Annotated in this window: 93 protein-coding genes, 1 tRNA gene and 3 pseudogenes (2 of these 97 only partly in view); 41 read left to right on the plus strand and 56 right to left on the minus strand. The window is 72.6% G+C overall.

Annotated features, from left to right (window positions below; translation table 11 throughout):
• The 4 genes from AMK31_RS32905 to AMK31_RS32920 all read left to right on the plus strand — a co-directional run.
• Positions 1–141 carry the 3' end of an Ldh family oxidoreductase gene (locus AMK31_RS32905; protein WP_073944381.1) on the plus strand. 933 nt of this gene lie to the left of the window's left edge, so only the last 141 of its 1,074 coding nucleotides appear in the window; the start codon falls outside the window, past its left edge; the stop codon is at positions 139–141.
• Between the two features lie 130 nt (positions 142–271).
• A tRNA-Pro gene (locus tag AMK31_RS32910) sits at positions 272–348 on the plus strand.
• A 147-nt stretch (positions 349–495) separates the two neighbouring features.
• Positions 496–753 (plus strand): DUF6400 family protein, encoded by a 258-nt coding sequence (locus AMK31_RS32915; RefSeq protein ID WP_073944382.1) that lies wholly within the window; start codon positions 496–498, stop codon positions 751–753.
• Positions 737–967 (plus strand): hypothetical protein, encoded by a 231-nt coding sequence (locus tag AMK31_RS32920; protein ID WP_073944383.1) that lies wholly within the window; start codon positions 737–739, stop codon positions 965–967. Before AMK31_RS32915 ends, AMK31_RS32920 begins: the two co-directional genes overlap by 17 nt.
• A 9-nt stretch (positions 968–976) precedes the next feature.
• Here AMK31_RS32920 and hypE read toward each other — a convergent pair whose 3' ends face one another.
• From hypE to AMK31_RS32990, 15 genes are all read right to left on the minus strand, one after another.
• A complete protein-coding gene (gene hypE, locus AMK31_RS32925) occupies positions 977–2,044 on the minus strand; it encodes a hydrogenase expression/formation protein HypE (protein ID WP_073944384.1) in 1,068 nt (355 codons plus the stop codon).
• Positions 2,037–3,185, minus strand: coding sequence for a hydrogenase formation protein HypD (gene hypD / locus AMK31_RS32930; RefSeq protein WP_073944385.1), 1,149 nt, complete (start codon positions 3,183–3,185; stop codon positions 2,037–2,039). Before hypD ends, hypE begins: the two co-directional genes overlap by 8 nt.
• The gene (locus AMK31_RS32935) at positions 3,182–3,490 is read right to left on the minus strand and encodes a HypC/HybG/HupF family hydrogenase formation chaperone (protein ID WP_073944386.1); all 309 of its coding nucleotides are present in this window, start codon (positions 3,488–3,490) and stop codon (positions 3,182–3,184) included. The genes hypD and AMK31_RS32935 overlap by 4 nt, the downstream gene beginning before the upstream one ends.
• 41 nt (positions 3,491–3,531) lie before the next feature.
• Positions 3,532–5,916 (minus strand): carbamoyltransferase HypF, encoded by a 2,385-nt coding sequence (gene hypF / locus AMK31_RS32940; protein ID WP_073944387.1) that lies wholly within the window; start codon positions 5,914–5,916, stop codon positions 3,532–3,534.
• Positions 5,913–6,608 carry a hydrogenase nickel incorporation protein HypB gene (gene hypB / locus AMK31_RS32945; protein ID WP_073944388.1) on the minus strand — a complete coding sequence of 232 codons (696 nt, stop codon included), beginning with the start codon at positions 6,606–6,608 and terminating at the stop codon, positions 5,913–5,915. The genes hypF and hypB overlap by 4 nt, the downstream gene beginning before the upstream one ends.
• A 2-nt stretch (positions 6,609–6,610) precedes the next feature.
• Positions 6,611–7,006 carry a hydrogenase maturation nickel metallochaperone HypA/HybF gene (locus AMK31_RS32950; RefSeq protein WP_073944389.1) on the minus strand — a complete coding sequence of 132 codons (396 nt, stop codon included), beginning with the start codon at positions 7,004–7,006 and terminating at the stop codon, positions 6,611–6,613.
• A gap of 132 nt (positions 7,007–7,138) precedes the next feature.
• Positions 7,139–7,255 carry a DUF6893 family small protein gene (locus AMK31_RS42475; protein WP_385311400.1) on the minus strand — a complete coding sequence of 39 codons (117 nt, stop codon included), beginning with the start codon at positions 7,253–7,255 and terminating at the stop codon, positions 7,139–7,141.
• Between the two features lie 53 nt (positions 7,256–7,308).
• Entirely contained in the window at positions 7,309–7,824 is a 516-nt protein-coding gene (locus AMK31_RS32955) for a hydrogenase maturation protease (RefSeq protein WP_073944390.1), read from the minus strand.
• The gene (locus tag AMK31_RS32960) at positions 7,821–9,329 is read right to left on the minus strand and encodes a hypothetical protein (RefSeq protein ID WP_073944391.1); all 1,509 of its coding nucleotides are present in this window, start codon (positions 9,327–9,329) and stop codon (positions 7,821–7,823) included. The genes AMK31_RS32955 and AMK31_RS32960 overlap by 4 nt, the downstream gene beginning before the upstream one ends.
• Positions 9,326–9,964 (minus strand): DUF6084 family protein, encoded by a 639-nt coding sequence (locus AMK31_RS32965; protein ID WP_073944392.1) that lies wholly within the window; start codon positions 9,962–9,964, stop codon positions 9,326–9,328. Before AMK31_RS32965 ends, AMK31_RS32960 begins: the two co-directional genes overlap by 4 nt.
• Positions 9,961–10,644, minus strand: a complete 684-nt coding sequence (locus AMK31_RS32970; protein WP_073944497.1) for a DUF5947 family protein — start codon at positions 10,642–10,644, stop codon at positions 9,961–9,963. The genes AMK31_RS32965 and AMK31_RS32970 overlap by 4 nt, the downstream gene beginning before the upstream one ends.
• Positions 10,645–10,664: 20 nt before the next feature.
• The gene (locus tag AMK31_RS32975) at positions 10,665–11,243 is read right to left on the minus strand and encodes a hypothetical protein (RefSeq protein ID WP_073944393.1); all 579 of its coding nucleotides are present in this window, start codon (positions 11,241–11,243) and stop codon (positions 10,665–10,667) included.
• Positions 11,240–13,021: a nickel-dependent hydrogenase large subunit gene (locus AMK31_RS32980; RefSeq protein ID WP_073944394.1), complete on the minus strand. Its 1,782-nt coding sequence runs from the start codon at positions 13,019–13,021 to the stop codon at positions 11,240–11,242. Before AMK31_RS32980 ends, AMK31_RS32975 begins: the two co-directional genes overlap by 4 nt.
• Before the next feature lie 68 nt (positions 13,022–13,089).
• Positions 13,090–14,178, minus strand: a complete 1,089-nt coding sequence (locus AMK31_RS32985) for a hydrogenase expression protein HypE (protein ID WP_073944395.1) — start codon at positions 14,176–14,178, stop codon at positions 13,090–13,092.
• Between the two features lie 57 nt (positions 14,179–14,235).
• Complete coding sequence (locus tag AMK31_RS32990) at positions 14,236–15,951, minus strand: hydrogenase maturation protein (RefSeq protein WP_073944498.1); 1,716 nt, start codon at positions 15,949–15,951, stop codon at positions 14,236–14,238.
• Between the two features lie 214 nt (positions 15,952–16,165).
• Between AMK31_RS32990 and AMK31_RS32995 the strand changes: the two genes are divergently transcribed.
• Entirely contained in the window at positions 16,166–16,552 is a 387-nt protein-coding gene (locus tag AMK31_RS32995) for a hypothetical protein (protein WP_073944396.1), read from the plus strand.
• A 60-nt stretch (positions 16,553–16,612) separates the two neighbouring features.
• Here AMK31_RS32995 and AMK31_RS33000 read toward each other — a convergent pair whose 3' ends face one another.
• From AMK31_RS33000 to absR1, 3 genes are all read right to left on the minus strand, one after another.
• The gene (locus AMK31_RS33000) at positions 16,613–16,906 is read right to left on the minus strand and encodes an SCO4225 family membrane protein (protein WP_073944397.1); all 294 of its coding nucleotides are present in this window, start codon (positions 16,904–16,906) and stop codon (positions 16,613–16,615) included.
• A 111-nt stretch (positions 16,907–17,017) separates the two neighbouring features.
• Complete coding sequence (gene rox / locus AMK31_RS33005; RefSeq protein ID WP_073944499.1) at positions 17,018–18,472, minus strand: rifampin monooxygenase; 1,455 nt, start codon at positions 18,470–18,472, stop codon at positions 17,018–17,020.
• Between the two features lie 234 nt (positions 18,473–18,706).
• Positions 18,707–19,792 (minus strand): beta-glucuronidase AbsR1, encoded by a 1,086-nt coding sequence (gene absR1 / locus AMK31_RS33010; protein ID WP_073944398.1) that lies wholly within the window; start codon positions 19,790–19,792, stop codon positions 18,707–18,709.
• 158 nt (positions 19,793–19,950) lie between these two features.
• Here absR1 and AMK31_RS33015 point away from each other — a divergent pair, with 158 nt between their 5' ends.
• Positions 19,951–21,774 carry a LuxR family transcriptional regulator AbsR2 gene (locus AMK31_RS33015; protein ID WP_073944399.1) on the plus strand — a complete coding sequence of 608 codons (1,824 nt, stop codon included), beginning with the start codon at positions 19,951–19,953 and terminating at the stop codon, positions 21,772–21,774.
• A 25-nt stretch (positions 21,775–21,799) separates the two neighbouring features.
• On the opposite strand, the gene AMK31_RS33020 is transcribed toward AMK31_RS33015, so the two are convergent.
• Positions 21,800–24,403, minus strand: a complete 2,604-nt coding sequence (locus AMK31_RS33020) for a CHAT domain-containing protein (protein ID WP_073944400.1) — start codon at positions 24,401–24,403, stop codon at positions 21,800–21,802.
• 117 nt (positions 24,404–24,520) lie between these two features.
• Here AMK31_RS33020 and AMK31_RS33025 point away from each other — a divergent pair, with 117 nt between their 5' ends.
• The 3 genes from AMK31_RS33025 to AMK31_RS33035 are packed head-to-tail and all read left to right on the plus strand — an operon-like array spanning position 24,521 to position 27,095.
• Positions 24,521–25,951, plus strand: a complete 1,431-nt coding sequence (locus AMK31_RS33025) for a S8/S53 family peptidase (RefSeq protein WP_073944401.1) — start codon at positions 24,521–24,523, stop codon at positions 25,949–25,951.
• A gap of 59 nt (positions 25,952–26,010) precedes the next feature.
• Positions 26,011–26,586, plus strand: a complete 576-nt coding sequence (locus AMK31_RS33030; RefSeq protein WP_073944402.1) for an RNA polymerase sigma factor — start codon at positions 26,011–26,013, stop codon at positions 26,584–26,586.
• A complete protein-coding gene (locus AMK31_RS33035; protein WP_073944403.1) occupies positions 26,583–27,095 on the plus strand; it encodes a hypothetical protein in 513 nt (170 codons plus the stop codon). The genes AMK31_RS33030 and AMK31_RS33035 overlap by 4 nt, the downstream gene beginning before the upstream one ends.
• Before the next feature lie 12 nt (positions 27,096–27,107).
• Here AMK31_RS33035 and AMK31_RS33040 read toward each other — a convergent pair whose 3' ends face one another.
• The 5 genes from AMK31_RS33040 to AMK31_RS33060 all read right to left on the minus strand — a co-directional run bounded on the left by AMK31_RS33040 (position 27,108) and on the right by AMK31_RS33060 (position 34,212).
• A complete protein-coding gene (locus AMK31_RS33040) occupies positions 27,108–27,899 on the minus strand; it encodes an N-formylglutamate amidohydrolase (RefSeq protein ID WP_073944404.1) in 792 nt (263 codons plus the stop codon).
• Positions 27,900–28,032: 133 nt separating this feature from the next.
• A complete protein-coding gene (locus tag AMK31_RS33045; RefSeq protein WP_073944405.1) occupies positions 28,033–30,252 on the minus strand; it encodes an NADP-dependent isocitrate dehydrogenase in 2,220 nt (739 codons plus the stop codon).
• 161 nt (positions 30,253–30,413) lie between these two features.
• Positions 30,414–31,502 (minus strand): mechanosensitive ion channel family protein, encoded by a 1,089-nt coding sequence (locus AMK31_RS33050; RefSeq protein WP_073944406.1) that lies wholly within the window; start codon positions 31,500–31,502, stop codon positions 30,414–30,416.
• A gap of 162 nt (positions 31,503–31,664) precedes the next feature.
• Entirely contained in the window at positions 31,665–33,182 is a 1,518-nt protein-coding gene (locus AMK31_RS33055) for an amino acid permease (RefSeq protein ID WP_073944407.1), read from the minus strand.
• 40 nt (positions 33,183–33,222) lie between these two features.
• Positions 33,223–34,212, minus strand: coding sequence for a hypothetical protein (locus tag AMK31_RS33060; RefSeq protein ID WP_073944408.1), 990 nt, complete (start codon positions 34,210–34,212; stop codon positions 33,223–33,225).
• Between the two features lie 263 nt (positions 34,213–34,475).
• Between AMK31_RS33060 and AMK31_RS33065 the strand changes: the two genes are divergently transcribed.
• Genes AMK31_RS33065 through AMK31_RS33080 form a run of 4 tightly spaced genes read left to right on the plus strand, consistent with a single transcriptional unit; the run spans position 34,476 to position 39,943 of the window.
• Positions 34,476–35,915, plus strand: coding sequence for an FGGY family carbohydrate kinase (locus AMK31_RS33065; protein ID WP_073944409.1), 1,440 nt, complete (start codon positions 34,476–34,478; stop codon positions 35,913–35,915).
• Positions 35,912–37,318 (plus strand): FAD-dependent oxidoreductase, encoded by a 1,407-nt coding sequence (locus AMK31_RS33070; protein ID WP_073944410.1) that lies wholly within the window; start codon positions 35,912–35,914, stop codon positions 37,316–37,318. Before AMK31_RS33065 ends, AMK31_RS33070 begins: the two co-directional genes overlap by 4 nt.
• Complete coding sequence (locus tag AMK31_RS33075; RefSeq protein WP_073944411.1) at positions 37,315–38,595, plus strand: NAD(P)/FAD-dependent oxidoreductase; 1,281 nt, start codon at positions 37,315–37,317, stop codon at positions 38,593–38,595. The genes AMK31_RS33070 and AMK31_RS33075 overlap by 4 nt, the downstream gene beginning before the upstream one ends.
• A 37-nt stretch (positions 38,596–38,632) precedes the next feature.
• A complete protein-coding gene (locus tag AMK31_RS33080; RefSeq protein WP_198948618.1) occupies positions 38,633–39,943 on the plus strand; it encodes a HEAT repeat domain-containing protein in 1,311 nt (436 codons plus the stop codon).
• 11 nt (positions 39,944–39,954) lie between these two features.
• On the opposite strand, the gene AMK31_RS33085 is transcribed toward AMK31_RS33080, so the two are convergent.
• Complete coding sequence (locus tag AMK31_RS33085; RefSeq protein WP_073944413.1) at positions 39,955–40,719, minus strand: crotonase/enoyl-CoA hydratase family protein; 765 nt, start codon at positions 40,717–40,719, stop codon at positions 39,955–39,957.
• A 108-nt stretch (positions 40,720–40,827) separates the two neighbouring features.
• On the minus strand, positions 40,828–41,727 hold the full coding sequence (locus AMK31_RS33090) for a lysylphosphatidylglycerol synthase transmembrane domain-containing protein (RefSeq protein WP_073944500.1): 900 nt from the start codon (positions 41,725–41,727) through the stop codon (positions 40,828–40,830).
• 171 nt (positions 41,728–41,898) lie between these two features.
• Between AMK31_RS33090 and AMK31_RS33095 the strand changes: the two genes are divergently transcribed.
• The gene (locus tag AMK31_RS33095; RefSeq protein ID WP_073944414.1) at positions 41,899–43,785 is read left to right on the plus strand and encodes an ABC transporter ATP-binding protein; all 1,887 of its coding nucleotides are present in this window, start codon (positions 41,899–41,901) and stop codon (positions 43,783–43,785) included.
• Positions 43,786–43,797: 12 nt separating this feature from the next.
• On the opposite strand, the gene AMK31_RS33100 is transcribed toward AMK31_RS33095, so the two are convergent.
• The 8 genes and pseudogenes from AMK31_RS33100 to AMK31_RS33135 all read right to left on the minus strand — a co-directional run bounded on the left by AMK31_RS33100 (position 43,798) and on the right by AMK31_RS33135 (position 49,815).
• Positions 43,798–44,019, minus strand: a complete 222-nt coding sequence (locus tag AMK31_RS33100) for an SDR family oxidoreductase (RefSeq protein ID WP_198948619.1) — start codon at positions 44,017–44,019, stop codon at positions 43,798–43,800.
• Entirely contained in the window at positions 44,016–44,771 is a 756-nt protein-coding gene (locus AMK31_RS33105) for an SDR family NAD(P)-dependent oxidoreductase (RefSeq protein ID WP_073944415.1), read from the minus strand. The genes AMK31_RS33100 and AMK31_RS33105 overlap by 4 nt, the downstream gene beginning before the upstream one ends.
• A complete protein-coding gene (locus AMK31_RS33110) occupies positions 44,768–45,694 on the minus strand; it encodes a fumarylacetoacetate hydrolase family protein (RefSeq protein ID WP_073944416.1) in 927 nt (308 codons plus the stop codon). The genes AMK31_RS33105 and AMK31_RS33110 overlap by 4 nt, the downstream gene beginning before the upstream one ends.
• Before the next feature lie 7 nt (positions 45,695–45,701).
• Positions 45,702–46,634, minus strand: coding sequence for a VOC family protein (locus AMK31_RS33115; protein ID WP_073944417.1), 933 nt, complete (start codon positions 46,632–46,634; stop codon positions 45,702–45,704).
• Between the two features lie 4 nt (positions 46,635–46,638).
• Positions 46,639–47,286, minus strand: a pseudogene (locus AMK31_RS33120) (amidohydrolase family protein); the annotation flags it as partial.
• Position 47,287: 1 nt separating this feature from the next.
• Positions 47,288–47,798, minus strand: a pseudogene (locus AMK31_RS33125) (FAD-dependent monooxygenase); the annotation flags it as partial.
• A 50-nt stretch (positions 47,799–47,848) separates the two neighbouring features.
• On the minus strand, positions 47,849–48,805 hold the full coding sequence (locus tag AMK31_RS33130; protein ID WP_073944501.1) for a cyclase family protein: 957 nt from the start codon (positions 48,803–48,805) through the stop codon (positions 47,849–47,851).
• Between the two features lie 11 nt (positions 48,806–48,816).
• On the minus strand, positions 48,817–49,815 hold the full coding sequence (locus tag AMK31_RS33135) for a fumarylacetoacetate hydrolase family protein (protein WP_073944418.1): 999 nt from the start codon (positions 49,813–49,815) through the stop codon (positions 48,817–48,819).
• Positions 49,816–49,962: 147 nt separating this feature from the next.
• Between AMK31_RS33135 and AMK31_RS33140 the strand changes: the two genes are divergently transcribed.
• The 4 genes from AMK31_RS33140 to AMK31_RS33155 all read left to right on the plus strand — a co-directional run bounded on the left by AMK31_RS33140 (position 49,963) and on the right by AMK31_RS33155 (position 56,433).
• Positions 49,963–50,874, plus strand: a complete 912-nt coding sequence (locus AMK31_RS33140) for a LysR family transcriptional regulator (RefSeq protein ID WP_073944419.1) — start codon at positions 49,963–49,965, stop codon at positions 50,872–50,874.
• A gap of 191 nt (positions 50,875–51,065) precedes the next feature.
• Positions 51,066–53,606 (plus strand): molybdopterin oxidoreductase family protein, encoded by a 2,541-nt coding sequence (locus AMK31_RS33145; protein ID WP_073944420.1) that lies wholly within the window; start codon positions 51,066–51,068, stop codon positions 53,604–53,606.
• The gene (locus tag AMK31_RS33150) at positions 53,603–54,103 is read left to right on the plus strand and encodes a hypothetical protein (RefSeq protein ID WP_073944421.1); all 501 of its coding nucleotides are present in this window, start codon (positions 53,603–53,605) and stop codon (positions 54,101–54,103) included. The genes AMK31_RS33145 and AMK31_RS33150 overlap by 4 nt, the downstream gene beginning before the upstream one ends.
• A 53-nt stretch (positions 54,104–54,156) precedes the next feature.
• Complete coding sequence (locus AMK31_RS33155; RefSeq protein WP_241842798.1) at positions 54,157–56,433, plus strand: SpoIIE family protein phosphatase; 2,277 nt, start codon at positions 54,157–54,159, stop codon at positions 56,431–56,433.
• A 119-nt stretch (positions 56,434–56,552) separates the two neighbouring features.
• Here the strand turns inward: AMK31_RS33155 and AMK31_RS33160 are convergent, their stop codons facing one another.
• On the minus strand, positions 56,553–56,864 hold the full coding sequence (locus tag AMK31_RS33160; RefSeq protein ID WP_073944422.1) for a hypothetical protein: 312 nt from the start codon (positions 56,862–56,864) through the stop codon (positions 56,553–56,555).
• Between the two features lie 3 nt (positions 56,865–56,867).
• A complete protein-coding gene (locus AMK31_RS33165; RefSeq protein WP_073944423.1) occupies positions 56,868–57,281 on the minus strand; it encodes an SRPBCC family protein in 414 nt (137 codons plus the stop codon).
• A 143-nt stretch (positions 57,282–57,424) separates the two neighbouring features.
• On the opposite strand from AMK31_RS33165, the gene AMK31_RS33170 reads away from it, so the two are divergent.
• The 9 genes from AMK31_RS33170 (at position 57,425) to AMK31_RS33210 (ending at position 68,388) form a co-directional block, all read left to right on the plus strand.
• Positions 57,425–58,306 carry a YhjD/YihY/BrkB family envelope integrity protein gene (locus AMK31_RS33170; protein ID WP_079187033.1) on the plus strand — a complete coding sequence of 294 codons (882 nt, stop codon included), beginning with the start codon at positions 57,425–57,427 and terminating at the stop codon, positions 58,304–58,306.
• Positions 58,307–58,413: 107 nt separating this feature from the next.
• The gene (locus AMK31_RS33175) at positions 58,414–61,065 is read left to right on the plus strand and encodes a LuxR C-terminal-related transcriptional regulator (protein WP_073944425.1); all 2,652 of its coding nucleotides are present in this window, start codon (positions 58,414–58,416) and stop codon (positions 61,063–61,065) included.
• A 152-nt stretch (positions 61,066–61,217) separates the two neighbouring features.
• Positions 61,218–61,739 carry a hypothetical protein gene (locus tag AMK31_RS33180; protein WP_073944426.1) on the plus strand — a complete coding sequence of 174 codons (522 nt, stop codon included), beginning with the start codon at positions 61,218–61,220 and terminating at the stop codon, positions 61,737–61,739.
• 131 nt (positions 61,740–61,870) lie between these two features.
• Positions 61,871–62,068: a hypothetical protein gene (locus AMK31_RS33185; protein WP_073944427.1), complete on the plus strand. Its 198-nt coding sequence runs from the start codon at positions 61,871–61,873 to the stop codon at positions 62,066–62,068.
• A 117-nt stretch (positions 62,069–62,185) separates the two neighbouring features.
• Positions 62,186–62,653, plus strand: a complete 468-nt coding sequence (locus AMK31_RS33190; RefSeq protein ID WP_073944428.1) for an SHOCT domain-containing protein — start codon at positions 62,186–62,188, stop codon at positions 62,651–62,653.
• Positions 62,654–62,708: 55 nt separating this feature from the next.
• Positions 62,709–63,128, plus strand: a complete 420-nt coding sequence (locus AMK31_RS33195; RefSeq protein ID WP_073944429.1) for a DUF7144 family membrane protein — start codon at positions 62,709–62,711, stop codon at positions 63,126–63,128.
• A gap of 234 nt (positions 63,129–63,362) precedes the next feature.
• The gene (locus tag AMK31_RS33200; protein WP_241842799.1) at positions 63,363–64,235 is read left to right on the plus strand and encodes a YhjD/YihY/BrkB family envelope integrity protein; all 873 of its coding nucleotides are present in this window, start codon (positions 63,363–63,365) and stop codon (positions 64,233–64,235) included.
• A 239-nt stretch (positions 64,236–64,474) separates the two neighbouring features.
• On the plus strand, positions 64,475–66,364 hold the full coding sequence (locus tag AMK31_RS33205) for a DUF2075 domain-containing protein (protein WP_073944430.1): 1,890 nt from the start codon (positions 64,475–64,477) through the stop codon (positions 66,362–66,364).
• Between the two features lie 197 nt (positions 66,365–66,561).
• Positions 66,562–68,388: a DUF2075 domain-containing protein gene (locus tag AMK31_RS33210; protein WP_073944504.1), complete on the plus strand. Its 1,827-nt coding sequence runs from the start codon at positions 66,562–66,564 to the stop codon at positions 68,386–68,388.
• A 56-nt stretch (positions 68,389–68,444) separates the two neighbouring features.
• Here AMK31_RS33210 and AMK31_RS41815 read toward each other — a convergent pair whose 3' ends face one another.
• The 15 genes from AMK31_RS41815 to AMK31_RS33290 all read right to left on the minus strand — a co-directional run bounded on the left by AMK31_RS41815 (position 68,445) and on the right by AMK31_RS33290 (position 87,417).
• Positions 68,445–68,573, minus strand: a complete 129-nt coding sequence (locus AMK31_RS41815) for a DUF6408 family protein (RefSeq protein WP_241842800.1) — start codon at positions 68,571–68,573, stop codon at positions 68,445–68,447.
• A 643-nt stretch (positions 68,574–69,216) separates the two neighbouring features.
• Positions 69,217–70,140 (minus strand): SDR family oxidoreductase, encoded by a 924-nt coding sequence (locus AMK31_RS33215; protein WP_079187035.1) that lies wholly within the window; start codon positions 70,138–70,140, stop codon positions 69,217–69,219.
• Entirely contained in the window at positions 70,137–71,255 is a 1,119-nt protein-coding gene (locus tag AMK31_RS33220; protein WP_241842801.1) for an ROK family protein, read from the minus strand. Before AMK31_RS33220 ends, AMK31_RS33215 begins: the two co-directional genes overlap by 4 nt.
• Positions 71,236–71,610, minus strand: coding sequence for a cupin domain-containing protein (locus AMK31_RS33225; protein WP_079187036.1), 375 nt, complete (start codon positions 71,608–71,610; stop codon positions 71,236–71,238). Before AMK31_RS33225 ends, AMK31_RS33220 begins: the two co-directional genes overlap by 20 nt.
• Complete coding sequence (locus tag AMK31_RS33230) at positions 71,607–72,773, minus strand: sedoheptulose 7-phosphate cyclase (protein WP_079187037.1); 1,167 nt, start codon at positions 72,771–72,773, stop codon at positions 71,607–71,609. Before AMK31_RS33230 ends, AMK31_RS33225 begins: the two co-directional genes overlap by 4 nt.
• Positions 72,745–74,847, minus strand: a complete 2,103-nt coding sequence (malQ, locus tag AMK31_RS33235; protein ID WP_073944431.1) for a 4-alpha-glucanotransferase — start codon at positions 74,845–74,847, stop codon at positions 72,745–72,747. Before malQ ends, AMK31_RS33230 begins: the two co-directional genes overlap by 29 nt.
• Complete coding sequence (locus AMK31_RS42340) at positions 74,844–77,870, minus strand: HAD-IIB family hydrolase (RefSeq protein WP_079187038.1); 3,027 nt, start codon at positions 77,868–77,870, stop codon at positions 74,844–74,846. The genes malQ and AMK31_RS42340 overlap by 4 nt, the downstream gene beginning before the upstream one ends.
• A gap of 13 nt (positions 77,871–77,883) precedes the next feature.
• Entirely contained in the window at positions 77,884–78,804 is a 921-nt protein-coding gene (locus tag AMK31_RS33255) for a carbohydrate kinase family protein (protein WP_073944432.1), read from the minus strand.
• A complete protein-coding gene (locus AMK31_RS33260; RefSeq protein ID WP_073944433.1) occupies positions 78,801–79,934 on the minus strand; it encodes a sugar phosphate nucleotidyltransferase in 1,134 nt (377 codons plus the stop codon). The genes AMK31_RS33255 and AMK31_RS33260 overlap by 4 nt, the downstream gene beginning before the upstream one ends.
• Positions 79,927–82,020, minus strand: a complete 2,094-nt coding sequence (locus tag AMK31_RS33265; protein ID WP_241842802.1) for a glycogen/starch synthase — start codon at positions 82,018–82,020, stop codon at positions 79,927–79,929. Before AMK31_RS33265 ends, AMK31_RS33260 begins: the two co-directional genes overlap by 8 nt.
• A 2-nt stretch (positions 82,021–82,022) precedes the next feature.
• Positions 82,023–83,492, minus strand: coding sequence for a hypothetical protein (locus AMK31_RS33270; protein WP_143204282.1), 1,470 nt, complete (start codon positions 83,490–83,492; stop codon positions 82,023–82,025).
• Positions 83,493–83,499: 7 nt separating this feature from the next.
• Positions 83,500–84,300 carry an ABC transporter permease gene (locus AMK31_RS33275; protein ID WP_073944435.1) on the minus strand — a complete coding sequence of 267 codons (801 nt, stop codon included), beginning with the start codon at positions 84,298–84,300 and terminating at the stop codon, positions 83,500–83,502.
• Positions 84,297–85,106 (minus strand): ABC transporter permease, encoded by an 810-nt coding sequence (locus AMK31_RS33280; RefSeq protein WP_073944436.1) that lies wholly within the window; start codon positions 85,104–85,106, stop codon positions 84,297–84,299. The genes AMK31_RS33275 and AMK31_RS33280 overlap by 4 nt, the downstream gene beginning before the upstream one ends.
• Positions 85,103–86,128 (minus strand): ABC transporter ATP-binding protein, encoded by a 1,026-nt coding sequence (locus AMK31_RS33285; RefSeq protein ID WP_073944437.1) that lies wholly within the window; start codon positions 86,126–86,128, stop codon positions 85,103–85,105. Before AMK31_RS33285 ends, AMK31_RS33280 begins: the two co-directional genes overlap by 4 nt.
• Positions 86,125–87,417: an aspartate aminotransferase family protein gene (locus tag AMK31_RS33290; RefSeq protein WP_073944438.1), complete on the minus strand. Its 1,293-nt coding sequence runs from the start codon at positions 87,415–87,417 to the stop codon at positions 86,125–86,127. The genes AMK31_RS33285 and AMK31_RS33290 overlap by 4 nt, the downstream gene beginning before the upstream one ends.
• A 261-nt stretch (positions 87,418–87,678) precedes the next feature.
• Here AMK31_RS33290 and AMK31_RS33295 point away from each other — a divergent pair, with 261 nt between their 5' ends.
• The gene (locus AMK31_RS33295; RefSeq protein ID WP_073944439.1) at positions 87,679–88,746 is read left to right on the plus strand and encodes a glucose-1-phosphate thymidylyltransferase; all 1,068 of its coding nucleotides are present in this window, start codon (positions 87,679–87,681) and stop codon (positions 88,744–88,746) included.
• Positions 88,743–89,720 carry a dTDP-glucose 4,6-dehydratase gene (gene rfbB / locus AMK31_RS33300; RefSeq protein ID WP_073944440.1) on the plus strand — a complete coding sequence of 326 codons (978 nt, stop codon included), beginning with the start codon at positions 88,743–88,745 and terminating at the stop codon, positions 89,718–89,720. The genes AMK31_RS33295 and rfbB overlap by 4 nt, the downstream gene beginning before the upstream one ends.
• 75 nt (positions 89,721–89,795) lie before the next feature.
• Here the strand turns inward: rfbB and AMK31_RS33305 are convergent, their stop codons facing one another.
• Complete coding sequence (locus AMK31_RS33305; protein ID WP_073944441.1) at positions 89,796–90,833, minus strand: LacI family DNA-binding transcriptional regulator; 1,038 nt, start codon at positions 90,831–90,833, stop codon at positions 89,796–89,798.
• A gap of 201 nt (positions 90,834–91,034) precedes the next feature.
• Between AMK31_RS33305 and AMK31_RS33310 the strand changes: the two genes are divergently transcribed.
• From AMK31_RS33310 to AMK31_RS33350, 9 genes and pseudogenes are all read left to right on the plus strand, one after another.
• Positions 91,035–92,309, plus strand: coding sequence for an extracellular solute-binding protein (locus AMK31_RS33310; RefSeq protein WP_073944442.1), 1,275 nt, complete (start codon positions 91,035–91,037; stop codon positions 92,307–92,309).
• Positions 92,310–92,332: 23 nt separating this feature from the next.
• Positions 92,333–93,355 (plus strand): carbohydrate ABC transporter permease, encoded by a 1,023-nt coding sequence (locus tag AMK31_RS33315; RefSeq protein WP_079187039.1) that lies wholly within the window; start codon positions 92,333–92,335, stop codon positions 93,353–93,355.
• Positions 93,356–93,372: 17 nt separating this feature from the next.
• Positions 93,373–94,236: a sugar ABC transporter permease gene (locus tag AMK31_RS33320; protein WP_241842809.1), complete on the plus strand. Its 864-nt coding sequence runs from the start codon at positions 93,373–93,375 to the stop codon at positions 94,234–94,236.
• 29 nt (positions 94,237–94,265) lie between these two features.
• Positions 94,266–95,951, plus strand: a complete 1,686-nt coding sequence (locus tag AMK31_RS33325; protein ID WP_073944443.1) for a glycoside hydrolase family 13 protein — start codon at positions 94,266–94,268, stop codon at positions 95,949–95,951.
• Positions 95,939–96,997 carry a LacI family DNA-binding transcriptional regulator gene (locus tag AMK31_RS33330; RefSeq protein WP_107468791.1) on the plus strand — a complete coding sequence of 353 codons (1,059 nt, stop codon included), beginning with the start codon at positions 95,939–95,941 and terminating at the stop codon, positions 96,995–96,997. The genes AMK31_RS33325 and AMK31_RS33330 overlap by 13 nt, the downstream gene beginning before the upstream one ends.
• 411 nt (positions 96,998–97,408) lie before the next feature.
• On the plus strand, positions 97,409–99,118 hold the full coding sequence (locus AMK31_RS33335; RefSeq protein ID WP_073944444.1) for a carbohydrate-binding module family 20 domain-containing protein: 1,710 nt from the start codon (positions 97,409–97,411) through the stop codon (positions 99,116–99,118).
• Between the two features lie 486 nt (positions 99,119–99,604).
• A pseudogene (locus AMK31_RS33340) lies at positions 99,605–102,616 on the plus strand (alpha-amylase family glycosyl hydrolase); the annotation flags it as partial.
• Positions 102,617–102,762: 146 nt separating this feature from the next.
• A complete protein-coding gene (pulA, locus tag AMK31_RS33345; RefSeq protein WP_079187049.1) occupies positions 102,763–108,048 on the plus strand; it encodes a pullulanase-type alpha-1,6-glucosidase in 5,286 nt (1,761 codons plus the stop codon).
• Between the two features lie 284 nt (positions 108,049–108,332).
• A complete protein-coding gene (locus tag AMK31_RS33350) occupies positions 108,333–108,629 on the plus strand; it encodes an alpha-amylase (protein ID WP_241842803.1) in 297 nt (98 codons plus the stop codon).
• 14 nt (positions 108,630–108,643) lie between these two features.
• Here AMK31_RS33350 and AMK31_RS33355 read toward each other — a convergent pair whose 3' ends face one another.
• Together AMK31_RS33355 and AMK31_RS33360 are read right to left on the minus strand one after the other, a co-directional pair.
• On the minus strand, positions 108,644–109,534 hold the full coding sequence (locus AMK31_RS33355; protein ID WP_073944448.1) for an MBL fold metallo-hydrolase: 891 nt from the start codon (positions 109,532–109,534) through the stop codon (positions 108,644–108,646).
• Positions 109,535–109,627: 93 nt separating this feature from the next.
• Positions 109,628–110,542, minus strand: coding sequence for an alpha/beta hydrolase (locus AMK31_RS33360; protein WP_073944449.1), 915 nt, complete (start codon positions 110,540–110,542; stop codon positions 109,628–109,630).
• Positions 110,543–110,651: 109 nt separating this feature from the next.
• Here AMK31_RS33360 and AMK31_RS33365 point away from each other — a divergent pair, with 109 nt between their 5' ends.
• Complete coding sequence (locus tag AMK31_RS33365) at positions 110,652–111,098, plus strand: MarR family winged helix-turn-helix transcriptional regulator (RefSeq protein ID WP_073944450.1); 447 nt, start codon at positions 110,652–110,654, stop codon at positions 111,096–111,098.
• Between the two features lie 526 nt (positions 111,099–111,624).
• On the opposite strand, the gene AMK31_RS40535 is transcribed toward AMK31_RS33365, so the two are convergent.
• On the minus strand, positions 111,625–112,119 hold the full coding sequence (locus AMK31_RS40535; protein WP_143204283.1) for a hypothetical protein: 495 nt from the start codon (positions 112,117–112,119) through the stop codon (positions 111,625–111,627).
• Positions 112,120–112,786: 667 nt separating this feature from the next.
• Here AMK31_RS40535 and AMK31_RS33380 point away from each other — a divergent pair.
• Together AMK31_RS33380 and glpK are read left to right on the plus strand one after the other, a co-directional pair.
• Positions 112,787–113,632: an MIP/aquaporin family protein gene (locus AMK31_RS33380; RefSeq protein ID WP_073944453.1), complete on the plus strand. Its 846-nt coding sequence runs from the start codon at positions 112,787–112,789 to the stop codon at positions 113,630–113,632.
• Between the two features lie 58 nt (positions 113,633–113,690).
• Positions 113,691–115,208 (plus strand): glycerol kinase GlpK, encoded by a 1,518-nt coding sequence (gene glpK / locus AMK31_RS33385; RefSeq protein WP_073944454.1) that lies wholly within the window; start codon positions 113,691–113,693, stop codon positions 115,206–115,208.
• Between the two features lie 19 nt (positions 115,209–115,227).
• Here the strand turns inward: glpK and AMK31_RS33390 are convergent, their stop codons facing one another.
• Positions 115,228–115,343, minus strand: the 3' portion of a protein-coding gene (locus AMK31_RS33390; RefSeq protein ID WP_073944455.1) for a hypothetical protein. It continues 73 nt past the right edge of the window; 116 of the gene's 189 nt are visible here — the last part of the coding sequence; its start codon lies off the right edge, out of view — the gene reads right to left on this strand; its stop codon occupies positions 115,228–115,230.

Here is a 115,343-nt window from a genome sequence, read left to right on the forward strand (position 1 = left end):
GTGCACTACCCCGGCGAGCGCAGCGCCGCGGTCGCCGCCGGACGGGCGGAGCAGGGCGTCCCCGTCGCCCCCAAGGTCTGGCGGGACCTCACCGACCGCGCCGCCCGGCTGGGCGTCGCACTCCCGGACGCCGCCGCGTAGCGGGGACGGCGCGCCCGGGGGAGGGGGCGGGGGCGTCCGGTGCGGCGGACGCCCCGGCCGTCCCTGAGCGGTGCCCCGCATGGGGTAGAGTTGACCTGCATGATCACGCGGGAGACCGCGGATCGTCCGCCGGGACGTGGCGCAGCTTGGTAGCGCACTTGACTGGGGGTCAAGGGGTCGCAGGTTCAAATCCTGTCGTCCCGACCAGCGGAAGCACAGCCCGAGGGGCCGTTCCGGAGAGATCCGGAGCGGCCCCTCGGCGTTCGATGGCGTCCGTCACATCGCCTTCCGGCGGCTCCCGCCGCTCTGGTAGGTGTGGCAGGAGCCCCTGTACCCCCGTGAAAGCACCACCCCATGCCTGCGAGTCCCGAACCCGGCCCCGTGCCCTTCACCCTCGACCTGACCCTGGAGGAGGCCCGGCGGCGCGCCGAGGTGCTGGCGGCGCTCGGTCCCGACTGGGACCCGGTGGCCGCGCTCCGGGCGGAGCAGGCCGCCGAGGACCTGCTCTACTCCGGTCTCGACGCCGACCAGGAGCGGACGTACGCGCTGCTCGTGGCGGCCGGCGTCCTGCCGGCCCGGCGACGGGACGCGGGCGATGCGCCTTCCCATTGATCCCCACGCGGACCGGGCGCGCCGCGCCTGGATGCCGTGCCCCGGCTGCGACGACGCCCGCGACTGCGCGGCCTGCGCCGGGCGGCGGAACTGCCCGGACCACTGGCGGTACCTGCTCGGCAACGAGGGCGCCCGCGTCCACCTCCAGTGCCCGGGCTGCACCCACACCTGGACCGTCGACACCCGGCCCGGCCGGCGCGGGCAGAACGGCTGACGGAACGGGTCAGCAGATCCGGGGCAGCTGCTCCCCGAGCGGCATGTCCACCACCCGGGTGCCGCCGAGCCCGGTCCGCGCGACCACCATGCCCGGGTGCTCCGCGACCACCTCGCCGACGACCGCCGCCTCGGCGCCCAGCGGGTGGGCCCGCATCGCCGCCAGCACGGCGTCGGCGTGCTCCCGCGGCACGAAGGCGACCAGCTTGCCCTCGTTGGCCACGTACATCGGGTCCAGGCCCAGCATCGCGCAGGCCCCCGCCACGGGCGCCGGCACCGGCACGGCACGCTCCTGGACGACGACCCCGCACCCGGACGCGGCCGCGATCTCGTTGAGCGACGCGGCCAGCCCGCCCCGGGTCGGGTCGCGCAGCACCCGCAGCTCCCGGGTGACCGCCAGCATGGCCTCCACGAGCCCGGTGAGCGGCGCGCAGTCGCTGACCACGTCGGCCTCGAAGCGCAGGTTCTCCCGCTCGCTCAGGATGGCCACGCCGTGCATGCCGACGGCCCCGCTGAGCAGGACCACGTCCCCCGGCTCCACCCGCTCCGGGCGCAGGTCCACACCGGCCGGGACCAGGCCGACGCCCGCCGTGTTCACGTAGACGCCGTCGCCGTGCCCGGCCTCCACGACCTTGGTGTCACCCGTGACCACCCGCACACCGGCGGTCCGGGCCGCGGCCCCGATCGCCTCGGCCACCTTCGCGACCGTGTCGATCTCGACGCCTTCCTCCAGGATCAGCCCGCACGACAGGAACGCCGCGCGGGCCCCGCTCATCGCGAGGTCGTTGACCGTGCCGTTGACGGCGAGGTCACCGATGCTGCCCCCGGGGAAGAACAGCGGCCGGACCACGAAGGAGTCGGTGGAGAAGGCCAGCCGCGCGCCCCCCAGCTCGACGACGGCGGAGTCCGTCAGCGCGGCGGGCGCGCCGCCGGCGAGGGCCGGCAGCAGGATCCGCTCGACCAGCTCCGCGGACATCGCGCCGCCACCGCCGTGGCCCATCACCACGCGCGGCCGGTCGCGCAGCGGAGCGGGGCAGGTCCAGGAGAGCATGTCGGGCGCTGCGGTGGTGTCAGACAACGGAGCTCTCCTGCGGGGTCGGGGCCGGCGCGGCCGGGGCCGGACGGGACGGCAGTTCCAGCCGCCGGTAGAGGTAGTACGCGGCGCAGGCGCCCTCGCTGGACACCATCGTGGCGCCCAGCGGCGTCCGCGGGGTGCACGTGGTGCCGAAGGCCTCGCACTCGTGCGGCTTGAGCAGCCCTTGCAGCACCTCACCGCTGCGGCACTCGGCGGGTTCCCGGGTGGCGATGTCACCGACGTCGAAGCGGTGCTCCGCGTCGTGGTCGCGGTAGCGGGCGGACAGCCGCCAGCCGCTGTCCGGGATGACCCCGATACCGCGCCAGGCACGGTCGGTGACCTCGAAGACGTCGTCCAGCATGGCCCGCGCCGCCGGGTTCCCCTCGGGGCGCACCGCGCGCGGGTAGGCGTTGTCGACCGTGTGCTCGCCCCGCTCCAGCTGCCGGACGGTGCGCCGTACGCCCTCCAGGATGTCCAGCGGTTCGAACCCGGTCACCACGATCGGCACCCCGAACCCGTCGGCGAGCGCCGGATACTCGCCCGTCCCCATCACGCTGCACACATGGCCAGCCGCGAGGAAGCCCTGCACCCGGCAGTCCGGCGAGCGCATGATCGCCTCGATCGCGGGCGGCACCCGGACGTGGGAGACGAGCAGGCTGAAGTTGCGGATGCCGCGCCTGCGGGCCTGGTGCACGGTCATGGCGTTGGGCGGCGCGGTCGTCTCGAAGCCGATGCCGAAGAACACGACCTCCCGGTCCGGGTTCTGCTCGGCGACGCGCAGCGCGTCCAGCGGGGAGTACACCACCCGCACGTCTCCGCCCTCGCCCCGCACCTGGAACAGGTCCCGGCCCGTGCCGGGGACCCGCAGCATGTCGCCGAAGGAGCAGAAGATCACCTCCGGCCGTGAGGCGATGGCCAGCGCCTTGTCGATCACCTCCAGCGGGGTGACGCAGACCGGGCAGCCCGGACCGTGGATCAGCTCGATCTCGTCGGGCAGCAACTGGTCGATGCCGTGCCGGATGATCGAGTGCGTCTGGCCCCCGCACACCTCCATCAGCGCCCACGGCCGGGTCACCGACGCCCTGATGTCGTCCAGCAGCCGCGCCGCCAGCTCCGGGTCCTGGAACTCGTCGATGTACTTCACCGCCGCACCTCCCCGGCGAGGTCGCCGTCGCCGCCGTCCGCGTGCGCGGCCTGCTCCCACGGATCGCCGAACTCCTCCCGCAGCATGCCCAGCTCCTCGAACAGCTCAAGGGTCCTGCGGGCGGACTCCTCGTCCAGCCGCTGCAGGGCGAAACCGACGTGGACGATGGCGTACTCGCCGACCTGGAGGTCGGGCAGGTACTCCAGGCACACCTCCTTGACCACCCCGCCGAAGTCGACGGTGGCCATCCGGGTGCCGTCCCGGTCCTCGACGCCCAGCACTCTGCCGGGTACCGCCAGGCACATGCGTGTCTCCTCACTGGTCGTGCGGCACGGGCCCACGCCCGTCACCCGGTCCCGGGCGTCGCGCGGGCGGCGACGACGAGCTGGCCGAGGGCCAGGCCGCCGTCGTTGGGCGGAATCTCGCGATGGCGGAGCACGGTGAAGCCGTCGGCGCGCAGGCCGCGGGCACACGCCGAGGACAGCAGCGCGTTGGAGAACACGCCCCCGGTCAGCGCCACCGTCCCGAGCCCCGACGTCTCGCGGGCCGCCGCGCACACCTCGCGCACCAGCCGCGCCACGGCGAGATGGAAGCGGGCGGCGATCACCGGCGCGGGCACCCCGAGCCGCACGTCCGCCGCCACGGCGGCCAGCAGTGGCCGCGGGTCCGCGGTGAGCGGCGCGCCACCGCCGGACAGGGCGAAGGCGTACCGGGGGTCCTCGGTCGCGTCACCGGCGGACACGGCCGCCGCCTCCAGCTCGATCGCCGCCTGCGCCTCGTACCCCGCGTGGTGGCAGAGGCCCGCCAGCGACGACACCGCGTCGAAGAGCCGGCCCATGCTGGAGGTCGGCGCACAGTTCAGCCCGCGCTCCAACTGGGCCAGCAGCACCGGCAGTTCGGCGGGCGGGCAGGCGGCGACGCACGGCAGGTCCGGATCGGCGGCGAGGCCCGCCGCGCGCAGGTGCGCGAGCGCCATCCGGTACGGGCGCCGCACCGCCGCGTCCCCGCCGGGCAGCGGCACATAGGCCAGGTGCGCGAAGCGGCGGTAGCCCTCGTAGCCCGCGATCAGGAACTCGCCGCCCCACACGGCGCCGTCGTCGCCGTGCCCGGTGCCGTCGAAGGCGACCCCGATCACGCGGGTGCCCACGGGCACACCGTGCTCGGCCAGGGCGGCGGCGACGTGCGCGTGATGGTGCTGGACCCGTACCACGGGCCGTTCCCCGGCCCGCCGGAGCGCCCACGCGGCCGACCGGTACGCCGGGTGCGGGTCGGCGGCGAGCAGTTCCGGCCGGACACCGGTGATCGACTCCAGCTGCCGCTCGGCACGGTCGAACGCCTGCTGGGTGGCCAGGTCGTCCATGTCCCCGATGTGCGCGGACAGCCACGCCTTGTCGCCCTCGCCCAGGCAGCAGACGTTCTTCAGGTCGCCGCCGACCGCGAGCGCGGGACGGACCGGGAAGGGCAGCGTGACCGGGAGCGGGGCGTATCCGCGCGAGCGGCGCAGCACCAGCGGCTCGCCGTCGCAGACCCGCACCACGGAGTCGTCGCACGGCACATGGATGGGCCGGTCGTGGGTGAGCCACACGTCCGCCAGGCCGGCCAGCCGCTCCAGCGCCTCGGCGTCGTCCGTGACGATGGGCTCGCCGGAGCGATTCCCGCTGGTCATCACGAGCAGCCGGGGCCCCGCGCCCGGTACCCCGCCGTCCAGCAGCAGATGGTGCACCGGCGTGTACGGCAGCATGACCCCCAGATCGGGGCTCCCCGGCGCGACCGCGTCGGCGGGCACCGGGGCGCCGGGAGCGGGCCGCGCGCCGAGGCGGCGGCGCAGCAGGACGACGGGACGCACCCGGCCGGTCAGCAGCTCCCGTTCGAGCGGGCCGACGTGGACCAGGTGCTCCACGTCCCCGACGTCCCGGGCCATCAGCGCGAACGGCTTGTCGCCGCGGGCCTTGCGCCGGCGCAGCCCGGCCACCGCCTCCGGGCGGGTCGCGTCGCAGGCGAGGTGGTAGCCGCCGAGCCCCTTGACGGCGAGCACGGCACCCGCGGCCAGCAGCGCCCGGGCCGCGCCGAGCGGGTCGCGGTCGTCGCGGCCGCCGTCGGCGGTGACCAGCCGCAGCCGCGGACCGCACGCGGGACAGGCGACGGGCTGCGCGTGGAACCGGCGGTCGGCGGGGTCGTGGTACTCGCGCTCGCAGTCGGCACACAGCGGGAAACCCGCCATCGTGGTGTGCGCGCGGTCGTACGGCAGTCCGGTGACGATGGTGAACCGCGGACCGCAGTGCGTGCACGTGACGAACGGGTGCCGGTGGCGCCGGTCGGCGGGATCGGCCAGCTCGGCCAGACAGTCGGCGCAGGTGGCGGTGTCGGGCGCGACCAGCGTACGGACGGGCCCGCCGGCGCGCGACGGGACGATCCGGAAGCCGCGCTCCCCGGTCGCGGCCAGCCCCGCCGCCTCCACCGACTCCACCACCGCCAGCGGCGGCGCGTCGGCGGCGAGCCGCGCCCGGAACCGGTCGACGGCCTCCTCGGGGCCCTCCACCTCCACCACCACACCGTCGCCGGTGTTCGTCACATGCCCGGCGAGCCGCAGCCCCGTGGCCAGCCCGTACACGAACGGCCGGAACCCCACGCCCTGCACCACGCCCCGTACGACGATCCGGGAACGCCGGACCGACCGCGTGCCCGACCGCGTGCCCGATGGCGGCGCGTCGACGTCCGGGACGGTGCTCACGCCTCGGCCCGGGCCATCACCGGAGCGTGGACGGCGCCGCCCTCGGCCGCCGCGAACGCCCGGTCGACCAGCACGCCCGCGCCCTCGCCGGTACGCACCGACGACAGCACCACGTCGACTCCCGGGTTGACCCGCTGCACATGGGCGCGGAAAGCGGCCTCGTCGAACTCGGCGGGCCCGGCCAGGTCGGATTTGGTGACGATCACCAGCTGGGCCAGCCCGAACGCGGTCGGGTACTTGAGCGGCTTGTCCTCGCCCTCCGTCACCGAGGCCAGCACCACCCGCAGCGACTCACCGAGGTCGTACGAGGCCGGGCAGACCAGGTTGCCGACGTTCTCCACGAACAGCAGCCGGGTGTCCTCGGGCAGCCAGTCGTGCAGATGCCCGGCGAGCATGTCCGCCTCCAGATGGCACAGCCCGTCGGTGAGCACCTGCTTGACCGGGACCCCGGAGCGCGCCAGCCGGGTCGCGTCGTTCTCCGTCGCCAGATCCGCGGTGAGGGCCGCGGCCGTGACGCCGCGTTCCCTGGCGAGCAGCAGCTCACGTTCCAGCAGGGCGGTCTTGCCGCTGCCGGGACTCGACAGCAGGTTGATCACCGTGGTGCCCCGGGCCGTCAGCTCGGCGCGCAGGATGCCCGCCGCCATCGTGTTCTTGGCGAGCACGGCCTGCCGGAGGTCGACTGTGCGGCACATCGTCACATCTCCTCGGAACGCGTTGCGTGGGTGGCGCCGGGCACGGCGGACCCGGCCGCCCAGCGCACCTCGGTGATCCTCAGCTCACGGCCCGACACCAGCTCGCCGGCGCCCCCGCCGCAGCCCGCGCACACCAGGTCGGGCGGCATCCCCGTCTCCCAGGTGCGCCCGCACGGCGCGCAGGACGCCCGGCCGGGCACGGAGCGGGTGACCAGGTCGGCACCCTCCAGCACCGTTCCGGCGCAGGCCAGCCCGAAGCAGAAGGACAGCGAGTCGGCCACCACGCCCGCCAGCTCGCCGATGTCGACCCGCACCTCGCGCACGCCGTGCGCGCCGCGCTCCAGCGCCGCCCGCTCGACCTGGTCCACGACCGACAGGGCGACGGACATCTCGTGCATCGCCGCTCCGTCCTCGCGCCGGGGTGTCTCGTGCCGCCGCCCATTGAAGGCGGGGCCCGGCCGGGGCACCGACCGGCACGCCGCTCCCGCGCGGCCGGACAACCCGATCGGTGCACCCGGTCCAGCGCGGCGTCACATCCTGCGGATGTGCAGGTATCGCCGGACGTCGGGCCAGAGGTGGGTGAGGAGCGCCGCCAGCGCGGTGGCGGTGACGGTGGCGGCGGCGCCGCCGATCATGCGCTTGTTCATGGTGGTCTCCCAGAACGGATCTCGATGGACGAGCGGTCCGGCGGTCCGGACGCTCACGGGATGACGGCCTCGTCGCGGACCAGCTCGCCGACCGTGCGCACCGCCTCCGGCACCGCGGCGGCCACCCGCGGGCTGAGCCCGATGCCCTCCTCGACGGTGGCGGGCTCGCAGCCCACCACGAGTGTGCGCCGCGGCGGCACGGCGCCGGTGCCGGCGCACAGGGTGTCCAGCAGCGCCAGCACGGCGTCGGGGGACATCCCGTGGCCGTCCAGCGCGACATCCTCCGCCGGCCGCCGGCTGCCGGGACCGGAGGCGTCGATCACGTACACCGTGCCCGGCGGCCCGCCCCGCGCCGTGGCGTCCAGGAGGACCAGCGTGTCGTAGCCGTCGAGGAGCCGGTACGCGAGGTGGACGCCGCGGATGCCGATGTCGGCGACCTCGACGCCCTCCGGGAGTTCCTGCCCGGCCAGGACGCGGGCGGCCTCCACGCCGAAGCCGTCGTCACCGAGGAAGATGTTGCCGACCCCGGCGACCAGGGTGCGCGGGCGGGGGCCGGGCTCGGCGCTCACACGTCCTCCCGGGCGTCGGCGAGGGCGATCTCGTCGGGCTGGAAGTACAGGTACCGGCCCTGCTCCCGGCGGATGTCGGCGCCCGGGTCGTCGTCGAGGGTGACGGCGATGTGCACACCGCCGTCGACGTCGTGCAGGACCGCCTCCACCAGGGCGCGCCGGCCGTCGAGGAACAGGTCCTGCGCGTCGGAGTGCCGCAGCCGGGGCCGCAGCACCACACGACTGCCCGCCCGCACCGGATGCCCGTCCACCAGGACGTGATCGCTCGCGGGATCCACGGAGGCGTCCGCGGCGGGGTCCCACCAGGGCGTGTCCGGCCGAAGCGGACCGTCCGGCCCGAACCCGCCGCCCGCCGCAGGGCTTCGCGTCGTGGAACCGGTCGGCTCGGTGAACACCGGTACGCCGTCGGCGCCGGCGGGCCGCAGCGAGGTCGGCCCCGGCGCGGTGACCTCACGCAGGCCCCGTACCGCGCCGTGCAGCCGCTCCAGTACCTCCGCGGGCATCGAGTCGGCCAGTTCGATCACCGCGGCGGCCCGGTCGTCGGTGCCGCGGGCCTCACGCTTCTCCTCGTCGGTGAGAGCGGCCGTGCGCAGTGCCAGGATCTCGTCGATCTCCGTCGCGTCGTACAGGGCACCGGGGCTCTCGGGCGCGATGGCCGGGTGGTCCTCCAGGATGATCGGTGAGGACAGCACGAGGTCGCGCGAGCCGGGTTCCCCGGCCAGCACCGGCCAGGTGTGCAGGTTGCGGCAGGCGGCGACCGCGCCCCCCGCCCACTCCGGCGGATCGGTGAGCGACAGGAACCCGCCGGAGTCCAGGCACAGCAGGGTGTGCGTGGCGATCAGGGACCGGGTGAGCGCGGCGTCGCGATCGGCACGCTCGGCGGGCAGCCAGTCGCTGGTGTTCTCCACCACCACGCTCAGCCGCCGTGTGACGTACGGGCCGTCCAGTTCGCTCGCCGACAGCCGCACGGAGCCGGCGATCTCCTCGCGGCGCCGCACCAGCCGTCCCACGACCCGCCCGGCGGCGTCCGTGACCGGCTCGGTCTCCTCGGCGGCCGGCCGGGTGAAGGGCACGTCGACGCCCTCGCCCGCCAGCTCCGCCACCGGCACCGCGAGCCGGACCCGCTCCTCGTGTCCCTCGTCCCAGGCCGGCAGCACCCGGTCGTCCACGCGCAGTTCCGGCACGGTCTCGAACCCCCCGCCCGGCAGCGCCCGCTGCACCGTGCGCCGCTGGGCGTGCAGGAACCGCACCTCGACGGCGAGCACCGCGCCCCGCCGGGGTTCCATCAGCAGCTCGGTGTGCTGGAAGTCGGGCTCGTCGGCGGACGCGGTCCAGGCCGGCGGCACGAGCACCCCGAACTGCCAGCGCAGCCGGTTCTTCGCGGCCGACGCGCGGTACGGGTAGAGCACGTACCCCTCGAACAGCACGGCGTCGGCGACCTGCCGTGCCACGTCCAGCCGGGCCTCGGTCGCCGGGGAGAACGTGATGGCGGGTGTCGTGGTCACGGTGTCCCCTCCTCGGCCTCGGCCAGCAGCCGCTCGACGGTCGCCTGCCAGGACGGCAGCGCGTTCCGCGACCGGTAGGCGAGCAGCGCGTCCAGGACGTCCCGGGGCAGCCGCAGCCAGCCCGAGCCCGGGAAGTGCTGGTCGACCATCTCCCGCCAGGTCTTCACCGGCATCCGGACCGAGGCCTCCCGGTCCCAGGGCACCGGCTCCACGTGGAAGCCGCCCGCGCCGGTGAAGGCGGTGCCGGAGAACAGCAGGAGCAGCGGCACCTCCCCGTCCCCGAGGGCGTCGAGGTAGCGGGAGGCGGCGACGTCCATGTCGTAGGTGCAGGGCACCGGCAGGTCGACCTCCGTCTCGCCGGTGAAGCCCCGCACCATCACCGGCACCTGCGCGAACTGCACGGGCTGCAGGCTGCTGCCCCAGCGGTACCGCTCCCCGAACAGGTCGGTCAGCGCCTCGGCCTCGGTGTCGGTGTAGGTCCGCCGGGCGGGTTCGACGCGGATCTGGCAGCGCAGCGCCAGCGCGTGCACCCGGGTGCCGGGCGAGGCGGTGACCCGCAGCCGGAAGACCAGCGTGGGCCCGGCGGCGTACGGGTCGGCGCGCACCTCGGTGCAGGTGAAGGAGAACTCCGTCATGCCCGGCTCCCTCCGGCGTCGCGGACCTCGCGGACGGCGCGGGCCCGGGCGCTGACGTGCGTGAAGAAGGCGTCCAGGTCGGCCCGCGCCTCCGCGCCCCCGTCGAAGCCCTGCCAGTGCAGCCGCATGCGGCCCACCAGCTCGTAACAGATGTCGACGGGTACGAGGTACAGCCGCACCCGGCCCTGGTGGCGGCGCAGCAGCAGCGCCTCCACGTCCGGTTCGAGGAGGTCCGCCAGCGGCGAGCCGCCGAGCACCGACTGCCAGGCCTCCGGGTCCAGTTCGCTCTCCGTCGCCCCGGCCGGGCTCGGGTAGAGCGCGACCAGCCGGTCCAGCGCGGAGTTGCGGAAGAAGAAGGCGACGCCGACCGGGATGCCGAGCCGTTCCCAGGCCTGCTCGTCGAGGCGGTGCGCCGGGTCGACGAGGTAGCGCCAGGGGACCGCCCGGAAGCGGCCGGTCGTGTCGCCGGAGCGGTCCAGCAGCTGGGCGCACGGGTCGCAGGCGCAGGTCAGCGCACGCCTGTCGACGTCGACCAGATGCCGGTGCCGCTCCGGGCGCAGCGGCGCCGCACACAGCTCACAGCGCTCCTCGCGGGGCGCACGCGGCGCCGTGAACCGCGACAGCCCGGTACGCCCCGGCCCGGCGAGGGCCGTCCCCGGGACGCGGTGCCCCGCGGCCACCGCGCGGGAGTCCTCGGCGGTCACCGTGTCGCGGTGGCCGGCGGACGGCCGTTCGGCCCGGTGGTGCCCGGTGGGCCCGCGCTGATCTGCAGGAGGGCGGGTTCGCGGGCCGGGCCCGCGTCCAGGGTCACCGCCGTCACCTCCGGCGCCAGACACGCCAGTGCCTCCCGTGCCGCCTGTTCGACGGCTTCCCGTGTGCTGCCGCAGCCGCAGCCGGCCGAGCCGGTCATCCGCAGCCGCAGCTCGCCCGACACGGGGTCGTAGCCCGCGCGCTCCACGAGATAGGGCACTCCGTCCAGGGCCCGGTCGACGCGCATGGTCACGTCGTCCGGGTGCAGCCCGTGCAGCACCAGCAGGCCCGCCACCAGCTCGTCGCGGAGCAGCGCGGTCCGCGCTTCCGCGGCGGGGGCGCCCGGGTCGCGGCCCAGCAGCTCCAGAACCCGGGCGAACCCGGCGCCGTAGAACTCCATGAGCACGCGGACCAGTTCCTCGGCGGCCTCGCAGGCCGCGCGGTCACCGGAGGCGGCCAGCTGGTCGAGGACCTCCTCGACCCTGCGCCCCGCCGCCTCCGCGGTCACCGCGTCGTGCGTGCCGCTCATCCGGCGAGCCCGCTCAGGCCGGTCGGCACGTGCATGCTCTTCACGGTCCTGCCGCCGCCGACGTACATGTGCACCCCGCACGGCAGGCACGGGTCGAAGCTTCGCACCGCGCGCATGATGTCGATGCCCTTGAAGTTCTCCGGGGGGTTCTCCTCGAAGATCGGAGTGTTCTGCACCGCGTCCTCGTACGGTCCGGGGGTGCCGTAGGTGTCGCGGGTGGAGGCGTTCCACGGGGTCGGCGGGTACGGGTGGTAGTTGGCGATCTTGCCGTCCCGGATGACCAGGTGGTGCGAGAGGACGCCGCGCACCGCCTCGGTGAAGCCGACGCCGATGGACTCGTCCGGCACCTCGAACTTCTCCCACGTCTGGGTGCGCCCGGCGCGCACCTCCGCGAGGCCCATCTCCGCGCAGTGCAGGGCCACGGCGGCGGCGTACGCCTGGAAGTAGGTGCGGGCGCGGTTGCGTTCCAGCGCGTTGCTCCACCGCGGGATCTTCCACTCGAAGGTGGTCTCCGGCTTGGTGAGGGTGCGCGGCAGGTTGATGACGACGCTGTGCCCGGTCGCCTTCACATAGCCGATGTCGACGAGCCCCGACAGCGCGGTGGACCACAGCCGGGCGATGGGGCCGCCGCCGGTGTCGAGCGGCAGGTGCTCCTTGCCGTCGAACCAGCGCGGCGACATCACCCAGCTGTACTTGTCGTCGAAGTTCCGCTTCTGCGGCGCCGGGATGGTGTGCTGGTTCCACGGGTGGCGCGGGTCGACCGGGTTGCCGAGCGGGTCGTGGGTGACGAACTGCTCCTGGCCCTCCCAGTCCTCGTAGTACGAGCTGCCGAGCAGGATGCGGATGCCGAGGTTGATCTCGGTGAGGTCGTTGGTGACCAGCTTGCCGTCCACGATGACGCCCGGCGTGACGAACATCCGCCGGCCCCAGTCCGACATGTTGGCATACGTGAAGTCGCAGTACTCCGGGTCGTTGAGCGCGCCCCAGCAGCCGAGCAGCACCCGGCGGCGGCCGACCTCCTCGTAGCCGGGCAGCGCCTCGTAGAAGAAGTCGAACAGGTCGTCGTGGAGCGGCACGACCCGCTTCATGAACTCCACGTAGCGCATCAGGCGGGACATGTAGTCCGTGAACAGCTGGACGGAGCCGATGGTGCCGACGCCGCCCGGGTACAGCGTGGAGGGGTGCACGTGGCGCCCCTCCATCAGGCAGAACATCTCCCGCGTGTACCGGCTGACCTGGAGCGCCTCCCGGTAGAACTCGCCCTCCAGCGGGTTCAGCGACCGCATGATGTCGGCGATGGTGCGGTAGCCGTGCTCGGCGGCGTGCGGCGCCTCGGTGCGCTCGGCGAGTTCGAGGACCCCGGGGTTGGTCTCGCGGACCATCTTCTCGCAGTAGTCGACCCCGACCAGGTTCTCCTGGAAGATGTTGTGGTCGAACATGTACTCCGCGGACTCGCCGAGGTTGATGATCCACTCGGCGAGGTGCGGCGGCTTCACGCCGTACGCCATGTTCTGCGTGTACACCGAGCAGGTGGCGTGGTTGTCGCCGCAGATGCCGCAGATACGGCTGGTGATGAAGTGGGCGTCGCGCGGGTCCTTGCCGCGCATGAAGACGCTGTAGCCGCGGAAGACCGACGAGGTGCTGTAGCACTCGGCGACCCGCTTCTGCTTGAAGTCGATCTTCGTGTGGATGCCGAGACTGCCCACGATCCGGGTGATCGGGTCCCACGCCATCTCCACCAGGCCGGTGCCGTCACCGGTCGTCGTCGAGGTCGCCATCGTGTCTGTGCTGCCCTTCGGGGGGTCGGGGTCTGCGAACGGGGGAGAGGGTCACGCGGTGGGAGCCGTCACCACGGCGGCCGGTAGCCGGTGGTGATCTCCCGGCCGGTGTGCCGCCACTTGGGCTCCTTGTCCACGGTCTTCGCCGTGATGGTCCGCAAGCGGCGGATCACCGCGCCGTACGCGCCGCTCGCGGTGCTGGAGAACCGGCCGCCGGGCGGCTCGTCCATGAACGGCATGAACTTGTCGGGGAAACCCGGCATCGTGCAGGCGATGCAGATGCCGCCCACGTTGGGGCAGCCGCCGATGCCGGCCATCCAGCCGCGCTTGGGCACGTTGCACTTCACCACCGGCCCCCAGCAGCCCACCTTCACCAGGCACTTGGGGGAGTCGTACGTGGTCGCGAACTGGCCCTGCTCGTAGTAGCCGGCCCGGTCACAGCCCTCGTGCACGGTCGCCCCGAACAGCCAGGTCGGGCGGAGCTTGTCGTCCAGCGGGATCATCGGCGCGGAGCCGGCGGCCTGGTACAGCAGGTAGGTCAGGGTCTCGGCGAAGTTGTCCGGCTGGATGGGACAGCCCGGCACGCACACGATCGGGATGCCGGCCTGCGACTTCCAGTCCCAGCCGAGGTAGTCGGGCACGCCCATGGCCCCGGTCGGGTTGCCGGCCATGGCGTGGATGCCGCCGTACGTGGCACAGGTGCCGATGGCGACCACGGCGAGCGCCTTCGGGGCGAGCCGGTCGATCCACTCGCTGGTGGTGATGGGCTGGCCGGTCTCCGGGTTGTCGCCGAAGCCGCACCAGTAGCCCTCCTGCTTGATCGCCTCGTTCGGGATGGATCCCTCGATCACCAGCACGAACGGGTCGATCTCGCCGCGCTCGCCCTTGAAGAACCACTCGATGAACGTGTCCGAGCCGCCGACCGGCCCGCACTCGAAGTCGATCAGCGGCCAGTGCACGGCGATCTTCGGCAGCCCGGGCAGACCGCCGAGCGCGATCTCCTCGATGCTGGGCTGCATCGCGGCCGTCAGGGCGACCGAGTCGCCGTCGCAACTCAGCCCGGCGTTGATCCAGAGGATGTGGATCGGCTTCTCGTCCGTGCCGGGCGCGCCGGAGGCGTCCGGCTCCTCGCGCGTGGCCGGGGATGCTGCGTTCATCTGTGCCTCCGGGGAGGAATGCGGCAGAGCAGGATGAAGAGGATCTTTCGATCCTCGCTAAGCGTCGGTCACCTCGGCCGCGCGCGCACGCGTGGCCGCCGACCCGTCCGGTGCCGTCTCCTTGCGGGCGAACGCCCGGCGCAGCGCGTGATACGGCGCTTCGGGGTCGAAGAAAATGCTGCGCATCCGCTCCAGTTCGTGCGCGCGGACCGCCGCCAACGGGGTGACGGCCTCCCGGCGCTCGCTCTCCGCCTTCTTCGCCGCGAGGCGCGCCCGCGCCCCCGGGGACGCCGCCCACCGCTCGGCCAACCGGGTGACCTCGGCGGTGAAACCGGCCGGTGCGCACTCGACGACCCGGTCGGCCAGGCCGAGGTCCAGGGCGCGGGCGGCGCTGACCGGCAGCGCCTCCCGGGTGAGCCGTTCGGCGGCCGCGGGGCCGACCCGGCGCGGCAGGGTGTACGTCCAGTACTCCGAGCCGTACAGGCCCATCCGCCGGTAGTGCGGGTTGAGCACGGCGCCGGAGCGGCACCACACCTCATCGGCGGCCAGCGCCAGCATCACCCCGCCGGCCGCCGCGTTGCCGCCGACCGCGGCGGCCACCAGCCGGTCGGTGGTGTTCAGCACGGCCTCGACGAGGTCGTCCATGGCGTTGATGTTGGCCCAGGACTCCGCGGCCGGGTCGGCGGCGGCCTCGATGACACCGAGGTGGATCCCGTTGGAGAAGAAGTCCCGCGCGCCGCCCAGCACCAGCACCTCGGTGGGCCGCTCGCAGGCCGCCCGCCAGGCGCGCAGCAGCCGCCGGCAGTGGTCCGTGGACATCGCCCCGCCGGGGAACGAGAACGACAGCACACCCACCGGGCCGGCCTCGTGGTAGCGGATGTCCGACCACGCGGGGTCGTCCGCCGCCGGCAGCGCGGGCGCGCCCGCCTCCGGCAGCCGGGGCAGGCGCCCGGCCAGGGCGAGGGTGGCGGGCAGCTTGCAGGCGCGGGGTTCGCCGGGCCGGGTGCGGGCCCGCAGCTCGGGGATCCAGACGGCGCCGTCCACCGTGGCCCGGCAGACGGCACCCGCCCGGGTCGCCAGCAGCTCGCCGGGGCGCCCGCGCAGCCGGTGCTCGGGCCGGCCGCCGTGCAGGAACCATTCCGCACCGAGCAGTTCGTCGAGGACGCCGGGCTGCGAGTCGGCGGCGCGCAGCTTGCGCAGGACCGTCCCGGTCGTGTCCTCGTCCCACGCGATGCGGCGGGCCGCCTGCCGCATCGCGGGCCGGACGCGGGCCCCCGGCGTGCTCGGCAGGGCGCGCTGGTCGGTGGGGGAGAAGGTGCCGGACGCGAACCGCTCGACGGCCGTGAGCACGGCGCCGAGGGCCGCGTCGGCCAGCTCGTTGCGGTACAGGTCGCTCTTGCCGACGGGCGGCACGGCGAAGTCCGCCGTCGCCCACACGGGCCCGGCGTCCATCTCCTCCTCGGCCTGCAGGACGGTGACGCCCCACCGCTCGGCCCCCTCCTGGAGCGCCCAGTCCAGGGACGACGGCCCGCGATCGCCGACCGGCCCCGGGTGGACGATCAGGCACGGCCGTGCCGCCCACACGTCACGCGGTACGACCGTCCTCAGCATCGGGGCCACGATCAGGTCGGGCCGGTGCCGGTCGGCGGCGGCCCGCACGGCGTCGCCCGTGGAGGTCACCTCGACGGCGACGCCGTACGCGCGGTCACGCAGCTCGGCGTGCACGCGCTGGGTGAGGCTGTTGTAGGCGCTGGCGATGAGCAGGATGCGCATGGCGAGATCGTTGGACATTTCGCCCGGCGCGCGTCGACATGAATCCCGTACATCACTCGTACGGGTGATACTTCCGGCCGCCTGGCGGGCCGCCTGGCAGACAGCTCGGCGCCTTTAGCCGGATATGCCGGTGATGTTCGGAAGTGCGACACTTTCAGTGTTCGGGGCACCGAGCAGTGTGCCCTCCCACGACAGCGGACAGGCAGGTCGGCGCATGGCCAAGGAGCACGGGTCGTCCAAACCGTCGGGTGATCAGGGACCCAGCCGTCACCACGGCTCCGAGCACCACGGCTGGTCCCCGGACGTGGACGCGACCGAGCAGCAGGAGAACCCGAGCGCCCGCCGCTCCTTCCACGCGGAGGAGCACGCGCCGCCGCCCGGGAAGGGCCGCAAGCCGGCCAAGGAGGAGCGCACACCGGTCCCCGGGGACGTCGCGAAGAGCGAGACCATGGGAGGCCAGGAGTACGACGCCGAGAGCGAGCAGGGCATGCGGGACACCGGCCGCAGGGGCCGCTCCGGCCGGCCCAGCGGCACCAAGGACGACTCCGCCTTCACCGGTGTCGACCCTGACGACTCGGAACCCGGGCACCGCCCCGGTTGACCGGCGTCGACGAGCGCCCCGGGCGACGCGCGGGGAACGCCGAGCGCCGCCCCGCGCCGCTCAGCCGAGCCGCTTCCCCCTGAGCAGCCGCCACAGCGCCCACGCCTGCACGAGGCCGCCCGCCGCCAGGACCGGCGCGAACGTCTCCGCCGGAGCCGGCACGGCCAGCAGCGGGACCGAGACCGGCAGGGTCACCGCGATCAGCCACACCCCGCCGAACCCCGGGTCACCGAACAGGACCAGGCTCTGCAGCCAGGCGGTCACCCCCAGGACCACCGCGGCGTAACCGCAGGCCACCAGCAGCGCGGTGTCCCCGCGGCTGTACCGGGCGGCGAGATGGCGGGCAGAGCGCATGACGGGTCTCCTCCTCGTGACGGGGCCGGGTCGGCCCCTGCCCTCCAGGGTCCCCGCCCGGCGGGCGGGCCGGGCGGGCGAGGCTACTCAACCCGGGCTGAGTACCCGTACTCAGCCGCGCGAACGGTCCTCGTCCCCGGGGGCGGCGGCCGTGCCGAACCACCTCGGCAGGTGGTCGAGCAGATCCCGCTGGTCCTCGCCGGCCCAGACCACGTGACCGTCCGGGCGCAGCAGTACCGCCGGCGCGTCCAGTTCCTCGCTGACGTCGACCACGTGGTCGACCCGGTCCGCCCAGCCCGTCACCGAGAGACGGCCGGTCTGGTCGAGGAGCAGTCCGCGGCCGTCGTGCATCAGCTCGTAGAGACGTCCCCGCTTCAGGCCCACGTCCCGCAACCGCCGGCCGAGCAGTTCGTGGCCGTCGCCGAGGTCGTAGCGCACGTCGACGGCGGTGATCATCCCGGTCACGTACCGATTGACCTCCTCGAAGTCCAGCAGCCGGGAGAACAGGCCGCGCAACGCCGTCGCGCCCGGGTCGGTCCCCAGCAGCGTCATCTGCGCGCGGGTGTTCTCCAGCACCCGGGCGCCCACCGGGTGCCGTTCGGCGTGATACGTGTCCAACAACCCCTCCGGTGCCCAGCCGTTCACCTCGGCGGCCAGCTTCCAGCCGAGGTTGAAGGCGTCCTGGATGCCGAGGTTGAGTCCCTGTCCGCCGGTCGGCGGGTGGATGTGCGCCGCGTCGCCGGCCAGCAGCACCCGGCCCACCCGGTAGCGCTCGGCCTGCCGGGTGGCGTCGCCGAACCGGGACAGCCAGCGCGGCGAGTGCGCCCCGAAGTCGGTGCCCGCCACGGCCCGCAGCCGCCGCTTGAACTCCTCGAGGGTCGGCGGCACCCCGCGATCCTCGGACACCCCTTCGGCGGGCACGACGAGGCGGTGACTGCCGTCCTTGTTGGCGATGACGCCGAAGCGCAGCTGGGTCTTGCGGACCTCCGCGACGACGGCGGCGACCTTCGCCGGATCCTCGGTCAGCTCCATGTCGCCGAGCAGCGTCTCCACCCGGGCGGGCTCGCCGGGGAAGCCGACCCCGAGCTGCCCGCGGACCAGGCTGCGGCCGCCGTCGCACCCGACGGCATAGCGCGAACGCAGGCGCGTGCCGTCCGCCAGCTCGACGGTCACCCCGTCCTCGTCCTGGCTCAGCCCGACCACCTCGGCACCACGCAGGATCTCGGTACCGAGTTCGCGGGCACGCTCGTCGAGCAGCCGCTCGGTGACCGGCTGCGGGGTGGCGAGGCCGTACGGATGAGCCGTGTCCAGCCGGTCCGGCCACGGCTTGGCGACGCCACCGAAGAGGCTGCCGACCTGGAACTTCTCACTGACCGCGAGGAACCGGTCCAACAGCCCCCGCTGGTCCATCATCTCGACACTGCGCGCGTGCAGCCCCTGCCCGCGGGAGGCCAGGGCCGGCTCGGTCAGCTTCTCCAGCACGACCACGCGCACGTCGTGCAGCCGCAGTTCGGCTGCCAGCATGAGACCGGTCGGCCCGCCGCCGACCACGATCACGTCGATCACCACAACACCCCGTTTCCGCAGGATCCGCCTTCAGGCCGGAGATTCTGCGGGACACCGGGGGCCTTGCCGCAAGCCCCCCCGTGCGCTATAAGTTGAGAGTGGCAAGGAGTGGGTGAACTCCTTGCCTTTGTCGCATTCCCGCACGACCGCGCGGTCGAACGCGTCACCCTCCCCCGAAGATGACGCGTTCGACCGCTCCCCCGGTGCCGGACTGTGGTCTGTGTGGTCGTGCCGTCACCAGCACATGACGGCTGTCTCGCCCGAACCCCACGCGGAGTACAGGCGTACCCGGACGACATAGCGGCGGCCCTTGACGAGGCGGGCCCGGACGGTGGCGTTGGCGGGGGTGCCGCCGTCGTCGTGGGCGGTGAGGTAGCGGGGTTCGCCGTCGCGTTCCTCGAAGAGCACGACGACGGTGTCGGCGGCGCCGAAGACGCCCACGGTGTACTCGCGGGTCTCCGGCGGCTCGACGGTGAAGTCGGCCTGCCCGCCGGGGCCGAGCCGCAGCGGCGCCGACCGGAAGGGCGCCAGCGCGGGCGGTCCGGAGACACCGGCCGGCGGATACCAGCGGAGCGCGAACTCCTTGTCCAGCGCGGAGAGCGTGCCCGGCGGGTGCAGGCCCGCGCGGAACTGCTCCGGCTCCAGGATCAGCCCCGACGGGAACGGATACTCCATGATCGACTGAGGGTCCCAGACGGAACCGTTCGCCTCGTCGCGGTCCAGCTTGCGCAGCACGTTGACGTACGTCCGGTCCCGGCTCCAGTGGTTCGGCGGGCCCGCCAGCTCCTCGTAGACGGCCTCGTCGTCCCAGTGGAGGCCGGCGAACGGGCTCTGGTGCTCGTGCAGCATGCCCAGCGCGTGGCCGATCTCGTGCAGGGCCGTGGCGCGCTCGCCGGGCACGGTCAGGTCCCAGCCGAAGTTCATGGTGCGGTCGTTCAGGCCGACCCGGAGGGCGTCCCTGCCGACCAGCGACCAGGAGCCGTCGCCCGGCTGGAACCCGATGCGCAGTTCCGCCTCCGACCGGTCGCCGACCTCGGCGAAGGTCAGCCCGATGCCGAGGCGCTGCCACTCGTCGAAGCACTCCCGGACCACGTCCTGCTGCTCCTTGGCACCGGCCCACGGCACCCGCCGGGTCTCCCCGGTCCCCGGAACGGGGATGACGGAGCCGTCGCCGTCACCGTCGAAGAGGTAGTAGTGCAGCACGGTGCCGTTGACCCACATCCGGTGTCCCCGGACGAGCGCACCGATCCGCTCGGCGGCCAGCCCCGGCGCGAAAGCGGGGGCGGGCTGCTGCGCGAGGGAGCAGTAGCGTGCGGTCATGGCCCCAGAGTGCCGTCGGACGGCACCCGGGCGCCTGAGTCGGGGTCTACTCAAGTGCCCCTGTATCAAACCTGAGTAGTGCGGCTCCTACTGCCGTGACGACTTACGAACAGGATGCGAAGACCCCCCTCAAGGCTCCCCTTCAGACCCCGCTTCAGATGCAGAAGACCCTTCAGCTGCCCTGGCCGTTCACCGGGCGGGAGGAAGAACTGGAGCTGGTCCGCCGGTCGCCGGCGGCCGGCCGGCACGGCATCGTGGTCACCGGACCCGCGGGGGCCGGCAAGACCCGGCTGGTCACCGAGGCGTTACGCGGGACCGAGTGCGTCCGTGCCGCCGGCACCCCCGAGTCCCGGGGCATTCCCTTCGCCGCGTTCGCCCACCTGCTGCCCGAGTCCGTCACCCTGCACCGCGCAGTGCAACTGCTCTCCACCGTACGGCTGTTGTTCGTCGACGACGCCCATCTGCTGGACGACGCCTCCGCCGCCCTCGTGCACCAGCTCGCCGTGCACGGCCGCACCCGGCTGGTGGTCGTCGCCACCGACGGCGCGCCGGCGCCCGGCGCGGTGTCCCGGCTGTGGACCGGCGAGCTGCTGCCCCGCCTCGCCCTGGAGCCGCTGCCCGCCGAGGAGACCGCGCGGCTGGCCGCCGCCGGCGCCGGCCGGGCACTGGAACCGCTCACCGTGCGGCGGCTGCACCGGCTCTGCCGGGGAGATCTGCGGCTGCTGCGCGCCCTGCTGGACGCGGTGCGCGACGGCGGGCTGCTCCACCGGGTGCCGGGCACCGACGAGTGGGCCTGGCGCGGCCCGGTACCGGTCACCCCCGCCGTCCGCGAGCACGCGGCGCCGGTCCTGGACCGCACCGACCCCGACGAGCGGGAGACCCTGGACCGGCTGGCCTTCGCCGAACCCCTCGCCGCGGACTCCGACGCGTTCGACCTGTGCGTGCTGGAACGCCTGGAGGCGGCCGGCCTGATCCGCCTCGACGAACGGCACCACGTCCGGCTCGCCCACCCCCTGCACGGCCCGGCCCTGCGCGCCACCGCCGGCCGACTGCGCACCCGGCGGCTGGCCGGCGACCCCCGCCGCCACGGCCCCGCGCTCGCCGCCGAGGCGGCCGGCCTGTCCCGCCGGATCACCGAGGCCGACGTGCGGGCGCCGGCCGCGCCCGTGGGGGAGTGGCTGGCGGCGGAGGGCCATCCGGTGCCGGCCGGGTACGCCGCCGTACGCGCGCGGTACGCGCGGCTGCGGGGCGAGCTGCGCGAGGCGGCGGCGTGGGCGCGGGAAGGGCTGCGGGACGACGCCGAGGACGTCTCATGCCGTACCGAACTCGTGCTGGCCGCCGCGCAGTCGGGAGACACCGAAGCGGCGCGGGACGCCCTGGGCGGACGTGATGCCGAGAGCAGAGCGGCGGTCTGGCTGGCCGCCGCGCAGGGCGACCTCGACGCGACGGAACACGCGGAGCCGGACACGGACGTCACGGACGTCCTCGCGCTGTACGACGCCGTACGGCTCGGCGCTCCCGAGGCGGTCCTCGACCGGCTCCCCGCCGGCGGTCTCTTCGCCGAGCACGCCGCCGCACTCGTCCGCCGGGACGGGCCCGCCCTGGACCGGGTGGCCGCCCGGCTGGAGGAGCGCGGACTGCTGCTGTTCGCCGCCGAGGCGTACGCCCAGGCGGTACCCGCGCACCGCGACCCGCTCGCCGCCCGCACCTCCCGCACCCGCGCCGTCGCCCTCGCCCGGCGCTGCCCGGGCGCGCGCACCCCCGCCCTGTCCGGCCTGGTCCTCGGTGAACTCACCGCCCGCCAGCGGCAGATCGTCACCCTCGCCGCCGCCGGACTCAGCAATCGCCAGATCGCCGAACGCCTCACCCTCTCCGTCCGCACCGTCGGCAACCACCTCTACAGCGCCTACGCCCGCCTCGGCGCCGCCGACCGGGGGTCGCTGCCGTGGCTGGTGGAACTGCCCGCCGCCCAGCCGGCCTGACGGGCGTCCCGCGCCGCCAAGCTGTTCACGCCGCCCCGAACGCAGTGAACGCCCACCCCGTCGCCTGGTGCAGGGCGTCGTCCGGGAGGGCGGTGCGGGCGTCACGGAGGGCCTCGGCGAGGGAGAGGCCGGTGGTGAGGCCCTTGTGGAGGGCCAGCATCAGGGGGACCACCGCGGCGTCGTTGACGGGGGCGCTGCTGGCCACCACACCCGCCGTACCGAGCGGGAGCAACGCGGTGACCAGGCCCAGCAGTTCGTCGGCGCCGACGGAGGCGAGGCGCGCCGTGTCGCAGCTGGAGAGGATGATGCGGTACGGGCTGCGGTCCAGGCGCTCGAAGTCGTGCACGATGAGCGGGCCGTCCGCCATCCGCAGCGACGAGAACATGGGGCTGTCGGCGCGGAACGTGCCGTGCGCGGCGATGTGGGCGAGCGCCGCGCCGTCCAGTTCCTCCAGGACGCGGGGGACCCGTGCCTCCTCGTGCTCCAGCACCCTCGCCTGCGCGTACCGGTCGGCGACCTCCGGCACTTCCGCGCCGCCGGTCGCCAGGCCCGGCCCGCGCACCAGCACCTGGCGGCCGCCCGGCGGCGGTTCGGTCTCCCGGGCCCGCAGCCAGCTGCTCGCCGACGGCGACACGCTGAGCACCCGCTGCCGCAGCGAGGGCAGCAGCGCCCACGGCACCCGGTGCAGCCGCGCGGGCGGCACGATCACCACCGGTCCCGCGCCGAGATGCGCGGCGGCCGGGCCGAGCAGCAGTTCCTCCAGGCGCCGCCCCGCGGCCTCCACCACCGGCAGCCGCCCCTCGGCCCCCGGATGCGCCAGCCGCCGCAGGCCCGCCTGCACGTGCTCGGCCTCGACCTCCGCCTCCGCCAGCAGCCCCGCCTCGAACCGCCGTACCCGCCCCCGGCCGCACAGCAGCACCTGCACCCGCCCGTCCAGCACCGCCAGCGCCACCAGCCGGGTCCCGCCCAGCCGGTCCAGCAGCCGTCCCACGTCGAACCGGTGGCCGTCGCCGGGCGCGTCGCCGCGGATGTGCAGCGTCCGGGACCGCACCTCCCGCTCCAGCCGCCGCTGTTCCCGCTCCAGCGCCGGTACGGGACGGCCCTCCCAGCGGGCCGCCTCCGCGCGGGCGGCGATCTCCCGGAACGCGGTCAGCCCGCTCAGCAGCGCCGGATCGGCCGGCGGCCGGGTCGGCGGCGCGGACAGCACGGTGGCCCGCCAGCGTTCGCTCCACACCAGCAGCCGGCGCGGCCCGCCCCCGGCGAGGCTCGCCCGCTGGGCCAGCGCCGCCAGTTCGGCGCCCTGCTCGGTGGCCCGCGCCCGCAGCTCGGACGCGCCGAGCGTCATCCGGTGGTCGTCGAGCACGTCCAGCCCGCGCCGGCACGCCTCCAGCACCCCCCGCGCCGAACCGGCGGCCCGCGCCCGCAGCGCCTGCGCCGCCCAGCCTGTCATCCGGGCCAGCGGCGGCCCGCTGTGCCGGCTGCGCGCGGCGACCGCGAGATGGCGTTCGGCGTCCGCCGTCCAGCCCAGGCCCAGCGCGATGCGGCCCGCGAGCAGCGAGGCCTCCGGCGCGGCGGGCGCCCCGAACGACGCCAGCCGCTCGGCGACCGCGGCGGCGTCCGCGACGAGCCGTCCCGAACCGCGCCCGGCGGCCACCCGCGCCTCGATCAGCACGAGCCGGGCGTGCGTCTCCCACCAGGTGCGCCGCTGCCCGCAGAACAGCCGTACGGCCACCGCCGCACGGGCGATCGCGGTGTGCGGGTCGCCCGCCAGCCGGGCCGCGCGGGCGGCGGCGAGCAGCAGCTCCGCCTTCCGGGTGGACTGCCCGCCCATCCCGTCGAGCGCCGCGATCGCCGCGTCCGCCTCGGCCAGCGCCTCCGGCGCCAGCCCCGCCGCCATCAGCACCTCGCAACGCCGGATGTTCAGCATGAACGTCGGCGTGCCCAGCTTCGCGTACCGCTCCTCCGCCTCGTCCAGCAGCCGCAGCGCGGCCGGGACGTCCCCGGACCGGAACGCGGCCAGGCCCCGGCTCTCCACCGCGTCGGCCTTGTCGTGCTCCTGGCCGGTGGTCTCCCACAGCGCCTCCGCCGCCGTGAAGTCGGCGTCCGCCCGCTCCACCGCGCCCAGCGCCAGATGCACCGTCGCGCGCAGCGTCAGCGCCCGCGCCGTCCAGATCACGTCGTCCGCCTGCCGCAGCACCGGGATCGCCCGGCGTACGTCCTCCAGTGCCTCGCGATGATGGCCGAGCACCCACCAGACGTAGGCCCTGCGGTACCGCACCCGCGCCCGGGTGTGCCCCGTGCCCCGGGCCACGCCCCGCTCGAACGCCGCGAGGCCCTGCCGGGTACGGCCCGCGTGCACCAGCGCCACACCGAGCGTGCCGAGGACGTCCGCCTCCCGCTCCGCGGAGTCCGCGCGCGCCGCCAGGTCCCGGGCACGCCGAAGATGGTGCAGGGCGATCCGCAGATCGCCGAAGTCCCGCTGCCAGATGCCGATCACCTGGTGCGCCACGGAGGCGTGCAGCGGCGACGCATCGGTGGCGAGCACCTCCTGTGCCCGGTCCAGCGCCTCGTTGGGGGCGGCGAACACCATCGGCAGCAGTTCGAGAACCGAGTCGCTTCCCGCTCTCACCCCACGGATGGTAGTGGCCGCCGTTCCCGGGAACCACGCCCCACCGGTTCGTCTCTGTATCAATCGGCGGCAGCAGCGCTCTAGTTGACGATCGCCGCCGTAACGGGAGGACACGCCATGGCTCCGCAGCGATTCCGTGAACAGTTCGACCAGATCCAGCGCGCGATGCGCGACGTCCCGCTCGCCATGGGACCGGACGACTCCGCCGAGTTCCTCTACGAGAAGGGCGTCGTCCTCGCCCGCGACGGCGAGGAGGCGCAGCTCGTCGAGGACACCGTGCGCACCTTCTTCACCGAGGCGGCCGATCTCACCCCCGACACCGTGCGCCGCGCGAGCCCGCGGCGGAACCGCTCCGGCATCACCCGGATCCAGGTCGGCGACCCCGGCGAGGGCGCCGCCGGCGCGGACCGCGCGGTGGCGGGCGCGCTGCGGGCGCTGCGGCAGACGGAGGGACGCGCGGGCCGCCGGCTGGTCAGCCGCAACCACGTGGTGTCGATCGCGGTCAACGCCTGCCCCGGCGACGAACCCGCCCCCGCCCCGCAGGGCGCGGCACCGAACCCGGCCGCCGACCAGGGCCCGCACGACCCGGACACCGCCGTCGGCGTCCTCGTCGTCGACACCGGTCTGATGGCCGACCACGGCTCCTACCCGCTGCTCGCGCACGCCGACGGCGACCTGCAGATCCGGGAGACCGACGAGCACGGCGTCCTCCAGCAGTACGTCGGCCACGGCACGTTCATCGCCGGGCTGGTCGCCGCCGTGGCCCCCAACACCGACGTCACCGTGCGGAACACGCTGAACGACGCCGGGGCCGTCCTGGAGTCGGAGTTCGGCGACAAGCTCTTCGAGGCCGTCGACGTCAACGGCTGGCCCGACATCCTCAGCCTGTCCGCGGGCACCTCCAACGGCCGCACCGACGGCCTGCTCGGCGTCCAGGCGTTCATGGAGGAACTGCGCGACCGGCACACCCTGCTCGTCGCCGCCGCCGGCAACAACGGCAGCGCCACCCCGTTCTGGCCCGCCGCCTACGCCTCCCTGCCCGGCTGGGAGGACAGCGTGCTGTCGGTCGGCGCGCTGCGCGGCGACGGCGAGTTCGGCGCCTGCTTCAGCAACCACGGCCCCTGGGTGAACGTCTACGCCCCCGGAGAACGCCTGACCAGCGCCCTCACCGGCTGGGCCACGCCCGTGCCGTACGTGTACCAGCACTCGACGTACGACGCCTGCCGCTACGGCTTCGCCTACGACTGCACCTGCCAGAGCCCCGTCCACACCGGCGTGTTGAGCGACGAGAGCGCGGGCGCCAAGCCGGACCAGGTGATGTTCCAGGGGCTCGCGCAGTGGAGCGGCACCTCCTTCGCCACCCCGGTCGTGGCCGGGCTGGTCGCCGCGCACATGACGGCGCACAAGGAGACCGACCCGCGGGCCGCCCGGACGCAACTGCTCGCGGCGAACGCCGGGTTCGCGGAGGTGCGCGGCGCGCACGTGCCCGCGCTGCGGCCGCCCACCTGGCGGGCCGTGCCGGCCGAGCGGCCGGTCGCCCGCGCATGAGGGCCGGGGCAGTACCCACCACGGCGTACGATGACTTGCCGTACACGAGGGGTGGGGCCGTGGACCGTGCAGATGTCGGCGCGCTCGTCCAGTCCGCCGTCGACGGCGACGCGGCGGCGTGGAAGGCGCTGGTGGAGGGGCTGAGCCCGCTGGTGTGGTCGGTGGTGCGCGCCCACCGGCTCTCCGACGCCGACGCGCACGAGGTCTACCAGACGGTCTGGTTCCGCTTCGCCCAGCACCTCGGGCGGATCCGTGAACCGCACAAGGCGGGATCCTGGCTGGCGAGCACCGCGCGGCACGAGTCGCTGAAGGTGATCAGGAGCTGGCGGCGGCTCACGCCGACCGACGACCCGCAACTCCTGGACCGGGTCAGCGAGGACCGTACGCCGGAGCAGTCGCTGCTCGACTCGGAGGAGGCGGCCGCGCAGAGCGAGCGGGTCCGGCGGCTGTGGCAGGAGTTCGAGGAACTGGGGGAGCGCTGCCGGCAGCTGCTGCGCGTGCTGATGGCCTCGCCGCCGCCCAGCTATCAGGAGGTGTCCGCCGCCCTGGGCATCGCCGTCGGCAGCATCGGGCCGCTGCGCCAGCGCTGTCTGCGCCGGCTGCGCGCCCGACTCGACGCACGGGGAGCACTGTGAACCACATCGACAACGGCGGAGCCGACGACGGCTTCGACGCGTACGACGAACACGCCCTGGACCAGGCGGAGTTGGGATCCGGCGTGCTGGAGGAGGAGCTGCGGCAGGCCGCCGCCGTCCTCGACCCGGTCCCGGCGGAACTGCGGCGCGTGGCCGTGGACGCCTACAGCCTGCACGACCTCGACGCCCGCCTCGCCGAGCTGACCTTCGACTCCCTGGTGGACGCCGTCCCGGTGCGCGGCGCGACCGACGTACCGCGGATGCTCACCTTCCGCACCGGTGAGCTGAGCGTCGACGTCGAGGTGACCGCGCACGGTCTGATCGGGCAGGTGCTGCCGCCGCAGCCGGCCCGTATCGAGGTCCTGGGCGGCCCGCACCCGGCCGCGCCGGACACCCTCACCGCGGACACCATGGGCCGCTTCACCAGCGACGTCCCGCCCGCCGGCCCCTTCGCGCTGCGGCTGCGGACGGGCGGGGAGGTGGTCGTGACGGAGTGGCTGCGGGCCTGAGCCGCCCGCCCGTCAGCGCGGTACGGCGGCGACCAGTGCCGCGAGCGCCTCGGCGAGGCGCTCCAGGCCCGGTCCGGCCGGGCCGCCCGGCTCGGTCATGTAGGTGTCCCGGCGGATCTCCACCATCAGCGCGGACACCCGGGGGTCCGTCCCGTAGTACTCCAGCGGGACGTACGCCCCGCTGAACGGGCTGTCCAGCCCGACGTCCTCCCCGAAGGCCCGGCGGGCGGCGGCGACCAGCTCGGGCGGCGTGTGGAAGGCGTCGGTGCCCAGGCAGACGGGCGGCCGGGGGCCCGCGCCGTGCAGCTCGTAGGGCAGGGCCTCGGCGGCATAGGAGTGCACGTCGACGATCACGGCCCGCCCGGTCGCGGCGAGCCGTTGGGCCACGGCGTCCGTCATGGCCCGGGCGTACGGCCGGTAGTACCGTTCGATCAGGGGCTCCGGGTCGTGGTCGCCGGCCCGCAGCTCGTCCTTGTGCGTGGTCCGCGTGTACACGGCGCCCATGCCCACGGCCAGCATCTCCTCGCGCTCGTCCGGGAACCGCTCAGGGTCCACGACCAGCCGCGACAGCCGGTTCACGAACCGCCAGGGAGCGGCCCCGGCCAGCGCCGCCGCCCGCGCGGCGATCTCCGCGGTGTGCGCGTCGACGATGTGGTCCAGCTCGCGCTCCAGCGCCTCGTCGTCCAGCACGATCCCCGCCCGCACGTCCGCCGGGATCTCCCGCGCCGAGTGCGGGACGTGCAGGAGCACCGGCGAGTCGTCGGCACCGGGCAGCAGCTCGAAGGAGGGGGCGGGACGGCTCACGGGGCGGCTCCGGGGTGTCGGCGGCGTGATGGAGGGGGACGAGACGGGTCCGCCCCGGCCGGGCAGAGAGCCGACCGGGGCGGAACACGGGATCCGCGAGGGATCCTTCGGGGGATCCCTCGGCGGGTGAGCGTCAGCTCAGGGAGGCCAGGACCTCGTTCCAGGTGGCCGAGGGACGCATGACCTCGGCGGCCTTGGCCGGGTCGGGCTGGTAGTAGCCGCCGATGTCGGCCGGCTTGCCCTGGACGGCGTTCAGCTCGTCGACGATCTTCTGCTCGTTGGCGGAGAGCGTCTCGGCGAGCGGGGCGAAGGCCTTCGCCAGCTCCGCGTCCTCGGTCTGCCTGGCCAGCTCCTGCGCCCAGTACAGGGACAGGTAGAAGTGGCTGCCGCGGTTGTCGATGCCGCCGACGCGACGGGTCGGGGACTTGTCCTCGTTGAGGAAGGTCGCCGTGGCCCGGTCGAGGGTGTCGGCCAGCACCTTGGCCTTCGCGTTGCCGGTGGCCGTCGCGTACTGCTCCAGGGACGGCACCAGCGCGAAGAACTCACCGAGGGAGTCCCAGCGCAGGTAGTTCTCCTTGACCAGCTGCTGGACGTGCTTCGGCGCGGAGCCGCCGGCACCCGTCTCGAACAGGCCGCCGCCCGCCATCAGCGGGACGACCGACAGCATCTTGGCGCTGGTGCCCAGCTCCAGGATCGGGAAGAGGTCGGTCAGGTAGTCACGCAGGACGTTGCCGGTCACCGAGATGGTGTTCTCGCCGCGGCGGATGCGCTCCACCGACAGCTTGGTGGCCTCGACCGGGGCGAGGATGCGGATGTCCAGGCCCTCGGTGTCGTGCTCCGGCAGGTACTGCCGGACCTTGGCGATCAGGTTGGCGTCGTGCGCGCGGGTCTCGTCCAGCCAGAACACGGCCGGGTCACCGGTGGCGCGGGCGCGGGTGACGGCGAGCTTCACCCAGTCCTTGATCGGCGCGTCCTTGGTCTGGCAGGCACGGAAGATGTCGCCCTCGGAGACCGGCTGCTCGATCACGACGTTGCCGGCGGTGTCGACCAGGCGGACGGTGCCCGCGGCCGGGATCTCGAAGGTCTTGTCGTGGGAGCCGTACTCCTCGGCCTTCTGCGCCATCAGGCCGACGTTCGGCACCGAGCCCATGGTGGACGGGTCGTAGGCGCCGTTGGCCTTGCAGTCCTCGATGACGGCCTGGTAGACGCCCGCGTAGCTGGAGTCCGGCAGGACCGCGAGGGTGTCGGCCTCCTGGCCGTCCGGGCCCCACATGTGGCCGGAGGTGCGGATCATGGCCGGCATGGAGGCGTCGACGATGACGTCCGACGGGACGTGCAGGTTGGTGATGCCCTTGTCGGAGTCGACCATCGCCAGGGCCGGGCCCTCGGCCAGCTCGGCGTCGAAGGAGGCCTTGATCTCGGCGCCCTCCGGCAGGGCCTCCAGGCCCTTGAAGATGCCGCCGAGGCCGTCGTTCGGGGTGAGGCCGGCGGCGGCCAGCGCCGCGCCGTGACGCTCGAAGGTCTTCGGGAAGAAGGCGCGGACCACGTGGCCGAAGACGATCGGGTCGGAGACCTTCATCATCGTGGCCTTCAGGTGCACCGAGAACAGCACGCCCTCGGCCTTGGCGCGGGCGACCTGCGCGGCCAGGAACTCGCGCAGGTGCGCGACACGCATCACGGAGGCGTCGACGACCTCACCGGCGAGGACCGGTACGGACTCGCGCAGCACGGTGGTGGTGCCGTCCTCGGCGACCAGCTCGATGCGCAGCGCGCCGTCCTCGGCGATGACGGCCGACTTCTCGGTGGAGCGGAAGTCGTTCTCGCCCATGGTCGCCACGTTCGTCTTGGACTCGGAGGACCAGGCGCCCATGCGGTGCGGGTGGGTCTTGGCGTAGTTCTTGACGGAGGCCGGGGCGCGGCGGTCGGAGTTGCCCTCGCGCAGGACCGGGTTCACGGCCGAGCCCTTGACCTTGTCGTAGCGGGCCTTGATCTCCCGCTCCTCGTCGGTCTTCGGGTCGTCCGGGTAGTTCGGCAGCGCGTAGCCCTGGCCCTGCAGCTCGGCGACGGCGGCCTTGAGCTGCGGGATCGACGCCGAGATGTTCGGCAGCTTGATGATGTTGGCCGCGGGCGTCTTGGCCAGCTCGCCCAGCTCGGCGAGCGCGTCCGGGATGCGCTGGTCCTCGGTGAGGTACTCCGGGAACACCGCGATGATGCGGCCGGCCAGCGAGATGTCCCGCGTCTCCACGGCGACACCCGCCTGCGAGGCGTACGCCTTGACCACCGGCAGGAAGGAATACGTCGCCAGGGCCGGGGCCTCGTCAGTGTGCGTATAGATGATGGTCGAGTCAGTCACCGGGTGCTCCGCTCCACGTCTGCAACATTGCTCGACATCAAGATATCTCGTGATCGTGTCTCCTGGGCGACGGGGCCGGATCCAATCGCACAGGCCCCCGGTCACCCTCACGTCGGGTGACGGAGGCGTGACCGGGGGCGGGGTGGTGCGGACGGTGCGGACTACGGCCGCGGCGCGGTGTCCTCACGCTGGTGCGGGATCGCCGCCTCCGGGAAGGCGGTGCCGGGCTGGTGGAGGGAGACCGAGCGGGTGGGGGCCGGGATGCTGATGCCCTCCGCGCGGTAGCGGCGGTGCAGGCGCTTGATGAACTCGTGCTTGATCCGGTACTGGTCGCTGAACTCGCCGACGCCGAGGATCACCGTGAACCCGATCCGCGAGTCGCCGAAGGTGTGGAAGCGGACGGCGGGCTCGTGGTCCGGGACGGCACCGGTGATCTCCGTCATCACCTCGGTGACCACTTCCTCGGTCACCCGCTCCACGTGCTCCAGGTCGCTGTCGTAGCCGACCCCGGCCTGGACCATGATGGTCAGCTCCTGCTCGGGCCGGTTGAAGTTGGTCATGTTCGTCCCGGCCAGCTGACCGTTGGGGATGATGACCAGGTTGTTGGAGAGGTTGCGGATGGTGGTCTGCCGCCAGTTGATGTCGGTGACATAGCCCTCCTCGCCGCTGCTCAGCCGGATGTAGTCGCCCGGCTGCACGGTCTTCGAGGCGAGGATGTGGATGCCCGCGAAGAGGTTGGCGAGGGTGTCCTGGAGGGCCAGCGCGACGGCCAGACCGCCCACGCCGAGCGCGGTGAGCATCGGCGCTATGGAGATGCCCAGCGTCTGGAGCACCACGAGGAAGCCGAGCGCCAGCACCATCACGCGGGTGATGTTGACGAAGATCGTCGCGGACGCGGCGACACCCGAGCGGGACTGGGCGACCGACCGCACCAGATCGGCCACCACCCGGGCCGCCGCCAGCGTCACCACGAAGATCAGCAGCACGGTCAGGGCCTGGTTGGTGTGGTGCTGAACGGTCCGCGTCAGCGGCAGCACCGCCGCCGCGGAGGCCGCCCCGCCCACGATCGCCGCCCACGGCACCACCGTGCGCAGCGCGGCCACGATGACGTCGTCCCCGCCCCAGCGGGTGCGGTCGGCCTGCTTGCCCAGCCAGCGCAGCACCAGCCGCAGGACGAACGCGGCCAGCAGGCCCGCCGCCAGCGCGACACCGGCGAGGATGAGGTCGTCCAGGGTCAGCGCGCGGGTCATCGGTCACCTCCGGAGGGACGATCCGCGGCAAACGGGGCCGCCGGCGGCCGGATGTGAAGTGTCGTCACGTTGTCACCTGCTCGATTCCGGGATGTGCGAGCGCTCATCCTGCCGTATCCGGTACACCAGTTCGCACCCGGACCGGTGTCGCCCGCACCCCGCTCAGACGATGCCCTCCGCGAGTTCCGCCTGCTCACGGTCGGATCCGTACGCGGCGGTCGTCGGCGTTCCGTACGAACGGCGGGCGACGAACCACCACACCGTGGCGAGCACGAGTACGACGGCGAGGGCGACCGACGCGTAGTTCATCGTGTCGACCGTGACCGGCGACGACTGCGGCAGGCAGAACAGCACCGTCACACCCGCCACCCACACCACCGCGACCCAGCCGATCGGCCTGCTCCACCGGCCCAGGTTCCACGGACCGGGCGTGAACCGGTCCCCGGCGCGCAGCCGCAGGAACACGGGGATGGCGTAGGCGGGGGTGATGCCGATGACGTTGATGGCGGTGACCGCGCCGTACGCCGTCGCCGAGTACAGGGACGGCAGGGCCAGCACACAGGCCACCGCCACCGACAGCCACACGGCGGCCACCGGGGTCTGGGTGCGGGGGCTGACCTTGCGCCACACCCGCGAGCCGGGCAGCGCCCCGTCCCGGCTGAACGCGAACACCATCCGGCTGGCCGCGGCGACCTCGGCGTTGCCGCAGAACAACTGGGCGACGATCACCACCAGCAGCAGCGCGCTCGCACCGTCCGTGCCGAGCCCGTCGAGCAGGATCTGCGCGGGCGGCACCCCGGTCTCGCTGGCCCGGGTGGCGTCGTAGTCCTGGATGGCGAAGGTCAGCCCGGCCAGCAGTACGAAACCGGCCAGCCACGACACCCAGATGGCGCGCACGATGCCGCGCGACGCCGCCACCGAGGCGCCCGCGGTCTCCTCGGAGAGGTGCGCGGAGGCGTCGTAGCCGGAGAAGGTGTACTGGGCGAGCAGCAGGCCGATCGCGGCGACGTACAGCGGGTTGCTCCAGCCGGTCTCGTTGACGAACTCGGTGAAGACGAACGACGGGGACTGGTGGTGGTCGGGGACGATCGCCAGCGCGCCGACGATCAGCGCGACACCGGCGAGGTGCCACCACACGCTGATCGAGTTGAGCACGCTGACCAGCCGCACCCCGAACAGGTTCAGCACGGCGTGCAGCAGCAGGATGACGACGAAGATGACCATCGTCTTCTCCGGCGTCGGCTGGAATCCCCACTGCAGGTTCAGGAACGCGCCGGTGAACAGGGCGGCGCCGTAGTCGATGCCGGCGATCGCGCCGAGCAGACCGAGCAGATTCAGCCAGCCCGTGTACCAGCCCCAGCGGCGGCCGCCGAGCCGGTCGGCCATGTAGTACAGCGCGCCGGACGTGGGGTACGCGCTGGTGACCTCCGCCAGCGCCAGCCCCACGCAGAGCACGAACAGGCCGACGCCCGCCCAGCCCCACAGCATCACCGCGGGTCCGCCCGCGCCCATGCCGAAGCCGTACAGGGTCATGCAGCCGGACAGGATCGAGATCACCGAGAAGCTGATCGCGAAGTTGCCGAAACCGCCCATCCGGCGGGCGAGGACCGGCCGGTAGCCCAGTTCGCGCAGGCGTTGCTCCTCGTCCTGCTGCGGGGCGCCGTGGGGGGTGCGGGGCATGCGGGAACCTCCTGGGGTCCGGTGAAGCCGAAGGGGAACGTCAGGGACGGCGGGCCGCCGCCCCGCTGCGGGCACGGGCCAGCCGGAACACCTCCGCGGCCTGCGCGTGGTCGCCCGGCACCGAGGCGCGGTACGCCCACGGCAGCGGCGTCCAGTACGGTCCGAGCGCGTCGAACACCCGGGCCGCTTCGGGGAACCGCAGCGCGCCCCACAGGGCGTGCGCGAGATGGTTCAGGTCGAGCGGGGTCCGCTCGGCGGCCGTGGTGTGCTCGAACCAGCCGTGGAACGCCCGGACCGCCTCGCGGGAGGCGTCCTCGGCGACCCAGTGCAGATCGAGCGCGGCGTCCCGCCCGCCGCCGCGCCGGTAGCGCTCGACCCGGACGTACAGCGGCAGCAGATGCAGCGCCGAGCCCGGCGGTGCCGCGTCGGCCGCCCAGTGCGCGAAACCCGCCGCCTCGGCCAGCCGCCCGGACGCCGAGCGGTCGTACAGGAACTGGAGCATGCGGTGGTGGGCCTCGCGGTTGTGCGGGTCGCGCTTGTCGGCCTCGGCCAGCAGCCCCCAGGGCCCGGGCGGCAGCATCGGCTCCGACGGCGCCACCCGGTGCTCCGGCCAGCGCTGATCCTCGTCCAGCCGGGCCAGCGCCAGCAGGCACACCCAGGGGACCGGGTCGTGGGAGGCGACCCGCGCCACGGCGTCGCTCGCCCGCCACGCCTCGTGCCACAACTCGCCGGTGCGGGAGTGCTGTTCGCGGTGCGCGCGCAGGGCCCGCTCCACCGCCACGCGGGCGTGCATCACGGCGGCCGGGACGCTGCCCGGCTCCTCGGTGAGCCACGCCCGCACCACGTCCGTGCCGGCCGCAGCGGCCGCCAGGACCTGGGTGCGCTGGGTCCACTGCCACCACGACCCGGTCTCGGCGAGCAGCGCGCGCATCGACATCCAGCGCCCGGCGCGCACCTCCTGGAGGGCGGCGCGCAGCGCCGTGTCGGGTCCGGCGGGATCGTAGGCGGGGCGTGCTCCGTCTCTGGCCATCAGCCTCCCGCCCCGGTCGGCGGGCGGGTGGTCGGGACGGCAGGGTGGCGTGACAACAGCCCTCCTCCGGGCGGCGGTTGAGGAGATCGCGTTCGGTCGGCGGTCACTATAGAGGCGTGTGTTCCGGATGAGACGCCAGTTTCGCCATACGGAGAAACGGCTGCGCCAGGCACGGGAGTTGACCGACTGTCAGCGGCGCTTGACGCCGTGTGGCCGGCGACGGCAGGCTGTCGCCCCGTGATCACCACGGGGCGGGAGGCGCGATGACAGGACCGGTGCTGGCCGTCGACCAGGGCACCTCCGGCACCAAGGCCCTGGTGATCTGCCCCGAACGAGGCGTCCTCGGCACCGGCTTCACCGCCGTGCGCCCCCGCCACCTGCCCGGCGGACTCGTCGAGGCCGACCCGGCCGAGCTGTACGACTCCGTCGTCGACGCCGGACGGCAGGCGCTCGCCGAGGCGGCGGAGCCCGTGGTCGCCCTCGGCCTCGCCAACCAGGGCGAGACCGTCCTCGCCTGGGACCCGGCCACCGGCCGCCCGCTCACCGACGCCCTGGTCTGGCAGGACCGCCGCGCGGAGACGGTCTGCGCCGGGCTCGCCGAGCACGCCGAGGAGTTGCGGGAGCTGACGGGCCTGCCGCTGGACCCGTACTTCGCCGCCCCGAAAATGGCCTGGATACGCCGCCACCGCACCACCGAGGGCGTCGTCACCACCAGCGACGCCTGGCTGGTCCACCGGCTCACCGGCGCCTTCGTCACCGACGCCGCCACCGCCGGCCGCACCCAGCTGCTCGACCTGGACCGCGCCGAGTGGTCGCCGCGCGCCCTCGACCTGTACGGCCTCGCCGGCGAACGCCTGCCCGAGGTCGTCGACGGCGCCCGGCCCGTCGGCACCACCACCGCGTTCGGCGCCGCGATCCCGCTCACCGGCCTCGCCGTCGACCAGCAGGCCGCCCTCCTCGCCCAGCGCGTCACCGCCCCCGGCGGCGCCAAGTGCACCTACGGCACCGGCGCGTTCCTCCTCGCGCACACCGGCGACACCCCGCGGCGCGGCGGCTCCGGCCTGGTCAGCTGCGTCGCCTGGCGGCTCGCCGGACACACCAGCTACTGCCTCGACGGCCAGCTCTACACGGCCGCCTCCGCCGTCCGCTGGCTCACCGAACTCGGCGTCATCCGGGGCGCCGCCGACCTCGACACCGTGGGCGGCGCCGTCCCGGACAGCGGAGGCGTCACCTTCGTGCCCGCGCTCGCCGGGCTCGCCGCCCCCTGGTGGCGCGGCGACCTGCGCGGCTCGCTCACCGGACTCGGCCTCGACACCGGCCCCGGACACCTGGTGCGCGCCCTGTGCGAGGGCCTGGCCGCCCAGGTCGCCGAACTCGCCGACGCCGCCGCCGACGACCTCGGCTCCCCGCTGGACGTACTCCGCGTCGACGGCGGCCTCACCCGCTCCGCGCTGCTCATGCAGACCCAGGCCGACCTGCTGCAACGCCCCGTCGAGGTGTCCGCGCTGCCCGACGCCACCGCCCTCGGCGCGGGCGCCCTGGCCCGCCTGGGCGCGACCCCCGGCCTGGCCCTCGCGGACGCCCTGCCGGGCTGGCGGCCGTCCGCCGTCTACGAGCCGCGCATCGACGCCGGCCAGGCCGCCGAGCGCCGCGCGCGCTTCCGCACCGCCGTGGCCGCCCTGCTGGACGGGGCGCCCGCGTGACGGTCACCGCCGACGGATCACTGCCCGACCAGCAGCCCTACGACGTCGCGATCGTCGGCGCGGGCGTCGTCGGCGCCGCCGTCGCCCGCGCCCTGGCCCGGCACCCCCGGCTGAGGGTGGCGCTCGTCGAGGCCCAGGACGACGTCGGCCAGGGCACCTCCAAGTCCAACACCGCGATCCTGCACACCGGTTTCGACGCGGTCCCCGGCTCCCTGGAGGCCCGGCTGGTCCGCGAGGGCGCGCGGCTGCTGGCCGGGTACGCCGCCGAGTCCGGCATCCCCGTCGAACGCGTCGGCGCGCTGCTCGTCGCCTGGGACGACGACCAGCTCGCCACCCTGCCCCGCCTCGCCGAGAAGGCCGTCCGCAACGACTGCCACGACACCCGCCTCCTCGGCCCGGCCGAGCTGTACGCCCGCGAGCCGCACCTCGGCCCCGGCGCGCTCGGCGCCCTGCACGTGCCCGGCGAGAGCATCATCTGCCCGTGGACGACGACACTCGCGTACGCCACCCAGGCGGTGCGCCACGGCGTCCACCTGCACCTGAACTGCCGGGTGGAGCGGCTGAGCCGGACCGGCGAGCTGCACGAGCTGACGACCTCCCGGGGCACCCTGCGCGCCCGGCGGCTCGTCAACGCGGCCGGACTGCACGCCGACACCCTCGACCGGCAGCTCGGCCACCACGACTTCACCGTCACCCCGCGCCGCGGCCAGCTCCTGGTCCACGACAAGTTCGCCCGCGCCCTGGTCCGGCACATCCTGCTGCCCGTCCCCACCGCCCTCGGCAAGGGCGTCCTGGTCGCCCCCACCGTCTACGGCAACGTCCTGCTCGGCCCGACCGCCGAGGACCTGGACGACAAGCGGGCCACCGGGTCCACCGCCGACGGCCTCGCCGCCCTGCGCGAACAGGGCCGCCGCATCCTGCCCGCCCTGCTCGACGAGGAGGTCACCGCCGTCTACGCCGGGCTGCGCGCCGCCACCGGGCACGACGACTACCGCGTCCGCGCCCACCCCGGCCAGGGATACGTCACCGTCGGCGGCATCCGCTCCACCGGCCTGACCGCATCCCTCGCCCTCGCCGAGCACGTCATGGGGCTACTCGCCGAGACGGGACTCGACGCCGGACCCGCCCGGGAACTGGAGCCCGTGCGCATGCCGAATCTCGGCGAGGCGTTCCCGCGCCCCCATCAGCGCGCCGACCTCATCGCCGCCGACCCCCGCTACGGCACCCTCGTCTGCCACTGCGAACGCGTGTCCCTGGGCGAGATCCAGGACGCCCTCGCGAGTACGATCCCGCCGCGTTCCGTCGACGGGCTGCGCCGCCGGACACGCGCGCGTGGCGGTCGCTGCCAGGGCTTCTACTGCGGGGCCGCGGTGCGCGCGCTGTTCGAGGAGGGCAGGCCATGACGGACCGGGAAGGCGCACACGACGGTCCGGCGGGGCCGGGCACGACGGCCGTACGACGGGTGGACGTGCTCGTCGTCGGCGCGGGACCGGCGGGCCTCTCGGCGGCCGCCCGGCTGGCCGCCGCGGGCGCGGGCCGCGTGGAGGTGCTGGAGCGGGAGCGGACGGCCGGGGGAGTGCCCCGGCACTGCGCGCACGGCGGCTTCGGCACCTGGCGCCGCCCGCTGACCGGGCCCCGGTACGCGCGGGACCTCGCCGGGACCGCCGTCCGGGCCGGAGCCGTCGTCCGCACCGGCGTGACCGCCCTCGACTGGGCGGGCCCGCTGGACCTCGCCACGGTCGGCCCGCGCGGCCCGGAGACGATCCGCGCGCGGGCCGTCGTCCTGGCCACCGGCGCCCGCGAACGCCCCCGCGCGGCCCGCCTCGTCCCCGGCACCCGGCCGGCCGGCGTGTACACCACCGGGGAACTCCAGCAGGCGGTGCACCTGTACCGGCAGCCGATCGGCACCCGCGCGGTCGTCGTCGGCGCGCAGGACGTCTCCTACGCCGCCGCCGACACCGTGCGCCGCGCCGGAGCCGACGTCGTCGCCCTCGTCACCGACCTGCCCGGCCACCGCACGGCACCCGCGCGGGCCCTGGACACCCGACTGCGCCGGGGCGTCCCCCTGCTCACCGGCACCACGGTCACCGAACTCCTCGGCCACGGCAGGCTGTCCGGCGTCCGTGTCCGCCACCACGACGGCCGTACGGCCGTGCTGCCCTGCGACACCGTCGTCTTCACCGGCGACTTCACACCCGAGCGCGAACTGGCCCGGCACGGCGGCCTCACCCTCGACCCGCGCACGCGCGGCCCCGCCGTGGACGGCGCCCTGCGCACCTCACGGCCCGGCGTGTTCGCCGCGGGCAACGTCCTGCACGCGGTGGAGCGCGCGGCAACGGCGGCCCGGGAGGGCGTGTGGGTGGCCGACGCCGTACGTGCCTGGCTCGTCGCGGCGTCCTGGCCGCACGGAGAAGCGTGGCCGGTCGGGGTGCCGCTCACCGTCGACCCGCCGCTGCGCTGGATCACCCCCAACCGCGTCACCCCGGCCGACGCCCTGCCGTACACCCTGCGCACGGCGGCACGGCTCGGCCGTCCCCTCCTCGAAGTCGCCCAGGACGGACGCGTCCTGCACCGCGAACGGATCCGCGGCGCCGCCCCGGACCGCTCCCTGACGCTGACGGCACGCTGGGCCCACGCGGTCGACCCGAAGGGCGGGCCGGTGCGGGTGGCGGTCGTCTGACGGCCCGTTGTCAGTGCCGTGTGCGACATTGGCCCACGTGACAGACACGACGAACCCGCTGGCCGGGCTGGACGCGATCGACTGGGCCGAACTCTCGCACGCCTACGGCGAGGCGGACGACGTCCCCGGGCAGCTGCGCGCCCTGTGCGACCCCGACGCGGAGGTACGCGGCAAGGCGCTGCACGCGCTGTACGGCAACATCTTCCACCAGGGCAGCCGCTACGAGGCCTCCGCCGTCGCCGTGCCCTTCCTCGCCCGCCTGGCGGCCGACTCCGCGCTGCCCGGCCGCGCGGACGTGGTCGGCCTGCTCGCCGCGCTGGCGGTCGGCTACGACGAGGCCCACCTGCCCGACGGGGTCGACGTGGCGGGCTGGCGGCGCGAGATCGCCGAGTTCGCCGCGCAGGACCGCGAGGAACTGCTCGCCGGGTACGACGCATGGGTCGCCGCGGCACCCGACGAGGGCGAGCGCGCCGTGCGCGAGATGCGGCGCGCGACCTTCGACTTCGAGCTCCATCTCTCAGCCGGACAGGCAGAGTTGCGCGCATACGACGCCGTGCGGGGGGAGCTGGCGGGCCTGGCCGCGCTGCTGGACGACCCCGATCCGGCCGTCCGGGCCGCCACCGCCCATCTGCTGGCCTGGTTCCCGGAAGAGGCCGCGCACACCCTGCCCGGGCTGCTGCGGCTGGCCGGTGAGGAGAGGGAACCCGCCGTCCGGGCGACCGCGATCGTCGCCGCCGGACTCATCGCCAACGCGGACACCGACACCGGCACCGACGCAGACGCAGACGCCGACACCAACACCGACGCAGACGCCGAGACCGCCGACACCGCCCACGCCGACCGGCTGCGGACCCACCTCGCGGCCCGGGAGACGGTGGTGCGCTGGGCGGCGGCCACCGCCCTCGCCCGCCTCGGTCACGGCGGCGACCCGGCCGTCCTCGCCGAACTGGCCGCCACCGCGGCCGCCCCGCCCGAGCCCGGCCCGCCGGGCGTCCCCTTCCACGACGGCGACCTGCGCGGCTATGCCGCATCGACCCTCACCCGGCTCGCCGACCGCTTCCCCGACGAGGCCCTGGACGCCGTGACCGACGGCCTGGCCGCCACCTCAGGACCGGGCAGCTTCGCGGTCACCCAGGCCGCCCTCCACATGGCGTTCGGGCCCGAACGCCCGGACCGGCTCCCGGCCCACGCCGAACTCGACGCCCGCCGGCAGCGCCTCATACGGGTCCTCGCCGACCTCGGCGAGGACACCTGGCGCTGGGGGAACTTCCTGGCGATCCTGCGCGGCTGGGGACTTCCGACCGACCGGCAGGAGCTGCGCGCGTACGCGGGGATGCAGGGGATGTAGCCGTCAGGTCCTCACCGCTCGGTGAACGACCCGTGCCGGCCCGCGCCGTCCGCGAACCGGGCGGCCCCCTCCAGGCTCTCCGCCAGCACCCCCATGCCATGGCGGAGCTCGCTCCGCAGTGCCGCGTCCTCGGCCAGGCCCTCCTGGTCCAGCACCGAGGCGCGGTCGGAGCGCAGGCAGGCCTGCGGGAAGCCGGCCACGGTGGCGGCCAGTTCCTCGGCGGCGGCGCGGGCGTGGCCGACGGGGACGAGACGATTCGCCAGCCCGATCTCGAAGGCCTCGCTCGCCGGGACGGGACGGCCGGTGAGGATCAGGTCCAGGGCGCGGCTGGTGCCGATGAGCCGGGGCAGCCGCACCGTGCCGCCGTCGATCAGCGGCACGCCCCAGCGGCGGCAGAACACCCCGAAGACGGCGTCCTCCTCGGCGACCCGCAGATCGCACCAGAGCGCCAGTTCCAGCCCGCCGGCCACGGCGTGCCCCGCGACGGCGGCGATCACCGGCTTGGACAGCCGCATGCGGGTCGGTCCCATCGGGCCGTCCCCGTCCTCCGCGACCCGGTTGCTCCGCTCGCCGCCCAGCGCTTTGAGATCGGCGCCCGCGCAGAACGTGCCGCCCTCACCCCACAGCACCGCCACCCGCGCCTCCTCGTCCGCCTCGAACGCGCGGAAGGCGTCGGCGAGTTCGGCGGCGGTCGGCCCGTCCACGGCGTTGCGGACCTCGGGGCGGGAGAGGATCACCGTCGTGACGGGGCCCCGGCGTTCGATGCGGACCGGCATGGCGGATTCCCTTTCCGTACGTCGACGGCGGCGGCGCGCTGCTGAGCGCTGTGGCGCGCTGCGGAGCGCTACGGGGCGCACTCTCCCACACGGGCCGACGCCCCGCCCTCAGATCACCTTCAGCCGCACCAGCGCCCCCAGCGTCAGCGCCCCCGGCAGCAGCGGCAGCCACACCGTGATGATCCGGAACGCCAGGACCACCGCCGTCGCCACGGCCGCCGGGCCGCCCGCCGCCACCAGCGCCACGATCAGCGCCGTCTCCACCGAGCCGATCCCGCCGGGCGTCGGGATCAGCGCGACGGCGACCGTCGCCGCCAGATACGCGACCGCCATGTGCCACAGCGGCACCGGAAGACCGAGCGCCCGCCCCACCGCGACCAGCACCGCCGCCTGCAGCGCCGGGAAGGCCAGCGAACCGCCCCACAGCGCCAGTGCCCGCGAGGGGCGGCTGTGTATCGTGCGCGCCTCGCCCAGCGCGGTGCGCAGGAAGGAGCCGACGGCCGCCCGCAGCCGCCGTACGCACGCCAGCACCACCGCCGCCACGACGGCCGCCGCGCCGATCGTGAGCAGCAGCGGGCCGATCGCGCCCTCCGGGAGCAGGGAGCCGAGCCGCAGGGCGCCCGGGAAGGCGATCAGCAGGGCGGCCAGCAGCGCCACCCGCCCGACGCTCTCCGCCAGCAGATAGAGCGCCAGCGCGGCGGAGGACCGGGCGAGCGGCAGCCCGCACACCGTCATGAACCGCAGATTGACCGCGCTCGCCCCCAGCCCGCTGGGCAGCATGTGGTTGGCCGCGCCCGCCGCGAACTGGGCGGCGAGCAGCCGGCACCGGGGCAGCCGTTCCACGACCGCGCCCTGCCGGGTGACGGCCGCCGCCACCCAGGTCAGACAGGTCGCCCCGGCGGCGGCCAGCAGCCACGGCCAGCGGGCCGTCGCGAGATGGCCGAACCCCTCGGCGAGCACGGCCCGGTGCCGCACCGCCAGCACCGCGACCAGGGCGAGCGGGAGCAGACACAGGACGGTGCGGACCGGGAGGCGCCGGGAGAGCCGTATCGCTGTCACATCGGGAGAGGTTCTCCGTGCCGCCTCAACCGCGGGTTGCGGATGCGGGGACGCCGCCTTACGGACACCCGTCCGGCCGGTCTTGACCTCGACATTGGTCGAGGTTCTACCGTCGACGTCATGAGCATGGAGACCACGGCCTGGACGCAGCTGCACAGCGTCCTCAACGCCCAAGAGGAACGCCGCCCCTTCGACCGCGCCACGCTGCGCCGCATCGGCGCCTTCGCCCGCCCGCACCGCCGCCGGATCGCCGTGTTCGTGCTGCTCGGGGTGGTGACCGCGCTGCTCGCCGTCGCCACGCCCCTGCTCGCCGGGCTGGTCGTCGACGCGATCGTGTCGGACGGCGACGAGGGCACCGTCGTACGGCTCGCCCTGCTCATCGCGCTCATCGCGGTCGTGGAGGCGGCGCTCGGCATCCTCGCCAGGAGGCTTTCGGCGAGACTCGGCGAAGGGCTCATCCTCGATCTGCGGACGGCTGTGTTCGATCATGTGCAGCGCATGCCGGTCGCGTTCTTCACACGTACCCGTACGGGAGCGCTCGTCAGTCGTCTCAACAACGACGTCATCGGCGCCCAGCGGGCCTTCAGCAACACCCTGTCCGGAGTGGTCAGCAACCTGGTCACCCTGGTGCTCACGCTCGCCGTGATGCTCACCCTGTCCTGGCAGGTCACCCTGCTCGCGCTGGTGCTGCTGCCGGTGTTCGTGCTGCCCGCCCGGCGGATGGGCCGGCGGATGGCCCGGATGCAGCGGGAGGCGGCCGCGCTCAACGCGGCGATGGGCACCCGGATGACCGAGCGGTTCTCCGCTCCCGGCGCCACCCTGGTCAAGCTGTTCGGCCGGCCCGAGGAGGAGTCCCGCGAGTTCGCCGACCGGGCCCGCCGGGTCGCCGGGATCGGCATCCGCACCGCGACCGCCCAGTCCGCCTTCATCACCGCGCTGACCCTGGTGTCCGCCCTGGCCCTCGCCCTGGTCTACGGCCTCGGCGGCACCCTCGCCCTGCGCGGCACCCTGGAACCCGGCGCCGTGGTCTCCCTGGCCCTGCTGCTCACCCGGCTCTACGCCCCGCTCACCGCGCTCGCCGGGGCCCGCGTGGAGGTGATGAGCGCGCTCGTCAGCTTCGAGCGGGTCTTCGAGGTGCTCGACCTCAAGCCGCTCATCGAGGACCGGCCGGACGCCCGCCCGGTGCCGGACGGCCCGGTCACCGTCGAGTTCGACGACGTCCGCTTCGGCTACCCGTCCGCCGACAAGGTCTCCCTCGCCTCCCTGGAGGAGGTCGCCTCGCTCGACACCCGCGGCGGCACCGAGGTCCTGCACGGCGTCTCCTTCCGCGCCGAACCCGGCCAGACCGTCGCCCTGGTCGGCTCCTCGGGCGCCGGGAAGTCGACGATCGCGCAGCTGCTGCCGCGTCTGTACGACGTCGACGCGGGCGCCGTGCGGGTCGGCGGCGTCGACGTGCGCGACCTGAGCGCCGACTCGCTGCGCGGCACCCTCGGCATGGTCACCCAGGACGGCCACCTCTTCCACGACACGGTCCGCGCCAACCTCCTCCTCGCCCGCCCCGAGGCGACGGACGAGGAGCTGTGGGACGCCCTGCGCCGGGCCCGCCTCGACACGCTGGTCCACGCGCTGCCCGACGGCCTGGACACGGTCGTCGGAGAACGCGGCTACCGGCTCTCCGGCGGCGAACGCCAGCGGATGACCATCGCCCGGCTGCTGCTGGCCCGCCAGCGGGTCGTCGTCCTCGACGAGGCCACCGCCCACCTGGACAACACCTCCGAGGCGGCCGTCCAGGAGGCGCTGACGGAGGCGCTGCGCGACCGCACCGCCCTCGTGATCGCCCACCGCCTGTCGACGGTCCGGACCGCCGACCAGATCCTCGTCGTGGAGGAGGGCCGGATCGTCGAACGCGGCACGCACGAGACGCTGCTGGCGGCGGACGGGCGGTACGCGGAGCTGTACCGCACCCAGTTCCAGCAGCGCGGGCCGGTCACCGCGACCGCGGTGTGAGGCGCGGGCCGGTCAGCGGGCCGCCGACCGCACCGAGTCCTCGCCGGTCACGTCCAGCGGGCCCGGGGTGAGGGCCGTACCGCGGTCGCGGGCGATGAGCCGCTGGGTCTCCAGGGCCTCCTCGTGCCGCAGGTCGCCGCCGACGACCAGCGCGCCCTCGGCGGCGAACCGCAGCGCCGCCGCCCGGCCCTGGCCGCGGGCCGTGCCGGAGACCAGGCCCCCTAGCCGTCTCATGGGCCGGCCTCCGTGCGCAGCGCGTCGGACACCGACTTCACCCCGCCGTGCGCGGTCAGCCCGCCGTCGACGGGGATCTCCGCGCCGGTGATGAACGACGACTCGTCCGACAGCAGGAACACCACCAGCGGGGCCACCTCGGCGGCCGTCCCGGTGCGGCCCAGCGGGGTCTCGCGGATGTTGGCCTCCCGGAAGGCCGGCGCGGCGGAGGCGGTCATGTCCGTCTCGATGTAGCCGGGGTGGACGGTGTTGACGCGGATGCCGCGCGGCCCGAGTTCCAGGGCCGCGGTCTTCGACAGGCCGCGCAGTGCCCACTTGCTGGTCGTGTAGGCGACCGGGTAGTGGGCGGTGAGCGCGGCGGACGAGCCGACGTTGACGACCGCCGACCCCGGCGGCATCAGCGGGGCCAGGTGCTGGATGCCGAGCAGCGGCCCGGTGACGTTGACGGCGTGCACGCGCGCCATGTCCTCGGGCCGTACGTCGCCGACGCGGGCCCGCCAGGTGACGCCCGCGTTGTTCACCAGGCCGTGCACCCGCCCGTACGCCTCCTTCAGCTCGGCGGCGAGGGCGGCCCACTCCCGCTCGCTGGTGACGTCGAGACGGCGGCAGCCGGGCGCCTCGGCCACGTCGGTGGCGACGACGCGGGCGCCCTCGCGGGTGAGCAGGCCGGCCTCGGCGGCTCCCTGGCCGCGGGCGGCGCCGGTGACGACCACGACCTTGCCGAGCAGTCTCTCGCGGTACGGCTCGGTCACGGCCGCTCCCGGGACCGGCGCCGCCCGGTGGGCAGCGGCACGGGATCGACGCCGGCGACGACCGTGTTGGACACGGACCCGATGCCCTCGACGGTGAGGGTGACCGTGTCGCCGGGCCGCAGCGGCGGCGGCGACTGCTCCCCGCGCACCCCCCACAGCTCGGCGAGACAGCCCCCGTTGCCGCAGGTGCCGGAGCCGAGCACGTCACCGGGTCGCACCCAGGTGCCGCGCGAGGCGTAGGCGACCATCTCCTCGAAGGTCCAGCTCATGTTGGACAGCAGGTCCCGGCCGACGACCTCGCCGTTGACCTCGGCGGTCAGCGCCAGGCGCAGGAAACCGTCCGCGTCCCGGTACGGCTCCAGTTCGTCGGCGGTGACCAGGTACGGGCCGAGGGTGGTGGCGGTGTCCTTGCCCTTGCACGGTCCGAGGCGGACCTGCATCTCGCGTGACTGGAGGTCACGGGCCGACCAGTCGTTGAGGATGGTGTAGCCGAGGATGTGGTCGCGGGCCTGCTCCGGCGTGAGGTCGCGGCCCGCGCGGCCGACGACGACCGCGACCTCCAGCTCGAAGTCCAGCACCCGCGAGCCCGGCGGCACGGGCACGTCGTCGTACGGGCCGACGACCGCGTACGGGTTGGTGAAGTAGAAGGTCGGGGCGTCGTACCAGGCCTCGGGCACCCCGGCGTCCCCGTCGACGGAGCGCCGGACGCCGTCCACGTGCTCCTCGAACGTGACGAAGTCGCGGACGGTGGCGGGCTCCAGCGGCGGCAGCAGCGTCACGTCCGCCAGCGGCACCGCAGGGCCCGACGGCCGCACCCCGGGCGCGTCCAGGGGCGAGGTGCCCTCCGGCAGCGCCCGTACGAAGTCGCCCTCGACGATCCCGCACCGGCGGCGGCCGGCGTGCAGATAGGTGGCTGTGCGCATCGCGGCCTCACACCGGCGGGGCGACGAACACGCCGCGGTCCGGGTCGTTGAAGGACTCCTTCGCGACCAGCTCGTTCATCGGGTTCGCGGTGCCCCACTGGTCGGTGACCTCGGGCTGCGAGAAGTCGTACACGTGCGGGTGCCAGGTGTCCTCGTCGAGGAGTTCCAGCTCGGTGGTGTACTCGACGGTGTTGCCGTGCGGGTCGAGAAAGTACGTGAAGGTGTTGTCGCCCGCCATGTGCCGGCCCGGGCCCCAGATCTTCCTGAGCCCGGCGCGCATCACACGGCCGGAGCCACGCATGTACTCGTCGAGGCCGCGCATCTCGAAGGAGATGTGGTGCAGGGAGGTGTGCGGGCCCTTGGCCAGCGCCATCGAGTGGTGCTGGTTGCTGATCCGCATGAAGTGCATGACCTCGCCCAGGTGCGGCGAGCTGAGCGTGTCGGAGAGCCGGAAACCCAGGTGCTCCTCGTACCACCGCCGGGTGCGGTCCAGGTCGGGGGAGTTGAGGACGACGTGCGACAGCTTGACCGGGATGGACTCCTTCTCCTCGATCCTGCGGTGCTGCCGGACCTCGACGTCGGCGGAGACCTCGATGGTGCGGCCGTCGACGTCGAAGAAGCGGAAGCCGTAGCCGCCGCCAGGCGTGTCGACCTTGCCCGGCCGGGAGATCAGCCGCACGCCGCCGGCCAGCAGCCGCTCGGCGAGCGTGTCGACGTCCTCGCGGGAGGCGGCCCCGTAGGAGACCAGGTCCAGCCGCTTCTCGTCGGCCTTGCGCAGCCGTACGACGTACTGCTCCGGGGAGCCCTCGGCGGCGAGGAAGGAGATCCCGGAGTCCTCGGCGACCTTCGTCAGGCCCCAGACACCGGCGTAGAAGTCGAGCTGCTTGGCGTAGTCCGGCACGGCGAGGTCGACGTGCCGCAGATGGGTGAGCAGGCGCATGGTGTCACTCCTTGAAGAGGAGGGCGGCGGCGTTGCCGCCGCGTACGGCGTGGAAGTCGGCGTCGGACAGGCGGGCGGCGTGCAGGGCGGCGACGGGGTCGTCGCTGCCCATGTCGAAGGGGAAGTCGGAGCCGAGCAGCACCCGGTCGGCGCCGGCGACCCGCACCAGCTCGCGCAGGACGTGCGGGTCGTGGACGAGCGAGTCGAAATACAGCCGCTTGAGGTAGCTGCTGGGCAGGTGGGCGCAGGCGGCACCCGCGTCGGAGCGGGCGGACCAGGCGTGGTCGGAGCGGCCGATGTGGGTGGGCAGATAGCCGCCGCCGTGCGCCGCGATCAGCCTCAGACCGGGGTGCCGGTCGAGGACGCCGGAGAAGATCAGGTGCGAGAGGGCGACGGCGTTCTCGGTGGGCTGTCCGACGGTGTTGGACAGGTACCACCGGTCCAGACGCTCGTCGAGCGTGCAGCCGAACGGATGCAGGAAGAGGAGCGCGCCGGTCTCCTCGGCGCGGGCCCAGAAGGGTTCGTACGCCGGGTCGGACAGCTCGCGGCCGGGCGCGTGGCTGGAGATCTCCACGCCCGCCAGCCCCTGGTCCAGGGCGCGCACCAGCTGTTCCCACCCTGGCGCAGGGCGCCGCCCTGTCCCTCGAGGACGCGGATCGCGGCGCGGGTGGCCGAGCCCAGGCCGTCGGCGGCGATCACGAGGTCGTAGCGGGTCTCGGTGCCGTCGCCGAGGCGGACGCGGACGCCGTCGTCGTCCTGCTCGAGGATCTCCGCGCGAGTGCCCAGGCGGACGGTGGCGCCGGAAGCCCGGACCGCGTCGATCAGGATCCGCTGGAGCTGCGGGCGCTGCATGCCGACGGTGGCGGGCAGGTCGTCGCCGCCGGTGCGCAGATCGCGCTGGACGTGCAGGACGGTGCCGTCGGGCGCGGTGATCCCGACCGAGCCGAAGGCGAAGCCGGATTCCTTCACCCGCTCCCAGACGCCCAGTTCGCGCAGGACGCGCAGGGCGTTTCCCTGGAGGGTGATGCCGGAGCCGGCGGTGGCGTTCCAGTCGTCCTTCGCCTCGATCAGGTCGACGGCGAGGCCCGCGCGGCGGAGCAGGATCGTCACGGCGTTGCCGGTCGCTCCGCCGCCGACGACGAGGACCGTGCGGGGTCGGGTCATGGGGAACTCCCTTGTTCCTCTTGCTCGTTGGAGGCTGTTCCGGGCCGGGATCACTTGACGGCGACCGGGTTGACGGGCGAGCCGACCGCCCCGGTGATCGGCAGGGGAGCGGCGGTGAGCCAGAACTCGTACACGCCGTCGTCGGCGCAGTCCTCGGCCAGCGCCTCCAGGTCCCACATCTCGCCGATCAGCAGGCCCATGTTGGGGATGGCGACCTGGTGCAGCGGCTGGAAGGCGCCCTCGAACTCGTTGGGCCGCACCTCGAAGCCCCAGGTGTCCGTGGCGATCGCGGCGATCTCCGTGCCGTGCAGCCAGCCGGCCGTGGTGAACGACAGACCGGGCGCGGGCCCGCCGGCGTAGTCGCCCCAGCCGTCACGGCGGACGCGGGCGAGCTGTCCGGTGCGGACGGCGACGAGGTCGCCGCGGCCGACGGCCACTCCGTGCGCCTCGGCGGTCGCGCGCAGATGCTCCTCGGTGATCGCGAAGCCGTCGGGCAGTTCCCCGTCCTCGCCGACCACCCGGCCGACGTCCAGGAGCACCCCGCGGCCCGCGACGAGCGGCGCCATGTGCTCGATGCCGGTGACCAGGTCGCCGTCGGAGGTGACGACCCGCTCGGCGGGCCGCCCGTTCCACGCCTTGCCGTGGTCGAAGATGTGCCCGAGCCCGTCCCACTGGGTGGAGCACTGCAACGGCATCGCGATCACGTCGTCGGCGCCGCCGATGCCGTGCGGGAAGCCCTGGTTGCCGAGGGCGGCGTCGGTGCCGGTGTCCAGCATCGTGTGGACCGGGTTGGTGCGCCGCCGCCAGCCCCTCTGCGGGCCGTTCATGTCGAACCGCTGCGACAGCGAGAAGCCGGCCCCGCGCCGGACCAGGGCCGCGCCCTCGCGGCGCTTGGCCTCGTCGAGGAAGTTGAGGGTGCCGAGCACGTCGTCCTCGCCCCAGCGGCCCCAGTTCGAGTACGCCTTCGCGGCCTCGGCGATCGCGCCCTCGGGGTCGCCGGGGTTCACGTCACCGGGGCTCACGACGCCTCCGCGACACAGCGGGTGCGCTGGGCGCCGAGGCCGGTGATGGCGCCGTCCATGACGTCGCCGTCGCGCAGCAGCCGCCCCCAGTGCATGCCGTTCCCGGCGGGGCTGCCGGTGAGGACCAGGTCGCCGGGGAGCAGGCGGGCCGTCCGGGAGGCGTACGACACCATCCGGGCGACGTCGAAGATCATGTCCTTGGTGGACTCGTCCTGCATGGTCTCGCCGTTGAGCTTCAGCGTGACCCGCAGGTCATCGGGGTCCGCGATCGACTCGGCCGGCACGATCCACGGGCCGAGCGGGGTGAAGCCGGGCGCGTTCTTGCTGCGCAGCCAGTCGGTGCCGATCTGCGGCATGTCCCGGCGGAACACGGTCGCCCGGTCGGTGAGGTCGTTGGCGATGGTGTACCCGGCGACGTGGTCGAGCGCGTCCGCCACCGAAACCCGGTGCGCGGGCCGGCCGATCACGACCGCCAGCTCCAGCTCCCAGTCGGGCTGCTCGGCCCAGTCGGGCAGTACGACGTCGTCGTAGGGGCCGGTGATCGCGCTGGGCAGGCCGATGAAGACGTACGGCAGGTCCTCGGCCGCCCGGCGGTCCATGATCTCCGCCGCCTCGGCCCGCGCCTCCTCGTCCGACCGCCCGTCGGACCGGTCGCGGTGCGCCACGTGCAGGTCGATCACGTGCTGCCGGTAGTTCGCCCCCGACTGGAACACCTGCCGGGGAGCGACCGGCGCGTGCACGGTCAGCCGCTCCAGCGGCGTGCGGTCCGTGGCGGTGTCGGCGGCCAGCTCCCGCAGCCGGGGCAGGGCCGTCGCCCAGCGGTCCAGCAGGTCACGAACCGTCAAGTGCGGTTCCCCGAAGGTGACCCGCAGGTTCAGGGCCTGGCCGTCGGGAGTGACGAGAGCGGGGAAAGCGGGCCCGTCCGGGGCCGAGAGCGTGCCGAGGGCGAAGGGTCCGGCGAAGGGCGCGGACGTGGACACAGGTTTCACGGACATGTCCTCCTGATTGCGGTGTGACTAATCTGGACCCGCCACCCGTGATCAGGGAAATAGATTCCGTGGATGACCGGCATCCACCGCGTCGATGCCTCACCAGGCCGGCCCCTGGTCCCCGACCGGCTCCGCAGCGCAAAGGGAAGTCCCGTGAACCTGGCCAGCCTCGACCTCAACCTCGTCGTCGCCCTGCGCGCCCTCCTCGAGGAACGCAACGTCACCCGCGCCGGACAGCGCGTCGGCCTCAGCCAGCCCGCCATGAGCGCGGCCCTGGCCCGGCTGCGCCGGCACTTCGACGACGACCTGCTCGCCCGCGTCGGCGGCCACTACGAGCTGACCGCGCTCGGCCAGGTCCTCCTCGACCGCACCGCCACCGCCTACGACGTGCTGGAACGCCTCTTCGCCAGCCAGGCGGAGTTCGACCCGGCCCAGGAGAGCCGCGAGTTCAGGCTCTTCGCCTCCGACTATGCCGTCGCCGTCTTCGGCGCCGAACTCGCCCGCGTCGTCCACGAGGAGGCGCCCGGCATCCGGCTGCGCTTCACCCAGACCCCGCCCACCGTCGTCGACGACACCGCCACCCTGCTCAGCGCCACCGACGGGCTGCTCATGCCGCACGGCGTCATCAGCGACTTCCCCGCCACCGACCTGTACGACGACCGCTGGGTCTTCCTCGTCGCCGACGACCACCCCGGCGTGGGGGACCGGCTCACCCGGCAGGACCTGGCCCGGCTGCCGTGGGTCACCTACCAGCGCACCTACGACGCCCCGGCCGTACGCCAGCTCGGCATGCTCGGCGTGGAACCGCGCGTGGAGGTCTCCGTCGACAGCTTCCAGCTGCTGCCGCTGCTGGTCGCGGGCACCCGGCGGATCGCCCTGGTCCAGGAACGCCTCGCCCACCGCCTCGCCCCGCTCGCCGCCGTCCGGGTACTGGAGCCGCCGTACGAGGCGGTGCCGCTGCGGGAGGCGCTGTGGTGGCACCCCGTGCACACGCACGACGCGGCCCACATCTGGCTGCGCGAGACGGCGGCGCGGGTGGGGAGGCGGTTGGGGGAGGGGGTGTGAGGCGGGCTGGTGGAGGGGGTGGGAGACGGGCTGGCGGAGGGGAGGTGTGAGGCGGGCCGGCGGACAGCCCTGAGGCCTCGCGCAGGGCCGTGAGGCCTGGTGCGCAGGACCGTTATCCGGCAGCCGCGTGGGGTACCGGGGGACACGCGGAACGCCTGTACCGGCATTCCGCCCACCCGCCGGGAGGACACGTGGACGCTTCGGTCGACCGGATCGCACAGCCCTGGGGCAGCCGGACCCCGCACGGACGGCACGAGCCCTGGCCGGTGCGCGTGGACACCTACCTGGCGGAGGGCGTCGACCCCGGCCGGGTGGAGCGGTGGGTGCAGACCGCGTCGATCCTCCACTCCGACGGCGACGCCATGGACATCGCCGTCGTGGACGGACGGATGGCCGGGGTGCGCGGCCGGCCCGACGACCGCGTCAACCGCGGCCGCCTCGGGCCCAAGGACCTCTTCGCCTGGCAGGCCAACGCCTCCCCGGACCGCCTGACCCGCCCGCTGGTCCGGCAGGACGGACGCCTCGTCGAGTCCGACTGGGACACCGCCATGCAGCGGATCGTCACCCGCTCGCGGGACCTGCTGGACGAACGCGGGCCGGGATCGATCGGCTTCTACACCAGCGGGCAGCTGTTCCTGGAGGAGTACTACACGCTCGCCGTACTGGCCCGCGCCGGCCTCGGCACCCACCACCTGGACGGCAACACCCGCCTGTGCACCGCCACCGCCGCCGAGGCGCTGAAGGAGTCCTTCGGCTGCGACGGACAGCCGGGCAGCTACGACGACATCGACCACGCCGACGTCATCGCCCTGTTCGGGCACAACCTCGCCGAGACCCAGCCCGTGCAGTGGATGCGCGTGCTCGACCGCCTGGCGGGCGGCGACCCGCCCCGCCTGGTGTGCGTCGACCCCAGGCCCACCCGGGTGGCCCGCGAGGCGACCGTCCACCTGGCACCCCGCGTCGGCACCAACGTCGCCCTGCTCGACGCCCTCCTCCACGAGGTCATCCGCACGGACCGGATCGACCACGCCTACATCGAGTCGCACACCGTCGGCTTCGAGGAACTGGCCGACCGGGTGAAGGAGTGCACCCCCGCCTGGGCCGCCCGGATCTGCGACGTACCCGCCGCGCGGATCGGCGAGGCGGCCGAACTGCTCGGCACCGCCGACCGGCTGCTGTCCACCGTCCTCCAGGGCGTCTATCAGTCCCACCAGGCCACCGCCGCGGCCGTCCAGGTCAACAACCTGCACCTGATCCGCGGCATGCTCGGACGGCCCGGCGCCGGCGTGCTGCAGATGAACGGCCAGCCCACCGCGCAGAACACCCGCGAGTGCGGTGCCGACGGCGACCTGCCCGGGTTCCGCAACTGGCAGAACGACGACCACGTCGCCGACCTGGCCCGTATCTGGAACGTCGAACCGGAGACCATCCCGCACTACGCCCCGCCCACGCACGCCATGCAGATGTTCCGGTACGCCGAGCAGGGCTCGATCCGCATGCTGTGGATCAGCGGCACCAACCCGGCCGTGTCCCTGCCGGAACTGTCCCGCATCCGCTCGATCCTCGCCCAGGACCGTCTCTTCGTGGTCGTCCAGGACCTGTTCCTCACCGAGACCGCGCAACTCGCCGACGTCGTCCTGCCCGCCGCGACGTGGGGCGAGAAGACCGGCACCTTCACCAACGCCGACCGCACCGTGCACCTGTCCGACAAGGCCGTCGAACCGCCCGGCGAGGCCCGCCCGGACCTCGACATCTTCCTCGACTACGCGGCCCGCATGGACTTCCGCGACAAGGCCGGCGGGCCGCTGATCACCTGGGACGACCCGGAGTCCGCGTTCGAGGCGTGGAAGCGGTGCAGCGAGGGCCGGCCGTGCGACTACACCGGTCTCACCCACGACCGGCTGCGCGGCGGCAGCGGCATCCAGTGGCCGTGCACCGCCGAGGCACCCGACGGAACCGATCGCCTCTACACCGACGGCATCACCTGGGCCCACCCCGACGTCTGCGAGTCCTACGGGAAGGACCTGGTGACCGGCGCCGCGAGCGAGGTGACCGAGTACCGCTCCCTCAACCCCGACGGCAAAGCCGTGATCAAGGCGGCCGACTACCTGCCACCGCACGAGGTGCCCGACGAGGAGCACCCGTTCCAGCTGACCACCGGCCGCACCGTCTACCACTTCCACACCCGGACGAAGACCGCGCGGGCGCCCCAGCTGAACGCGGCGGCCCCCGACGTGTGGGTGGAGGCCTCCGCCGCCGACGCGGTCGCGCTCGGACTCGACGAGGGCGACCTGGTCGAGGTCTCCACCCCGCGCGGAGCCCTGCGCGGGCGGCTGCGGGTCACCGGCATCCGGCAGGGCCTGCTGTTCGTGCCGTTCCACTACGGCTACTGGGACACCGAGGGCGGCCACGGCCCCGACGGCGACACGCCCGGCCGGGCCGCGAACGAGGCGATCGTCACCGACTGGGACCCCGTCTCCAAGCAGCCCCTGTTCAAGACCGCGGCGGCCGCCCTCCGGCTCATCGCCCCCGCCGACGGCCACACCGCGCCCGCCCCGACGACCACCGCGTCCGCCCCCGTTCGCGCCGACGCGGCACCGGCGACCACCGGCGGACCGTCGGCCATGGTCACCCACGTCACCCGGTCGGCCGCCGGCGCCGGGGACGACCGTACGGCTTCCGGGGACGGCCGTACGGCTCCCGGGGACTCTCGGAAGGGGGCTGCCCAGTGAAGCCGAACGGCGTCACCCTCGTCCTGAGGTCGCTCCACCACGGCGAGCGGCACCTCGCCCGGCAGCTGACCGCCGTGGCCGAACGCCACCGCACCGAGCACGAGATCCACCACGTCGCCACCGACCTCGCCCGCTGGTCCGGCGAACACGTCCGCCGCCTCGCCGAGGCGGGCCGGGCACACGGCCTCGACCTCGACGACTCCCCGGTCGCGTCGCCCGGAGGCGGCCCGGTGTCGGCCCTGCGGCAGAAGACCGCCGAAGCACTCGGCCACCGGACCGAAGCCGGCCTGCTCCTCCTGCGCGACCTGCGGGAACTGCACCTCGCGGCGGCCGAGAACTCCCTCTACTGGGAGATGCTCGCGCAGGTCGCCCAGGCCCGCCGGGACCAGGAGCTGCTCGCGGTGGTCTCCGACTGCCATCCACGGACCCTGCGGCAGATGCGCTGGACCAACACCATGATCAAGAATCTGTCGCCGCAGCTGCTGACGAGCCTGTGACCGGCCGGCGGGAACGGCGTGCCGACAGCGGCGTACGGGCGTAACGTCCCGGTATGGGCGGCAGCATGGACGATCCGGCCACCGAGCACGACCAAGCCGGCGGGCACGACGAAGCCACCGAGCACGAGGAAGCCGGCGAGCGCGCCGAAGTCACCGAGCAGGCCGAAGCCACCGAGCGCGCCGAAGCCACCGAGCGCGACGAAGTCGGCCGGCGCGACGAACAAGCCATCGCGCGTGACGAACTGGACACCGCGTTCGCGGACACGGTCCGCCAGATCGGCGCGTCCATCGGTGCGCTGTACCTCCTGGACCCCGACGAGCGGGTGCTCTGCCTGGAGCTGCTGTCCGGAGTGTCCACGGAGATGGCCGGGCCCTGGGTGAGGGTGGCGCTCGCCTCACCCGCACCCGTGGCCGACGCGGCCCGGCAGGACCGCCTGGTGTGGGTCGGCAGCCAGGAGGAGCTGGCGCACTCCTATCCGCGCAGCGCGCTGGCGCTGCCCTACCCCCTCGCGCTGGCGGCCGCCCCGGTCACCGGCCGGCGCCGGTGGGGAGTCCTGCTGCTGATGTGGCCACCGCACCGGCCCGTGTACATGACCGGACGGGAGCGGCGGTACATCCAGGCCAGCTGCCGGCGGCTGGCCCACGTCCTGGAGGAGCGCGTCGAGCGAGGCGGGAGCCCGGCCGCCCGCTGCGGCGCACCCCGCGCGGTCACCGTCGGAGCCGTCCACGACGACTCCGCGGGTCCCACCATGGCCGCCGCCGACTTCGTCGAGCGCCTGCCCGGCGGCAGCTGCTCCCTCGACCTGGAGGGACGCTTCACCTACGTCAGCGCCGGCGCCTGCGAACTGCTGGGCCGCGAGGCAGGCCAGCTGCTCGGCACCCGCCCCTGGCAGTCCCTGCGCTGGCTCGACGATCCCACCTACGAGGACCACTACCGGGCCGCGGTACTCAGCCGCGAACCCGTCTCGTTCACCGCCTGCCGCCCGCCGGACACCTGGCTGGACCTGCACCTCTACCCGGACGTCAGCGGCATCAGCGTCCGTATCGTGCCCAGCGGCACGCCACCCCCGCCCGCACCGGCGCCCCGCCGCTCCAGCCGCTCCGTGACACCGTCGCGGGTGGGCCGGCTCTACCACCTGATGCACCTGGCCGCCGCGCTCACCGAGGTCGTCGGCGTCCAGGACGTCATCGATCTCATCGCCGACCAGATCATGCCCGCCTTCGGCGCCCAGGGCCTGGTCCTGTCCGCCGCCGACGCGGGCCGGCTGCGCATCACCGGCTACCGGGGCTACGACCGGGGGACCATCGAACGCCTCGACGCCCTGCCCCTCGACACGTCCTTCACCCCCGCCGGACGCGCCATCGGCAGCGGCATCCCCGCGTTCTTCGCCAACCTGGAGGAGATGCGGCGCACCTACCCCGAGGCGCCGCTGGTCAGCGGCAAACAAGCCTGGGCCTTCCTGCCGCTGGTGATCTCCGGCCGTCCCGTCGGCTGCTGGATCCTCTCCTACGACCAGCCGCACGACTTCCCGGCCGAGGAACGCGCCGTGCTGACCTCCCTCGCCGGCCTCATCGCCCACGCCCTCGACCGGGCCCGGCTGTACGACACCAAGCACGAACTCGCCCAGGGCCTCCAGCAGACGCTGCTCCCGCGCACCCTGCCTCCCGTCCCCGGCCTGCACGTCGCCGCCCGCTACCTGCCCACCACCCGCGGCATGGAGGTCGGCGGCGACTTCTACGACCTGCTGCGGCTCGGCGACACCGCCGCCGCGGCCGTCATCGGCGACGTCCAGGGCCACAACGTCGCCGCGGCCGCCCTCATGGGCCAGGTCCGCACCGGGGTCCACGCCCACGCGACCGTCGGCACCCCACCCGACCAGGTCCTCGCCGCGACCAACCGGCTCGTCACCGACCTCAGCCCCGACCTGTTCACCAGCTGCCTCTACGCCCACCTCGACCTCGGCCGCGGACGCGCCACCCTGGCCAGCGCCGGCCACCCGCCGCCGCTGCTGCGCCTGCCCGACGGCACCACACGCCCCGTCGACGTCCGGCCCGGACCGCTCCTAGGCATCGACCCCGACGTCGTCTTCCCGCTCACCGAGGTCCCGCTCACCCCCGGCCTGACACTGCTGCTCTACACGGACGGCCTCGTGGAGACGCCCGGCGTCGACATCGACGACTCCCTGGCCCGCCTCGCCGGCCACCTCGCCCAGGCCGACGTCCACGACCTGGAAGCGCTCATCGACGACCTGCTGCGCAAGGAGGGCAGCACCGGCCAGCGGTCCGACGACATCGCCCTGCTGGTGCTGCACGTGGCGGAGGACTCGTGAGGTGACCCGGGGTCGCGGAGGACTCGGAACGTGACCCGGGGTCGCGGAGGACTCGGAACGTGACCCGGGGTCGCGGAGGACTCGTAAGGCGGCCAGCCCCCGGCGGAGCCCGCCCCGGCTCACGGCCGAGGGTCGACACGCCGCCACCGAGGCCGCGCGTCCCTCCCCCTGCGACCGGCGCCCGCCGCACACCGCGGGCAGACGCGCCGCACCTCGTCCGCCGCGCCCCCGGACTCCGGGAAGACGTCCTGCCAGGCGACGTGCGAGAACCGGGCCAGGCGGGAACGGCTCAGGGACAGCCCGCAGACCGTCTCGTTCCGGCCCGGCTCCCAGGCGTGCACCTCCCCGGCGGGCAGCCGCCTGCGGCCCTCCTCCTCGTCGGTCCACTCACCCGACGCGGCGACGGCGTACGACCGGGCCCGCGCGGCCATGCCTCAGCCCGCCGTGTTGTCGACCCGCAGCCGCACCTGCTCCTCGAGCCGCCGCAGGCTGCTGTCCAGGGCCTCACCCACCGCCTGCTCGCCGGGATCGTGGCCCTCGTCGAAGAACGACAGGTGCACCGTCACCTCGCTGGCCCCGCTCCCGATCCCCGCGACCTGCAACCAGCCCGCGTAGCTGCCCTGGTCGCGCGTGCCCCATTCGATCCGCATCTGCTCGGGCCGGCTCCGCAGCAGGGCGGAGGTGTCCTCGTCGGTGCGGTCCTCGTGGACCGTCACGGCGGGCAGCCCCGCCGGCTCGACATGCAACTCGCCCGGCAACCAGGTGTCCAGCTGCCCCACATTGGCCGCCTGGTCGAACACATGCTCCGGCTGCGCCGGCATCGTGCGGGAACGCTCGTACTCGGTCATCGCGCCACCGTCCTCACCCTCGGGGGTCGTACAGCGCACCGCGTGCCCGGCTTGCCGGGATATAAGCACACGGAGCGGATCGGCGGGGCCTCCCCGCATGTCACGTGCTGCGACCGCGGCGCGCAGCGGGTTCACTTCGAAGCATGAGAGAGAGCGGCGTAGAGAGCGGCGGCACTCCCCGCGTCCCGAGGTGGAAACGGCGGCGCCGGCTCGCACGGGAGGCGGCTCCCGAGCCGAGGCGCTCGACGGTGATCCGGCGCCTCGGAGCGGACCAGGCGGGCCGGCTCTGGGAACGGCTCAGTACGCTCGACTTCATCGGCCACTCGTTCTCGCTGGCCGCCCTCGCCATGATGTGCTTCTTTCCCTTCCTCATCGTCGTCACCGCGGCGGCCGGCGAGGACGCCGCCAAGGTGCTCGCCCACTGGCTGGGCCTGAACGAGCAGGCCGCGCAGGCGGTGACATCCCTGTTCTCACCCGCGGAGAACATGGGCACGTTCACGGTGACCAGCGCCCTGCTGATGATCTTCGGTGCCGAGGCCACCGCCGCCGTGCTGCAGAGCTGGTACCAGGAGGTGTTCGACGTCTCCGGCCAGACCTGGCGGGACCTCACGGCACAGCTCTACTGGCTCGCCTCCCTGCTCGCCTACTGCGCGGTGCAGACGCTGCTGGGCAAAGCGTTCGGCGGCGCGCCCGGCGGAGCGCTCCTGCCGATCCTGTCCGGCTTCGCCGTGGCGACGCTCTTCTGGTGGTGGAGCCTGTACGTGCTGCTGCGCGGGGCCGTCCCCTGGCGCTCCTCGTTCCCGGCGGCGGTCGCCACCGGCGCCTGCTGGACGGGCCTCGGCGTCTTCTCCGCGCACTTCTTCTCCTCGACGATCATCGCCAACGAGCAGAAGTACGGCCCCATCGGCGTCGTCATCGTCATCCTGTCCTGGCTGGTGGCGGTCGGCGTGGTCATCCACCTCGGAGCGGTCGTCGGCCGCCTGTACGGCGAACGCCATCCGCCACCGGCGGAAACCCACCGGTGAGGGCCCACCCGCCCGCTCCGTGCCGCGCGGACGGACCGTGAAGCTGCCATGGTGGTGGCAGGGGGAAATCCCGGACTGGCAGGGGAAACCCCGGACGGTGAAACGTTGTGGCGACGAGCGACGAAATACCACACGATCCAGCCCTCCTGTACGTCGATCCGCTGGGCGACCCGTTCCTCAGGACGCGGTTCGCCCTGCCGACGAGGCCCGGCACGTTCCTGCGCCGCGCCCGGCTGGCCGACCACCTGGACTGGTCGTCGGCGACACCGCTGGTGATGGTCAACGGAGCCGCCGGCGCGGGCAAGACCCTGCTGGTCGCCGACTGGGCCGCGGACCTCGCGCAACCGGTCGCCTGGCTCACCCTCGACGCGGCGATCCAGGGACCGGGCATGTTCTGGGCCCACCTGCTCCAGGCCCTGCGCGCCGGCGGGGTGCGGCTGCCCGCCGGCATCGGATTCCCCGCCGACGGCAGCCGGGTGGACGACACCCTGCTGGTCCGGCTCGCCGCGCAGCTCAGCGGCGGCGGGACGCCCGTGACCGTGGTGATCGACGACTACGACCGGGCAGGCGCCGACATCTCCGAACAGCTCGCGTTCGTACTGCACCACGCACGGCCGGGCATGCGCCTGGTCCTGGTCACCCGCACCGAACCGCTGCTGCCGCTGCACCGGTACCGAGCCGCCGGCGAGATGACCGAGATCCGGGACGCCGAACTGGCCTTCACCCCCGAGGAGGCCGGCGCGCTGCTGGAACTCCACGGTCTGCATCTGACCGGGGACGCGGCACGCGCGCTGGTTGACCGTACCCGGGGATGGGCGGCCGGTCTGCGGCTGTGCGCCCTGGCCGCGCGGCAGAGCCCGGACCCGCAGGTGTACCTGAAGGAGTTCGAGGCGGGCCACAGCACCATCGCCGACTTCCTGCTGGCCGAAGTGCTCCGGCGGCAGACACCCCAGACGCAGGACCTCCTGCTGCGTGTCAGCGTCCTGGAGCGCTTCTGCGCCGATCTGGCGAACACACTGACCGGACGGACCGACGCCGCGCCCATCCTCGCCGGGCTGCACCGCGAGAACGCCTTCGTCGAGGACCTCGGGCACGCCTGGTACCGGCTCCACCCGCTCTTCCGCGAGATCCTCCGCGTGCATCTGCGCGAGCGCTGCCCCGGACTGGAACCGGAGCTGCACCGGCGGGCCGCACACTGGCTGCGGCGGTCCGGCGCGCTCGCGGAGATGCTCACCCACGGCGCCGCCGCGGGGGACTGGGAGTTCACCGCCCACGCGCTGGTCGACGACCTGGCGATCGGCCAGCTGTTCACCGGTCTGCGCTCCGACGACCTCACCGAACTGTTCGCCGGCATGGAGCCCGGGACGACGAGCTCCGCCGCGGAGCTCGTCCGGGCGGCCCGCGACCTCGCCCGGCACGACCTCGACCACGGCCTGGCCCACCTCCGCCACGCCGAGCAACAGCTCACGGCCGGCGACGACCGCGCCCCCGCGGCGGCCCGGCTGAGCTGCGCCCTTCTCGAAGCCCTCGCCGCCCGTCTGTCCGGATCCCCCCGACGGGCCGAGCTGGCCGCCCGCACGGCCCGGGAGGTGCAGGGCGAGATCCCGGCGCATCTGCTCGACCAGCATCCGGAACTCCCCGCCCTGCTGCTCACCCACGTCGGCTCGACACGTGTGTGGGCCGGGCACTTCGACGAGGCGCGGGCCACGCTGAAGGCGGTGGCCGGCGACGGAGGCCACGCCTCCACGGCGGTCGCGCGTCAGGAGTCCCTGGGACACCTCGCGCTGATCGACTACCTCAACGGATGGCCGGGCCGGGCGGAGCGCCACGCCTTCGCCGCGATGACCACGTCGGACCGGTCCGGCCTGCCCGAGATCTCCGGCGCCGGTCTCGGGCGCCTGGTCGCGGCCGCGGTGGCCGTCGACCGGTGCGAACTGCGCCACGCGCAGCACCTCATCGACCAGACACCGGACCCGGCGACGCTCGACCCCGTGACCGCGGCGGGCCGCTCCATCGCCGTGGCCCGGCTCCTTCTCGCCCGGGGCAGGGTTCGCGCCGCGGTCGCCGCCGCGGACGCGGCCGTGGCGACCGACGTCGGCTCGCCCTGGGCGGAGAGCCAGGCGGCGCTGATCGCCTCGGCCGCCCACCTGGCCGAGGGCCGCCCGGAGGCGGCCGCGGAGGTGCTGCGGGAGCTGGCCGACGGCGATCCGGCGTGTGCCGTGGGCCAGGCCCGGGCGCACCTGGCGGCGGGCGACCGGCGCACGGCGGTCGGAGTGCTCGACACCATCGCCGCGGCCGGGCACGTCGGCCCCGCGGTGCGTGTGCGCGCCACGCTGGTCAGGGCGGAGGCCAGGCACCTGGAAGGAGACGCGGCCGCCGCCCGTCGGCTCCTCGCCGACGCCCTGCCGGCCGCCCGGCGCGACAGACTGCGCCTCCCGTTCAAGGAAGCCGGTCCGTGGATCGAGCCGTACCTGCGGACGGGACCGCTGCAGCAGCTGGCGGCGGGCTGGCTCCTCCCGGGCGGCGAAACACGCGAGCCGGAACCCGAAGCCGCGCCCGTGCTGGTGGAGCAGCTGAGCGGACGGGAACGCGACGTGCTGATCCGGCTCGCCCAGATGATGTCGACCGAGCAGATCGCCGCCGATCTGTTCGTGTCGGTGAACACGGTGAAGACCCACATCAAGAGCGCCTACCGGAAGCTGGCGGTGAACCGCAGACACGACGCGGTGCAGCGGGCACGTGAACTGGGGCTGCTGTGACCGTGCGCTTCTCCCAGCAGCTCCTGCGGTAGTTCCCCCGGTAGTTCCCCCGGCAGGGGTGAGGCGCCACGCGCTCCGTACGAGTGTGATGGGCACGGCGGCGGTCCCCCCGACCGCCGCCCGAAGTGCCGTGAGGAGAGGCCGGGGCCGCCATGCCGAGACACGACCGAGCAGCCGCGCTGGAGCACCGGCGGGAACGCCGAGCCCACGCCGACTACACCGGCGGCGTCTACGGCTCCATGCTCGCCACCACCGTGGTGATCGGTGCCGGCACGCTGGGCGACTTCCCTCGCCTGTACGTGGTCACGCTGCTGCTCCTCAGCGGTGTGGCCTTCTGGCTGGCGCACGTCCACGCCCAGCTGTTCGGCGCACGCCTGGCGTCTCAGCAGGCCCTGGACCGGCACACCGTCCTGCACGTGTGCCGTGACGAGTGGCCGATCGTCAAGGCGGCCGTCCCGCCGGCCCTCGCCGTGGCCGTCAGCCCGCTGCTGGGGCTCGACATCAAGGGAGCCCTCTGGCTCGCCGTGGCGGTGGCCGTGGCCGGGCAGGTGGGCTGGTCGGTGGCGGCGGCGCGGCGGGCCGGAGCGTCAGGGCGTCAGACGGCCCTCAGCGCCGTGGTCAACCTGGTCATCGGTCTGCTGATCATGTCTTTCAAGATCTTCCTCAAACACTGACGGACACACTGACGGCAGGACAGGACAGGACCGACAGGTCACCTGTACCGGGTGAGGCCGGAGCCCCCCGGCGGACGAGACGGTGAACGGACAGGGGCGAACATCGGCTGTCGGCGGCGGGAGAGCAGCACATGCGTTACGAGATCCGCGTCGAGGGACATGTGTCGGAGATGCTGGCCAAGGTGTTTCCGGAGCTGGATCACGTCCTGATCTCCGAGCAGACGCTGCTGTACGGGCCCGTGATCGACGAGGCGCACCTGTACGGGCTGCTGGCCCGCTTCCAGTCGCTGGGGCTCCGAGTGGTCGAGCTGCGGCAGCTGCCCGACTGACCCGGTACGGGGCAGGTGACTTCACCCGCTCCGGGTGAGGCCGGCCGTCCATGGCGTGCGCACGCTGAGAAAAGCCGGGAACAGCGGTCGGGCACGCGCCCGGAACGGAGGAGACAGATGCGTAACGAGATCTACCTCGCCTACGACTATCCGCTGCTGAGCATGTTCTGGACCATGCTCTGGTTCTTCCTGTGGATCATGTGGTTCATCCTGCTCTTCCGGATCATCGGCGACATCTTCCGCGACGACGGTCTCAGCGGCTGGGGCAAGACCGGGTGGCTGGTGTTCGTCATCGTGCTGCCGTTCCTCGGCGTCTTCGTCTACCTGATAGCCCGCGGCAAGGGCATGGGCGGCAGGGAGATCGGCCACGCCCGCGCACAGCAGGCGGCGTTCGACGACTACATCAAGAAGACGGCGGGCGAGGGCGGCCGGGCGAGCAGCGCCGACGAACTGGCCAAGCTGTCGGACATGCGGGCACGCGGAGACATCACGGACGACGAGTTCCGCCGTGCCAAGGAACTCGTCCTGAGCGGCGCCGGCCCCACGGCCACTCCCGGCACCGCCAACGCACCGTCCCCCCACTGAGCACGGCCGACCGAGCACAGATCAACCGAGCACGGACAAGGAAACGAGGCAAAAGATGGCTGCCACCCACGTACCACGGGCACACTCGGCGAAGTACGAATGGGCCGCGGGCCTCATGATCTTCTCCGCCGTCATGCTGACACTCGTGGGGATACTCGACATCTTCCGCGGCATCGCGGCGATAGCCGAGGACGACATCTTCGTCACGACTCGCAACTACGTCTTCGAGTTCGACCTCACCGGCTGGGGCTGGATCCACCTCGCCCTCGGCGTGGTCGCGGTGATCGTCGGCTTCGGGCTGTTCCAGGGGGCGACGTGGGCGCGCGTGGCCGGTGTGACCATCGCCGGGCTGGTCGTCATCGCCAACTTCCTCTCCCTGCCGTACTACCCGGTCTGGTCCGTCATCATGATCGCGATGTCCGCGTTCATCATCTGGGCCCTGTGCGTCGCCCGCCAGGAAGACGTCAAGCCCTAGGAACACCGTGCGACGCGCGGTGCCGCCCGGCGGAAGAGCCCGGGCGGCACCGCGCTGCTGTTTGCGCCTCCCGGCGAAAGCCAGGCGTGTGGTACCCGCGTCGGCCCCCGACGGCCGGTTAGGCTCACGCCGTCCGAAATATCGCGATTCATTCCCACGGAGGGCAGGACGGCAAGGATCAACCGCGAGCGCCTCGCCAGAACGCTGACGTTCTGGCTGCGCCCCGCCTTCGCGTTGCGCGTCGTCAACCGGTTCCAGAAGATCGTCGGCTTCGACCGCTCGATGGCCCTGGCGTCCAGCGCCCTCACCGCGCTGGTCCCGCTCGGCATCCTGCTCGGCGTCGTACTGAGCAACGTCGTCGACTACGACGTCGCCGAACGCGTCATCCGGCGCTACGGTCTCACCGGAGCCGGTGCCGAGGCAGTGGACTCGCTCTTCTCCCCGGCCGAGGACACGGACCCGAGCGCCGGCGTCTTCGGCGTCCTGTTCCTGACCGTCTCCGTACTGAGCTTCGCGCGCGCCTTCCAACGGCTCTTCGAACAGGCATGGGAACTGAAGCCCCTCAGCGTGCGCAACTCACGCAACGGCCTGTGGTGGATCCTCACCCTCGGCGTCTACGCACTGGTCACCGGGTGGCTCTCCGCGCTGCTCGGCGGACGCGGGCTCGGCCTGCTGCCGGCGCTCTGCTCGGCACCGGTGACCGTGGTCTTCCTGGTCTGGAGCGGCTGGATCCTCTCCGCCCGGCGGATCGCCTGGCCCGAACTGATCCCCTTCGGAGTCACCGCCGCGGTCCTCACAACCGTCTACTCCTGGGGCGCGGCCTTCTACATGCCCCGGCTCTTCAACACCTACGCATCCCGCTACGGCGTGGTCGGTGCCGTCTTCGCGATGCTCTCGGCCCTCTTCGCCGCCATGTTCGTACTCGTCGCGTCGGCCGCGCTGGGCCGCGAGACGACAGACGAACTCACCCGCATCCGCCACGGCCAACGCCCCACCGACCACGAGGTCCGCCGCCAGTGGGAAAGCCTGGTCGAACAAACCCGCTCCCACTGGCGCTCGGCCCGCGAACACGCTTCCCGCGCCGGCAGGGAGGACACGGACCGCTGACGCGTCGCCGTGGCCACGAGCACCCTCGGCGGCTGACTGCAGGCAGCCGAGCTAGGCAGGGCGCACCGGGGACGTGGCATCCCCGTCCACCTGCGGTCACTTGCCCAACTCCCGGCACCGCCAGGTACCCTCGAACACATCGTCAACGCGGCCCGACGGGCTTCCGCTCCACTTCGGTGGAGTCTCGAAGGACACGCCCCCACCCGCACGAGTCACTTCGTGCTGCCCGGGGGAAGCCCTTGCTGTACCGCGCGTCCGCCAAGACGGTCGCCGCAATGGCGTTCGATCGTTCGTTGTTCCTGCACCTCACCGACCAGTTCGCCCACATGCACGGCTACCGGCCCGGCACCTCGGAGGCGCGCTCCTGGGAGCGCAGCATCCCCGTCCTGGCCGCCGCGCTCAACGACGCGGGCCTGGGCGACGTGGAGGTCATGCTGGAGTACGCGCTCCCGCTGAACAGCAAGCGCGCCGACGTCGTCCTCGCCGGTGTGCACCCCGCCACCGGGGAGCCGTCGTACGTCGTGGTGGAACTGAAGCAGTGGAGCCAGGCACTGCCTCATGAGGACGACCCCACCCTGTGCCACGTCGACGCCTACGCCCATCCGGTTCTCAACCCGATCGAGCAGGTACGCCGCTACTGCGACTATCTGGTCAACTTCAACGGGGCAGTGGCCGAGCACGGGCACCGCATAAGTGGGGTGGCGTTCCTGCACAACGCCACGGAGTTCGGCGTGAACGGGCTGCGCGAGATCGAACGCGACGGCCACGGGCTGCTCTTCACCGGGGAGCGCCGCGGTGCCTTCCTCGACCATCTCCGTTCGAGACTGAGCGACAGGCATCCCGGCGCCCCGGCCGCGGACGAGCTGCTCGCGGGCGCCACGGTGCCGTCGAAGCAGTTGATGTCCGTTGCCGCCGAGGAGGTGCGGGAACGCCAGCAGTTCGTGTTGCTCGATGAGCAGCAGGTCGCGTACCGCATGGTGCTCAACGCGGTGGAGAAGGCGAAGCACGCCGACCGAAAAGAGGTCGTGATCGTCACAGGCGGTCCCGGCACCGGCAAGAGCGTGATCGCTCTCCAGCTGCTCGGTGAGCTGTACCGGCGCGGAGTCCCGGCTCTGCACGCCACCGGCTCGCAGTCGTTCACCAAGACGATGAGGAAGGTCGCCGGATCCCGGAAGCGGGAGGTCCAAGACCTGTTCAAGTACTTCAACAGCTTCATGACCGCCGAGAAGAACAGCCTGGGTGCTCTGATCTGCGACGAGGCCCACCGCATCCGGGAAACCTCGGCCAACCGCTACACGCGAGCCGAGCACCGGACCGGCAGAGCTCAGATCGACGAACTCATCGACGTCGCCTACGTCCCCGTCTTCTTCCTCGATGAGCATCAGGTGGTGCGCCCCGGCGAGATGGGCACGGTGGCCGACATAAAGGCGGCAGCGGCGAAGCGTGACATCCCCTGCCACGTCGTCCCGCTGGACAGCCAGTTCCGCTGCGGCGGCAGCGACGCCTACCTGCGCTGGGTCGTCCGGCTCCTGGGCCTTGAGCAGGGCGGGCCGGTCGTCTGGGAACCCGACGACCGCATGCAGCTGCTGGTCGCCGACAGCCCGCAGGAGATGGAGGCGTTCCTCGACGCCCGACGCGCCCAGGGCTACGGCGCACGCATGTCCGCCGGCTACTGCTGGCGCTGGTCCCCGGAACCCAAGCCCGGCGAACCGCTCCCGCTGGATGTCGTCATCGGAGACTGGGCCCACCCCTGGAACCTGCGCGGCGACCGCTCCGTCTCCGGCGCGCCCCCGGCCGCCCTGTGGGCCACCGACCCGGCCGGCTTCGGCCAGGTCGGCTGCGTCTACACCGCCCAAGGGTTCGAGTACGACTGGTCCGGCGTCATCATCGGCCCCGACCTGCTCTGGCGCGACGGCCGCTGGGTCACGGACCGCACCGCCTCCAAGGACCCGGTGTTCAAGAAGTCCACCCCGGACCCAGATGTGGACCGCCTGATCCGCAACACGTACAAGGTGCTGCTGACCCGGGGCATGGTCGGCACGATCGTGTACTCGGTGGACCCGGAGACGAGGGAGAAGCTGAGGGAGCTGGCGGGGGGTCGGCGGGAACGGCGAACTGTCCCGGCTTGACGGGGCAGGTCCTCGCCACGGAGCACGTGATCCGGCCATGATGGCCGTCCTTTGGGCCGACCGCAGCGTCATCGCGGCCGGTCGAGCGGTCGTCTCCCTGAGATCACGAGTACTGATCGCGGCCCGACGGGCTTCCCACGAGGACATGCCCCCACCCGCACGAGTCACTCGTGCCCTGGGGGATCCACCTCGTGTCCATGCTCCTGCTGCGGCTGGCAGCACAGGATTTGCTGACCTTGAACTCACGGCGCCGTATGGTGCCCCACCTGGCCGCAAGGTGGCAGCACTTCCGAGGCGCCGACGCATCGCTGTCGGAACGTTCCGCGTGGGCCGAGAGCCTCGTGCACCTCGCCGAGGACATCGTCGCCGCCGGGCGCGGAAACGTAGAGATGATCGTCGAGTGTGCCGCCACCCTCGACGAGGCCGACCGCCCCGGCGATCCCAGACTCATCGACGTCGTCCTTGTGGGCCATCACCCCGAAGAGAGCAGGCTGTCCGTTCTACTGGTCGAACTCAAACGGTGGTCGATGGTGACCAGGGTGGAGCGAGCCACGGCGGAACTCGTTCACGTACCGGGGTTGGGAAGGAAAAAGCACCCCGCCCTCCAATTGCGTGAGTACTACGAAGCCTTCACGGGCGACAGGGGACCGCTGCACGGACTGGATTTCGAATGCAGTGGCTTTGCCTACCTGCACAACGCCACCGATGCCTCCGTCCGGCCCCTGGTCGATTTGGACGCTCCGACGGGCGCCTACGCCCGTGTCTACACGAATGACCGGCGCGAACAGCTGATGTCCGACCTCCGCAAGCACTTCGCCGGCGAAGGCCACACGGTCAAATACGCCAGCGGCAGCAGGGCCTTCAATGGGGCGATCCAGGAACACGTCGGCTACGGAGACCGCGAGTTCAAGGAGACGTTCACCTACTTCAGCAACTTCGTCACCCCGCCGACCCCCCCGTTGGATGTCCTGATCTGTGACGAGGCGCACCGGCTGCGGGCACGCTCGACCAATCGGTTCTGGAAGCCCGAACATCAGGGCACCAAGCCCCAGGTCGACGAGCTCCTCGACGCCTCGCGCCTGACCGTGTTCTTCCTGGACGGGGGCCAGTGCGTGCGGCCGCATGAGGTCGGCACGATCGACCTGATCGAGGATGCGGCGCGACGGTACGACGCCAGTCTCCTCCGATACGAGCTGCGGGAACAGTTCCGCTGCGGCGGCAGCGACGCCTACATCCGCTGGGTGCGTGCCGTGCTCGGGGTGAAGGGCGGGGAACCGGAGCAGTGGACGCCGGACGGACTGATGCACGTCGAGGTGGCGGACAGCCCTGACGAACTCGAACGGATCATTCGCACCGAAGCGCTTGCCGGGGCGTCCGCCCGCATCGTCGCGGGGTACTGCTGGCCGTGGACGAAGCCGCTGGGCAAGGAGAGGCGTCTGGAGAACGACGTACGGATCGGTGACTGGCACAAACCGTGGAACGCGGACAGCGACGCATTCTGCGAGAACGGAGCACCACCCTCCAAGATCTGGTCCGTGCACGAGAAGGGGCTTGATCAGATCGGCCGTGTGTACACGGCTCAAGGGCTCGAATGGGACTGGTGCGGTGTGATCCTGGGCGAGGACATGGTGCGCCGGGACGGTCGGTGGGTGTTCCAGCGAGGCAAGGACCGGAAGGATCCGGAGACCGGGGTCAAGCGCGTCACCGTCCCGGGCTCGTTCGACCCCAAGGTGAGAGCCGACAGTGTCGACGACGAGGAGTTCGCCCGGTTGGTCCGCCACGCCTACCACGTGCTGATGACCCGGGCGAGCCGTGCGACGGTGCTGTACTCCACGGACGAGGAGACCCGGAGCTACCTCAAGGATCTCGTCGGCGAGGTCCAAGTGCACGGGTTGCGTCCCACCTGGGAGAACCTGCCGGAGGAAGCACGCGTCCCGCACCTGCCCCGGCCACGTCGAGGGCGGCGCTCCCGCAGAAAGCGTCAGGTCTCGAGTCAGCAGTCGCCCGATCTGCGACTGTTCTGAGGGACGCAGCCGGATGTGTGAAGTGGCGGGCTCTCCGGGCCCGCCACAAGCCTGGGTCAGAAGACCAGGCGTGCTGCCGCCGCCAGGGCCGCCACCACGATCTGGGTGGCGACACCCGCGGCGACGTCGACCAGAATCTCGCGAAGCCGGTCACGACGCGCAGGCTTGTACTCAACGGGGTTCATGGATGTCCACTCCTTGGCATGAGCTGGGAATGGCAGGGACGGCCCTACCGGGCATCCGCACTCACGCCGCGTGGATCACGCAGCGGAAACCACTCGTCAGTCACAGCCGAGGACCAGCACCTGATGAACACCGCCGACGTACCCTCCGGGAAGGTGCGCATCGGGAGCCACGCTAGTGGCTCGCGCATTCGGAGGTCATGATTTTTGGCCACCACTGAAACGCGGTCCCTTGGTCCGGTCGGTTGCCGAAGTGGTGCGCGGCGAGGCTGCGGCAGTTGGCCGGCGCCGGCCTCGGGCTACGGGCGTGTGACCGGAAGGCGAGCCGCTGTATGGCTTGTGGTTGCCCGCGACTTGGTGATTCGGGCAGGGGGCCGCTTCATGGCGTTTTCAGTCCGAGATCCGGCAGCCCACCGGCGGTGGAGCCAGCCGAAGGGGGACTCCCACAGCAGCGGCCGGGATGCTGCGGGAGTCCGACCTCGTGGTCTCGAAGCGCGGAGTGTCTGGTCGTTGCCGGAGCGAATCAGACGTTGGCCTTGCCCGTGCGGAAGTAGCGGTCGTGCGCGCCGGTGGCCTCGACACTCACAGGAGGCACCGGTTGGGTGCCGTCGATCTTGTACAGGTTGGACGCCCGAAGAGGGCGCCCTCAGCGCATGTCCCTGAACGCCCGCGCCAGCTCCAATGCGCCCTCCCGCACGCCGCGGACGGTGATCGGCGCCGTGGCCGGGAGCCGGGTGAGGAGGGAGCTGGTCAGGCACGCGTTCTCCGGGCGGGAGGCGTAGCGGGTGGCCGCCCGTGGTACCGGTACGACCAGGTGCGGCGGTGCCCCCAGGGTCTGCGCGATGACCGTGGCCCACGCGGCGCGGCTCACGCGGTCCGGTCCGCCCAGGTGAAGGACCGGCGGGAGTGGTGCCCCGGCGGCCAGCACGGCCGCCGTCACCTCCGCGACGTCGTCGACCAGTACCGGTGTCGTCCACTGGTCCTCCGGCACCGTGACCGGTTCGCCGCGCAGCAGCCGGTGGGCGCACGCGGCGAAGAAGTTGAGCCACTTGCCCGCGTCCGCCGGCTCGTGGCCGTAGACCAGGCTGACCCTCAGTACCACGGCGTCCGCGGCCGATTCGAGCACGGTGCGTTCCGCGCGCAGTTTCGCGCGGCCGTAGGCGTTGGCCGGGGAGACCGGGGTGTCCTCGGTGCTGCCGGGGCGGGAGCCGTCGAAGACGTTGTCGGTGGAGATCATCAGCAGTCTCGCGTCCCCGGCGAGCGCGGCGAGGTTGGCGGCCGCGGCGGTGTGCGCCGAGACGGCCCGGGCCGGGTGCGCCTCGCACCAGGTGACGTCGGACGGGCCGTGCACGAGGACGACGCGCCGCGGCCCCAGCCGGGCCACGAGCCGGCCGCACGCCTCGGGGTCGGTGGCGTCCAGGGCGTGCCACCGGACCCCTCGCGTGTCCGGGAGGAGTCCCGGGCGGTTGCGGGAGGTGACGGTGACGGACTCGCCCGCCGCGGCCAGCCGCCGCGCGATGCCCATGCCGACGAAGCCGCTGCCGACGACGAGCGTGCCCCCGGCGCTCACCGCGTGCCCGCCCGGGACAGCCGGTCGGCCAGCAGCCTGCCGACGCCGATCAGACCGTGGTCGTCGTCCGGTTCGCCGAGCGACACCATGGCGTCGACCGCGTCCGCGTCCAGGCCGAAGCAGCCCAGCCTCACCAACTCGCCGACCAGCAGGTCCCGGTAGCGTTCGCCTACCGCCAGGGCGAAGCCGCCCATCACCACGTACCGGCACACACCGATGGACGTGAAGACGGCCCCTATCGCCTGCGCGAGGTGGGTGACGGTGCCGCGCACCACCTGCGTGGTGAACGCGTCGCCCTCCCGTACCGCGGCCGCGATCGCCGGGTTGTCGATGCCGGGCGCGCGGCCGGCGCAGCGCGTGGCCAGCCGTGACCGGGCGAAGCCGGCCGGGTCGGCCTCCGCCGCCCGGCGGACCGCGGCGAGCACGCCCCGCCCGGAGGCGATGGCACCGAGGTGGCCGCGCCCGCCGCAGTCGCACAGCGGTGCCCCGGGGGAGGGGTCGCTGACCCAGTGGCCGAGTTCGCCGCCGTGGCCGTCCGCGTCGAGCAGTACCTCGCCGCCCCGGAACACCTTGTTGCCGATGCCGGAACTGACGGTGATCAGGCAGAACGGCTCGGTCTCCGTCGCCGCGTAGCGCCAGGCGGCGGCGGTCAGGTCGTTGACGACCACGACCGGCACGCCGATCCGCTCCGTCAGGAGCTGTCCCAGGGGCAGCGGGTCACCTCGCCGCCCCCACACCGTGGGCGCGGCGAGGACGAGACCACCGGCCGAGATCGGCCCGGCGAAGGCCACGCCGACGGCGCGCGGCGCCGTGCCCGCGGTGTGCCGGCCGACCTCGTGGACGATCTGGTCCACGACGCGGTGCTGCAGCCCGGCCACGGGGTCGCGCGGATGACGGGCCATGCCCTCGACCGGTACCCGGCGCACCCGGGTGACGGACGCGGTGGCCGGGTCGTAGCTTCCCGTCCGCAGCGTCGTACCCCCCACGTCGAGCACGGTGAAGACGCCGTCGGAGCCTGCGGGGACCGCGCGGTGCCCGGGGCCGGCCGGGTCGCCCGCCGGGGCGCCGCCCGCCGCGGTGACGGCGGTGAGGCGGTCAGACTGCGGGACGGTCACGAAGCTCCTCCTCGAAGACCAGCAGCCACAGGTCGGCGGCCGAGTCGTTGACGAGGCCGTGCTCGCCGTACGGACGGTTGACGACGACGTCCCCGGCGCCGACGCGGAACTCGGTGCCGTCCCGGTACATCAGGCCGCTGCCGCTGAGCACGACGTACGTCTCACGGTCACGGCCGTGCCGGTGGCGCCCTATGGAGGTGCCCGGCGGCAGCACGGCGATGTCGATGAACTCCGCTCCAGGACCCCCCTCGGCGCGGGAGAACAGGCGGTGGGCGAGGATCGTGCCCAGCCCGCCGTGGTCGTGCTCCTTGCCTCGCAGAAGCGTGTCGAGGCTCACCACGTCGGGGGCGGTCACGACGCGCGCCCGTCCCGCGCCAGCGCGTCCAGAGCGGCCCGCAGCACGTCGGCGGGCACGTCCTCCAGCCGCTCCACGAAGTCCGCCTTGCCGATGCCGGTCGGCACCACGAGGTGCAGCTCGCGTCCCCGCCGCTGCCAGGACGCGTGCAGGGCCTGCGTCATCAGCTCCGGGGTGCAGGTGGCCGGGTCGAACACGGGAAGGCCGATGCGCCGCAGCAGCGTCACCACCCGCTCGCAGCTCTCCGCGTCGACGAGCCCCAGCAGCCGGGCCAGGTGCGCCGACAGGGCCATGTCCACGGCGACCGCCTCGCCGTGTTCCAGGCGGTGGCCGCCGGCCGTCTCGATCACCGGACTGAAGGTGTGCCCGAAGTCGACGAGCCGGGCGAGGTCGTGCTCGCGCAGGTTGGGGCACAGCTCCTCCATCATCAGCCGCATGGAGGTGCGCACCACGTACGTCTCCAACGCGCCGTCGGAGGAGCGCAGGAAGGCGTCCGGGTGCTCCTCCAGTGCCGCGAAGAGGTCGGCGTCCAGGATCACGGCCATCTTCACGATCTCCGCCAGGCCGCAGCGGATCTCCCGGGCGGGCAGGGTGGCCAGCAGGGCGGGGTCGTTGAGCGAGGCGTGCGCGGGGTGGTACGCGCCGAACATGTTCTTCGTGTTCAGGGCGTTGACGCCGGTCTTGACGCCCACGCCCACGTCCACCTGCCCCACCAGGGTGGTGTTGACCTTGATGTAGCGGATGCCGCGCGCGTACATCGAGGCCGCGAAGCCCACGATGTCCGCGACGATCCCGCCGCCCACGGCGAGCATCACCCCGTGGCGGTCCAGGCCGGCCGCCTTGGCGACGGCGCACACCCGTTCCACCGACGCGAGCGTCTTGTTCCGTTCACCGCTGTCGATGGTGTGCACGCTCCAACTGCCCGGCTCCAGACGCGCGTCGAGATAGGCGCGCAGCCGGTCGCCGTGGATGCGGTCCACCGTGGGGCCGACGAAGGCCACCACCCGGCGTCCCGCCACATAGCCGGCGAGGAGCGGGTTGCGGGGGTCGAACACTCCGTCGGTGACGTCCACGCGGTAGTGCGTACCGTCCGGCGCCAGCAGGTCGAAGCCTCCGGAGTCCTCACGGACTCCCTCAAGCTGAGCAAGGGCCTGGCCTGACATCTCTCTCCTCGGTCCTCGTTCCGTGCGGTTCGCCGTCGCTGAACACGCGGGTGACGGCCTGTACGTGGGGATGGCCGGGCAGGTCCTCCAGCGGAACCGGCCGGCCGTGCCGGTCCGCCACCGGCAGCCTCCAGTTGGGGTGCACCTCGGCGGTGCCGGGAAGGTTCTGGGGTCTGAGGTCCCCGGTGGCGTCCGGCAGCCAGACCCCGAGCAGGGTCGATGGCGTGCGGGTCAGGAAGCGGTGCACGGCGACGACCTCGCCGTCGGCGTCGGGCAGCAGGTCCAGCCGGCGCAGTTCCGCCAGCCAGCCGTCCCGTTCGGCCGCCGCCTGCGCCTTCTCCTCCGGTTCCGGGCGGGTCAGCAGGCCCAGCCGGGCCCGCAGGTCGACGTGTTCGCCGCTCAGCCACGCCGCGGTCGTCGGCAGGTCGTGCGTGGTGAGCGTGGCCAGGCAGTCGGTGCGCCACTGCCGCGGCGGCAGCGGGCCGTGCCGTCCCTCCGACCCGCCCAGGTACTCGAAGCGCTGCACCGAGGTGCCGAGCACACCGCGCGCGGCCAGCTCCTCGCGGACACCGCGCTCCACCGTGCCCAGGTCCTCGCCGATCACCGCCACCCCGGCCCGGTGCGCCTCCAGGAGCAGAACGCCGAGCATGGCCTCGGCGTCGTAGCGGACGTAGGTCCCCTCGGACGGGGGCCGGCCCTCGGGCACCCACCACAGCCGGAACAGGCCCATGACGTGGTCGACCCGCAGGGCCCCCGCGTGCCGCATGCCGGCCCGCAGCAGCCCGGCCAGCGGCCGGTACCCCTCGGCGGCCAGCGCGTCGGGCCGCCAGGGCGGCTGGCCCCAGTCCTGACCGAGCGGATTGAAGTCGTCCGGGGGAGCGCCGACGCTCATCCCGCCGGCCAGGCAGTGCTGGAGCGTCCAGGCGTCGGCGCCCTCGGGGGCGACGCCCACCGCGAGGTCGTGCACCAGGCCGATGTCCATGCCGGCGTCCTTCGCAGCGCGCTGGGCGCCGGCGAGCTGTTCGTCGGTGATCCAGGCCAGCCAGCGGTGGAACGCGACGGCCTCCGCCAGTTCCCGGCGCGCCTCGGCCACCCGCGGCGACCGGGGGTCGCGCAGCCCGTCGGGCCAGGACCGCCAGGCGCCGCCGTGCACCTCGGCCAGCGCGCACCAGGTGGCGAAGTCCGTCAGGTCCCGGCCCTCACGGGCGACATACGCCTCCAGAGCAGCACGGCGGCCCGGGGCGAGCGGCACCTCGTGCACCCGGCGCAGCGCCTCGTACTTGAGGGCGCGTACCGTCTCCCGGTCGATCAGCGCGGCGCCGCTCAGCACGCGCTCGTTGAGGGCCCGGGCCCGGACGACACAGGAGTCCACCGCGCGGCGGGCCTCCCCCTCCAGGTACCGGTACTCCGGCACCTCCTCCACCCGGACGTGCATCGGGTCCGCGAACCGCCGCGAGCTGGGCCGGTACGGGGACGGATCGGGCAGCGGCCCCGGCTCCATCGCGTGCAGCGGCCCCAGCTGGACGAAACCGGCGCCCAGCGCGCGGCCGGACCAGGAGGCCAGCTCCGCGAGGTCGGCCAGGTCGCCCATGCCCCAGGACCTGCGGGAGAGCACCGAGTACAGCTGGATCAGAAAGCCCCAGCCGCGCCGCTCGGGCACCGGGACGCGCTCGGGCACCGACAGCAGCGGGGCGGATGCCCGCCGCCCGCCGACGACGGCGTGCAGGACGTGCGCGCCGGGCGGCAACGGTGCGCCGAGACCGCTCTCGCCGCCGCCCTCCAGGGCCACGCGGGCCTCGGCGCCCGGCGGCAGCCGCAGTCGTACGGCCGATCCGGCACGGACGACCACGCAGGGCGGGAGCAGCCCGTCCGTGTCCGCCGCGCGCCGGGCGGCGAGGGCCCGCCGGGCGGCGTCCGGGGTGCTCGCGTCCACGCCGCACGAGGCCAGGACCGCGACCAGGGTGTCCGCGGCGACGGTGACGCGGTCGCCGCGGTCGGTGGCGTACTCGGTGCTCACGCCGTGCGCGCGGGCCAGCTCCCGCAGCGAGGCGTCGGGTACGGGGCGGTCGGTCATGGACGGACCTCCACCGGCGCGAAGAGCCGTTCGAGGACGGAGGCGACCCCGTCCTCGTCGTTGCCGGGGGCGATCTCGTCGGCCATGGCCCGCAGATCGTGGTGGGCATTGGCGACCGCCACGCCGTGCGCGGCCCAGGCCAGCAGCGGGATGTCGTTCGGCATGTCGCCGAAGGCGACGGTGTCGGCGCCGGTGAAGCCCAGCAGTTCGGCGGCCCGGGCGACGCCCGTGCCCTTGTCGGTGCCCGCGGGCAGCACCTCCACCATGCCCTTGACCGAGTGCACGACGGTCACCTCGCCACCCGTCAGCCGCCGGGTGACGGCGGCCAGCCGGTCCTCGTCGACGTCCGGGTGATGCAGGATCAGCTTGTCGATGGGCACCGCCCACAGCAGGTCCCGGTCGGTGGTCACGTCCCAGCCGTGGCGGACCCGCTCCCCGAAGCCCGGCGTGACCTTGAACCGGCTCTCCGGCGGCGAGGTGACGATGCCGAGCTCGACCCGGCCCAGTTCCGCCTCGACCTTCTCGACGACGTCGCGGGCCAGGTCGCGGTCCAGTGACCGCGAGGCGAGCAGGCGGTCGGCGCCGGCGTCGTACAGCTGCGCGCCCTGGCCGCACACGGCCAGGCCCCGGTAGCCGAGGGTGTTCAGCAGGTGTCTGCAGGCCACCGCCGGGCGGCCGGTGACGACCAGGTGGTGGGCGCCGGCCGCGGCGACCCGTTCCAGCGCCCGGCGGGTGCGCGCGGACACCGTCAGGTCACCGCGCAGCAGCGTGCCGTCCAGGTCGGTCGCCACCAACCGGAACGCGGGTGCGCGGGCCGGCACGGTGTCCCAGACGACCCGGCCGGAGCGCAGGGTCACCATGGCCACGGCATGGCTCCCGACGGGCGGCCCGTCCAGCGTCCCCGTGAACACGCCGTCGCCGTCGGGGGCGAGCGCCCGGAGGACGGCGCCGCCGGGTGCGGGAGCCGGCTCGTCGGAGGCGAGGGCCTCGGAGGCCGACTCCAGCGAGGGGAGCGGCGCCGGTGAGCCCTCGGGGACCACCAACTCGACCCGCTCCGCGCCGGGATGCGCGTACCGCACGTGCCAGGTGCCGTCCGGATCGCCGGCGAGTCGGAACCGGTCCGCCAGGCGGGCGTGCAGGTCCGGCCGGCCCGCCCACCGGGCCAGTTCGGCGCAGCGGGCGAAGTCCCCCCTGCCGTGCGCCGACGCGAACAGCTCCTCCCAGGTGTCCGGTCCGAGCTCGTCGACGCCGCACCCGAGCGCGCGGGCGAGCGCGAGGGCGTCACCGCGCTCCGTCGCCGCGCGCACGATCAGGTCGCGGTGCCCGGCGAGGGCGGCGGGTGGCAGCGCGTCCAGCCAGCCCCGCTCCACCAGTTCGCCGGCCGGGGGCCGCGCGCGCTCACCGTGCGACAGCCGCTCGTAGGCCGCCAGACGCAGGTCCGCGCTGCGGGCCCAGGTGAACGAACGGCCCATGCGGCGCGCGTTGCCCGACAGCCGGGCGTAGGTGTCGGGCGCCGTGCGGAAGACCGTCACGGCCTCGCGTATTCGCTCCGCGAGGGCGCGGGCCAGGCCGGGGTCGTCGTCCCGGAAGGAACCGGGCACCGAGAACCCGGTCGCGGCCGGGTCGTCGAGGGACCGCTGGTGCCCGAAGTGGGACGTCACCCGCTGGGCGGTGGCGATGGGCACCGCGCCGCAGGCCATGGCCTCGGCCTGGGCTATGAGGAAGCCGTCCAGTTCGAACTTGGAGGGGAAGACGCAGAAGTCGGCGCTCGCCGCCTGCGCGAACAGGGTGTCCTCGTCGGCGAGCCGCCAGTCCAGGTGCAGCCGGCCCGGATACCGGTCGGCGAGGCGCTGGAACGCGGCGTTCGCCACCGGCGCCGGGGCGTCACCGCCGCCCCCGGTCGAGCAGCGGATCACGAAACCGACCTCCGGATCGCCGGCCAGCACCTCCGCCACGGCCCGCATCAGCTCCAGCTGTCCCTTGTGGTGCACCGCGTAGCGGGCGGCGTGGTAGAAGACCGGGCCGGACACCGTCAGGCCGAGCGACCGGCGCACCGCGGCCCGGTCCACCGCCTCCGGGTCGCGCGCCAGCCAGCTGTCCGCGATGCCGCAGCCGCCGGCCAGCAGCCGGTCCGGCCGCTCGCGCAGCCGCCGGGCCACCGGCAGCGACCGGAAGAGCGCTTCGAACGGCGTGTCCTCCCAGGTGACGTAGTGGTCGCGCTGCCCGGGAGACACGAAGTCGATCAGGTCCGCGTCCGCGACGACCAGCGGGAACACGCCCACGTGGTCCGGGCCGTACTCGACGTGCGTCCGGGTGCCCGCCAGGGCCCGGGCCATGGCGGCCGCGGGGGAGTCCTCGGCGGGCGGCGGCCCGTCGAGCGCGTCGAGGTCCGGGCCGCGCACGCCGAACAGCTCCAGCAGCCGTTCCACCTGCGGCCGGTAGACCTTCTGCGTGACGGGGGAGTTCGCGGCGACGGTGCTCACCGTCCGGTACCGGTCGTCGTCGGCGAGGACCGCGGGCAGCAGGTAGTGGTAGTAGGGCTCGAAGCCGTGCACGATCGCCGGGCCGTCCGCCAGGTACCGCCGGATGAACCGCAGCCCGCCGACCTGGAAGACCAGCGGCTTGGCGTACGCCAGGTCCCGGCCCTCGAACGCCGGGGGCGGGTAGAGCCGGTCCGGCAGCAGGTCCAGGAAGGCGTCGGACAGCAGGTACACGTCCACGCCGTCCAGACGCAGCAGGTGGGCGCGGGTGTCGAGGGTCAGGCCGGTCTCGGGCGGCTGGTCCGGCCACACCTTGGGGTCGAGCACCAGCGGCACCGTGTGCTCGTCGCGGTAGTCGAGTTCCCGTACGTCGAACCGCTCCCGCAGCGCCTCAAGGTGGCCGTGCGCGGGGGTGACCAGCGAGACGCGGTGGCCGCGTGCGGCGTACTCGCGGGAGAGGTTCCACACGAGCGGGGACAGCCCGCCGCGCATCAAGCGGTTGTCGAAGCCGCCGCACTCGAAGGAGAAGGTGATGATGTGCACCCGGGGTTCTCCCTCACTCCGCCGCGCCGGCGCGGGCGCAGGCCGCGCGCAGGCCGGGCAGGTCGATGAACTCGGTGTGGGTGCCGGCGGCACCGCAGGCGAAGGCCCCGGACACCGATCCGGCCAGGACGCACTCCTCCAGCGGCCGTCCCTCGAAGAGGGCGTGGAGGAAGGCGGTGACGAAGGCGTCGCCGGCGCCGTTGCTGTCGACGACCGGCCGCTCCGGCCGCACGGCCGGGAAGTGGCGCACCTTCGCGTCGCCCCGCACCAGCAGGTGGCAGCCGTCCGCCCCGTCGGTGGCCACGACGAAGCGGGCCCGGCCCTCGTCGACGATGCCGTGCAGGACCTCGTCGAGCCGGTCGTGGACGGCCGCGGCGCTCATGAAGACGTAGTCGGAGGCGAGAGCGTAGGTGAGGTGGTGGGGGTTGACGCCGTCCCAGTCGTGCAGGTCCGTGGAACTGGTCACCCCGAGCCGGTGGACGTCCTCGTACAGGTCCCGGTTGTGTCCGACGATGGACAGGTGGACGTGGCGCGTCCGCTCCAGGTGCGGCAGGTAGAAGGCGCGGGGCAGCCGGAGGTCCGCCGGGTGCCGGGAGTCGTAGAAGGAGAAGCGGCGGCCCCGCGCGTCGACCAGGTTGACGCCGCGCGGGGTGCCGTTCGGGGACACCACGTGGCTGAAGTCGAGGCCGCGCTCGGCGTAGGCGGCGAGCACCGCGTGGCCCTGGGGGTCGTCGCCGAGGAAGTCGATGAACTTCGTGGCGAGGCCCAGGGCGTGCCAGCCGAGCGCGACGCCGTTGCCGGTGTGCGCGACGTAGTCGTACACGGGGGGCACGTGCAGCGAGTCGCCGGGCGGGATCCGCAGGTCCTCGACGCGGACGACGGTGTCGACACCGGCTCCGCCGACCACCAGGACGTCGTAGGGGGACAGGCTCATGTACGGGTTCCTTCCGTGACGGCCGCGGTGTCCTCGACCCGCTGCACGTGTCCGTTCTCCAGGACCACCGCCGAGTCGATGTCCTGACCGGGGCGGACCGTGGCGCCGGGCAGCAGCACGCTGCGCCGGACCCGGGCGCCCGCCCCGACGGTGACGCCGGGGAAGAGCACGCTGTGCTCCACCCGGCCTTCGTTGACGAGGTCCGCCGGGACCAACGAGGCGACCACGCCCGGGGAGTCGGCCACCCAGCCGCGCTCCACCCCGGGCCGTACGGTCCTGGGCATCCGCTCGACCGGGAGGCCGGCCCGCGGCCCGTCGGCGGCGAGCGTCAGGTGTGCCCGGTGGTAGCGCTCGACGGTCCCGATGTCCTCCCAGTGGCCCGCCACCTCGTGGCCGCGGATGTCCTCGCCGCCAGCGAGCATCGCGGGGATGACGTCCCGGCTGATGTCGTGCTGCCACCCGGTGCCGTCCAGCTTCTCCAGGTAGCGGTGCAGCACCGCGGCGTCGAAGACGCAGAACGCGGCGAAGACCAGGTCGCTGGTCGGTTCGGCGGGTTTCTCCACGAACTCGGTGAGCCGGCCGGCACGGTCGAAGCGGACCATCCCGAACAGGTGGACCCAGCGCCGCTCGATCCGCTGGTAGGCGATCGTCAGGGCGGCGCCGGAGGCCCGGTGCTCCGCGATCAGCGGCCGGTAGTCGAAGCGGTAGACGTGGTCGGCGTGCAGGACCAGGACCTGTTCGCGCCCGCCGCCGAAGACGTGCCCGGCTTTGCGGATCAGGGCGTCCGCGGTGCCGCGCTCGGCCGGCCAGGTGCGTTCGGGCAGCTCGCGGGGGAGTGCGTCGCCCGCGGACCGGTAGGCGTCGTCGTACGGCCCGAAGTGGACCCGGAAGCCGGTGTCCCGGTTCCACACCCGGTGCAGGTCGTCCATCAGCCGGCGTTCCTCGTACTGGGACAGCAGCAGCACCTCCCCCAGTCCGGAGGCGCGCGCGTTGGCGAGGCTGAAGTCGATCAGGCGGCAGGAACCGCCGTACGGGACGAGGGGTTTCAGGCGTCCCGCGCCCAGCGGTCCCATGCGCCGGCCCTCGCCGCCCGCCAGCAGGACCGCGCGCACTCCGCCCCGTTCAGCCATGACGGGCCTCGTCCCAGGTGACCCGGCCGGAGGACAGCGTCAGCAGCAGCCGTGCCCCCGGTGCCGGCGGTGGCCCCTCGAACGCGCCGGCCCCGGTGCGGCGCAGCTCCCGCACCTCGGGCAGCGCCCGGGCCGCCGTGGCCCGCGGGGCCGGGGTCACCAGCTCCACCCGCTCGGCGTGCGGCAGGCGGTACACGAGCGTGCCGTCGCCGGTGACCGAGCACCGCTCGCGCAGGCTCCTCACCTCCTCGGCGGTCACGGCGGCGGGGAAGCGGTCCACGATCCGCTCGCAGGCCGCGAAGTCGGCCCGTTCCCACGCCGCGCGGAAGAACCTGCGGGCGGCCGGGGTGTCGACGGGGGCGCGGCGCGCGTACGCCGCCAGGTCGCCGTGGGCGAGCACCGCCTCCTCGGTGATCTCCTCGTCCTTCAGCAGGTCGAACCAGCCGTGCCGCAGGGCGCGTTCGGCCGGCAGCGCGGCCGGCTCGCCACGCCACAGGCGGTGGAACGCGTTGAGGTGCAGGTCCGCGCAGTGCTCCCAGGTGAACTGCCGGGCGACCGCCGCCGCGCGCTCCGACAGCTCCCGGTAGCGGGCCGGATCCTCCGACCACAGCGTCGCCGCCTGACGGACGCGTGCGACGAGCGCGGCGGTGAGCAGCGGGTCGTCCTCGGCGAAGGAGCGGTTGACGGCGAGGCCGGTGGTCCCCGGCTCGGGCCGGGCGTGCCCGAAGTGCGCCATGCCCTCCTGCGCCGTCGCGATGGGCACCGCCCCGCAGACCATCGCCTCGCCCTGGGCGATGAGGAAGGTGTCCATCTCGAACTTGGACGGGAAGAGGCAGAAGTCGGCGGCCGACGCGTACTCGAACACCCGCCGCTCGTCCACCCGTTCCGACTCCAGGTGCAGCCGGCCCCGATGCCGCTCGGCGACCTCGCGGAAGTAGGGGTCGTCCAGCGGGGCGCCGGAGATGCAGCGCACGACGAAGTTCGCGGCGAGGCCGTCGCTCAGCACCCGGTCGACGGCGCGCATCAGTTCCAGCTGGCCCTTGTGGTGCAGGGCGTAGCGCGCGTTGTGGAAGAAGGTCGGCAGCGCGGGGTCCAGACCCAGGCCTTCGAGCACCGCCGGCCGGTCCACCTCGCGCGGGTCCCAGGCGAGCCACCGGTCGGAGATCGCGCAGCCTCCGACGAACATCTTGTGCGCGTTCTCCTTCACGGCCCGCGCCATCGGCAGGTGCGCGAAGAGGGCTTCGAAGGGGGTGTCCCGGAAGGACGCGTAGAAGTCGAGCTGGCCGGGCGAGAGGAAGTCGATCAGATCGGCGTTGTCGAGGACCAGCCGGTAGAGGGCCACGTGGTCCGGCGGGTACTCGTAGTGCAGGTGTGTCAGTTGCTGGTACTGGCGGACCGCTTCGAGGTCCGGGCCTGCCGGCGGAGGGTCCTGCGGGAGGGCGGTCTCGGCGCCCAGGAGTTCCAGGAGCCGGCGGACCTCGGGCGCGTAGACCTTCTTGGTGATCGGCATGTTGCTCTGCACCGTGCTGACGACGGACTTGCTCGGGTCGTCGCGGAGCGCGGCCGGCAGCAGGTAGTGGTAGAACGGCTCGTGGGCGTGGACGATCGCCCGCTCCTCGCCGAACCAGCGGCGCAGGAAGCGCACGCTGTCCACCTGGAAGACCAGCGGCTTGAAGAAGACCAGGTCCCGGCCCTTGGCGGAGTACGGCGGGTAGAAGGTGTCCGGGAGCTGGTCGAGGTGGTCGTTGGACAGGAAGTACAGGTCCACGCCGTCGAGGCGGATGCGGTGCGCGGTGGTGCGCACGGGCAGGTGGACCTCGGCGGGGAAGCCGTGCCACACCTCGGGGTCCAGGACCAGCGGCAGGACGTAGTCGTCCGTGTAGCCGAGGTCCTCCACGTCGTATCTGCCGCGCAGGTCGTCGAGCCTGCCGTGCGCGGGGGTGACGAGGGAGACCCGGTGGCCGCGGGCCGCGAACGCCCGGGACAGGTTCCACAGGTACACCGAGGTGCCGCCCTGCAGGAAGGTGTGGTCGAAGCCGCAGCATTCGAAGTAGGTCTCGATGATGTGCATACGGGGCTCGGTCACGTTCACGTCCTTGCTGGAATGGTCGGAGCCGGGGTGCGGGCGCCGAGCGCGAGGGCGTGGCGCAGGTCGATCGCGGCGTGGTAGGGACGGGCGTGGTCGACGTTGTAGGCGAGTTCGTGCAGCAGCCGGCCCAGGTACAGCAGCCGGCGCAGCGGGTCGTCCGCGGTGCGTCCGAGGAGCAGCCGCAGGACGTGCGCCCGCCAGACGTCCGCGGCGTGGAAGACCTGGCGCAGCACGGCGCGCGGCCCGGGCGGCCAGTCGGCGGCGCCGTCCAGCGCGCCCCGCATCGTCTCGGAGGAGTCGACGCCGAGGCGCCGCGCGGCCTCGAAGGCGGCCTCGTCGGCGGTGAAGTACTCCAGTGCGCGCCGGACGGCGACGAGGTCCTGCACCGGCGACTGCGCGGCCCAGCCCGCTTCGCCGGGGCCCAGGGCTGGGGTGGACATGTCGATCACGCTCATCGACCAGCCGCCGTCGTCCCCCGCCCGGCACAGCAGGTGGGACAGGTGCAGGTCGCCGTGGCACGGCCCGGAGGAGAAGCCGGCCGGGGCGGCGTCGAAGGCGCTGTGCAGCGCGGCGCTCTCCTGCCGCAGGGCCGCGAAGGCGGCGGCGCGCGGGACCGTGGGCAGGGCGATGTCCGCCGAGGCCAGTTCGGCCGTCCGGGCGGTGGCCCGGGCCAGCACCTCCCGCACCGGGTACGGCGGTACGGGACCTCCGCCGAGCCGGTCGGCCAGGTCGCGGTGGAACCCGGTCAGGAAGCGCCCGGCGCCGCGCAGGTTGCCCGCCAGCGGGCGCAGATGCGTCCGCACGACGTCTTCGAGGTCGTCGGGGGCCTGCCCGCCGGTCACCTTCGGCCACAGCGACCGCATGCTCAGCCTCAGCGGCAGGTCGATGCCGTCGCCGGGCTCGTACCGGTAGAACACGCCCAACGGGTGGCGGGTGCCGTCGGCCGGGTCGACGTAGGTGTAGTCGCCGGCCCAGGCGGGCGTGCGGCCGGTCCCGTTCATCAGCCGCAGGAGCTCGGGTTCGCGGACGGGGTCGTCCAGCCGCCGGTACGTCTTGTGGACGTAGGCCGTGCCGTCGTTCTCCACCAGGGACAGGACGTTGGAGGACCAGCCCCGCTCGAACGGCAGCGGGCGCACCGAGCGGGCCGTGAGTCCGGCACCGCGGAAGCACACCAGGCCGCCGCGAGCGGTGGGCACTTGGCGTCCGGCGCGGACCGCGCTCAGCGCGGCGGACTCGAACTCGGCGCTGCCATGCGCCTCTTGGGGGCCGCCGCCTTCCGGTGCGGTCCGGACCGGGACGAAGTAGCGTCGTCCGGACCCGGGTCCGCCGACGGCCGCCACGACCGACAAGCGGACGGAGGCGCCGAGTTCCGCATGGTCGACGCACTCGAAGCGCTCGGCCCGGCGGCCGTCCTCGGGCATCCACGGGGCTGCGCGCAGCAAGGGGCCGAGATCGTCGTTTCGTATCATGCCCGACTCAACTTCCGGTCATCTCGTAGCGGTTGACGCCGCGGCGCCACACGGTCAGGGCCAGTGCCAGGGCGCCGGCGGTGACCAGGGGCAGCCAGCCGAGCAGGTCCCTCGCACCGGTCAGCAGGTAGACGCTCGGCACGTAGGCGGTGAAGGCGAACGGCAGGACCCAGGTGAGGAGGGTCCTCAGCGAGGGGTGGTAGATGTCCAGGGGGTAGGAGGAGAACTCCGACACCTGGTTCGCCGCGTACATCGCGGGCATGCTCGTGACCGTCCAGAAGGACAGGGAGGCGAAGAGCAGCTTCACCGAGGTGTGCAGCAGTGCCCCGCACAGCACGAGCAGCGGTGCCAGTGCCCACTGCGCGGCGGTGAGCGACAGGCCGAGCTCGCTTCCCGCGTAGCCCACCAGTACGGCGCCCACGACGAGTTCACCGAGCCCGTCGGGGTGGAAGAAGCGCTCCGACAGCAGGGAGAACAGCGGGTCGACCGGCCTGACGAGGTAGCGGTAGAACTCGCCGCGCTGGACCAGTTTGCGGCCCAGTTCCCACAACTGGTCGGTGAAGAGGTGGTCGAGTCCGCGCGGCAGCAGGGAGAAGCCCAGCAGGAACAGCACCTCGTGGTACGACCAGCCGCCCACGGCGGGGACCTGGCGGAAGACGAGACCGACGACCGCCGTCTGGATGCCGACCCGCACCAGGAAGGCGCCCGCGCCGAGCAGGAAGTCCGTGCGGTAGGCCGCCAGCCGGTGCAGGCCCACCCCGCCCAGGAACCAGGACAGCCGCAGGTACCGCGTCACCGTGCGCGTCATCCGCCCAGCACCTCCAGACGTCCGAGGGCGGCGCGCCAGAGCGCGGCGCACAGCAGCGACAGCCCGGCCGCCCAGGCCAGTTGCTGGGCGAGCAGCCCGGCGGCGTCGGGCCAGCCGTCGTAGCGGCCGAGCAGCAGGGTCAGCGGACCGTCGACCATCCCGCGGAAGGGCAGGGCCTTCGCGAGCGCGGCCAGCGGGCCCGGCATCAGCGCGAGGGGCACGAGCTGCCCGGCGAAGAAGGCGACGACGCTCTGCTTGACCATCCGCACACCCCAGGTGTTGGTGGTGAGGAAGCCGGTCATGCCGGTCAGCAGGTTCACGCAGAACGCCAGGAGCACCGACAGGGCGGTGGAGACGGCGAACAGCAGCAGATCCGCCGGCCGGGGCACGCTGAGCGGGACGAGCAGGGCGAACAGCCCGAGGACCGGCAGGCCGACCAGGACGGCGTTGGCCCCCACCACCGGCAGGCAGGCGAAGAACCGCATCACCGGGTAGCTCACGGGCCGTACGAGCATGACCGCGACGTCACCCCGGTACACCTCGGCCGCGACCTCGTCGTCCACCCGGTTGGTGTGCAGTACTTGCAGGATCTGGGCCACCAGCAGGTAGGTGGTGATGTCCTCGACGGTGAAGCCGCCGGGTCCGCGGCCGGGCGTGCCCTCGTACACGGCACGCCACAGGAAGACGGTCACCGCCGCGCCGGCGGCCGCGGTCATCGCGGTCATCGCGAACATCGAGCGGTACTGCAGCAGGGACTGCAGGCCGCTGGTGGCGAACGGCGCGTAGCGACGCAGGCGGGCGGTCATGCGGCCCCGTCGCGTACGTGACCGGGGACCCGTGAGCGGCCGTAGATCTCGCGGAGCACGTCCTCCAGACCGGGTTCGGGGGCGTACCAGTCGGCGAGGTCGAAACGGTCCAGGAGGAAGGTGAGGACCTGCCGGGAGGTGTAGCGGCCGGTCGGGTAGTCGACGCGGACGCGGCCGCCGTCGTCCGGTGTGGCGCGCACGCCCGGCAGTCCGGCTTCGACGCGGCTCAGCACGGTCGCGGTCGCGGTGCCGTCGCGGTGGTCGAAGACGACCGAGCGGTGGTCGGCCGTGCGCAGCAGGTCCTGCAGCGTCCCCTGGTGGACGACCCGCCCGTGGTCGACGACCAGGGCGCTGTCGCAGATCGCGGCGATGTCGGCGATGTCGTGGCTGGTGAGCACCACGGTGGTGCCCAGCTCCCGGTGGGCGCGGTTGACCAGATGGCGCACCGCGTCCTTCAGCACCATGTCGAGGCCGATCGTGGGCTCGTCCCAGAACAGCACGGCGGGGTCGTGCAGCAGGCTCGCCGCGATCTCGGCCCGCATGCGCTGTCCGAGACTCAGCTGCCGCACCGGTGTGGACCCCAGCGCGTCGATGTCGAGGAGTTCCCGGAACAGGGCGAGGTTGCGCCGGTAGACCGGTTCGGGGATGTCGTAGACGCGGCGCAGGATGCGGAACGAGTCGGGTACCGACAGGTCCCACCAGAGCTGGCTGCGCTGGCCGAAGACGACGCCGATGGTGCGGGCGTTGCGCTGCCGGTGCCGGTACGGCTCCAGCCCGGCGACCGTGCAGCGGCCGGAGGTGGGGGTCATGATCCCGGTCAGCATCTTGATCGTGGTCGACTTGCCGGCTCCGTTGGCGCCGATGTAGGCGGTCTTGGTGCCTGCCGGTATCTCGAAGGAGACGTCGTCGACGGCACGCACGACGCGGTATTGGCGGGTGAGGAGGGTGGAGAGGCTGCCGAGCAGGCCGGGTTTGCGTTCGGCCAGCCGGAACTCCTTGACGAGGTTCTCGGCCGTGATCACGCGATCACCCGCTCGATGGCCTTCTCCAGCAGCCGAAGGCCTTCGTCGAGCAGGGCCTCGTCCAGGGTGAACGGCGGTGCCAGGCGCAGGATGTGGCCCCCGAGCGACACGCGCAGTCCCAGATCGAGGGCCGCGGTGTAGACGGCCCGGGCCGTCTCGGGCGCGGGTGTGCGGCCCGCGGTGTCGGTGACGAACTCCAGGCCCCACAGCAGACCGAGACCGCGTACCTGGCCCAGCTGCGCGAAGCGGGACTCCAGGGCGCGCAGACGGTCCTCCATGATCTCGCCGAGGACGCGTACGCGGTCGATCAGCCGGTCGCGCTCGACGACTTCGAGGGTGGCGCGGGCGGCGGCGATCCCCAGCGGATTGCTCGCGTACGTCGAGGCGTACGCCCCCGAGCCGGCCGCCTCCGGTCTGCGCAGCAGCTCGCCGCGGCCGGCGAGCACCGCGAAGGGGAAACCGCTCGCGGTGCCCTTGGACAGCATCGCCAGATCCGGCTCCACGCCGAACAGTTCACTGGCGAGGAAGGCGCCCGTGCGTCCGCCGCCGGTGAGCACCTCGTCCGCGACGAGCAGCACGCCGCTGTCCCGGCAGGCGTCCGCGACGCGCTCCCAGTAGCCGGGGGGAGGGACGATGACGCCCGCCGCGCCGAGGACGGGTTCGAAGACCAGCGCGGAGACGTTGGGCTTCTCGGCGATGTGCCGGCGCACCAGTGACGCGCAGCGCACGTCGCACGACGGGTACTCCAGGCCCAGGGGGCAGCGGTAGCAGTAGGGGCTGTAGCCCAGCACGCTGTTGCCGCTGAAGGACTGGTGGCCGATGTCCCAGTGCACGAGCATCCGGGCGCCCATCGTCTTGCCGTGAAAGCCGTGGCGCAGGGCGCCGATCCGGTTGCGGCCCGGCGGCGCGGTCGCCTGGACGACCCGCAGGGCGGCCTCGACCACCTCCGCGCCGGTGGAGAAGAACGCGTAGGTGTCGAGCTGCTCGGGCAGCAGCCTGGCGAGCAGTTCCAGCAGTCCGGCACGGTCCGGTGTGGCGCTGTCGTGGACGTTCCACAGGCGGCGGGCCTGAGCGGTGAGCGCCTCGACGACCTCCGGGTGCCCGTGGCCCAGTGACTGGGTGAGGGTGCCGGCCGCGAAGTCGAGGTACTGGTTGCCGTCGAGGTCGGTCAGCACGGGACCGCGTCCCTCGGCGAACACCCGGCGTCCGTGGACGGCTTCCTCGGAGGCGCCCGGTGCCAGGTGCCGGGCCTCCCGTGCCAGGTGCTGTGTCTGCCGTAAGCCTGTCATCGCTGCCCCTGCTCGTCGGACCGGCTGTACGCGTTTCGCCGGCGAACTGCGTTGTGGCGCACCACGGTTGGCGGTTCGGCGCCGAGTCAAACACTTGAACACACGCGGCTGCAAGAGTTTGCGGATCGTTTCAGAAAGTTGTTGCGAGCGAGCGCGGCACTCTGGTTGAGTCGACGTGCTTACGGCGCCACCACGCCTCACGTTCGAGGAGGTACCTGTGAGAACACGCCCCCAGACCGACCCGCCCCCGCGGAGGCCGAGGTGAAGGCCCTGGTCCTGGCAGGTGGTACCGGCAGCAGACTGAGGCCGTTCACCCACACCGGCGCCAAGCAGCTGCTGCCCATCGCCAACAAGCCCGTGCTGTTCTACGCGCTGGAGTCCCTGGCCGCGGCGGGCATCCGGGAGGTCGGCGTCGTCGTGGGCGCGCACGGCCGGGAGATCCGCGAACTGACCGGAGACGGTGCCGCGTTCGGATTACGCATCACCTACCTCCAGCAGCCCCGCCCGCTCGGTCTCGCCCACGCGGTGCGCATCGCCCGCGACTTCCTGGGCGACGACGACTTCCTGCTGTACCTGGGGGACAACTACCTCCCGCAGGGCGTCGCCGGCTTCGCCCGTCACTCCTCCGCCGACCCCGCGGCGGCCCGGCTGCTGCTCACCCCGGTCGCGGACCCGTCCGCCTTCGGCGTCGCCGAGGTCGACACGGAAGGGAACGTGCTGCGCCTGGAGGAGAAGCCCGACATCCCCCGCAGCTCCCTCGCGCTCATCGGCGTGTACGCCTTCAGCCCCGCCGTGCACGAGGCCGTACGGGCCATCACCCCCTCCGCGCGCGGCGAGCTGGAGATCACCCATGCCGTGCAGTGGATGATCGACCAGGGCCTGCGGGTACGCGCCGAGACCACCACCCGGCCCTGGCGCGACACTGGCAGCGCGGAGGACATGCTGGAGGTCAACCGCCAGGTCCTGGACGGTCTTGAGGGCCGGATCGAGGGCAAGGTCGACGCGCACAGCACGCTGGTCGGCCGGGTCCGGGTGGCCGAAGGCGCGATCGTGCGGGGATCACGCGTCGTGGGCCCGGTGGTGATCGGCGCGGGTGCCGTCGTCAGCAACTCCAGCGTCGGCCCCTACACCTCCATCGGGGAGGACTGCCGGGTCGAGGACAGCGCCATCGAGTACTCCGTCCTGCTGCGCGGCGCCCAGGTGGAGGGGGCGTCCCGCATCGAGGCCTCCCTCATCGGCCGCGGCGCCGTCGTAGGCCAGGCTCCCCGTCTTCCGCAGGCTCACCGGCTGGTGATCGGCGACCACAGCAAGGTGTATCTCACCCCATGACAACGAAGATCCTCGTCACCGGCGGAGCGGGCTTCATCGGCTCCGCCTACGTCCGCCACCTCCTGTCGCCCCAGGCGTCCGGCGGTGTCGCGGTGACCGTCCTCGACAAGCTCACCTACGCCGGCAGCCTCGCCCGCCTCGACGCGGTGCGCGGCCATCCCGGCCTCACCTTCGTCCAGGGCGACGTGTGCGACGTGCCGCTGGTGAACGCGCTGGCCGGACACCACGACCAGATCGTGCACTTCGCGGCCGAATCGCACGTCGACCGCTCCATCGCCGACAGCGGTGCCTTCACCCGCACCAACGTGCTGGGCACCCAGGTCCTGCTCGACGCCGCGCTCCGCCACGGCGTGCGCACTTTCGTGCACGTCTCCACCGACGAGGTGTACGGCTCCCTCCCGCACGGGGCCGCCAGGGAGAGCGACCCCCTGCGCCCGACCTCGCCGTACGCGGCGTCCAAGGCGGCCTCGGATCTCATCGCGCTGGCCCACCACCGCACGCACGGCCTGGACGTCCGGGTGACCCGCTGCTCCAACAACTTCGGCCCCCACCAGCATCCGGAGAAGCTCATCCCGCGCTTCCTGGCCCGGCTCCTGTCCGGTGGCACCGTTCCGCTCTACGGCGACGGGCGGCACGTGCGTGACTGGCTGCACGTCGACGACCACGTCCGGGCCGTCGAACTCGTCCGCGTGTCGGGCCGGCCGGGCGAGATCTACAACATCGGGGGCGGCACCTCGCTGCCCAACCTGGAGCTCACGCACCGGCTGCTCGCACTGTGCGGCGCGGGCCCGGAGCGGATCGTGCACGTCGAGAACCGCAAGGGGCACGACCGGCGTTACGCGGTCGACCACAGCAAGATCACCGCCGAACTCGGTTACCGGCCGCGCACGGACTTCGCGGCCGCCCTGGCCGACACCGCGAGGTGGTACGAGCGCCACGCGGACTGGTGGCGTCCGCTGCTCGCCTCCGCGTGAGGGGCGGGGACCGCCGGGCACCGGCCGGCACACCGGCGCCCGGCGGCAAGCCGGCTCCGGAGGCCGGCCGGCCGGTCAGCGTCCGTCCGCCGGGCGCTGCCCGCCCCGCGGGCCGGCGGCGGTGGACCCCCGGACCACCAGTTCCGGCATGAAGACGAACTCGGTGCGCGGCGGCGGCGTTCCGCCCATCTCCTCCAGCAGCGCGTTCACGGCGACCTGCCCCATCGCCTTGACGGGCTGTCTGATGGTCGTCAGGGGAGGGTCGGTGAAGGCGATGAGCGGCGAGTCGTCGAAGCCGACGACCGAGATGTCACCGGGAACCGTCAGACCCCTCTGGCGCGCCGCCCGGACGGCGCCGAGGGCCATCATGTCGCTGGCGCACATGACGGCCGTACAGCCTTTGCCGATCAGCGCGGACGCCGCGGCCTGCCCTCCCTCCAGGGAGAACAGCGAGTGCTCGACCAGCTCCTGGGACTCCTCCGCCGGCAGCCCCAGGTGCTCCCGCATGCCCATGCGGAATCCCTCGAGCTTGCGCTGCACCGGCACGAAGCGTTCCGGTCCGAGCGCGAGCCCGATGCGTTCGTGTCCCAGCTCGGCCAGGTGCGCCACGGCCAGGCGCATCGCGGCCCGGTCGTCGGGCGAGACGAACGGCGCCTCGATCGCGGGGGAGAACCCGTTGACGAGCACGAAGGGCACGTGCTGTTCGTGCAGCCGGGCGTACCGGCCGGTGTCGGCGGTGGTGTCGGCGTGCAGTCCGGAGACGAAGACGATGCCGGACACCCCGCGGCTCACGAGCATCTCCGTGAGTTCGTCCTCGGTCGACCCTCCCGGTGTCTGCGTGGCCAGCACGGGGGTGTACCCCTGACGCGTCAGCGCCTGCCCCATGACCTCGGCCAGCGCGGGGAAGACGGGGTTGTCCAGCTCCGGTGTGATCAGGCCGACCAGCTCGGCGCGGCGCTGCCGCGGCGGGAACTCGTAGCCCAGCGCGTCGAGTGCGGCGAGCACGGAATCGCGGGTGTCGGTGGCCACGCCACGCGCACCGTTGAGCACGCGGCTGACCGTGGCCTTGCTGACGCCCGCCCGGGCTGCGATCTCGGCGAGCCGCATGGTCATGGCACCGCACTTTACCCGCCGGCCGTGAGCGCTGTGCCCACCGCGACAATGGCTGAAAACACTTGCAGCAATTTGCCGCAACGTCTTTCGCCGCCTTTTCGACCCTGTTACGTTCCTGGCAACCCCGGCGCCGCGCGGACGCGGTTGGCGTGAGGCGTTCATGCCTCCGCCCAATTCCGGGATCACTCATGGGAGTTCACAATGCGGCGTGGCATTGCGGCCACCGCGCTGGTCGCGGCGCTGGCCATGACGGCTTCGGCATGTGGCGGGGACGACGACGGCCAGACCGGTGCCGGCGGAGCCGGCAAGGAGCTTTCGGGAACCGTCACCTTCTGGGACACCTCGAACGAGGCGGAGAAGGCGACCTACCAGGCCCTCGCGGAAGGCTTCGAGAAGGAGCACCCGAAGGTCGACGTCAAGTACGTCAACGTCCCGTTCGGGGAGGCGAACGCCAAGTTCAAGAACGCGGCGGGCGGCAACTCCGGTGCTCCGGACGTGATGCGTACGGAGGTGGCCTGGGTCGCGGACTTCGCCAGCATCGGCTACCTCGCCCCGCTCGACGGCACGACCGCCCTCGACGACGAGTCCGACTACCTCCCGCAGGCCGCGGCCAGCACCAAGTACCAGGGGAAGACCTACGCGGTCCCGCAGGTGATCGACACCCTGGCGCTCTTCTACAACAAGGAGTTGCTGAAGAAGGCCGGTGCCGAGGTGCCCGGTTCCGTCACCGAGCTGAAGACGGCCGCCGCCGAGATCACCGAGAAGACCGGCGCGACGGGCCTCTACCTGCGAGGCGACGACCCGTACTGGTTCCTGCCCTACCTCTACGGCGAGGGCGGCGACCTGGTCGACGAGAAGAGCAAGACCGTCACGGTCGACGACAAGCCCGGCGTGGAGGCGTACCGGGTCATCAAGGACCTCGTGGACAGCAAGGCGGCCATCACGGACGCGTCCGACGGCTGGAACAACATGCAGAACGCCTTCAAGTCGGGCAAGGTCGCCATGATGCTCAACGGCCCGTGGGCCATCGAGGACGTCAGGGCGGGGGCGCGGTTCAAGGACGCCGGCAACCTCGGCGTCGCCCCCGTCCCGGCCGGCAGCGCCGGGCAGGGATCCCCCCAGGGCGGCTGGAACCTCTCGGTGTACGCGGGCTCGAAGAACCTCGACGCCTCCTACGCCTTCGTGAAGTACATGAGTTCGGCCGAGGTGCAGCGGCAGACCACCGAGAAGCTGAGCCTGCTGCCCACCCGCAAGTCCGTCTACGAGGTGCCGGCCGTCGCGGACAACGAGATGGTGAAGTTCTTCAAGCCGGCGGTCGACAAGGCCGTGGAACGGCCGTGGATCGCCGAGGGCAACGCCCTCTTCGAGCCGATCCGGCTGCAGATGGCCAAGGTGCTGGCCGGTGAGACCAGCCCGGACAAGGCGGCCGCGGACACCGGCGACGCCTATCGCAAGCTGCTCAAGGACTACAAGTAGGCCACGGGGAGACTGACCGACCAATGGCTGTCGAGACCAGCCAGTCGGTGACGAAGGCCGCGGGCACACCGGGTGCCCGCGGCCGGGGCCACCGCACTGACCACAAGACCCCCAAGCCCCCCGGGCGGCTGCGCAAAGCCCTGGCCACCCACTGGTACGCCTGGAGCATGGTCGCCCCCGTGGTGATCGTGATCGGCGTGATCATCGGATACCCCCTCGCGCGCGGCGTCTGGCTGTCCTTCACCGACGCCGACGAGGCCAACGTCGAACGCACCATCGGCGTCAACCACATTCCCGCCACCTACGAACACGTCGGTCTCGACAACTACCGGGCGATCCTCGGCGACGGCGTCTTCTGGGACCGGCTCGGCTGGACCGTGCTGTGGACGGTCAGCTGTGTGGCGCTCTCCTTCGCCCTCGGCCTGGCACTGGCCGTCATGCTCAACCGCACCTTCAAGGGCCGCACCCTGTACCGCACGGCACTGATCCTGCCCTGGGCGGTGCCGGCGTTCGTCTCCGTGTTCACCTGGCGCCTGCTGTTCAACGAACGCAGCGGCCTGTTCAACGAACTGCTCACCGGCGCCGGTTTCGACCGGATCTCCTGGCTGAACGACCCGACCTGGGCGAAGATCTCCGTCATCGCGGTGAACGTCTGGGTAGGCGTGCCGTTCATGCTGATCGCCCTCCTCGGCGGCCTGCAGTCCATCCCCGCGGAGCTCTACGAGGCGGCGGAGATGGACGGGGCGAGTCCCTGGCAGCGTTTCCGCCACATCACCCTGCCGGGGCTGCGGTCCGTCTCGAGCACGGTCATCCTGCTCAGCACCATCTGGACCTTCAACATGTTCCCGGTCATCTTCCTGCTGACCCGGGGCGGGCCGGGTGACGCCACAGAGATCCTGGTGACGTACGCCTACCGTCTGTCCTTCGTCATCAGCCCGCGCGACTACTCGACGTCCGCCGCCTGGGGCGTGCTGATCCTGCTCCTCCTGGCACTCGTCACGGCGGCCTACCGCCGCGCACTGCGCAAGCAGGGAGACACCTGGTGACCGACACGACCGCGCACATCTCCGCCGGCACCGAGCCGCACGGCCCCGTGCGCAAGCGCGGCGACCGGAGCCCGCTCGCCTCACTCGGACTGCACCTGACACTGCTGGCCGCCTCCGTCGTCGCGGTCTTCCCCCCGCTGTGGCTGCTCGTCACCTCCTTCAAGCCGAAGACCGAGGCGTTCGACACCTCGCTCGTCAAGGACTTCACGCTCGGCAACTACAGCCACGTCGTACGCGACACCGACTTCCTGTCGTGGCTGCAGAACTCGGTGATCGTCGTCGGCCTGACCACGCTGATCGGCGTCTTCATCTCCGCCACCACCGGTTACGCGGTGAGCCGCTTCCGCTTCCCCGGCATGCGCCCCCTGATGTGGATGCTGCTGCTCACCCAGATGTTCCCGGTCGCGGTGCTCATCGTGCCGCTGTACAACCTGCTCGCCGACCTCGGGCTGCTCAACCAGCCGGTCGGCCTCGTCGTCACCTACCTCACCGTCGCCGTGCCGTTCTGCGCCTGGATGATGAAGGGCTACTTCGACGGCATCCCGGTCGAGATCGACGAGGCCGGCCGGGTCGACGGACTCAACCCGTTCGGAACCTTCTGGCGGCTGGTGCTGCCGCTGGCCAGGCCGGGGCTCGCCGTCACCGCCTTCTACACCTTCATCACCGGGTGGGCGGAAGTGGCCTACGCGTCCGCCTTCATGACCGGTGAGGAGAACCTCACGCTCGCCGGAGGCCTCCAGACGTTCGTCAACCAGTACACGAGCGACTGGGGTGCGCTGACGGCCGCCGCCGTGATCATCGCGGTGCCCGCCGCCATCGTCTTCGGTCTCGTCGCGCGCCACCTCGTCTCCGGCCTCACCGCAGGCGCCACCAAGTCCTGACCGTCCCCCCCCATAGCAGGCAGGAATCCATGACCCAGTACCTTGCCGAACCCGGCACCCGCACCCGACCCCCCGGCCCCGGCGAGCGCCCGGGCTGGTGGCGGGACGCCGTGATCTACCAGGTCTACCCCCGCAGCTTCGCCGACAGCGACGGCGACGGGGTGGGCGACCTCCAGGGCATCCGCTCCCGGCTGCCGTATCTGAGGGACCTCGGCGTCGACGCCGTCTGGCTCAGCCCCTTCTACGTCTCACCCCAGGCCGACGGCGGTTACGACGTCGCCGACTACCGGGCGGTCGACCCCATGTTCGGCACGCTGCTCGACGCGGACGAACTGATCCGGGACGCGCACGCCCTGGGACTGCGCGTGATCGTCGACGTGGTCCCCAACCACTGTTCCGACCAGCACGACTGGTTCCGGCGCGCTCTGCGCGAGGGCCCCGGCTCCCCGCTGCGCGACCGCTTCCACTTCCGCCCCGGACGCGGACCCGCGGGGGAGGCTCCCCCCAACGACTGGGAGTCCATCTTCGGCGGCCCCGCCTGGACGCGCACCGAGAACCCGGACGGCACGCCGGGGGAGTGGTACCTCCACCTCTTCGCTCCCGAGCAGCCCGACTTCAACTGGGAGAACCCTGCCGTCCGGGACGAGTTCCGCTCCGTGCTGCGGTACTGGCTCGACATGGGCGTCGACGGCTTCCGGATCGACGTCGCCCACGGCCTGGTCAAGGCCGCGGGACTGCCCGACATGGGCCGTACCGGACAGTTGCAGCTGCTGGGCACCCAGTCGCTGCCCTTCTTCGACCAGGACGGCGTGCACGAGATCTACCGGTCGTGGCGCAGGATTCTCGACGAGTACCCGGGTGAGCGCATCGGTGTCGCCGAGGCGTGGACGCCCAGTGCCGAACGTACGGCGCACTACCTGCGGGCGGACGAGCTGCACCAGGCGTTCAACTTCCACTATCTGGGTGCCGGCTGGGACGCCGGGGCGCTGCGCCGGGCGATCGACGAATGCCTGGACGCCATGCGCCCGGTGGGCGCGCCCAGCACCTGGGTGCTGTCCAACCACGACGTGGTCCGGCACGCCACGCGCCTCGCCGTGGGCAGCCCCGAGCAGGGGCTGCGCCGGGCCCGCGCGGCGACGCTGCTGATGCTGGCCCTGCCCGGGTCCGCCTACCTCTACCAGGGTGAGGAGCTCGGCCTGCCGGAGGTGACCGAGCTGCCGGACGAGGTGCGACAGGACCCCTCGTTCTTCCGGGACAACGGGCAGGACGGGCTGCGTGACGGCTGCCGGGTGCCGATCCCGTGGTCGGGGACCGAGGCGCCGTACGGCTTCGGGCCCGTCGCGGGCGGACCGAGCTGGCTGCCGCAGCCGGAGAGCTGGAGGCATCTGTCGGTCGAGGCACAGTCCGGTGACCCCGGGTCGACGCTGGAGCTCTACCGCAGCGCCCTGGCCCTGCGCCGGGAGCATCCCGCGCTCGGTGCCGGAGACGGCGTCGAGTGGCTGGAGGCCCCCGAAGGCGTCCTCGCCTTCCGTCGCACCGCGCGGGGCCCGGGCGACGGACGCCGCGACGGCGACCTGATCTGCACCGTGAACCTGACCGGCGCGCCGGTGCGGTGGACCGTGCCGGGGCGGCCGCTGCTCAGCAGCCGCGAGCCGGTGCCCGAGGGCGACGCGGCCGAGCTTCCCGCGGACAGCACCGTCTGGTGGGCGGTGTGATCCTGCCCCTGACGCGGGGTGCCGAGAGCGGCACCCCGCGGCTCACCGACATCGCGGCCCAGGCCGGGGTCAGCGAGGCCACGGCGAGCCGGGTGCTCAACGGCAAGCCCGGCGTCGCCCCCGCCACCCGGCGACGGGTGGTGGCCGCGCTCGACGTGCTCGGCTACGAGCGGCCCGTACGCCTGCGCCAGCGCAGCGCCGGCCTGGTCGGGCTGGTGATCCCGGAGCTGACGAACCCGATCTTCCCGGCTTTCGCCCAGGTCATCGAGCAGGTGCTGGCCGGGCACGGATACACGCCCGTGCTGTGTACGCAGATGCCCGGCGGGTCCACCGAGGACGAACTGGTGGAGCAGCTGGAGGACCGGGGCGTCACGGGCATCGTCTTCCTGTCCGGGCTGCACGCGGACACCACGGCCGACCCCGTCAGGTACCACAAACTGGCCTCGCGCAGCCTGCCGTTCGTCCTGGTGAACGGATACAACGAGCGGATCACGGCGTCCTTCGTGTCGTCGGACGACCGGTCCGCCGTGCGGATGGCGGTGCGGCACCTGGCCGATCTGGGCCATGTGCGGGTCGGGCTCGCCGTCGGGCCCACCCGTTTCGTGCCGTCGCGGCGCAAGGCCGAGGGCTTCGCCGCGGCCGTGCACTCCTTCTGCGGGACACCGGCCGGAGAGGCCGAACGCCGCATCGAGCGGACCCTGTTCACGGTGGAGGGAGGCCACGCGGCCGGAGCGGCGCTGCTGGACAAGGGATGCACGGGCATCGTCTGCGGCAGCGATCTGATGGCCCTGGGGGTGATCCGCGCGGCACGCGAGCGCGGCCTGTCGGTCCCGCACGACGTCTCGGTGATCGGTTTCGACGACTCGCCGCTGATCGCTTTCACCGATCCCCCGCTCACCACGGTTCGCCAGCCGGTGCAGGCGATGGCGACCGCCGCGGTGGGCGCGCTGTTGGAGGAGGTCGGCGGGACCCCGGTGCAGCGGACCGAGTTCGTCTTCCAGCCGGAGCTGGTCGTGCGCGCTTCCACGGCCCGGCGGAACGGATGACCGCACCGGCCGGGGGAGAGGCTCCGCAGCCCGGCCCTGGTCGGGGCGGCGAGGCGGCATGAAGGCTGCGGAGCCCCGGCCTGGAGATCCGGTCCGGCGGACCGGGCGCGTGGACCCGAACTCGACGGGTCTCCGGGCCGCCGGACCGGACGTTGATTGAACGTAACACCTCTGAAACGCTTGTGAAAGACCTTGCATCGCACCAATTGGCGTCGCGGCCAGTGACGTTGAAGTTTTCGTGGAGAGAACGGCAAGTGCTGACGGGAGGGTTGACCGACGGTTGGCTGACTCGTACGGTCTCGACCGCAAGAACTTGCTGAGTGTTTCAGCAAGCATCCCCACAGGCCTGTCGGGCAAGGCGCGTTGCTGCGTGAAGGCCTCTCATCCCCACCAGGTGGATCAGGAGGAACGATGGCCAACAAGACCGTGGCCGCTGCACTCGCCCTCGCGGCGGGAGCCGCTGTGGTCGTCACGGCGCCCGGCACCGCGCAGGCGGACCCGCCCGGCGACAAGGACGTCACCGCGGTGATGTTCGAGTGGAACTTCAACTCGGTCGCCAAGGCCTGTACGGACGACCTCGGACCGGCCGGATACGGGTACGTGCAGGTGTCACCGCCGAACGAGCGGGTGCAGGGCCCGCAGTGGTGGACCGCCTACCAGCCCGTCAGCTACAGGATCGCCACGAAGCTGGGCGACCGCAACGCCTTCAAGAACATGATCGACACCTGTCACGCCGCCGGCGTCAAGGTCGTCGCGGACACGGTCATCAACCACATGGCCAACAGCGCCGGCACCGGCACCGGGGGCTCCTCCTACAGCAAGTACGACTACCCCGGCCTGTACTCGAAGTCCGACATGGACGACTGCATGAAGGACATCGACAACTACGGGGACAGCTGGAACGTCCACCACTGCGAACTGGCCGGCCTGCCCGACCTCGACACCGGCGAGGAATACGTCCGCAAGACCATCGCCGGGTACATGAACGACCTGCTGTCCCTGGGGGTGGACGGCTTCCGCATCGACGCCGCCAAGCACATCCCGCCGGGCGACCTCGCCAACATCAAGGGCCGGCTCAGCGACCCGGGCGTCTACTGGAAGCAGGAGACCATCGGGGCCTACGGCGAGGCCGTGCAGCCCGGCCAGTACACCGGCACCGGCGACGTCCAGGAGTTCTCCTACGGCAGAGACCTGAAGCGCGTCTTCTCCGGCGAGAAGCTCGCGCACCTGAAGAACTTCGGCGAGGCCTGGGGCTACGTCTCCAGCGGCAAGGCGGCCACCTTCGTGGCCAACCACGACACCGAGCGCCACAACGCGACGCTGACCTACAAGGACGGCGCCAAGTACACACTCGCCCACGTCTTCATGCTGGCCTGGCCCTACGGCTCGCCGGACGTCCACTCCGGCTACGAGTTCAGCAACGACGCGGGCGGACCTAACAACGGCCAGGTCGACGCCTGCTACACCGACGGGTGGAAGTGCCAGCACGCCTGGCGCGAGATCGCGAGCATGGTCAAGTTCCGCAACACCGCGGGCAGCGCGGAAGTGACCAACTGGTGGGACAACGGCAACAACGCCATCGCCTTCGGCCGCGGCAGCAAGGCCTACGTCGCCATCAACCACGAGTCCGGCTCGCTGACCAGGACCTTCCAGACGTCGCTGCCCGCCGGCACCTACTGCGACGTCCAGAATGGCAAGCCCGTCACCGTGAACGGCTCCGGACAGTTCACCGCCACCCTCGGCGCCGACACGGCCCTCGCCCTGCACACCGGCGCGACCAGTTGCACCGACCCGGGCGGCGGGGACCCCGGTGAGGAACCCGGCACCACGATCGGCGCCTCCTTCAGCGTCGACGCCACCACCGTCTGGGGCGAGAACATCTACGTCACCGGCAACAAGCCCGAGCTGGGCAACTGGAACCCGGCCGACGCGCTCAAGCTCGACCCGGCGGCCTACCCCGTCTGGAAGCTCGACGTCGCGCTCCCGGCCGGTACCTCCTTCGAGTACAAGTACCTCCGCAAGGACGCCTCCGGCAAGGTCACCTGGGAGAGCGGCGCCAACCGCACCGCCACCGTCCCGTCCAGCGGCAGGACACTGCTGAGCGACACCTGGCGCGGCTGAACCAGGAAGGCGCTGCGTCCCGCCGACCGAGGAAGGCGCTGCGTCTCGTCGACCGAAGGACCGCCCGGTTCGCCCGCGATGGCGAACCGGGCGGCACGCCGTGTGCGCGCCGGATCCCGCCGACGCGCAGCAGGCGACCCGGCCCGTTCGACGGTCGAGTCGACGGCAGAGAAACGGTTGAGAATCGGCTGAGAAGAAGAAAGGCCCATGACCGGATTACCCTCCCGGCGCGGAACCGCCCGGGTTTCGGCCGTCGCACTGTTCCTGTCGGTGCTGTCGGCCCTGCCGCCCACCACCCCGCCCGCGGACGCCGCGGCCCCTGGGCCCTGTCGTTTGGATCATCCCGGCGTCGCAGGATCTGGCACGCCCATCTGCCGCGTTGTCGTCAGTCGCCGACGCGCCGCGTCGACTCCCTCCTCCGCCTTGCAGCTGCACGCACCAGACCCCGCTCGACTCGGCCGGGACGCACCGTCCCTCACAGCCGGGCTGATCCAAACGACAGAGCCTAGGCCGCCGTCGGACCGCGCGCTCGCCCGCACCCCGGCGCGGCCCGCCCCCTCGCGTGAGCAGTTCTACCTGGCACTGCCGGACCGCTTCGCCAACGGCTCCACCGCCAACGACGAAGGCGGTCTCACCGGCGACCGCTCCCGGACCGGACACGACCCGACCGACAAACACTTCTACCAGGGCGGCGACCTCAGGGGCCTGATCGACAAGCTCGACTACATCAAGGGCCTGGGCACCACCGCGATCTGGATGGCGCCGGTCTTCGAGAACAAGCCGGTGCAGACCATGAGCGGCACGGAGATGGCCAGCTACCACGGCTACTCGATCACGGACTTCACCCGGGTCGACCCGCACTTCGGCACCAACGCCGAGCTCGCGGAGCTCGTCGACAAGGCCCATGCCAAGGGCATGAAGGTCTTCTTCGACGTCATCACCAACCACACCGCCGACACCGTCGACTACGCGGAGCAGAAGTACGGCTACCGCTCCAAGGGCGCCCACCCCTACCTCGACACCGAGGGCCGTCCCTTCGACGACAGCACCGGCATGGGCGAGGTCGACGAGGACAGCTTCCCCTACACGCCGCGGAACCGCACCGGCGAGCACGACACCAAGGTCCCGGCTTGGCTGAACGACCCGACCATGTACCACAACCGGGGCGACTCCACCTTCGCCGGCGAGAGCGCCCTGTACGGCGACTTCATCGGCAACGACGACCTGTGGACGGAGCGGCCCGAAGTCGTCGAGGGCATGCGGCGCATCTACGAGACGTGGGTGCGGGACTTCGGCATCGACGGCTTCCGCGTCGACACGGCGAAGAACGTCAACATGGCCTTCTGGACACAGTGGGCCACGGCGCTGGACGCCTACGCCGCCCGGCAGGGGAAGCCGGACTTCTTCATCTTCGCGGAGGCCTTCTCCGCCGACCCCGTCGTCATGGCCCCCTACCTGACCGAAGGCCGGCTCGACGCCACGCTCGACTTCCCGCTGCAGGCGGCGATCCGCAACTACACGTCCCGCGGCGGCCCCACCCGTGACCTCGCGCACGTCCTCGCCCAGGACTACCGCTACACCACCGACAAGGCCAGCGCGTACAGCGAGGTGACCTTCCTCGGCAGTCACGACATGGGCCGCATCGGGGGCTTCGTCAGCCAGGACAACCCCGGTGCGGACGACGCCGAACTGCTGCGCCGTGACCGGTTCGCGCACGAGCTGCTGTTCCTGTCCCGGGGGAACCCGGTGATCTACGCGGGCGACGAGCAGGGCTTCACCGGACCGGCGGGTGATGTGTACGCCCGGCAGACGCTGTTCGCCTCGAAGGTCGAGGACTACCTGGACGACGACCAGATCGGCACGGAGCGTACCCATGCCTCGGACGCGTACGACGTGACGCATCCGCTGTACACGTCTATCGCTGATCTATCGCGGTTGACGAAGCGCCATCCGGCTTTGCGCGACGGCGTTCAGCAGGAGCGGTACGCGGACGACGGGGCGGGTGTGTACGCGTTCTCGCGCACGGACCCGAAGCGGAGGGTCGAGTACGTCGTCGCGGTGAACAACACCGAGCGGGCCCGGACGGTGGAGCTGCCGACGTATACGGCCGGGATGGACTTCCGCGGCGTGTACGGGTCGTCGGTGCGGCTGACCAGCGGCGCTGACAAGAAGATCTCGGTGGAGGTGCCGCCGTTGTCGGCGGTGGTGCTGAAGGCGGCCGGGCCGCTGGCGTCCCCGGCCGCGCGGCCGTCGGTGTCGGTGAAGGCGCCGGCGGCCGGTGCCACGGGTGACGTGGAGGTTTCGGCGGATGTGGACGGCGGTTCGCTGAACCGGGTCGTGTTCGCCGCGCAGGTCGGTGACGGGCCGTGGCGGACGCTGGGTTCGGCCGACCACGCCCCGTACAAGGTGACCCAGCACCTGACCGAGACGGTGCGGGCCGGGACCCCGTTGCGGTACAAGGCCGTGGTCGTCGACAGTGCCGGACGCACCGCGAGCGCCACCGCCGCCACCACCGCCGGACAACCGCCCGCAGCCGAGAGACCGACGGCGAAGCGACATCACGCGGTCGTCCACCACCGGCGTGCCGACGGCGACTACGACGGTCTGCTGCTGCGGACCGCCGACGGTACGACCGCCCCGTTCATCGGCCGCGACGCCTACGGCGCCTTCGCGTGGATCACACCCGGCGCCGGCACCGGCACCATCCGCTTCACCGTCGAGAAGGACGGTGTCGCCGACGGCCCCGAGCGCGCCTTCGACTTCGCCGCGACCGGCGAGGTGTGGACCGAGGAGAACAGCGCGACCGTCAGGATGGCCAGACCCAAGGCCGCGTATCCGCCGCAGGACGGGAGCAAGGCCGTCCTGCACTACCACCGGCCCGACGGCGACTACGAGGGATGGGGCCTGCACACCTGGACCGGATCCGCGGATCCGCCCGAATGGAACGACCCCATCCTGCCGGTGCGCGAGGACTCCTTCGGGCTGGTCTTCGAAGTGCCGCTGAACGACGGCGCGGCCTCGCTGAGCTACATCCTGCACAAGAAGGAGGAGAAGGACGTCCCGGTCGACGAAGCACTCGACTTCTCCCTGTACGGGCACGAGGTCTGGCGCGTGGCGGGCGAGACCGCCTATCTGACGCCCTCTCCCGGCGGCGCCTTCGGCCTCGACCTGGGCGCGTCGGAGGCCGCCTGGATCGGCGACGACACCGTCGTATGGGCGGGTGAGGGCACGGGTGTCGCCAGTCAGCAACTGGTGTACGCCACCGAGGGCGACCTCACGCTCGAGAACGGCGCACTGTCCGACGAGGGGCAGTGGCTGCGGCTCGTACCGACCGAGCTGACCGAGGCACAGAAGTCCCGCCACCCGCAGTACGCGCAAGCCTCCGCGTTCCGTGTGGACCCGAGGGACCGCGACCGCGTCGGCCAGGCCCTCGGGGCCCTGCTGATCGCCACCCAACGCGCGGACAGCGGTGCCCTGCTGGGCGCCACCGGCGTGCGTATCGAAGACGGACAACCGGAAGGATCCGACAAGTGACCGGTGCGTTCTCAGACCGAAGAGACGCAAGAGCTGGAAGAAGCCGAAGAGGCCGAGGAGATGGAAGAAGCGTCCCAGTGCCCGGCTTCACCACCGTCGCCGCCTCGGCCGTGGTTGCCGCACTGCTCACCGCGGTGCTCGGCACACCCCAGCCGGCGGCCGCGGCGTCCCGGCCGCCCGGGCCGCCGTCCGACGCGCGGCTGGCCGCCGAGCCGGCCCGCCATGACCTGACCCGGGAGCAGTCCTACTTCCTGCTGCCCGACCGGTTCGCCAACGGCTCCACGGCCAACGACCGCGGAGGCCTCACCGGCGGCCGGGGCACGACGGGCTTCGACCCGACGGACAAGGGCTTCTACCAGGGTGGCGATCTCAGAGGCCTGATCAAGAAGCTCGACTACATCAAGGGCCTCGGCACCACCGCGATCTGGATGGCGCCGATCTTCAAGAACAAGCCGGTGCAGGGCGGCGGTGAGTCCGCCGGGTACCACGGATACTGGATCACCGACTTCACCCAGGTCGACCCGCACTTCGGCACCAACGCCGAGCTCGCGGAACTCATCGACAAGGCCCATGCCAAGGGCATGAAGGTCTTCTTCGACGTCATCACCAACCACACCGCCGACACCGTCACGAACGCCGAGAAGAAGTACGGCTACCGCCCCAAGGGCGCCTACCCCTACCTCGACACCGAGGGCCGTCCCTTCGACGACGGCACCGGCATGGGCGAGGTCGACGAGGACAGCTTCCCGTACACGCCCGTCGTGAACGAGGACGAGGCCGACACCAAGGTCCCGGCGTGGCTGAACGACCCGACCATGTATCACAACCGGGGCGACTCCACCTTCGCCGGTGAGAGCGGCCTGTACGGAGACCACACCGGTCTCGACGACCTGTGGACCGAGCGGCCCGAGGTCGTCGAGGGCCTGGAGAAGATCTACCAGAGGTGGGTCAAGGACTTCGACGTGGACGGCTTCCGCGTCGACACGGTCCGCAACGTCGACATGCCGTTCTGGACCCAGTGGGCCACCGCGATCGACGCCTACGCGGCGAAGAAGGGGCGCGAGGACTTCTTCGTCTTCGGCGAGACCCTCTCCTCCGACCCGGCCGTCACGGCGCCCTACGTGACCCGGGGCCGTCTCGACGCCACCCTCGACTTCCCGCTGCAGAACGCCATCCGCGGCTACGCCTCCCAGGACAAGCCGGCGAGCACTCTCTCCGGCGTCCTCGCCCAGGACTACCGCTACACCACCGACAAGGCCAACGCCTACGAGCAGGTGACCTTTCTCGGCAACCACGACATGGGCCGCATCGGAAGCTTCGTCAGCCAGGACAATCCCGGCGCGGACGACGCGGAGCTGCTGCGGCGTGACCGGTTCGCGCACGAGCTGCTGTTCCTGTCCCGGGGAAACCCCGTGATCTACGCCGGTGACGAGCAGGGCTTCACCGGACCGGGCGGGGACAAGGGCGCGCGGCAGACGCTGTTCGCCTCGAAGGTCGAGGACTACCTGGACGACGACCAGATCGGCACGGAACGTACCCACGCCGACGACGCATACGATCCGACGCATCCGCTGTACCGGTCGATCGCATCCCTGTCGCGGTTGACGAAACGTCATCCGGCGTTGCGTGACGGCGTTCAGCAGGAGCGGTACGCGGACGACGGGGCGGGTGTGTACGCGTTCTCGCGCACGGACCCGAAGCAGCGGGTCGAGTACGTCGTCGCGGTGAACAACGCCGACAGGACACGGACCGTCGACGTGCCGACGTATACGGCCGGAATGGACTTCCGCGGCGTGTACGGGTCGTCGGTGCGGCTGACCAGCGGCGCTGACAAGAAGATCTCGGTGGAGGTGCCGCCGTTGTCGGCGGTGGTGCTGAAGGCGGCCGGGCCGCTGGCGTCCCCGGCCGCGCGGCCGTCGGTGTCGGTGAAGGCGCCGGCGGCCGGTGCCACGGGTGACGTGGAGGTTTCGGCGGATGTGGACGGCGGTTCGCTGAACCGGGTCGTGTTCGCCGCGCAGGTCGGTGACGGGCCGTGGCGGATGCTGGGTTCGGCCGACCACGCCCCGTACAAGGTGACCCAGCACCTGACCGAGACGGTGCGGGCCGGGACCCCGTTGCGGTACAAGGCCGTGGTCGTCGACAGTGCCGGACGCACCGCGAGCGCCACCGCCGCGACCACCGCCGGACAACCGCCGCTCAAGCCCAGGCCGAGCGCGGTGGACCGGCCCTACGCCGTGGTGCACTACAAGCGGACGGACGGCGACTACGACGGCTGGCAGCTCAAGTCGTCGGCGGGCACCGCCGACTTCACCGGCCGAGACGCCTACGGCGCTTTCGCCTGGGTCGCGTTGACCGACGGTGCCGGCGACATGACGTACACCGTGGAGAAGGGCGGCACCGCGGACGGCCCGCAGCGCACGCTGGAGCCGGCGAAGACGGGCGAGGTCTGGATCGAGCAGGGCGAGGACGGACAGGCGGTGACGGCGCCCGAGGGCGCGTACCCGCCGCAGGACCAGAAGAAGGCCGTCCTGCACTACCACCGCGCCGACGGCGACTACGACGGCTGGGGCCTGCACACCTGGACCGGCGCGGCGAACCCGACGGACTGGACCAAGCCGTTGCAGCCGGTCGGCAGGGACAGCTTCGGCGTGATCTTCGAGGTGCCCCTCGCCGACAGGGCCACGTCCCTCAGCTACATCGTCCACAAGGGCGACGAGAAGGACATCCCGAGCGACCGCTCTCTCGACTTCGCCGGCCACGGCAAGGACGTCTGGCTCATCGGAGGCACCGGCGGCTACCTGCTGCCGACCACCGGCTCCGCTCCCGACCTCGATCTCGGCACCTCCAAAGCCCAGTGGATCGACGCGGAGACCGTGGTGTGGAAGGTCAAGGCCACCGACGCCACCAGCCAGCAGCTCGTGTACGCGCCCGAAGGAGACATCACCGTCGAGGACGGCACCCTCTCCCACGAGGGACACTGGCTCCGGCTGACGCCGACGACCCTCAGCGACGCGCAGAAGGCCGCCCACCCGCACCTGAAGGACCATCCGGCCTTCACGGTCGACCCGCGCGACCGCGACCGTGTCCGTACCGCGCTGCGCGGCCAGGTCATCGCCACTCAGCGGGCCGCCAACGGCGCGCTGCTCGCGGCCACGGGCGTACAGATCCCCGGGGTGCTGGACGACCTCTACGGCGAGGCGCGCGACGCCCGCCTCGGGCCCGTCTTCGACCGGGGCCGGCCCACCCTGTCCGTCTGGGCCCCCACGGCCCGCGAGGTGTCCCTGGAACTGGACGGCCGGCTGATACCGATGCGCCGGAACGGTGACACGGGTGTCTGGTCGGTGACCGGATCCGGCGCCTGGACCGGCAAGCCGTACCGGTACGCCGTCACGGTGTGGGCTCCGTCCGTCCGCAGGATCGTCACCAACAAGGTCACCGACCCCTACTCGGTGGCCCTGACGGCCGACTCCGCACGCAGCCTCGTCGTCGATCTGGACGACGAGTCGCTGGCGCCGCCGGGGTGGTCCGAGCTGGAGAAACCCCAGGCCGTGCCGCTGAAGGACGCGCAGATACAGGAACTGCACGTGCGTGACCATTCCGTAGCCGACACGACGGTCCCGGCCGCCGAGCGCGGCACCTACGCCGCCTTCACCCGGAAGAACTCGGCGGGCAGCAGGCACCTGCGCGCCCTGGCCGAGGCGGGCACCTCCCATGTGCACCTGCTGCCCGTCTTCGACTTCTCCACCGTGCCGGAGAAGGCCGCCGACCGGGCGACGCCGGGATGCGACCTGGCCTCTTACCCGGCCGACTCCGACAAGCAGCAGGAGTGCACCGGGAAGACCGCCGCGAAGGACGCCTACAACTGGGGCTACGACCCGTACCACTTCACCGTCCCCGAGGGCTCCTACGCCAGTGACCCGGCCGGGACGCGGCGCACGGTCGAGTTCCGGAGGATGGTGAAGGCGCTCAACGAGGACGGCCTCGGGGTCGTGATGGACGTGGTCTACAACCACACCGTCGCGGGCGGCCAGGCGGACGCCTCGGTCCTCGACAAGGTGGTGCCCGGCTACTACCACCGGCTCCTCGCCGACGGCTCCATCGCCACCTCGACCTGCTGCGCCAACACGGCCACCGAGAACGCCATGATGGGCAAGCTGGTCGTGGACTCCGTCGTCACCTGGGCCAGGGAGTACAAGGTCGACGGCTTCCGCTTCGACCTCATGGGCCACCACCCGAAGGAGAACATCCTCGCCGTCCGCAAGGCCCTCGACGCGCTGACCGTCGCGAAGGACGGCGTCGACGGCAAGAAGATCATCCTGTACGGCGAGGGCTGGAACTTCGGCGAGATCGCCGACGACGCCCGCTTCGTCCAGGCCACGCAGAAGAACATGGCCGGCACCGGCATCGCCACCTTCTCCGACCGGGCCCGTGACGCGGTGCGCGGCGGCGGCCCCTTCGACGCCGACCCCGGCGTCCAGGGCTTCGCCTCCGGCCTGTACACCGACCCCAACCCGAACGCGGAGAACGGCACCGAGGCCGAGCAGAAGGCCCGGCTGCTGCACTACCAGGACCTGATCAAGGTCGGGCTGTCCGGCAACCTCGCCGACTACCGCTTCACCGACACCGACGGCAAGGAGGTCACCGGCGCGGAGGTCGACTACGACGGCGCCCCCGCGGGCTACGCGAAGGAGCCGGGCGACGCCCTCGCCTACGTCGACGCGCACGACAACGAGACACTGTTCGACGCGCTCGCCTTCAAGTTGCCGGCCGGCACGTCCGCGGCCGACCGGGCCCGTATGCAGCTCCTGGCGATGGCGACGGCCACCCTCTCGCAGGGCCCGGCCCTCTCCCAGGCGGGCACCGACCTGCTGCGCTCCAAGTCTCTGGACCGCAACTCCTTCGAGAGCGGGGACTGGTTCAACGCGATCCACTGGAACTGCGCCGACGGCAACGGCTTCGGCCGCGGCCTGCCCCCGGCCGCCGACAACCAGGCCAAGTGGCCGTACGCCAAGGCGCTGCTGACCAAGATCCAGGTCGGCTGCCCGCAGATCGAGGGCACCTCGGCCGCGTACCGGGACCTGCTGAGGATCCGTACGACGGAGAAGGCGTTCTCCCTCGACACGGCCGCGCAGGTGCAGACCGCGCTGTCCTTCCCGCTGTCCGGCACCGAGGAGACGCCCGGCGTGATCACCATGAAGCTGGGTGACCTGGTCGTCGTCTTCAACACCACCGGCGAGCGGCAGTCCCAGAGGGTGACCGAACCGGGCGGCAGCGACTACCGGTTGCACCCGGTGCAGGCCACCGGCGCGGACCGGGTGGTCAGGACGGCCGCGTACACGAAGAGCACCGGGACCTTCGAGGTGCCGGGTCGTTCCGTGGCGGTCTTCAAGCGCTGACGGAAACCACCGACAAGGGGCCCGCGCCGGTCGTCCGGCACGGGCCCCTGCACGTGCTTTCGGCCTTTCCGCGGCCGTGCCGTCCACCGTGCTTCCGTCGTCGTCGGCACTCAGCCCACGCCGCTGAGCTGGCTCTCAGGAGCAGAGGAGTGACCCACAGTCATTGAAAGCCGCCTGGCAAGGCTCTGAAACTTGCCGCAAAGCCTTTCATGACTCGCTGGATACTGCGTACGCTGTGGGCGTCCGTTCATCAACTGAAGGGGAGAAGTGCGATGAGGCGGTTTATGCGTTCAACTATTGTTGTTTCGGTCGCGGCTCTGGCCGTGGCGGCGTCGGGTTCGGCGCAGGCCGAGTCCCAGGACGATGCGGGAAGCCGGCTCGCCGCCCCCGACTGCGTGACGTTCAGCGCGGACTGGCGCTACACGTTCGTCACCAACGACTGCTCCGACACCCTCACCGTGAAGGTCGTGTACCGCGACGGGACCGACGTCCCCTGCCGGCTGGCCCCGCCGAAAGCCCTGATCACCTTCCCGGGGTACGGGACCTCGGGCAACGAGGTGCTGGGCGTCGACGTGTGCTGAGCCGGAGGCAGGCATCACGTCGCCCGGAACAGCCCTGTCTCGACCTCCGCGACCCGTCCTTCGGCCAGGAGGCGGTCCAGGTGCTGCACGGCGGTCCTGCGTTCCACCGGCCTCACGTGCGGGCCCTCCACGTGGGGCCGGTAGACCAGGCGGTGCTCGACGATCTCGGCGACGGTCCGCGGTTCGCCGAGGAAGGCGAGCAGTGCCGCCTCCCGTTTCCGCACCACGCCGGCGAACGCGTCGAGCCGGTGCCGGAACTCCGCGGCGCCCTCGATCACGCCCTTCTGGTGTGACGTGCCGTACCAGCGTGCGTCGATCTCCCGGCAGCGGCGCATCGACGCCTCGAAGTCCTCGAGGCTGCTGCCGGCGTCGCCGTAGTACGGGCCGAACGACGTCAGGTCGATGTCCGCGACGAAGAAGAAGCCGTCCGGCTCGATCAGGAAGCCGCTGTGTCCTGCGGTGTGGCCGGGGAGGTGGACGACGGTGACGGTCCGTCCGCCGAGGTCGAACACGGCGCCGTCGGCGAAGCCCGTCGCGTCGGGACGTCCCCGCACATGGAACTCCCGCCGCATCATCTCGTCGACTGCGGCGGCCGCCTCGGGCGGGAGGCCGAGCCCGGCGATCAGGACCTCGGGGGAGCGCAGGGCGCCGAGATCGCCTTCATGGACGTGGACCGGCACGTCGTAGCTGCCGAGACCGGCGATGTGGTCCTCGTGCGCGTGGCTGACGAGGACCAGGTCCGCGGGCGGCGCGGATTCGACGAGCGACAACGACGGATCGACGACCAGCGATGCCGTCGAGCCCCGCACGAGCAGTGAATTGCCGAAGGGGTAGGCGCCCAGTCGAGCGCCGACGAGCACGCTGACCTCGCCGAATTCCGCTGTCGTGTATGCCGTGCTGTTCATCTTCACGATTCCCGTCGGACGAATACCAGTGGAACGAATACCAGTCGAAAGCTGCCCGGCAGCAGTGTGTACCGTCGGTCACCGGCACCGGCGTCAGCGCACCGGCTCGGGGCGGTCGGCGTCCAGGTGGGCGGTGAGGAAGCGGGCGGCGCGGTCGAGTGCGGCGTCCGCCTCGTCGAGGCGGCCGTAGTGGTGATGGAAGACGTGGGGGAGGCCGGGCCCGACTTCGAGCGTGACCTCGACGTCGTCGGCGCCCGCGCGGCCGGCCAGCCGGACCGCGTCGTCGAGCAGCACCTCGTTCGCCCCGACCTGCACGAGCAGCGGGGGCAGTCCGGTGAGGTCGGCGAAGACCGGGCTGGCCAGGGGGTGCGCCCGGTCGCCCGCGCCGACGTAGAGATCGGCGTAGGCGCGTATGTCGGCCTCGTCGAAGATGGGGTCGGCGTCCTCCTTGGAGCGGATGCTTCCGCCGGCCAGGGTGAGGTCGACCCAGGGGGAGAGGACGACCACGGCGGCCGGTTGCGGCAGCCCGGCCTCCCGGGCCGCGAGCAGCGTGGCGATGGTCAGGCCGCCACCGGCGGAGTCGCCGGCCATGACGAGGTCCCGTGGGTCGGTGCCCGCCGCCAGCAGTTCGCTATAGGCCGCGAGCCCGTCGTCGACGGCCGCGGGGAAAGGGTGCTCCGGCGCCAGCCGGTAATCCACCGACAGGGCGCGCAGCCGGGCGCGGCGGGCCAGTTCACCCACCAGCCCCGCATGGGTGTCCGGTGAGCCGATGACGTAGCCGCCGCCGTGCAGGTAGAGCAGCCGGCCGCGGCCGGAGACCTCGGCCGGCTCCAGTTCCAGCGCCGGCCGCCCGCCCAGGACGGTCCTCCGGGTGACCACGCCGTCCGGCGCTGGGCGGCTGATGGCCGCGGCGAAACCGCCGCGCTGCTCCTCGACGGTGGGCGGCGTCTCGCTGCGAGGGGCGGAACGGAGCATGGCGTCGAGGGCGTCGCGCTGCTGTCGGGACATGGTGGGCCTCCATCGGTCGGGGTGCGAGGATGGATTCCTGGGAATCCATCTGTCCGAGCCCAACCGGATTCCGAGGAAGATGATTCCCAGGAATCTATTGGAGGTTGCTGTGAGCCACGTCACCCAGGTCTTCACCGACCTCGTCCGCGTCGAGACCCGGCTCTACAACGCGGTCAGCGCCCGGCTGCGCGCCGAACAAGACCTGAGCCTCGGGCAGTTCGAGTTCCTGGAGATCATCGACCGCGTGCCCGGGTGCCGCGTGCTCGACATCGTCGGCGAACTGGCGATCACCGTCGGGGCCGTCAGCAAGGCGGTCGACCGGCTGGTGGCCGCGGGCTGGTGCGTGCGGGTCGCGCACCCCCAGGACCGCCGCTCGTCCGTCCTGCGCCTCACACCCGTGGGCAGGAAGAAGCTGGCCGCTTCCCGACCCGTCGTCGAAAGTGAGCTGCTCTCGCTGACCGCGGCGGTTCCCCCGGGCGACCTGACCCGTGTCGCCTCGACGCTGGCCGCCCTTCGCACGACCCTCGAGACGGGCGCCCACGGTCAGCCGGGTTGAGGCCGACCACGATGTGTGGCCGCGCGTCGTGTGCGTCGCTGCCTTGTTCAGCGGGCCGGCTCGCGCTTGAGGATCTTTCCGGTGGCGGTCATCGGCAGGCTGGGCACGAACTCGACGACGCGCGGGTACTTGTAGGACGCCATCTGCGCCCGACGACTACCTGGGCCCGGGGGTCTGGGCACACATACCGAGCCTCGTGCCCCTCAACATGATCAGCGATCACCTCGTCCAGATCCTCGGGACGGTCGCGATGCCCCACCTGATCCTGCGCGTCGCCGCGTCCCGCAGCGGCCGCTCGGCACGGCGATCCATGAGCATCGCCGCGCGCCTGACCGGTGTCTACTTCCTCTTCCTGATCGCCACGGGCTCGCGGCCGCGGCGGTGGTCGGCGGCTGGGGAATCGGCATGGTCGACGCCAATGGGCAGGCCTCCCCGATCCTGCTCGCCTCCGGCGTCCTGCCGAACGGCTCCGCCACGCGCGCCGCGCTGATCACCGTCGTGGCCTGTGTCGCTTTCCTGGTCGTCCTCACGACCGTGACCAGCGTGGTGTTCGCGGCCGCGGTCTCCCTTCCTGGGCCGGCAGAAGGTCGTCGTCGTCGAAGGGAGGCGCGGTGGCGCGGCGGAGGAAGTGGGCGAGGCCCAGGATGTTGCCGCGGGCCCGCAGGGGCAGCAGCAGCGCGGAGTGCCGGCCGGATGCGGGCGCCGTGACGCGGAGCAGGCGCGGCTGCCCCGAGGCCAGAGCGCGCGCCGGTTCCGACTCCGGCGGGTAGGTGTGCGTCCGGCCGGTGGCGACCGGCAGGTCCACGTCGTCGTCCAGCGCCGAACGCCGGGCGATCCTACGCAGCACCGGCGTGCGCGCGGTCGGCGCGGGCGGATGGGCGTCGCCGTCGTGGAGCAGGGAGTCGAGGAGGTCGACGGTGACGAGGTCCGCGAAGTCCTCGGTACCGAACTCCGCCAGCTCCTCGGCGGTAAGGGCGGTGTCGAGACTCGCACCGATCCGCCGACTCACCTCGTTCGTCAACAGCAGCCGTTGCTGCACCCGCCGGCAGCCGTTGCTGCACCCGCCGGTCGCGCTCCTCCTGATACGCCGCGACGACCTGCTCCGAGCCGCGGTCGACGTACGCGAGAGCCGCGCCCACCAGCCGCGAGGCCGCGGCGTTCGTCAGCTCCCAGTCGTCGTTGCTGAGCCGCGCGGCCTCGCCCTGGATCAGCTGGACCAGGACCATGTGACCGAGGCGGTAGGAACGCAGCAGCCGGCTGATCGGCACCCCGCGCCGGGCGGCCTGCCGGGCGAGCTCCAGCGCCTCGGCCGGCGCCTCGACCTCCGCCGCGTCGATGCGCCCTTCGAGCACGTCGAGGAACCTGGTGATGTGCCCGGCCGTCTCCTCCAGCGCGAGCCCGGCGAGCTCCTCGTGTTCTTACAGCTCGGGCATGTCCACGCGCAGCCGCCGCAGCAGCAGGTCGGCCGACTCCTGCGCCCGGGGCCTGAGCTCCTCAGCCAGACGACGGAGGAACGCGTCGACATCGATGCCCATGCCGGAAACGAACCCAAGCTCCCGAATCCGCGCCGCTCCAAGCTGATCGACCGGCCGGGCTCTCACAGGGCGACAAACTCTTGATCGGCTTACGATATGTGAAGAATCTCCGGTAAGTCGGCTACCGATTCAGTCGGCGGGAGGCGGGACTCCATGGCCCGTAACGAAGACACATCAGGGCTGGTGGCGGAACTCTTCGCGGAGTTCGCAGGCACCATGGTGCTCATTTTGTTCGGCTGCGGTGTGGTGGCTCAGGTGGTCGCAGGTGGAGCGCTCACCACCCCACCCGGCGGTCTGGGCGACCACGACAGCATCGCCTGGGCGTGGGGGCTCGGCGTGACCCTCGGTGTGTACGTGGCGGCACGGATCAGCGGCGCCCACATCAACCCCGCGGTGACACTGGCCCTCGCCGCCTTCAAGGGATTCCCCTGGAAGAAGGTGGCACCCTACGCCGTCGCTCAGACCGCGGGCGCCTTCGTGGCCGCTCTGCTGGTGCGATGGAACTACACAGAGGCGCTGGCGAAGGCGGATCCAGGGCACACGATCAAGACGCAGGGAGTCTTCTCGACCCTGCCCGCCAACGGCAACACGAACCTGCCGGTTTACGAGTGGGGTGCGTTCCGTGACCAGGTCATCGGCACGGCGATCCTGCTGATGCTGGTCATGGCGGTGACCGACCTGCTGAACAATCCCCCGGGCGCCAATATGGCCCCGTTCATCGTGGGACTCATCGTGGTCGCGATCGGCATGGCGTGGGGCACCAACGCGGGATACGCGATCAACCCGGCACGTGACTTCGGCCCACGCCTGGCGAGCTATATCACCGGGTACGGCGGAGCGTGGCGAGATCAGTACGGCAATCTCTACTTCTGGGTGCCGATCGTCGGACCGCTGATCGGTGGCCTGGTGGGTGCGTTCATCTACAAGTTCCTCATCGGCCGGTTCCTGCCGACCGCGAAACCCGAGCCTCCGGGCCGCGTGCCCGCCCCGGAAGGCTGACCGGCCCAGCGGCCCGGCGGCGCGCAGCCCCGGTTCTCTCCGGAGAGGGAGTCAACTCATGGCGGACTTCGTGGGCGCGGTGGACCAGGGAACCACCAGCACTCGGTTCATGATCTTCGACCACGACGGCAACGAGGTGGCCAAGCACCAGCTGGAGCACGCCCAGATCCTGCCGCGCTCGGGCTGGGTCGAACACGACCCCGTGGAGATCTGGGAACGCAGCAACACCGTGATGCAGACCGCCATGCGGGAGCGCAACCTGTCCGCATCGGACCTGGCTGCGATCGGCATCACCAACCAGCGGGAGACGACCGTGGTCTGGGACCCCCGGAACGGCCGCCCGTACCACAACGCCATCGTCTGGCAGGACACCCGCACCGACTCCATCGCGGCGGCACTGGAGCGGGACGGCCGCGGCGACGTCATTCGCCGGAAGGCGGGCCTCCCCCCGGCGACCTACTTCTCCGGCGGCAAGATCCAATGGATGCTGGAGAACGTCGACGGCCTGCGCGAGGCCGCCGAGGCAGGCCACGCGCTCTTCGGCAACACCGACTGCTGGGTGCTGTGGAACCTGACCGGCGGGCCGGAGGGCGGAACCCACGCCACCGACGTGACCAATGCCAGCCGCACCATGCTCATGAACCTGGAAACCCTCGACTGGGACGACGAGCTGCTCGGTTTCTTCGGCATCCCGCGAGCGATGCTGCCACGCATCAATCCCTCGTCCCATGCCGACGCCTACGGCCAGGCGCGCACCTCCCGGCCACTGCGGGCCGCCATCCCCATCACCGGCGTACTGGGGGACCAGCAGGCCGCCACCGTGGGCCAGGTGTGCTTCGCTCCCGGGGAGGCCAAGAACACCTACGGCACCGGCAACTTCCTGGTGCTCAACACGGGCACGGAGCTGGTGCGCTCCCGGCACGGGCTGCTGACCACGGTGGCGTACCAGCTCGGCGACGGCCCGGCGATCTACGCCCTCGAAGGCTCCATGGCCGTGACGGGCTCGGCCGTACAGTGGCTGCGCGACCAGCTGAAGATCATCCGTAGTGCGGCGGAGAGCGAGCAGCTGGCGGCGACCGTGGAGGACAACGGCGGCATGTACTTCGTGCCGGCCTTTTCCGGCCTGTTCGCGCCCTACTGGCGTTCCGACGCCCGAGGGGCGATGGTCGGGCTGTCCCGCTTCCACACCGGCGGCCACATCGCACGGGCCACGCTGGAAGCCATCTGCTACCAGAGCCGCGACGTGGTGGAGGCCATGGAGCAGGACTCCGGTGTCCATCTGGACGTGCTGAAGGTCGACGGCGGGGTGACCGCCAATGATCTGTGCATGCAGATGCAGGCCGACATCCTCGGCGTCCCGGTCAGCCGTCCGGTCGTCGCCGAGACCACCGCGCTGGGTGCCGCCTATGCCGCCGGGCTCGCCACCGGTTTCTGGCGGAGCGAGGACGAACTGCGTACCCACTGGCAGGAATCCAAGCAGTGGCAGCCGCGGTGGAGCGACGAGCAGCGCGCGGAGGGCTACGCCGGCTGGAAGAAGGCGGTGGAGCGGACCCTCGACTGGACAACGGTCGACTAGGGGCTTCAGGCGGCCGCCGTCAGCCTTCGGCGACGTCCTCGTTACGCCCTTCGGCGAACTCCCACCAGGCGAGCGGGAGCCAGTCGCCGCCCACGAAGGCGTCGACGGTCGACCCGCGTCCGCTGATGGTCACAG

The organism is Streptomyces sp. TSRI0107, assembly GCF_001905845.1.
Lineage (GTDB): Bacteria > Actinomycetota > Actinomycetes > Streptomycetales > Streptomycetaceae > Streptomyces.

Coding starts and splice junctions, on each gene's coding strand:
- AMK31_RS32915 (WP_073944382.1), top strand. CDS start 496: ATGCCTGCGAGTCCCGAACCCGGCCCCGTGCCCTTCACCCTCGACCTG.
- AMK31_RS32920 (WP_073944383.1), top strand. CDS start 737: ATGCGCCTTCCCATTGATCCCCACGCGGACCGGGCGCGCCGCGCCTGG.
- AMK31_RS32935 (WP_073944386.1), bottom strand. CDS start 3,490: ATGTGCCTGGCGGTACCCGGCAGAGTGCTGGGCGTCGAGGACCGGGAC.
- hypB (WP_073944388.1), bottom strand. CDS start 6,608: ATGTGCCGCACAGTCGACCTCCGGCAGGCCGTGCTCGCCAAGAACACG.
- AMK31_RS32950 (WP_073944389.1), bottom strand. CDS start 7,006: ATGCACGAGATGTCCGTCGCCCTGTCGGTCGTGGACCAGGTCGAGCGG.
- AMK31_RS42475 (WP_385311400.1), bottom strand. CDS start 7,255: ATGAACAAGCGCATGATCGGCGGCGCCGCCGCCACCGTCACCGCCACC.
- AMK31_RS32965 (WP_073944392.1), bottom strand. CDS start 9,964: ATGACGGAGTTCTCCTTCACCTGCACCGAGGTGCGCGCCGACCCGTAC.
- AMK31_RS32975 (WP_073944393.1), bottom strand. CDS start 11,243: ATGAGCGGCACGCACGACGCGGTGACCGCGGAGGCGGCGGGGCGCAGG.
- AMK31_RS32980 (WP_073944394.1), bottom strand. CDS start 13,021: ATGGCGACCTCGACGACGACCGGTGACGGCACCGGCCTGGTGGAGATG.
- AMK31_RS32985 (WP_073944395.1), bottom strand. CDS start 14,178: ATGAACGCAGCATCCCCGGCCACGCGCGAGGAGCCGGACGCCTCCGGC.
- AMK31_RS32990 (WP_073944498.1), bottom strand. CDS start 15,951: ATGCGCATCCTGCTCATCGCCAGCGCCTACAACAGCCTCACCCAGCGC.
- AMK31_RS32995 (WP_073944396.1), top strand. CDS start 16,166: ATGGCCAAGGAGCACGGGTCGTCCAAACCGTCGGGTGATCAGGGACCC.
- AMK31_RS33000 (WP_073944397.1), bottom strand. CDS start 16,906: ATGCGCTCTGCCCGCCATCTCGCCGCCCGGTACAGCCGCGGGGACACC.
- absR1 (WP_073944398.1), bottom strand. CDS start 19,792: ATGACCGCACGCTACTGCTCCCTCGCGCAGCAGCCCGCCCCCGCTTTC.
- AMK31_RS33015 (WP_073944399.1), top strand. CDS start 19,951: ATGCAGAAGACCCTTCAGCTGCCCTGGCCGTTCACCGGGCGGGAGGAA.
- AMK31_RS33025 (WP_073944401.1), top strand. CDS start 24,521: ATGGCTCCGCAGCGATTCCGTGAACAGTTCGACCAGATCCAGCGCGCG.
- AMK31_RS33050 (WP_073944406.1), bottom strand. CDS start 31,502: ATGACCCGCGCGCTGACCCTGGACGACCTCATCCTCGCCGGTGTCGCG.
- AMK31_RS33055 (WP_073944407.1), bottom strand. CDS start 33,182: ATGCCCCGCACCCCCCACGGCGCCCCGCAGCAGGACGAGGAGCAACGC.
- AMK31_RS33060 (WP_073944408.1), bottom strand. CDS start 34,212: ATGGCCAGAGACGGAGCACGCCCCGCCTACGATCCCGCCGGACCCGAC.
- AMK31_RS33065 (WP_073944409.1), top strand. CDS start 34,476: ATGACAGGACCGGTGCTGGCCGTCGACCAGGGCACCTCCGGCACCAAG.
- AMK31_RS33075 (WP_073944411.1), top strand. CDS start 37,315: ATGACGGACCGGGAAGGCGCACACGACGGTCCGGCGGGGCCGGGCACG.
- AMK31_RS33085 (WP_073944413.1), bottom strand. CDS start 40,719: ATGCCGGTCCGCATCGAACGCCGGGGCCCCGTCACGACGGTGATCCTC.
- AMK31_RS33095 (WP_073944414.1), top strand. CDS start 41,899: ATGAGCATGGAGACCACGGCCTGGACGCAGCTGCACAGCGTCCTCAAC.
- AMK31_RS33100 (WP_198948619.1), bottom strand. CDS start 44,019: ATGAGACGGCTAGGGGGCCTGGTCTCCGGCACGGCCCGCGGCCAGGGC.
- AMK31_RS33110 (WP_073944416.1), bottom strand. CDS start 45,694: ATGCGCACAGCCACCTATCTGCACGCCGGCCGCCGCCGGTGCGGGATC.
- AMK31_RS33115 (WP_073944417.1), bottom strand. CDS start 46,634: ATGCGCCTGCTCACCCATCTGCGGCACGTCGACCTCGCCGTGCCGGAC.
- AMK31_RS33135 (WP_073944418.1), bottom strand. CDS start 49,815: ATGTCCGTGAAACCTGTGTCCACGTCCGCGCCCTTCGCCGGACCCTTC.
- AMK31_RS33155 (WP_241842798.1), top strand. CDS start 54,157: ATGGGCGGCAGCATGGACGATCCGGCCACCGAGCACGACCAAGCCGGC.
- AMK31_RS33160 (WP_073944422.1), bottom strand. CDS start 56,864: ATGGCCGCGCGGGCCCGGTCGTACGCCGTCGCCGCGTCGGGTGAGTGG.
- AMK31_RS33165 (WP_073944423.1), bottom strand. CDS start 57,281: ATGACCGAGTACGAGCGTTCCCGCACGATGCCGGCGCAGCCGGAGCAT.
- AMK31_RS33170 (WP_079187033.1), top strand. CDS start 57,425: ATGAGAGAGAGCGGCGTAGAGAGCGGCGGCACTCCCCGCGTCCCGAGG.
- AMK31_RS33180 (WP_073944426.1), top strand. CDS start 61,218: ATGCCGAGACACGACCGAGCAGCCGCGCTGGAGCACCGGCGGGAACGC.
- AMK31_RS33185 (WP_073944427.1), top strand. CDS start 61,871: ATGCGTTACGAGATCCGCGTCGAGGGACATGTGTCGGAGATGCTGGCC.
- AMK31_RS33190 (WP_073944428.1), top strand. CDS start 62,186: ATGCGTAACGAGATCTACCTCGCCTACGACTATCCGCTGCTGAGCATG.
- AMK31_RS33195 (WP_073944429.1), top strand. CDS start 62,709: ATGGCTGCCACCCACGTACCACGGGCACACTCGGCGAAGTACGAATGG.
- AMK31_RS33210 (WP_073944504.1), top strand. CDS start 66,562: ATGCTCCTGCTGCGGCTGGCAGCACAGGATTTGCTGACCTTGAACTCA.
- AMK31_RS41815 (WP_241842800.1), bottom strand. CDS start 68,573: ATGAACCCCGTTGAGTACAAGCCTGCGCGTCGTGACCGGCTTCGCGAG.
- AMK31_RS33230 (WP_079187037.1), bottom strand. CDS start 72,773: ATGTCAGGCCAGGCCCTTGCTCAGCTTGAGGGAGTCCGTGAGGACTCC.
- malQ (WP_073944431.1), bottom strand. CDS start 74,847: ATGACCGACCGCCCCGTACCCGACGCCTCGCTGCGGGAGCTGGCCCGC.
- AMK31_RS33255 (WP_073944432.1), bottom strand. CDS start 78,804: ATGAGCCTGTCCCCCTACGACGTCCTGGTGGTCGGCGGAGCCGGTGTC.
- AMK31_RS33260 (WP_073944433.1), bottom strand. CDS start 79,934: ATGGCTGAACGGGGCGGAGTGCGCGCGGTCCTGCTGGCGGGCGGCGAG.
- AMK31_RS33270 (WP_143204282.1), bottom strand. CDS start 83,492: ATGATACGAAACGACGATCTCGGCCCCTTGCTGCGCGCAGCCCCGTGG.
- AMK31_RS33275 (WP_073944435.1), bottom strand. CDS start 84,300: ATGACGCGCACGGTGACGCGGTACCTGCGGCTGTCCTGGTTCCTGGGC.
- AMK31_RS33280 (WP_073944436.1), bottom strand. CDS start 85,106: ATGACCGCCCGCCTGCGTCGCTACGCGCCGTTCGCCACCAGCGGCCTG.
- AMK31_RS33290 (WP_073944438.1), bottom strand. CDS start 87,417: ATGACAGGCTTACGGCAGACACAGCACCTGGCACGGGAGGCCCGGCAC.
- rfbB (WP_073944440.1), top strand. CDS start 88,743: ATGACAACGAAGATCCTCGTCACCGGCGGAGCGGGCTTCATCGGCTCC.
- AMK31_RS33305 (WP_073944441.1), bottom strand. CDS start 90,833: ATGACCATGCGGCTCGCCGAGATCGCAGCCCGGGCGGGCGTCAGCAAG.
- AMK31_RS33310 (WP_073944442.1), top strand. CDS start 91,035: ATGCGGCGTGGCATTGCGGCCACCGCGCTGGTCGCGGCGCTGGCCATG.
- AMK31_RS33315 (WP_079187039.1), top strand. CDS start 92,333: ATGGCTGTCGAGACCAGCCAGTCGGTGACGAAGGCCGCGGGCACACCG.
- AMK31_RS33325 (WP_073944443.1), top strand. CDS start 94,266: ATGACCCAGTACCTTGCCGAACCCGGCACCCGCACCCGACCCCCCGGC.
- AMK31_RS33335 (WP_073944444.1), top strand. CDS start 97,409: ATGGCCAACAAGACCGTGGCCGCTGCACTCGCCCTCGCGGCGGGAGCC.
- AMK31_RS33350 (WP_241842803.1), top strand. CDS start 108,333: ATGCGTTCAACTATTGTTGTTTCGGTCGCGGCTCTGGCCGTGGCGGCG.
- AMK31_RS33355 (WP_073944448.1), bottom strand. CDS start 109,534: ATGAACAGCACGGCATACACGACAGCGGAATTCGGCGAGGTCAGCGTG.
- AMK31_RS33360 (WP_073944449.1), bottom strand. CDS start 110,542: ATGTCCCGACAGCAGCGCGACGCCCTCGACGCCATGCTCCGTTCCGCC.
- AMK31_RS33380 (WP_073944453.1), top strand. CDS start 112,787: ATGGCCCGTAACGAAGACACATCAGGGCTGGTGGCGGAACTCTTCGCG.
- glpK (WP_073944454.1), top strand. CDS start 113,691: ATGGCGGACTTCGTGGGCGCGGTGGACCAGGGAACCACCAGCACTCGG.